Here is a 99,877-nt window from a genome sequence, read left to right on the forward strand (position 1 = left end):
CAGCGGAGCGCTCAACCCCGCGACGGCGTGTTGTAATTGGTGAAATCGATCTTGAACATGTTGGGGTCGAGCTTCTTGCTCGAGTCCAGATTGTACACCGCAATCGTCGTGTCGTAGCCCTGCGGATCGGTGACGGTCCACTGCTTGAGCTGGCCGTCCTTGGCGCCGAACATCAGCAGCAAGCGGCTGGTGCCGACCAGGGCCTGCTTCTCCTCGATGGTGACGCTGACGAAGACGTCGTCGGCCGAGACGCCAACGACATTGGTGTCCCTCATCAGGTCGATGCGGTCGGACAATAGAAAGCGCAGCGGCGTCTGCGACAGCGGGTAGACGTCCTGGGTCGCGAGCTTGCGGTCGCGCACCACGAGCGAGGATCCGTCGGCGACGATGTCGATCGGGCTCGGCGCATCATATTCGAAGCGTACCTTGCCGGGTTTCTGGATGTAGAAGTCGCCCTGCGTCTTGCTGCCGTCGGGACCGACCTGGACGAAATTCCCGACCAACGTCTGCAGCGACGACAGATAGGCGCTGACCTTGGCCGCCTGCGCTTTCTGGTTGGCGTCGAAGGTCTGGAAGATGCTGCTCGGAACGTTGCGCCGCGGATCCGGGATCACCGGATTGGGCGGCGCCTGCGTCGCGCCGGTGACGGCCGGCCCACCGGCGGTCGCGCCGCCGTCACGCCCCTTCGGCGCGGGCTTCGGCACCGGCACGGTCTGCGCGAAAGACGCAGCGGTCACCATCGCGGCGGTGACGAGAAGCACGCCGGCCAAGCGCGCGCTTCGCGCGGCGATCGTGGCAGCGAATCGAATGTCCGGATGTCTGATCAACGCGTCGTCCTGTGTGGCTGGGCGCCCTTTTACCGTGATTTCGGGCAAAAGCAGATATCGAATTTGCGTGAAATGTTGCTCAGAGGCTCCTCGCCTCACATATGGCTGTCTTCTTCCTCGACCAGAATCTCGCGCTTGCCGGCATGGTTGGCGGGACCGACGATGCCCTCCAGTTCCATGCGCTCCATCAGCGATGCGGCGCGGTTGTAGCCGATTTGCAGGCGGCGCTGGATGTAGCTGGTCGAGGCCTTGCGATCGCGTTTGACGATCGCGACCGCCTGCTGGAAGAGATCGCCGCCGCCATCGCCGCCCATGCCGGTGGCGTCGAACACGGCACCGTCCTCGTCCTCGGTCGGCTCTTCGGCGGTGACGGCTTCGAGATATTCCGGCTGTCCCTGCGTCTTGAGGTGACGCACCACCTTCTCGACTTCCTCGTCGGAGGCGAACGGTCCGTGCACGCGGCTGATGCGGCCGCCGCCCGCCATGTAGAGCATGTCGCCCTGGCCGAGCAGCTGCTCGGCGCCCATCTCGCCGAGAATGGTGCGGCTGTCGATCTTGGAGGTGACCTGGAAGGCGATACGGGTCGGGAAGTTCGCCTTGATGGTGCCGGTGATGACGTCGACCGACGGACGCTGCGTCGCCAGGATCACGTGCAGGCCTGCGGCCCGCGCCATCTGCGCCAGACGCTGCACCGCGCCTTCGATGTCCTTGCCGGCGACCATCATCAGGTCGGCCATTTCGTCGACGATGATGACGATGTAGGGCAGCGGATCGAGCGAGAGCTTCTCTTCCTCGTAGATCGCCTTGCCGGTTTCCTTGTCGAAGCCGGTATGCACCGTGCGCGTCGGCTCCTCGCCCTTGGCCTTCAATTCGAGCAGGCGCGTGTTGTAACCGTCGATGTTGCGCACACCGAGCTTGGCCATGTTCTTGTAGCGCTCTTCCATCTCGCGCACGGCCCATTTCAGCGCGACCACCGCCTTCTTCGGGTCGGTCACAACAGGCGTGAGCAGATGGGGAATGCCGTCATAGACGGAGAGCTCGAGCATCTTCGGATCGACCATGATCAGGCGGCACTGGTCCGGCCGCAGCCGGTAGACCAGGCTGAGGATCATGGTGTTGATCGCGACCGACTTGCCCGAGCCGGTGGTACCGGCGATCAGCATGTGCGGGGTGCGCGCGAGGTCGATGATGACGGGGTCGCCGCCGATGGTCTTGCCGAGGCAGAGCGGCAGCTTCGCCACCGTGTCGGTCGCCTCCTTCGCCACCAGCAATTCGCGCAAATAGACTTTCTCGCGATGCGCGTTCGGCAGCTCGATGCCGATCGCGTTGCGGCCGGGCACGACGGCGACGCGTGCCGACAGCGCGCTCATCGAGCGGGCGATGTCGTCGGCAAGGCCGATCACGCGCGAGGACTTGATGCCGGGCGCCGGCTCCAGCTCGTACAGCGTAACGACCGGACCGGGATTGGCCTTCACGATCTCGCCGCGCACGCCGAAATCCTGCAGCACGCCTTCGAGCGAACGGGAATTGTTCTCCAGCTCGGCCTTGCTGAGCGGCTGGCGATCGCCGGCCTTTGGTGCGGCCAGCATGGAGACGGACGGGAGGTCGAACTTGTCGGAGGATTTCTTGGAAGCGGGCTTCGGCGCGGCTTTCTTCTTCGGGGCGCGCGCGGCGGGCTCCTCCTCTTCCTCCTCCTCGTCCTCCAATTCGTCTTCGTGCTCGTCCTCGTAGTCCTCGTCCTGAGACTGCGGCGAGATCGACGGCGCCGAGCGGCCGCCGCCGAGATTCGGCTCCTGCCGGCTGAACTGGGCGGACTTGGTCTTCGGTCCGCTCGAGACCAGCGAGCGGTAGGCGGCACCACACAGCCAGATCAGCCGCGCCTTGGTGCTCATCAATGCATGGAACAGCCAGCCCAGCGAGACCGAACCCCGATCGCTCTCCTCGTCTTCGTCGAGCGGCTTGTCGTCATCGGCGACCTCAGCGATCTCGTCGTCTTGCTCGCGCGCGCCGAGGCCGCAGGCGATCAGGAAGGTCGCGGTCATCGCGGCGAACAGGATCGTGCCCAGCACGATGCGATAGATCGTGCCGGCCGGCCCGAAGATCACTGCGGGCGCGCGCACCAGCGCATCGCCGACCACGCCGCCGAGGCCGGTCGGCAGCGGCCAGGCCCCGCCATGCTGAAAGCAACTGACGAAGCCTGCCGCGATCACCGTGCAGAGAATCCAGGAGCCGAGCCGCAGCGCCTCGCGGTCGAACGGCCGATGCGTCATCATACGCCAGCCCCAGACCGCAACGGTCAGGACCAGCATGATCGCGCCGAGCCCCAGGATCTGCATGGCGAGATCGGCGCCGATCGCGCCGGCATAGCCGAGGATGTTGCGGATCGGCCGCGAGGTCGCGTGGCTGAGACTGGGATCCTGCACCGACCACGTCATCAGCGCCGCCGCGGCGATGCCCGCCAGCGCGATCAGGCCGAGGCCGGCGAGCTCGCGCATGCGCCGCGCCAGCCCCTCGCGGATCGAGGGCGGCAGATGGCCGACCAGAGGAATGACGCGTTCGATTGCCGACATGCTCACGGGCCCCGCCTAACCCAGAGTCTCGACCAGCCGGTGCAGCGCCTGCGCCGTGGTCTCGCCGTCCTGCACCAGTGCGAGGCGGATATAGCCTGCGCCGGGATTGAATCCGTCAGGCTGCTGTCGCGCCAGGAAGCTGCCGGGCACCACGCGCACGCCGGCTTCCTTGAACAGCTTGAGCGTCACCGACACGTCGTCGCCGATCTCGGAGGTGTTGAGCCAGACGCAGAAGCCGGCATCGGGGCGGCGATAGCCGTAACGATTGCCGATGATCTGGTCGGCGAGGTCGAACTTGATCCGGTACAGCCGCCGATTCTCCTCGACATGCGCCTCGTCGCCATAGGCGACCGTCGCGACATGCTGCAGCGGCACCGGCACCTGGGGCGCGGCGATGTTGCGCAGCTCGAGGAACATGCCGATGAACCTCTTGTCGCCGGCGGCAAAGCCGACGCGCAGGCCCGGCAGGTTGGAGCGCTTCGACAATGACTGGAACGCGACCACGCGCGTGAAGTCGGGGCCGGCGCATTCCAGCGCGCTGCCGGGTGCCTCGCGGGTGTAGATCTCGGAATAACATTCGTCGCTGAGGATCACGAAGCCGTAGCGGTCGGCGAGCTGCTTCAAGCGTTTGAAATAGCCGGGCCTCGCCACCGAGCCCTGCGGATTGGCGGGCGAAGCCAAGTAGAACGCCACCGTGCGCGCCAGGGTCGCTTCGTCGATGGCGTCGAGGTCGGGCAGGAAGCCGTTCTCGACCGTGGTCGGCAGATGGACCGGCTCGCAAGCGGCCGCAAGCGCGCCCGCGCCGTAGACCGGATAGAACGGGTTTGGCATCAGGATCGCGGGCTTGCCCGGACGCGGGCCGACATAGCGCGCGGCCGCGATCGCGGCGAGGAACAGCCCCTCGCGGCTGCCATTGAGGACGAGAATCTCGCTCTCGGGGTCGAGCGGCCGCGGCAGCTTGAAGCGCGTCGACAGCCAGGCCCCGGCGGCGTTGCGGAACGGATCGGTACCCTTGTTCGCGGGATAACGGCCGAAATCGGCGATGTGCTTGGCCAGCACCGGGCCGACGAAGTCGGGCACGGGATGCTGGGGCTCGCCGACCGCAAGCGAAATCAAGGGCTTGCCCGGCTGATGCGGGGCCAGCAGCTCGTTCAGCCGGACGAAGGGCGAGCGTTCGGAATCGGAGCCATTACCGCCCTGCGGCGCACGGGATGAAGCGGTCAGAGCCATTCGTTGGGCGCCAGTACTCTTGGAACGGCCGGTCGCTACCATAGGCGCCGGCGGGAAGCGGTTCAGTTCACCATAGATAGGGCGAGGTTAAGACGCGATTAACCATCGGCCGCCGCCCGCGTCCAGAGCGGGAATAATGGGGCCGGAGACAGCGGCGTACATGGACGGTCCACCCTCCCCTGGAGGTGCCTGCAGGCGGAGCCATCAAAAGAAAGGGGCTCCAGCTTGCGCTGGAGCCCCTCAACGGTCAGGGCATTGCCGGGTATGTGCCCGAACCGTAGTTGTGGACGCGGTCCCCGAAGAGACCGCGCCCGGGAGGAGAGGGTCACATGTTGTAGGCGCGCTCGGTGTGCTCGGTGATGTCGAGGCCTTCACGCTCGCTCTCGACATTGGCGCGGAGGCCGACGATCACATCGACAACCTTGAAGAGGATCGCCGAGCCGACGCCCGACCACACCAGCGTGGTGCAGACGGCCTTGATCTGGGCGAGCATCTGCGTGGCGAAGTCGTAATCGGCGACCTTCGGCGGGATCGCCGAATAGTCGATGATGCCGGCGCCGCCGAGCGCGGGGTTGACCAGAATGCCGGTGCCGATGGCGCCGACGATGCCGCCGATGCAGTGCACGCCGAACACGTCGAGGGAGTCATCGTAGCCGAGCGCGTTCTTCACCACGGTGCAGAAGAACAGGCAGACCACGCCGACGACGAGGCCGAGGACGATCGCTCCCATGACGCCGGAGAAGCCGGCGGCGGGCGTGACGGCCACGAGGCCCGCGACGGCGCCTGAGATCACGCCGAGCACGGAGGGATGACCCTTGATGATCCACTCCGCGAACATCCACGACAGCGCGGCGGCTGCGGTGGCGACGAAGGAGTTGGTCATGGCGAGCGCAGCGCCGCCGCTGGCCTCGAGATTGGAGCCGGCATTGAAGCCGAACCAGCCGACCCAGAGCAGCGAGGCGCCGATCATCGACATGGTCAGCGAGTGCGGGGCCATCAGCTCCTTGCCGTAGCCGACGCGCTTGCCGATCAGGAGAGCGCCGACGAGGCCCGCGATACCGGCGTTGATGTGCACCACGGTGCCGCCCGCGAAGTCGATCGCGCCCATCTTGAAGATCCAGCCGGCATCGGCGTTGAGCTCGTCGAGCTTGGCCTGGGCCGCGGTCTTCGCCGCCGCGTCAGTAGCGGCAGCCAACGCTTTGGCCGCATCCTGGATCAGGTCCGGACCCTGCCAGTACCAGACCATGTGCGCGATCGGGAAATAGACCAGCGTCACCCAGAGCGGAACGAACAGCGCGATCGCCGCGAACTTCATGCGCTCGGCGAAGGCGCCGACGATGAGAGCGGGCGTGATCGCCGCGAAGGTCATCTGGAAGCAGACGTAAATCAGCTCCGAGATGTTGGCGTCGACCGAGAAGGTCGCGGCCTTCGTGTCGGTGGTGACGCCCATCATGAAGGCCTTGGAGAAGCCGCCAATGAAGTCGGAGCCGCCGGTGAAGGTGAGGCTGTAGCCGTATACGGCCCAGATCACGCAGACGACGCAGACGGTGTAGAACACCTGCATCAGGACCGAGAGCATGTTCTTGGAACGAACCAGACCGCCGTAGAACAGCGCGAGGCCGGGGATCGTCATCAACAGCACCAGCACTGTCGATGTCAGCATCCAGGCGTTGTCTCCCTTGTTGACCGTTGGCTCGGCGTAGGCTGCGGTCGCAGCGAACAGGCCGACTGCGAGAGCCGCCAGTCCCGCGCCATAGGGACGCTTGAACGTCATATTGTTTACTCCTGCTTGGATAAGGTTGAGCGCGAAATCAGAGGGCCGCGGCATCGGCCTCGCCGGTGCGGATACGCACCGCGTGGTCGAGGTTGATGACGAAGATCTTGCCGTCGCCGATCTGTCCGGTTTTCGCCGCGGACGTGATGGCATCGATGGTCTTGTCGACCTGGTCGGAGGCGACAGCGACCTCGATCTTGATCTTGGGCAGGAAGCTCACGGCATATTCGGCGCCGCGATAGATTTCCGTATGGCCCTTCTGGCGGCCATACCCCTTGACTTCCGTCACCGTGAGACCGTGAACGCCGATGGCGGTCAGGGCGTCACGGACTTCTTCAAGCTTGAATGGCTTGATGATCGCCATAACAATTTTCATGGGTCCTATCCCCGCTTGGGCCCGGTCCGGACGTGGCCGGGCGTTCTCGACTGGTTCGCCACGAGGGAGAAGTTTCACTACGCGGGCACAGCCGGACCCCTAGAATCAAATGCCGTGCCAGATCAGGCGGATTGCCTAACGGACTATGAAGACGGGGGTTTTCGCCTTTGGCGGGTGCTGCGATGCAGTGCGCTATTACGTCGCGCTCAAAACGTGGTCACGCCTGCTGAAAATAAGGGCAAGACAGGCTCCCGACACAATGTTGCTCACGTGTCGGGCAGCGAGGCGGTATTTACGTAGCGTCGGCGCCTACTGCAGGGCTTCACCGTGCTGCGAAATATCCAGACCCTCCAGCTCGTGCTCACGGGATACGCGCAAGGGCACGAACAGGCCGACCAGCTTGAGCAGGATGAAGCTGACGCCCGCCGACCAGACGAAGGTTACGGCGACCCCATAGAACTGGATCAGGAGCTGCTGCGGATGGCCCTCCAGCAGGCCGGCGGTGCCGCCGATGGCGCTGGTGGCGAACACGCCGCCGAGCAGGGTGCCGGTCAGGCCGCCGATGCCGTGGACGCCGAAGACGTCGAGCGAATCGTCGTAGTCGAAGCGGTGCTTCAGCCAGGTACAGGCCCAGTAGCAGAGCGCACCGGCAATGATGCCGATGACGATGCCGTGCCATGGCGCGACGAAGCCCGAGGCCGGCGTGATGGTGCCGAGACCTGCGACCGCGCCGGAGATCATGCCGAGCACCGAGGGCTTGCGCCGCGTCGCCCATTCGATCGCGCCCCAGGTCAGCGCGCCCGCGCAGGCGGCCAGATGGGTCGCGATGATCGCCATCACCGCGCGTGAGTTCGCTCCGAGCGCCGAGCCGCCGTTGAAGCCGAACCAGCCGACCCACAACAGGCCGGTGCCCATCACTGCGAGCGACAGATCGAACGGCGAGAGATTCTCGGTGCCGTAGCCGTGACGGCGTCCCATCACCTTGGCTGCAACGAGGCCGCCGGTGCCGGCCGACAGATGCACGACGAGACCGCCGGCGAAATCGAGCACGCCCATGCTGGCGAGGAAGCCGCCACCCCACACCCAATGCGCCAGCGGAATGTAGACGAAGATGAACCAGGCGACCGAGAACAGGAGATAGGCGGAGAACCGCATGCGGTCGGCGACCGAGCCCGCGACCAGCGCCACCGTGATGATGGCAAACGTCATCTGGTACAGCATGAACAGCGATTCCGGGATCGTCTTCGCCGCCGGGTTGACGCTGTCCATGGTCATGCCGGCGAGAAACCAGCGATCGAGCGTGCCGATCCAGGGGCCGTCGCCGACGAAGCACAGCGAGTAGCCGAACGCCACCCAGAGAATGGAGATCAGCGTTACCGCGGCCAGGCTCTGCGCCATGGTGGCGAGCACGTTCTTCTTGCGCACCATGCCGGAGTAGAACAGCGCAAGCCCCGGGATCGTCATCATCAGCACCAGCGCTGTCGCGACGATCATCCAGGCGGTGTCGGCGGTGCTGGTCTCGTTGGCCGCCGCGCGCGCCGGCGCAGCAACGAGCGACGCAAATCCGATCGGCGCAGCCATGGCGGCTGCGCGGCGCAAATATCCCGCCATGTCGTTTCCCCCAGCACAGTCGTTACGTCGCACGCTGTGGCGTCGTTGCCCGGTGCGATCGAAGAATAATTTGTGTTAAAGCGCGTCGCTGTCGGTCTCGCCGGTGCGGATGCGCAGCGCGTGGTCGATCGGCGTGACGAAGATCTTGCCGTCGCCGATCTGGCCGGTGCGCGCCGTCGCGGTGATCACGGCGACCGCCTTGTCGGCGACGTCGGAAGCGACCGCGATCTCGATGCGCAGCTTCGGCAGGAAGTTCACGACATATTCGGCGCCGCGATAGATCTCGGTGTGGCCCTTCTGCCGGCCATAGCCTTTCACCTCGGTCACGGTCATGCCGTGCACGCCGATCGCCGTTAGGGCCTGGCGGACCTCATCGAGCTTGAAGGGTTTGATGATCGCGACGACGAGTTTCATGGTCAGGCCTATTCCCCGGGATGCGCCGCGCCGTATGTCCCCGGCGCTGCGTCAATCTGGCATCTTTCCGGGCAAATGGCACAAAAAAGTTGCAGATTGAAGCGGAAAAACGTTTGGCCAAGGGCGGTCATGTGAACGGCCGCCTCTGTACAGGGCAGCTGTTCATCATTCACAATGCATTTTTGGCATGGATGCGGTGAACCCAGGCGTGAACCGAAGCGTCCCGGCCGGTACATACGTAAGTTCGAGGGGGACGTTCCATGGCGAGTTGGTTTTACGCATCCGAGGGCAAGCAGCAGGGGCCCTTTCCGGAAGGGCAATTCCGCGACCTCGTTGCGCAGGGCGTCGTGCGTCCGGACACCCTGGTCTGGACCGAGGGCATGGCCGGCTGGCAGAAGGCCGCCGAAATTCCCGGCCTGATCGGCGGCGGTGCGCCGCCGATGGTCCCGACGGGCGGAGGTGGCTATGGCGGCGCTGCCGGCTATGCAAGCGGTGGATCGCTCTCGGTCGATTTCAGCATCCTCGAATTCACCTGGCGTAGCATCGTCCTGCTGATCGGAATGATCTTCGTCATCCCGGCGCCTTGGGCCTTCGTCTGGTACACCAGATGGATCGTCTCCTGCGTGAACGTCCCCGGGCGGCCGAACCTCAGCTTCACCGGCAATGCGATGACGTTGGTGCCGTGGTATTTCGGCTTCATCGTTCTCGCCATCGCGCTTGGCTTCGTCGGCAGCGAGATATTGAGCAACCTGCTGTTCATCGTGCAGATCGTGCTCTACTGGCTGCTGATCAAATGGATGGTCGCGAACCTCGCCTCCAACGGGCAGCCGCTGGGCCTCAGCTTCACCGGTTCGGTCTGGGCCTATATCGGCTGGAATCTGCTGTTCGCGATTTCCATCATCACCATCATCGGCTGGGCCTGGGTGGCCGCGGCTCAGATGCGCTGGTTCTGCCGCAACGTCGAGGGCACCCGGCGCGAGATCGTCTTCAAGGGCAGCGGCCTCGATATCCTCTGGCGCGGCATCGTGGCCGCCATCCTGATGTGCTTCATCATCCCGATCCCGTGGGTGTACCGCTGGATCATGAACTGGTTCGCCTCGCAGACCGAGCTCGCGCCGCGCGGCTCGCTCGGGGCATGATCCGAACGCTTCAGGCGCTGCTTGAAGCGATCAGGCCTTCCGTTCGCGCACCGAGCCTTCCTGCGCGACGGAGGCGACCAGCGTGCCGTCCGGCTTGAAGATCGAGCCGCGGGTCAGCCCCCGTCCCGATTGCGCGCTCGGCGAATCCTGCGCGTAGAGCAGCCATTCGTCGGCGCGGAACGGGCGATGGAACCACATCGCGTGGTCGAGACTCGCCGGCATCATGCGCTTGTCGAACAGCGTGCGGCCATAGCGCGCCATGATCGCATCGAGCAGCGAGAAGTCCGAGGCGTAAGCGAGCGCGCACATGTGCAGCGCCGGATCGTCGGGCAGCTTGGCGGCGGTCTTGATCCAGACGTGGATGCGGCCGTCGTCGATCTTCTGGCCGAAATAACGGCCGAGCTCGACCGGGCGCAGCTCGATCGGCCGATCGGATTCGTAATACCGGCGGATGAAGTCCGGCATCTCCTTGAACATCGGCTGCTTCGCCACCTCCTCCGCCGTGAGCTTTTCCGGCGGCGGCACGTCCGGCATCTTGTCCTGGTGGTCGAACGCAGTCTCCTCCTCGGCGTGGAACGACACCATGATCGAGAAGATCGCGTTGCCGTGCTGGATCGCGGTGACGCGGCGGGTCGAGTAGCTTTTGCCGTCGCGCAGGCGCTCGACCTGATAGATGATCGGGATCTGCGGATCGCCCGGCAGGATGAAATAGCAATGCAGCGAATGCGGCAGCCGGCCCTCCACGGTGCGGCAGGCCGCGACCATCGCCTGCCCGATCACCTGGCCGCCGAACACCCGCTGCCAGCTCGTCTTCGGGCTGTTGCCGCGGAACAGGTTCACCTCGAGCTGCTCGAGGTCGAGGATCCCGATGAGGTCGATCAGTCCTTTGGACATGATGGTGCTTTCCAGTGATGCCTCATTCCGGGGCGCACGCGGTGCGAACCCGAAAATCTCGAGCTGATAAACCTCCGGATTCCGGGTACGCGCGTTGCGCGCCCCGGAATGACGGAACGAAGGGCTAGCGGACCTCGTTTCACCGCACTGTTTCGCCCAGCTCAAGTCTGCTAGCAAGACCGAGAATTGTCCGGGAAGCTTTGGTATGTCGGTACAGGGTAGCATTGTCATCGGTGGCGGCGCGTTTGCCGGCCTTGCGCTGGCCTTGGCGCTACGCCAGGGGCTCGGGCCCGAGATCCCAATCGTCGTTGCCGATCCCGCGCTCGGCACGCGGCCGAGCCGCGACCCCCGCGCCACCGCGATCGTCGCCGCCTGCCGCCGCCTGTTCGAGACGATCGGCGCCTGGGACGACGTCCGGGGCGAGGCCCAGCCGATCCTCGACATGGTCGTCACCGATTCCAAGCTCGAGGACGCCACCCGCCCGGTGTTCCTGAACTTCGCCGGCGACGTCGCGCCGGGCGAGCCCTTCGCGCATATGATCGAGAACCGCCGCCTGATCGACGCGCTGGTGGTGCGCGCCGAGGCCGACGGCATCGATCTTCGCGCCACCCCGGTCGCCTCCTACGATGCGCGCACCGACGGCATCGAGGTGACGCTCGGCGACGGCAGCGTGATCGCGGCGGGCCTCTTGGTCGCCGCCGATGGCGCGCGGTCGAAGCTGCGCGAGCGCGCCGGCATCGTCACTCATGGCTGGGAGTACGATCAGTCCGGCATCGTCGTCACCGTCGGCCACGAGCGCGATCACGAGGGCCGCGCCGAGGAACACTTCCTGCCGGCCGGCCCGTTCGCGATCCTGCCGCTCACCGGCAAACGCTCCTCGCTGGTGTGGACCGAGCGCCGCACTGAGGCCGCGCGCATCATCGCCCTCAGCGACGAGGAATTCCACGCCGAGCTCGAGCAGCGCTTCGGCCTGCATCTCGGCGAGGTCAGTGTGCTCGACAAGCCGCGGGCGTTTCCGCTGTCTTATTTCGTCGCGCGGTCCTTCATCGCCGAGCGCCTCGCGCTGGTCGGCGACGCTGCCCATGTCATCCACCCCATCGCGGGCCAGGGCCTCAACATGGGCCTGAAGGACGTCGCTGCGCTGGCGGAAGTGGTGGTCGATGCCGCGCGGCTCGGCCTGGATATCGGCGGGGCGGACGTGCTCGAACGCTACCAGCGCTGGCGCCGGTTCGACACCATGGCGATGGGCGTCGCCACCAACTCGCTGAACTTCCTGTTCTCCAACCAGTCGACGCTGTTGCGCACGGTGCGCGACATCGGCCTCGGCCTCGTCGACCGCGCCCCGCCGCTGAAGAACCTCTTCATCCGCCAGGCCGCAGGCCTCACCGGTGAGGTGCCGCGGCTGTTGAAGGGCGAGGCGTTGTAAGGGCGAATGGTGAGTATCGAGTGGCGAGTGGACCCATTCGCCATTCGCCACTCCCCACTCGCTGTTATCAATCGATCTTGCGCGCCTCTTCCGGCAGCATGATCGGGATGCCGTCGCGAATGGGATAAGCGAGCTTGGCGCTGCGCGAGATCAGCTCCTGCCGCTCAGCATCGAATTCCAGCGGGCCCTTTGTCAGCGGGCAGACCAGGATCTCCAGCAATTTTGGATCGACGCTGGCTTCGGGACGTTCGGTGGGCGCGTTCATGGAAGTCTCCGGCACTTGCTTGCCTTTAGCATAGAAATTCGCGCCCGCCATCGCGCTTTAGGCGGAGACCATCGCCAGGAGCTCGTCGAGCATGGTCCGCAGCCGCGCGGCCGGGATTGACGGGCCTGACAGGGCGAAACCGAGAAATGTCCAGTACAGGATCTGCGCGCGGGCCTGCGCCGTTGCCGGGGCGAGTCCCCGCTTCTGCAGCAGCTCCTCGATATAATCGAGCCTGCGGCGATCGATGGCACGCACCGCCCCTTGCGCGCTAGCATCGAACGCCGCCCAATTGCGCACCGCGCGTTCGAGGTCGAGCCGCGCGCCGAAGGATCTCCGCAGCAGCATCTTGACCGGCTCGTCGCCGGCGGCTTCGACGTCGGCGATGATCCGCTCGGCCGCGATCTCGCGCCAGCGCTTCAGCACCGCGGCGTGAAACGCGGCGAGATCGGCGAAATGCCAATAGAAGCTGCCGCGCGATACGCCCATGGCCTTGGCGAGCGGCTCGGCCTTCAAGGCCGTGAAGCCGCTCTTGGCCAGGGCCTTGAGGCCCTGGCCAGTCCAATCGTCAGCGGAGAGCTGTTGGTTCATGTCGTTTCCCGGAAGCGCACCATACACTAGTGTATTGACAAGCGCTTGGCCAGACGCTATCGAAACATACATGAGTGTATGGAGGCGTCGATGCGGGATCTGCTGCTCCAGTGTGCGGGCGTCGTGACCATCGCCGTTGCGCTCGTTCACGGCTACCTCGGCGAAGCCAAGGTCTTCGCCCGCGCGCGCATCGAGCCGGAGCGCCTCCGCACCTTGATCCGGCTGGTGTGGCAGGCCTCGACCGTGGCCTGGATCGGCGGTGGCGTGCTGCTGATCGCGGCGCCGTGGATGCAATCGGAGCCGGCTCGTCACTGGATCGTCGCGACCATGGCCTGCGTGTTCGGCTGCTCCGCCCTCGCCAACGCATGGGCGACGCGGGGCCGGCATTTCGGCTGGATGGCGCTCAGCGCGGTCGTCGTGATGTCGGTTGCCGGGTACTAGAACTCATCTAAAGCGGACCAGATCCGTTACCGATCGACCAGGCATTCTTCGGATGCCGTCATCGTCCTGGTCGTGCTCCACGTTGCTGGTGTGGCGCTGATAGGACTCCTGCAGCGCGATGATCACCGGACGCAAGCGCATCCGCGTCCATCTCCAGTCATCCGCAAACGCGCGCAGCGGGCTTCCGGCGCGACCGGCGCGCGGAACGTGTTAGCCCCACAGATCAAATTTTACGGACGGTGTTGGCAAGCCGCTAAGCATGCGATCAGGCGCGGCACAAAATTAACGCGAAGGGCGATTAGCCGGTCCAGCATCGACAAACATCAACAATATCGACGATGGGGCGAAACTGAATGTTCCGCGTTTTCTCCTGCCTTACGGCCGAACACGATTGGCGGCTCGTCGTGCTCGCTGCTCTGGTCTGCTTCGTTGCCAGCATCGTCGCGGTCAGCATCTTCCACCGCGCGATCGCAACGCGCGGGAGAACCCGGTGGATCTGGATCGCCATTGCCGGCGCGGCCATCGGATACGGCATTTGGGCTACGCATTTCGTCGCGATGCTCGCCTACGAGCCCGGGGTCACGACGGGCTACGGCATCGTGTTGACGGCGTCCTCTCTCGCGGCGGCAATGCTGCTGACCTCGGTCGGCTTCGGCGTCGCGGTCGTCACGTCCGGCCGCTGGCGCGCGGCGGCTGGCGGCGTCATCATCGGTGGCGGCATTGCCAGCATGCACTATCTCGGAATGTGGGCGCTCGAAGTGCCGGGCCGAGTCTCCTGGTCCGTGGACCTCGTGCTCCTCTCCATCGTTCTGGGCATGTGTTTTGGCTACGCTGCGCTGGCGGCAGCGCTCACCCGTCAGGGTTATAGCGGCACGCTGGCAGCCGCCACCCTGCTGACGCTCGCCATCGTGTCGCATCACTTCACGGCCATGGGCGCCGTGCAGATCACACCGGATCCGGCGCTCGCGACCGATACGCTTTCGCTGTCTCCGGCCTTCCTCGCGCTCGCCATCGCCGGCGTCGCATTGTCCGTGCTGGGCATGAGCCTGATCGGAGTGCTGGCCGATCGTCGTCTGGCGACCAGAACCGCTAAGTTCGAGGAGATCATCAGCCAGCTCTCCATCGCCCGGCAGCAGCTCGAAGGGTCGCAGAACGAGCTCAAGGAACAGAAGCTGAGGCTGGACACGGCCATCAACCATATGGTCGAGGGCCTTTGCATGTTCGACGCCGGGAAGCGGCTCGTCATCTGCAACGAGCGTTACGCCCGTTTGTACCGGCTGCCGCCGGAATTGCTGCGTGCGGGAACTCCGCACCGCGACATCATCCGTCATCGCGTCACCAGCGGCATACTCGAAGGCGAGGCCAGCGATTTCGCCGCCGAACGGCAGATCGCCAGGCTCGAAGCACTGCCGATCCATGCCGTCTCGAGCCGCATCGATGCGTTCGCCGATGGGCGGCTGATCTGCGTGACGCGGCAGCCGATGGCCGGCGGCGGCTGGGTGGCTACGCATCTGGATGTCACCGAGCAACGCCGGTCCGAAGCGAAGATCACCTACATGGCGGAACACGATGCGCTCACCGAGCTGCCGAACCGCGTGCTGCTCAAGGCGCGTCTGGAGCCTGCACTCGCCGATACGCGTGGCGGAAATCTCCATCTGGCGGTTCTCCTGCTCGACCTCGACCGCTTCAAGGAGGTCAACGACACGCTCGGACATCCGGCGGGCGACCTGCTGCTGCGCTCAGTCGCGGCGCGCTTGCTGGATTGCATCAGGGAGACGACGTTCGTCGCCCGACTGGGCGGCGACGAATTCGCAATCGTCGACTACGTGACCAATCCGGCTGCGGACGCGGCCTCTCTCGCCGAGGCGATCCATGGCGCGCTCAGCGAGCCGTTCGATCTCGGCGATCATCAGGTCATTGTCGGCACCAGCATCGGGATCGCCCTTGCGCCCCGAGACGGCGCCGATTCCGACACGATCCTCAGGAGCGCAGATCTTGCCCTCTACTCGGCCAAGAGCGGCGGACGTGGTGCATTCCGCTTCTTCGAGCCGGAGCTGGACCGGCTCCTGCATGCGCGCCGCAACCTGGAGCGGGATCTGCGGAAGGCGCTTGCGAGGAGCGAATTCGAGCTCCACTACCAGCCGTTCGTCAATTTGAAGAGCGGCGAGACCTGTGGCTTCGAGGCGTTGCTGCGTTGGCATCACCCCGAGCGGGGTCTGGTCTCGCCCGGCGAGTTCATTCCCGTCGCGGAGGAAACTGGCTTGATCCTGCCGCTGGGGGAATGGGTGTTGAGAACCGCCTGTGCCGAAGCGGCAAAATGGCGTTCCGACCTGAAGATCGCGATCAACCTGTCTCCAGCGCAATTCAGGAGCAAGGAGCTCGTGTCGACGATCGTGAGTGCACTGGCGGCGTCGGGGATTGCTTCAGACCGGCTCGAGCTCGAGGTCACCGAAACCGTCATCATGCATGACAGCGGGACCGTATTCGCAGCACTCAGCCAGCTGCGCGAGCTCGGGGTGCGGATTGCCCTCGACGATTTCGGCACCGGCTATTCGTCGCTCAGCTTTCTGCAGAAGTTTCCCTTCGACAAGATCAAGATCGATCGCAGCTTCGTCAGCGAGCTGTCCAGTCCGATGGAGGAGCCCCATCGGATCGCGCGGGCCGTGGTCCAGTTCGCCACGAGTCTCGGTAAGACGTCCACCGCCGAAGGCGTCGAAACCGCCGAGCAGCTGGACATCCTGCGCCAGGAGGGCTGCGTCGAGGCCCAGGGCTTCCACCTCAGCCCGCCGATACGGGCCTCGACGATCGCACGGCTTGCGGATCGAAAGGCCGAGGCCGGCGAGTTTGCCGCATAGAGCATGATCCGGACCCGAAGGGCCGCGTCAGCGCAAAGTGTGTAGCGGTTTCCGAAAAGATCATGCTCAAACCAAAAAAACCAAAGCGCGATGAGGATTCATCCTAATCGCATCGCGCTTTGGGTCGCTTGACGATCACTGCAGCGGCGGGTCGCCGCTAGTGCGCTTCTTGGCGAGGTCCATCTCGGTGACGGCGATCAGGATCTCGGCGCGGGTCTTCAGGTCGGGCGCCTCCAGCATGGCCTGCTTTTCCGCGGGGCCGTAGGGCGACATCATCGCGAGCGCATTGACGAGGGCTTCATTGGGCGCGCTCTCGACGCCCTCCCAGTCGACCTTGAGGTTGTTGGCCTTCAGGAAGTCCGCCAGCACCGCCAGCAGCGCCTCGCGGTCGACCTCCTCCTCGCCGCGGCGCGCGGTGAAATCGTCGACGTAGGCGAAGAAGTCCACCTTGCACTGCCGATAGGGGGTGAGCACCTCGAGCTCCTCGACCACCTTGAAGCGCGAAACGCCGGTGAGCTCGAGGATGTAGCGGCCGTCGCCGGACTCGGCGAGCTGGGTGATGCGGCCGACGCAGCCGACGCGGAACAGCGCCGGCTTGTCGGAATCCTTCCGCGAATGCGCGATGTCGGGCTGGATCATGCCGATCAGGCGATGGCCGTCGCGGAAGGAATCGTCGACCATCGAAAGGTAGCGCGGCTCGAAGATGTTGAGCGGCATCTGGCCGCGCGGCAGCAGCAGCGCGCCCGGCAGCGGGAAGACCGGAATGATCTCCGGGAGGTCGGCGGGCCCGCGATATTCGATGTTGATCGGCATCTGCCCGGTCCCCTGGCGTTGCTAGCGCATGATCCGGATCCGAAGGACCGCGTTAGCGCAAAGTGTGGAGCGGTTTTCCGAACAGATCATGCTCAAAAAAGGCCGTTACGAAAACAGGATCGTCGACAAACGTTTGCGGCCTTCGACGGTTGCATCATCCGTGCCGCCCCAGGCCTCGAAGAACTGCACCAGCTGCTTGCGGGCGCCGTCGTCGTTCCATTTGCGGTCGCGCTTGATGATCTCGAGCAGCTGCTCGGTCGCCGCCGCGCGGTTGCCTTGGGCGTTGAGCGCGGTGGCGAGGTCGAATCGGGCCTGATGATCGAGCGGGTTTGCGGCGACTTTCTGTTCCAGCTCGGCAACCGGTCCGAGCGATTTCGCCTGCTCGGCGAGATCGATCGCGGTCTGCACCGCCTTCACGGCCGGGTCGTTGCGCTTGGATTCCGGCACCATGGCCAGCGTCTGCTTGGCCTGCTCCATCGCGCCGGAAACGGCGTAGCACTTCGCAAGGCCCGCAAGCGCCGCGATGTTGGTGGAATCATGCTGCAGCGCCTCGGCATAGATCTGCGCCGCCGCCGCCGCGTCGCCCTCGGCGAGCACCGCGTCGGCCTCCTGCACGATCTCGGCGACGTTGACCTCGCCCGGCGCGGTGACGCCCTTGGTCAGCCGCTCGATGAAGGCGTTGACCTGGCTCTCCGGCACCGCGCCCATGAAGCCGTCGGCCGGCTGGCCGTTGACGAAGGCGATCACGGCCGGGATCGACTGGATGCCCATCTGGCCCGGGATCGCCGGATGATGGTCGATGTTCATCTTGACCAGCTTGACCTTGCCCTTGGCCGCCTTCACCGCCTTCTCCAGGACGGGGGTGAGCTGCTTGCAGGGGCCGCACCATTCCGCCCAGAAATCGATCAGCACGGGCTGGCGCTTCGATTCCTCGATGACGTCCTTCACGAAGGTCTGGGTGGTGGTGTCCTTGATCAGGTCGGCCGCAGCCGGACCCGCCGCTCCGTTACCCTGGTCGATGATCGTCACGGGATTCCCTCGTCATGTCTGGAATGGCGGCTCTTTAGCACGCCGCCGCGTCATATGCTTGTGGTCGGCTCCTAAATTGGGCCGAATGGGCCGAATTTCAATCCAGGTCCCGCGATTCGCCGGTTCCGGGGCGTTTCCGGTCGATTTGCCCCAGCTTCGGGCTCCATATGGCGCCTCAAATGCGAAATGATGCCGCCCGTAGCTGTTGCATTCCCCTCCCGCTTTTGGCATACGACAGCCGTTGTCGGCGCGTCACGCGACCGACACAGGATGCGGGTGTAGCTCAGTGGTAGAGCACGACCTTGCCAAGGTCGGGGTCGAGGGTTCGAGCCCCTTCGCCCGCTCCAGTTTTTCCTAGGCTGGCCTAGGAAGCGCTCTCCAACCTCGGAGAGCATTGTATGAGCCTCAAAGACTCCAAAGGGCAAGCGCGAGCTGTTGTTGGGCATGAGCCGCCTCGTACGGCGATTTGCTGTCCGCGCTTGCGAGAGCGGCCTCAAACCGAGGCCGGAGCAATTTTGAAGGTCTTTCGGTAGTTTACGGGCAAGTGAAGACGCCGGGAAGGCAGCAACTCAATGGATTCTCAGGCCTTGGTTCACTATATTTGGGGAGAGGAGTTTCCATGTCTGCTCAGCGCTCCGCCACCAAGGCCCAGTATACCGCTGGTGTAATCCAGCGGTTGGCGGCCGCTAACAACGTGGCAGTGATCGCGACATCGAACGATGTCTTTGCCCATCACGTGACGCGGCTCTCCGGCGATGACGTGAATTTCGATCCTATCGAGAATACCATCGTCGCACTCCAGCGCGCCGGGATTTTGGATCGTGTCCAAGCGGTGCGTCTTCAAGCGCGCTATCTTCGCGAAAGCCGTCTGTGACGTTTGATCCGTTTGGAGATTTTGCGACGCGCGGTTATTTGCGCAACGTCGCGAAGGCCAAAGATCCCGGAATCGTTCAGCGCCTCCTGCACAATTCCTTTCTGACCGGCATCGATGCAGCCTTGGATCATCTCAAGGCGCAGCCTTCCCTAAGCTACGCCGATGTCCTCCAAACACACAAAACGCTCTTTGAAGGAGTGTTCCCCTGGGCTGGAGAGGACCGTCATACGAACGCGTCCCACATCTTCGTAAAGAAGGGCTCTGTGATCTTCGCCCATCCCAATGACATCCGCAAAGCTATCGACTACGCGTTGGAGAAGGGACAAGACGAGGCGTTCATGGCGGAAAAGCCCGGCGAAGTGATGGGCTATCTCGCCTATGGCCATCCATTCCTGGACGGCAATGGCCGCACTATCATGCTGATCCATGCGGAACTTGCGCGGCGTGCAGGCATCAGCATCGATTGGGCCGCCACGGACAAAGTTCAGTATCTCGCAGCCCCTGACGCAGGAGCTCGAAGAGCCGGGCAAGGGCAAACTTGATGCTTACCTTAAGCCATTCATCCGCAAGGGCTCGGAGAGCAACATCGCCGACGGGATCAAGGCCGCGCCGGGCCTGGACGGCGGCAACGCAGACACAGTCGCAGGCGAGACGAGCAATCCAATGCTCCAGGCGCAATACGAAGAGCAAAAAGCCAAGCGCAACGGCGGGCGAGACTTGCAATGACAATCCTGGTCACCGGTAGCGCTGGCCATCTCGGGGAGGCGGTCCTGCGGACGCTCCGTGGGCGCGGGTCGCCCGCCCGCGGCGTCGATCTCAAGCCCTCCCCCTTCACCGATGCCGTTGGCTCCATCGTCGATCCCGCCTTCGTGCGGCGCCAGATGGACGGCGTCACCGCCGTGGTCCACACCGCGACGCTGCACAAGCCGCATGTGGCGACCCATTCCAAGCAGGATTTTGTCGACACCAACGTGTCAGGAACGCTGAACCTGCTCGAGGCGGCAGTCGCGGCCGGCGTGAAGAGCTTTGTCTTCACCAGCACCACCAGCGCATTCGGCTCGCAGCTGCGGCCCGAGGCGGGACAGGCGGCGGTGTGGGTCACCGAGGAGCTGCCATCGGTGCCGAAGAACATCTACGGCACGACCAAGCTGATGGCCGAGAACCTCTGCGAGCTGTTCTTTCGCGAGCGCGCGCTACCGATCGTGGTTCTGCGGACCTCGCGCTTCTTTCCGGAGGACGACGACGATCCGGCGATGCGATCGGCCTACACGCTGGACAACGCGCAGGCCAACGAGCTGCTCTACCGCCGGCTGGATATCGCGGACGCAGTGAGCGCGCATCTGCTCGCCGTCGAGCGTGCGCCCGGCATCGGCTTCGCCCGCTACATCGTCTCGGCGACGAGCCCGTTCGAGCAACGTCATCTCGGAGCGCTGGCGCGCGATGCCGCCGGCGTCGTGCGCGAGCTCTATCCGGAGTGCGCGCAGCTCTATGCGGCGCGCGGCTGGCGGCTCTTCCCCGCGATTGACCGGGTCTATGTCAACGAGCGCGCGCGGCGGGAGCTCGGCTGGCGACCCGAATTCGACTTCGCGCATGTGCTGCGCAGCCTGCGCGATGGCCGCGACGTCCGCAGCACGCTGGCGCGTGAGGTCGGTTCGAAAGGCTACCACGACACGCTGTTCGACGACGGACCCTACCCCGTCGCCCCGTGAGCGCCGCGATTATTTTACTCGACGGTTCAAATGATTGTCCGGCGTCACCGCGCGCGGATCAACTTGCGCAGTTCTACTGTGCATGGGGTTGTTTTCGCACTTTTGTATGCCCACCCCGGCGGACCGCCTGACGACGTTGCGCGCGCGCTGTTGATTCCGCGTTGCAGCGCGAGGCGCGGTCGTCGCAGCGTTCATCCGTTCATTGACATTCCGTCTCAATTTTTGCTGCGCGCAGCCGCGCTGCATCCGGCGCGCTTCTCACGATGGGCAGATGTGCTACCCTTTTTGCGTCTGTCGTCCCGACGGGCTCAAGACTTCGCCTCTCGACTAGCAAAACAAAATAACGCGCAGCCCTGATGGCTGCCTTAGGGGAGTGATGCGATGACATCGATGTTCCATCGATCCGTGTTGGCGCTTGCAGCCGTGGCCCTTCTCGCGGGGACCGGCGCCGGCAACGCGCAGCAGCAGGACAAGAACAAGCCGCTGAAGAAATACGATTCCAGCACCAAGGAGTTCTGGACCCATCCGCCGGATGACTGGTTCCTCGGTGACGAGACCGAGGCGCAGAAGGGCCTCGCGCCGCCGTCGGGCCCGCCGACCGGCGCCTCCGACGCCGAGCTCGCCAACATCGTCAAGAAGATCAAGCTGCCGCCGGGCTTCAAGATCGAGGTCTACGCCTCCGGCGTGCTGGCCGCGCGGCAGATGGCCTGGGGTGACAAGGGCACGTTGTTCGTCGGCTCGTTCGGCCTCGGCAACGTCTATGCCATCAAGGACAACAACGGAAAGAAGGAGGTCAAGACCGTCCTCAAGGGCCTCAACATGCCCACCGGTCTCGCCTTCAAGGACGGCGCGCTCTATGTCATCGCCGTCGACAAGCTGATCCGCTACGACAACGCCGAAGCCAATCTCGACAATCTCGGCCAGGGCAAGGTCGTCTATGACGACATGCCGTCCTATGCCGCGCATGGCTGGAAGTACATCGCGGTCGACAAGGAAGGCTGGTTCTTCCTGCCGTTCGGCCCGCCCTTCAACATCGGCATTCCGCCGACCAGCGTGTCGCAGATCCGGCGCGTCGATCCCAAGACCGGCAACGCCGAAATCTGGGCGCTCGGCGTCCGCAACTCCGTCGGCGGCGACGTCGATCCGCGCACCGGCAAGCTCTGGTTCACGGAGAATGCCCGCGACTGGATCAGCGATGATCTGCCCTCGGACAAGCTGAACATGATCAACCGGATCGGCGAGCATTTCGGCTATCCCTATTGCCATCAGGGCAATCTGCCTGACGACAAGTTCGCGATGGGCCACAAATGCTCCGAGTTCACGCCGCCCGTACTGAACCTCGGTGCCCATGTCGCGCCGCTCGGCATGAAGTTCTACACCGGCGATCAATTCCCCGCCGATTACAAGAACAACATCCTGATCGCGGAGCACGGCTCCTGGAATCGCCACAAGTACCAGGGCGCGCGCATCGTGCGCGTGATCGTCGGACCCGACGGCAAGAACCCGAAGCGAGAGGTCTTCGCCTCCGGCTGGCTCGAGGGCGACCAGGGCTATCTCGGCCGTCCCAACGACATCATTATCGCCAAGGACGGATCGATCCTCGTGGCCGACGATTGGGCCGGCGCGATCTATCGCATCAGCTACAGCAAGAAGTAGCGCGATCGGACGCAGAGGCTGCGGCGGCCGGGAGGTGCCGCAGCCTCCTTAATTTTAAAATCTCATGCTGTCGTTCCGGATTGCGCGGTAGCGCAAGTCCGGAACCCATAACCCCGGCTCGTGGTTATGGATTCCGGGCTCGTGCTCCGCACGCCCCGGAATGACGAGCTCGATAGATCGGAATCCTTCCCCATGCGCCGGCAGTTCATTTCGCACGCAATCAGCGTGTTTGCGCTCCTGACGCTCGGCGCCTTCCCAGCCGAAGCCGCCGACAATGCCGCGATCAAGGAGAAGGCCGCCGCCTGCTCCGGCTGCCACGGCGAGAACGGCATTTCGCAGACCGAGAACATCCCCTCGCTCGCCGGCCAGCCCGATCAATTCCTGCAATGGCAGCTCGTGTTCTTCCGCGCCGGCGCGCGCAAGAACGATCAGATGCAGCCGATCGTGGAAGGGATCACCAACGAGGACATCCGCAATTTCGGCGCTTACTTCGCCTCGCTGGCGCCGCCGAAGGGACCCGAAGACGGGGATCCCGACCTGTCCAAGAAGGGGGCGCAGGTGGCCGCCGGCCGCCGCTGCGCCTCATGCCATACCGACAGCTATGCCGGCACCAAGGCGGTGGCGCGGCTCGCGGGGCAACGTGAGGAATATCTCGTCAAGGCGCTGCACGATTACAAGGCCGGCCAGCGTGTCGGCGGCGGCGTCGCCGCGATGGCCGACGTCGCCTATCACATGAGCGATGAGGAAATTACCGCCGTGTCGCACTATCTCGCGCATTTGAAATAGCGCTGAGCTGTTTCGGCAATCGCAGCTCGTCATCCCGGGCTCGCGCGGCGCGCGCCCCGGGACGACACCGAATGTGTGGTTACGCCCTACCCCGCCCGCTGCCTCTCATATGCCTTCAGATGCGTATAGGCGATGCGCAGCTTAGGCACCGGCACCTTGGCCGCGTCGGCGCGCGCGATGAGATCGCCGATGACGTGGTCGGCCTCGACAGGCAGGCCCGCCTTGATGTCGCGGAACATCGATGCCGTCAGCGGCGAGCCCTCGGTGGTGAGATTGCCTTTGACGCGATCGAAGAACGGGCCGCCCGGCGGATAGCCGGACGCCGTGGCAACCGCGCTGGTCTCATCCAGCATGCCGAGCAGGAACTCCCGGCCGCCGGGCGCGGCGAGGATATTGCCGACGGAAGTCCGCATCAGACTGGTGCTTGCTGCGAGCGAGGACAGGAACACCCACTTCTCCCACATGTCCTGCATGATGTTCTGGCTGGCGCTGGCGCCATTGATGCCGCTCTTGAAGGCCTCGTCGATCGCCTTCACCCGGTCCGACATCCCGCCGTCGCGCTCGCCGTAGCTGAGCGACTGCATCGGCTGGAGCTGCACCACCTCGCGCTTCTCGTTCAGCGTGGCCGCAATGGCGCAGAGGCCGCCGAGCACGCGCTCCTTGCCGAACCTCGTGTCCAGCGTGTCGAGATGCTTCATGCCGTTGAGCATCGGGATGATTGCGGTGTTCGGCCCCACCGCGGGGGCGAACGACTTGATGGCATCGTCGAGGTCGAATGCCTTGCAGCTGAGCAGCACGACGTCGAACGTGTCCTTGATTGCGTCGGCCTGAACCGTCGGCGGGTTCTTCAAGGTCACATCGCCGTTCGGGCTCTTGATGACGAGGCCGGCGCTCGCGAGCTCGTCGGCGCGGCGAGGCCTAACCAGGAAGGTCACGTCGCGGCCGGCCTGCAACAGCCTGCCACCGAAATAGCCGCCGATGGCGCCGGCGCCGACCACGAGGATGCGCATGGGAGAACTCCGCTTTTACTATTGGCGAATGGCGAATAGGGAGTAGCGAATAGTGGGCGCGATTTCCACTCGCTATTCGCTACTCGCCATTCGCGCGCTTCACTTTCCCGACACCATCTCCTCGACCTCGCGCAACTGCTCCTTGCCGAAGAACATTTCATTGCCGACGAAGAAGGTCGGCGAGCCGAAGGCGCCGCGGGCGACCGCCTCCTCGGTGTTCTTGATCAGCTTGGCCTTCACCTCGGGTTCCCCGGCGCGGGCGAACAGCTTTTGCGCATCGAGACCAGACGACGCCAGCGCCTTCGCCGCGATCTCGGGATCGTCCATCTTCTTCGGCTCGCGCCAAATGTGGTGGAAGGTGGCCTCGACATATGTCTCGAACACGCCCTCGAGCTGCGCTGCGATCGCTGCGCGCATCAGGTTCAGCGTGTTGACGGGAAAGTGCGGATTCCAGACATAGGGCTGGACATTGAAGCGTTTGATGAAGCGCTCGGTCTCGACCTGCTGGAACTCCCGCTTGTTCTTGATGCCGGCGAGCGTCTCGGCCGGCGACTTGTTGTTGGTCGACTTGAAGATGCCGCCGAGCAGGATCGGTACATATTCGAACTTGACGCCGATCCGCTGTTCGATGGCGGGAATCGCCAGATGGCTGAGATAGGCGTTGGGGCTACCGAAATCGAACAGGAATTGCGGGGCGGTGCGGGTCAAAATCATTCTCCCTGGCCTGGCTTTCTGAGCGGCTTTTTCTCATTGTGGCGCAGGCCGCGCCACAGGTCTATCGTTTAATGACGGTCATAATACTTTGACCGTCAGATCAGGCGCTGCATCGCCCGCTTGCGCCACACCAGATGGTAATAGCCCATCTGCAGAATCAACATGGCGCAGAACACGATGGGATAGGCGGCCCACACGCCGGTCAGGCCGACCGTGTGGCTGAGGATGATTGCAGCCGGCAGCTCGATTGCGGCGATCGCGAAGATCGACAGCAGCATCGGCGTCAACGCGACGCCGGCGCCGCGCATTGCGCCCGAGAACACCGTGGCGAGCCCGAACGGCACCGAGCTCCACAAGGCGATGTTGAGCAATCCCTTCGCCAGATCCAGCACGGCGCCCTCGGTGATGAAGATACCGAGCACCGCGCGTGGCGCGAGGTAGATCAGCGCCACCAACCCGCCGGTCAGGACGATATTGAACGCAAGGCCCATCCGCACGATGCCGTCAAGCTGGGCCCGGTCGCCGCCGCCGACGGCCTGGGCGCCGAGGATCGAGACCGCGATCGAAATCGACATCGCCGTGAACTGGGTGTAGCCCATCACCTGGTTGACGGCGCCATAGGCCGCGGTGGCATTCGAGCCGAAGCCGTTGACGAGGCCGAGCAGCACAAGCTCGGCGATCGCCATCACCACCATGCCGATCGCGCTCGGCAGGCCGATGCCGAGGACTTTGCCGAGCACGGCGCCGTTCAGCCGGAGGTGACGCAGCAGCGTCGCATCCGGCGCGAGCGCGTGCTTTCTCCGCAGCAGATAGGCAGCCAGCACGATCAGCGTCAGCGTGTTCGAGATCGCAGCCGCCCAGGCAGGACTGGTGATGCCGGCCACCGGCAATCCGAACGTGCCGCGGATCAGCATCGGCGTCAGGATCAGGCCGATCGCCGTCGACAAGGCCAGCGCCAGCAGCGGCGTCAGTCCATCGCCGACGCCGCGGATCATCGCCGTCATCAGCAGGAAGATGAAGCCGAGCGGCATCGTCAACAGCATGATGCGCGCATAGGCGCTGGCTTCATCGAGAATGTCCGCGGGCGTGGCGAGCATCACCATCAGGGGCCGGCTGAAGATCCCGCCAACGAGTGCAATCGCTATCGAGAGCAGCAGGCCGACGGCGAGTGTCGTGCCGACGATGATCTTGATCCGGCCATGCTCGCCGGCGCCGAAGGCCTGGCCGATCAGCACGGTGGCGCCGGTGCTGAGGCCCATGACGAAGGCGAACAGGAAGAACATCACCGGGAAGAACGCCGAGACCGCGGCGAGCGCGCCGACGCCGACCATCTGGCCGAGATAGACGTTGCTGACGGTGCCGAACAGCGATTGCAGCGCGTTGCTCAGCATCAGGGGTGCGAGAAAGCGGAGGAATGTGGTCCAGAGCGGCTTTGCGGCAGACATGGCATTGGCCTTTCATCAGGGCGTGCGAAGCCGTTGCCGCGCAATGCGCGGCTCGGCCGTCGATGGGGCGTGAGAAGCGGCGCGCGGTTTAAGCGCGGTCGCTGTAGGCGAGCTTGACGATGTGGTCGCGGATGTCGGTCGGCCAGTCGGCGATCAGGCCGGTGAAGCGTCGCCGGTCATCCGCGAACAGGGCGCGCGAGGCTTCCTCGAACTGCGGCAGATCGCCGGCCATGGTCGACATGAAGTGGTAGGCCGCATCGCGCGCCTGCCGCTCGCGGTCCTTGTCGCCGCTGGCGCGCCTGGCTTCGTCGACGAGCTTGCGCAGCGCGACCGAAGCGCCGCCGGCCTGTGCGTTGAGCCACTCCCAGTGCCGCGGCAGCAAGGTCACCTCGCGCGCGACCACGCCGAGCTTCGGCCGGCCGCGACCGCGCGGCTCTGCGGGTGCTTCGGTCGCCTCAGCCGACGGCGGGACAAGCTTCGCCAAGCGCGCCAACACCTCGCGATCTCCACCACGCAGATCGAAGTCGATCGATCGGCCCGTGGCGTCCTCGAAGATGATGATTGGCTCGTCCGGCTGTGACGCCACCCGCTTGACGACCAGCGCGACCTCTCCAGCCGGCCCGGACACCAGGCGGCGTTGTCCCTGGAAAGCGGTGAAAAATTTCTGCATTGGAATCATTGCCATTTTGACGATGCTGGGTTTCTTAATACCCGGGTAAATTACTCGCGTCAATATACCCGGATAAAAATATCAGCAGCGACGGCTCGACAATGTGTTCCCGGGCTGGCACCAACGGCGCGGCCGATGACCACGACCAAGCCTTGAGGACCCCGCGATGCTGACCGTTCACCACCTCAACAATTCCCGCTCGCAGCGCGTGCTGTGGCTGCTCGAGGAGCTGGGCGTTCCCTACGAGATCGTGCGCTATCAGCGTCAGCCGGACATGCGCGCGCCGAAGGAGCTGCGCGCCATCCATCCGCTCGGCAAATCGCCCGTCATCACCGACAACGGCAACACCATCGCCGAATCAGGCGCGATCATCGAATATCTCATCGCCACCTACGGCAACGGGCGGCTGATCCCGCCGCCGAACACGCCGGAGCGGCTGCGCTACACCTATTGGCTGCACTATGCGGAAGGATCCGCGATGCAGCCGCTGCTGCTCAAGCTGCTGTTCACGCTGATGCCGAAACGTGCGCCGGCCTTGCTGCGCCCGCTGGTGCGCAAGGTCTGCAACCAGGCGCTGACCGCGCTGGTCAATCCGCAGCTGAAGCAGCACATGGACTATTGGGAAGGCGAGCTCGGCAAGAGCGAATGGTTCGCCGGCAGCGAGTTCACCGCGGCTGACATCCAGATGAGCTTTCCGCTCGAAGCCGCCCAAGCGCGCGGCGGCCTCGAGCAGGGCCATCCCAAGGCGATGGCGTTCCTGGAGCGCATCCACGCCCGGCCTGCATATGCGCGCGCGCTGGAGAAGGGCGGGCCGTATCAGGTCGGGCGGTAACTCCCTTACCCCGTCATTCCGGGAGCAGGTTACTGCCCCGCCGCCTCCGCGCCGCGCGTGCGCGGATCGGCTGCGCCCAGCGTTCGGTTCGGCGTCACCAGAATCGAGTTGGCAGATGTCTGGCCCATCGGCTCGACGACGAGGTGCCCTATCGCCTTCAGCTCGAGCAGCACGCCCTCGGGAAAGCCGCGCTCGACGCGCACTTCATCCGGCAGCCATTGGTGGTGCAGCCGCGGCGCTGCGACGGCGGCCGCAACATCCATCTTGTAATCGAGCACGTTCACGATCACCTGCAGCACGGTCGAGATGATGCGGCTGCCGCCGGGCGAGCCCGTCACCAGCACCGGCTTGCCGTCCCTCAGCACGATGGTCGGTGACATCGACGACAGCGGCCGCTTACCGGGACCGGGAAGATTCGCTTCGAAGCCGACCAGGCCATAGGCGTTGGAGGCGCCGATTGCCGCGGTGAAATCGTCGAGTTCGTTGTTGAGCAGCACGCCGGTGCCGTCGGCGACGAGGCCGACGCCGTAGCTGAAGTTCAGCGTGTAGGTGTTGCTGACGGCATTGCCGCGGGTGTCGACGACGGAAAAATGCGTGGTGTTGCTGCCCTCACGTGGCGCGGCAGGAGAGGTCACGAGCTCTTTTGACGGCGTGGCGCGTTCGAGGGAAATGTTTGCGCGCAGCTTCGCGGCATAGTCCTTCGCAATGAGGGTCTCGATCGGCGCGTTGACGAAGGCGGGATCACCGAGATAGCGGGCGCGATCGGCATAAGCGCGCTTCATGGCTTCGATCAAGAGATGCAGCGACGCCGCCGATCCCTGCTTCAGATCGGCCAGAGGGAAGCCCTCGAGGATGTTGAGCGTCTCCATCAGCACGACGCCGCCGGATGAGGGTAGCGGCATCGACACGATGTCATAGCCGCGGTAGCTGCCACGCACCGGCGTGCGGATGACCGGCTGATAGGCCTTGAGGTCGGCCGGCGTCATGATGCCGCCGGCATCGGTCACGGCCTTGGCGAGCTTCTCGGCGACCGGCCCCTCGTAGAATCCCCGCGGCCCCTGTGCAGCGACGGCCGCCAGCGTTTCGGCGAGATCGCCCTGCACCAGCCGATCGCCTTCGCCCAGCGGCGTGCCATCCGGACGCGAGAATATCCTGGCCGAAGAAGGCCAGCGTGCCAGCCGCCGGTGCCAGCTCGGCAACGTATCGGCCATGTCGTCGCTGACGATGAAGCCATCGCGTGCGAGCCCGATCGCGGGCGCCAGCAATTGCGCCAGCGTGAACTGACCCGAGCCATATTTCTCGAGCGCGAGCGCAAGGCCGGCGACGGTGCCGGGCACGCCGATGCCGAGCGCGGAATCCCGTGACTTCGCCACGTCAGGCTTGCCGTCGGTGCCGAGGAAGATCTGCGGCGTGGTGGCGGCCGGCGCGGTTTCGCGATAGTCGATCGTGATGTCTTCATTGCGATCGGCGGAATGGATCACCATGAAGCCGCCGCCGCCGATATTGCCGGCACGCGGATAGGTCACGGCCATCGCGAAGCCGGTCGCGACCGCAGCGTCGATGGCATTGCCGCCGCGCCGCAGGATGTCGGCGCCGATCTGCGCGGAGATCTTCTCCTGCGCCACCACCATGCCGTGCTCGGCGGCGACGGCGCGCACTGGCTCGCGTGCGGGCGGAACATAGCCCTGCCGTGCATCCTGAGCGGTCGCAGGGGCGAGACCGAGCACCAGGACGGTAATGGCGGCTAAAAATCTCCGCCGTGTCGAATATGACGACATCATCGAATTCCCGCCGTGGCGTTGCACCGGTTCACACCCGTCACTGTAATGCTATACCGTTTGCTCTAAGAGAGGCAAAACTGTTCGTGATGGGTGCTGCGTGATGACGACAATCGCTCCGGATGCGCGCATGGCCGGCGTGGCGCGGACCTATCCGCCGCGCGCCGCCGTCGTGAGTTGGATCTTCTTCGATTGGGCCGCGCAGCCATATTTCACGCTGATCACGACCTTCGTGTTCGCGCCCTATTTCGCGACGGCCATTGCGCCAAATCCCGCCGCCGGTCAATCCTTGTGGGGCTTTGCGATGGCGGCCGCGGGCCTTGCGATCGCGCTGTTGTCGCCGGTGCTCGGCGCCATCGCCGACGCTTCGGGCCGCAGGAAACCGTGGATCGCAGGTTTCGGTACGGTGCTTGTGCTGGCGTCCTGCACGCTCTGGATCGGCAAGCCCGGCGATCATGCCGTCATTCCGCTGGTGCTCACCGCAGTTGCGCTCGCCAGCGTCGGTGCGGAATTTGCCACGCTTTTCAACAACGCGATGATGCCGACGCTGGTGCCGCCAGAGCGGATCGGTCGTCTCTCCGGCACCGGCTGGGCCACGGGCTACATTGGCGGCATCGTCAGCCTGATCATCGTGCTCGGCCTGCTCGCCGCCAATCCCGAGACCGGCCGCACGCTGCTCGGCGTCACGCCGCTCTTCGGCCTCGATCCCCTCACACGTCAGGGCGATCGTGCCGCGGGGCCGCTGACTGCGCTGTGGTTCATCATCTTCGTGACGCCGATGTTCCTGTTCACGCCGGATTATCCGGCGAAGCGCCCGCTGGGCGAGGCGTTGCGCGAAGGCCTGTCGGAGCTGAAGCAGTCGATCAAGAGTCTGCCGAGGCAGAAATCGCTCGCGGCATTCCTGCTCGCCAACATGATCTACACCGATGGTCTGGTGTCGCTGTTCGCCTTCGGCGGCATCTATGCCGCGGGCACCTTCGGCTGGCACACCATCCAGATCGGGACGTTCGGCATCATGCTCGCGATCGCCGGCGCGCTCGGCGCCTGGTTCGGCGGCAAGCTGGATGATCGTCTCGGGCCGAAGCGCGTCATCGCCGGCAGCCTGCTGGTCCTGCTGCTGTCGGTGGCCGCGATTCTCCTCGTCGACAAGGACAGCGTCCTGTTCGTCAAGACCGCGCCGCCGCAAGCGGGCGCTGCCCTGTTCTCGAGTACGGCCGAGCGCGCCTATCTCGTGCTGGGCTGCCTGATCGGTGCAGCCGGCGGCCCGCTCCAGGCCGCTTCCCGCACGCTGCTGATCCATCTCGCGCCGAAGGATCGCATCGCGCAATATTTCGGCCTGTTTGCGCTGACGGGAAAGGTGACGTCCTTCATCGGCCCGCTCCTGATCGGCCTGGTCACCGCGCTGACCGCCAGCCAGAAGGCCGGCATGGCCGTGCTGGTGGTGTTCTTCGTTGCGGGATTGGGCCTGTTGCTGCGGGTGCGGGATTAGCCCGCATCATGCAACTCTATCCTCGTCATTGCGAGGAGCACTTGCGACGAAGCAATCTAGACCTTCCTTGCGGAGACAGACTGGATTGCTTCGCTTCGCTCGCAATGACGAGTCGATGGACTCAATGCCTGAAGTGCCGCGTTCCCGTGAACACCATGGCGATGCCGTGCTCGTCGGCGGCCTTGATCACCTCGTCGTCGCGCATGGAGCCGCCGGGCTGCACCACGGCGGTGGCGCCGGCTTCGATGCAGGCAAGCATGCCGTCGGCGAACGGGAAGAACGCATCCGAGGCCACCACCGAACCCTTGGTGTGCGGTTCGGCGAGCTTCAGCTCGGCCGCCGCATCCTGCGCCTTGCGTGCGGCGATCCGCGCTGAATCCACCCGGCTCATCTGACCCGCGCCGATACCGACGGTGGCAAGATCCTTGGCGTAGATGATGGTGTTGGACTTGACGTGTTTTGCCACCCGGAACGCAAACTTCAGATCACGCATCTCCGCATCCGTCGGCGCGCGCTTGGTGACGACCTTGAACGTCATGTCGTCGACCACGGCGTTGTCGCGGCTTTGCACCAGCAGGCCGCCGGCCACCGTCTTGGCGGTCAGGCCCGGCGCACGCGGATCGGGCAGGCTGGCGGCGAGCAGCAGGCGCAGGTTCTTCTTGCCGCCGATGATGGCGATCGCCTCTTCGCTGGCATCGGGCGCGATGATGACCTCAGTGAAGATCTTGGTGATCTCGCGCGCGGTATCGGCATCGAGGGCGCGGTTCATCGCGATGATGCCGCCGAAGGCCGAGGTGGAATCGCAGGCCAGCGCCCTGCGATAGGCCTCGACCAGGTTCGGCCCTTCGGCGACGCCGCAGGGATTGGCATGCTTGACGATGACGCAGGCCGCGGTGCGCTTGGCGTCGAACTCGCCGATGCATTCATAGGCCGCATCGGTGTCGTTGATGTTGTTGTAGGAGAGCTCCTTGCCCTGGAGCTGCCGCGCGGTGGAGACGCCGGGGCGCTTGTCCGGGGTCGCATAGAACGCGGCGGTCTGGTGCGGGTTCTCGCCATAGCGCAGCGACTGGATCAGCCGGCCGCCGAAAGCGCGGAAGTCGGGCGCGTCGATCTCGAGCTGACGGTTGAACCAGTTCGAGATCGCGGCGTCATAGGCCGCAGTGCGGGCATAGGCCTTCGCGGCGAGCCGCCGGCGCAGCTTTAGCGTGGTCGCGCCCTTGTTGGCGGCGAGCTCGTCGAGCACGGCCTGATAGTCCTGCGCCTCGACCACGACGGCAACATCGTCGTGATTCTTGGCGGCGGCGCGGATCATCGCGGGGCCGCCGATGTCGATGTTCTCGATGCAATCCTCGAAGCCCGCGCCTTTGTCGACGGTGGCCTCGAACGGATAGAGATTGACGACGAGCAGGTCGATCGGCGCGATGCCGTGCGCTTTCATCGCCTCGGCATGGTCCTTGTTGTCGCGGATCGCGAGCAAGCCGCCATGCACCTTCGGATGCAGCGTCTTGACGCGGCCGTCCATCATCTCGGGGAAGCCGGTGAGGTCGGAAACGTCCTTGACCTTGAGGCCGGCCGCTGCGATCGCTTTCGCGGTGCCGCCGGTCGAGACCAGCTCGACATCGTGCGCGGCGAGCGCCTTGGCGAACTCGATCAGGCCGGTCTTGTCGGAGACGGAGAGAAGGGCGCGGGTGACGCGGCGGGGATGGTCAGTCATGAGCAAGATCCTCTGTTCAGGGAGTGTCTATGCCCAGGCGCGCGGCTTATATGTCCCGCGCTTCCCGATGGTGCTCCATCCAAGGTCGCCAGTCGCGCGAGCGAGCGCTCGATAGCAGCTTTTGGCGTCGCTCTCAACGGGTAGATAGGGCCCGATCGCGCCTGTTTACAACGGAAGTTCCGGCTCGCGCCGGGCGTTGCGGCGGGCATTGGTCACTGCGGGCGAGGCGGTGGAGCGGACAAAGCTCCAGCGGATCGAGGGGGCCTGGCGGGCGTTCTGACGTATCACGATCTGGGCGGTGCGGCGCGGGCCGTCATTGCCGGCCAGGAATACGCTGTCCTCGAGATCGACCTTGTCGTCCAATGCCTCGAAGGTCCAGACGTCGCGGTTCGGCAGCACCAGCATGACGCCGCGCGCATCCGACAGCCGGCTCGCCTTCACCGCCGGATGCAGATGGAAGCGCAGCGCGAAATCGGCATCGGCACCTTTGAAGCGTCCGCCCTGCGGCGGCGACAGCGAGTCCTCGCCATCGATGCGCGCGCCGTCATTGGCGATCATCAGCACGCGGCGGTGGATTGCGCCGAACTTGGCGAGATAGCCGTCATGTGAGGTCGTGAGCAGCGTGCCGTTCTGCACGACCTCGCGATAGCTCTCGACCTCGACCGGGCCGCTGGTGACGGGCGCGCCGTGCAGGAGCCGCTTCATCGCCGACATCTCGACGAACTGGCATGACGACGACTCGTGATAGGTCAGGGTCGAATGCGCCGCCGTGCTGCGTGCGAACGGCCGCCAATTGTCGCGGCCGGTGGTCGGCATGCCGCAATTGGTGACGATGCGGCTGATGCCGGACGACAATTCGAACGAGAGGCAGCCGGCATGGGCGTCGTGACTGACGCCGGCCGGCGGCGGCGGGCCGGTGTCGATGATCACAGTGGTCTGGCCGGCATCGAGGCGCTGAAAGCCGGTATGCGGCATGTTCGCCATCGGCGCGCCGTGGGTGTCGTCATAGGCGAGCAGCGTGGCGAGCAGGTCGGACGATGTCGCGCTCATGCCGTTGAACAGGGCGAAATTGCCGTCGCCGTGCCGGAAGAAGCGCAGCATCGGCATCATGCGGTCGATCGCATTGAGCAGCGCCGGCGGCGGCGCGATATTGCGCGCGGCAAAAGTCTGCCGCAGTGGCAAGAGGTCGATCAGGAGCTCGATCAGCGCGCCGGGATTGCGCGAGATGTGGCCGCCATCGGGCAGGATCTGCCGCTGCAATTCGTCGGACAGCTTCTTGGAGGCGCTGCGGATGTGACGCGTCTGGTTGGCGAGGCACAGGGACGCATAGCACAGCGCGATCAGCACCTGCAGCTTCGGCACCCCGTCCGGAATGTCGACCATGGTGTAGCGCAGGAAGCGGATCTCGCGCGCTAGCGCCCGCAAGTAACGGCGGTAGAACTTGTTGTCGGTCTCGCTCAGCACCAGCGGCGCCTGCGACAGCAGCGAGATCACGCGCCGCGCCAGCACGTCGGCACGGCGCGCGACGGGGCGGCGCTTGTTGGCGGGGTTGGCGATCCAGTCCTCGATGAGCGCGCGCGCATTCGCCCGCGTCAGCGCCGTATCGGCGGCGCGCAAGTGCCGCAGCCAGCCGAAGCCGAGCAGCGCAACCTCCCAATCTTCCGACGGCGGCTCGAGGTCGAAGATCGAGCGGCCGTGGCAATTGACGATCTTGCCGGCAAAGACGAAGCGACCGGCATAGATCTCGGCAGCGCGAGTCGCATCCGCGGTCCGCAGGTCATGCGGCGCGATGATCAGCCGGTCGGTGCGGCCGGGCCAGACTCGCGACAGCACAACGGAACCGCCGCTCGCGCGCGCGAGCATGTTCCGCGCGAAGCGGTTCATGACCAGCGTCGAGATACGTCTGCGTTGAGCGACCGACACGCCTTGCCTTGATGGGGGAGAGGATCAGTGACGAATCCTTATTAATCCCAAAATCGGACGCCTGACACCACCTTGAACGGCGCGAATCAGGGTCGTGGTCGCAAAATCCAGTGCAAAATCAGGATTTAACGAGCCGGGCCGCGAAAAATCCGTCGAGCCCGCCGAGCCTGGGATCGGCGTTCGGCAGATGGCAGGGCAGGGTGCGCAGGTCGCCGTCCCCGTTGAGGATTTCGTCGAGGCCCGCAACCTCCGATGCCACGATCGGAGCGCGGCGAAGCGCGGGCTCGGCGGCGAGCAGTGCGGCCACCGCCTGCTCGCCCTCCTCGGGTTCCAGCGAACAGGTGCAATAGACCAGCGTCCCGCCCGGCTTGAGCAGCGACACCGACTTGCGCAGCAGCCGCTGCTGGAGCGCGGCCAGGGTCGCGATGTCGGAGTCCTGCCGCAGCCATGCGACGTCGGGATGCCGGCGGATCGTGCCGGTGGAGGTGCAGGGAGCATCGATCAGAATACCGTCGAAGGCCTCGGCCGGGCCGGCCCATTCCACGGCGTCAGCGACGACGGTCTCGGCTTGCAGCGACAGCCGGGCCAGGTTTTCGCGCAAACGCGCCACCCGCGCCGGCGAGCGGTCGATCGCCGTGACCTGCGCGCCCGAGAGCACCAGCTGCGCGGTCTTGCCGCCGGGGGCGGCGCAGAGATCGGCAATGGACTTGCCTTTGACATCGCCGAACAGCCGGGCGGGCAACGCGGCGGCGGCGTCCTGTACCCACCATTGTCCTTCGGCGAAGCCGGGCAGCATGGTTACCGCACCATGCAGCAGCATCCGCACCGTTCCCGTCGGCAGCATCTCACCATGCAGGCGGCTTGCCCATTGGGCGGGATCCGATTTCACCGTGAGATCGAGCGAGGGCTCGTGGCCGAGCGCCGATGCCATGTCCCGTGCGGTCGCCTCGCCATAATGAGCGCTCCAGCGCGCGAGCAGCCATGGCGGCAGATCCAGCGATTGCGTCGCGACCTCCTCGACCAGCGCCTTGCCCTCGCGCGCACAGCGGCGCAGCACGGCGTTGACGAGCCCGGCATAGCGCGCGGCGCGGCGGTCGGATTGCACGAGGCGGACGGAAAGATCGACCGCGGCGTGATCCGGCACGTCCATCCAGAGGATCTGGGCGGCGCCGATCAAAAGTGCGCTCTGCGCGCGTGGCGCGTCGGAGGGAACGCCCTTGTCGAGCAGGCGGGACAGCACATGGCCGAGCGTGCCGAGCCGGCGCAGCACCGTGGCGACCAGGCGCCGCATCAGCGCGCGGTCGCGGTCGGCCAGCGTCTTCAGTCCGGGATGGGCACCGCCGCCGTCGAGCTGGTCGTCGAGCGTGCGGTGCTTGTGCAGCACGCCGTCGACGATGTCGGCGGCAATCCGTCGCGCCGCAAGGCCGGGCACTTCGGACGGAGGGACGAAACGTTGAGATGGCATGCGGAAGCAAGGTTCTGAACGAGCGGCAGTTCCGCCGCGATGGGCGCATGCCTTGAGAAGGCGATCTCTGACACGCGAATATGCCAAATGTAAGAATCGCTTGCGGGTTTTTCAGCGCTCCGAGCCGATTTCAGGAATGCGTTATTGGGCATCGCGTTGTGCGCGGTCCTGCGCTAGAAAGCGCGGCGATGAGTGACCCCGTTCCCGATCGCAAGCCGCTGTCGCCGGCCGCCCAGCGCGCGCTGGCCGAGGCCGAGGCGCGCCGGCAGGCTGCGGCCGCCAAGGCCAAGGATGAGGCCAAGAACAAGACCAAGGCGAAGGAGCTGCAGGGGCCGAAGGGGCCCGAGCCCACCCGCTACGGCGATTGGGAGCGCAAGGGCATCGCTTCCGACTTCTGAGCTTGCAGTCGGAGCGGCTGGATAACGCCGGCAGATCTCGTCCCGGTCGTCACAGGTAGTTGTGCGCTCGCAAGTAGCGGATGATGCGTTCGCAGGCCGCCTCGCTCGACAGCTCCGAGGTGTCGATGGTGATGTCGGGCGCCAGCGGCGCTTCGTAGGGGGCATCGATGCCGGTGAATGCCGGCAGCTGGCCCGACCTAGCCTTGCGATAGAGCCCCTTGGGATCGCGGCGCTCGCATTCGGCAAGCGGCGTCGCGACATGGATCTCGATGAACTCGCCCGCTTCGAGCCGCTGGCGCGCCAGCTGGCGCTCGCTGCGGAACGGCGAGATCAGCGCCACCAGCGCGATCAAGCCGGCCTCGACGAACAGCCCCGCGATCTCCGCGACGCGCCGGACGTTCTCCGTTCTCTCCGCGTTGGAAAAGCCGAGGTCGCGGTTGATGCCGTGACGAAGATTGTCGCCGTCGAGCAACGCGGCATGGCGCCCGAGCTCGGCGAGCCGGCTGTCGACGAGATTGGCGATGGTCGATTTGCCGGCGCCGCTCAGCCCCGTGAACCAGAGCACGCAGGGCCGTTGCTGCTTCAGCCGGGCTCGCACGGATTTGTCGACCGCAAGCCGCTGCCAATGAACGTTGGTGGCGCGGCGGAGCGACATGTCGATCATTCCCGCCGCGGCAGTGCGATGGCTGATCGGGTCGATCAGGATGAAACTGCCCATCTCGCGGTTGTCGCGATAGGCCTCGAACACCAGCGGGCGGTCGAGATCGAGATGGACATAGCCGATCTCATTGACGTCGAGCGTGGCGGCGCTTTCCCGCGCCATGGTGTCGATGGCGATCCGGTGCTTGAGTTCCGTGATCACCGCGCCGGTCGAGGCGGTACCGCACCGGAGCAAATAGCGCCGGCCGGCGACCATGGCCTCGCCATCGAACCAGACGAGATGGGCCGCGAGCTGATCCGACACCGGCGCTGCAGATCCGGCGGTCAGCACGTCGCCGCGGCTGACGTCGATCTCATCGGCGAGCGTTAGGGTGATGGACTCGCCCGACCTTGCGTGATTGCGCTCGCCGGCGGGCGTGAGAATGCGCGCGATGCGGGTCTGGTGTCCCGACGGTTGCGCGCGAACGGCATCGCCCACCGAGATCGTTCCGCTCGTGATCCGTCCGCAGAAGCCGCGAAAATCCGCATGCGGCCGGCTCACCCATTGCACCGGCAGCCGGAACGGCTGCTGCGAGGTGTCCCCGGCCACGTCCACGGATTCCAGATAGGCCGTAACGGTCGGTCCCTCGTACCAGGGCATGCGCGTGCTCGCGGCGACGATATTGTCGCCGTCGGGCGCCACGACCGGGATGCACTGGACCTGGGAGATCCCGAGCTGACCGGCCAGAGTCAGGTATTCGGCGGTGATGGAAGCGAAGCGATCGCCGTCAAATCCGATCAGGTCCATCTTGTTCACGGCGAGCACGACGTGGCGGATGCCGAGCAGCGACAGGATGTGGCTGTGACGCCGCGTCTGCGTGATAACGCCCTTGCGCGCGTCGACCAGCACCACGGCGAGATCAGCATTGGAGGCACCGGTCGCCATGTTGCGCGTATATTGCGCATGTCCCGGCGTGTCGGCGACGATGAAGCGGCGCAGCTTCGTGGCGAAGAAGCGGTAGGCCACGTCGATGGTGATGCCCTGCTCGCGCTCGGCCTGCAACCCGTCGACCAGCAGCGCGAAGTCGAGGTCGCCGCCGGTGGTGCCGGCGGTCCTGCTCTCCGAGGCGAGCGCGTCGAGCTGGTCGTCGAGCAGCGTCTTCGAATCGTAGAGCAGCCGACCGACCAGCGTGCTCTTGCCGTCGTCGACGCTGCCGCAGGTGACGAAACGCAACGTCGGGCGATCGTCTTGCTCGAGCTGCGGCGCATCGGCGGCGGCGATCGCCGGTGCCTCGTGATAGGACATCAGAAATAACCTTCCGCCTTCTTGCGCTCCATCGATGCGGGACTGTCCCGGTCGATCATGCGTCCCTGTCGTTCGGAGGTGCGCGACGCCATCATCTCCTGCACGATCTCGGGCAGGGTTGCCGCCGTCGAGCTCGTTGCACCGGTGAGGGGATAGCAGCCGAGGGTGCGAAACCTGACGGAGCGCGATTGCGGCTCCTCGCCGGGTTGCAGCGGCATCCGGTCGTCGTCCACCATGATCAATGCTCCGTCGCGCTCGACCACGGGGCGCGACGCTGCGAGATAGAGCGGAACGATCGGGATGTCCTCGAGCAGGATGTAGTCCCACACGTCGATCTCGGTCCAGTTCGACAGCGGAAAGACCCGCATGCTCTCGCCGGGCGCGAGCCTCGTGTTGTAGAGGCCCCACAGCTCCGGCCGCTGGTTCTTCGGATCCCAGCGATGCGCAGCGCTGCGGTGCGAGAACACGCGCTCCTTGGCGCGCGACTTCTCCTCGTCGCGCCGCGCGCCTCCGATCGCGGCGTCGAAGCCGTGGAAGTCCAGCGCCTGTCGCAGCGCTTGCGTCTTCATGACGTCGGTGTAGCGGGCCGAGCCGTGGGTGAAAGGGTCGATGCCCTGGCGCAATCCGTCATTGTTGGTATGGACGATCAGGTCGAGACCGAGCTCGCGCGCGCGTCGGTCCCGAAACGCGATCATCTCGCGAAACTTCCAGGTCGTATCGACATGCAGCAGCGGAAACGGCGGCTTGCCGGGATCGAAGGCCTTCATCGCCAGATGCAGCAGCACCGAGGAATCCTTCCCGATGGAATACAGCATGACCGGCTTGCGGAACTCGGCCGCCGTCTCTCGCAGGATGTGGATGCTTTCCGCCTCCAGACGGCGGAGGTGGCTGGCGACGTGACGCTGCTTGCCGCCAGCACCTTCACGGAGTGCGGAATCGGCTCCGGTGGGAACGTCCAGCATGACCATCACGCAGCCGCAGCAAACCAGTCGCCGAACAGACGTTGCGACAGTGCCGCATTCAGGCCGAGATCGCGAACACAGGCGGCGACCGCGACGCGATAGGCATCATTGACCCCGCAGCGCTCCAGAGCTTCGCGTTGCGCTTCGCTCAGAGAGGCCGTCGCACGGCGCTGGTAGCGATAGGCACTGTCGGAGGTGTGCAAATTGGGCACCTTGTAGATCGTCGCTTCGCTCGGGAAGATGACGCGCGCATTGTTCGCGTGCGAGTCTCCCGGCTCACGCCAGGACGTCACGGCATTCTCGTTGAAGCTGCCCGAAAGGCCGATCCGTTCGAACAGGACACGAACCGAGGACACGGCCTCCTTGCTCACCTCGTAGACGTAGTGAGTGACGGCAACGTCCTGTCGCTGGGCGTAGCTTGCGACTTGAGCCGCGCTGAGCGCGGCGACGACATAGTGCCGCAGCAATACATCTTCAGGCGCGCGCGAGATCAGCTTGTCGAGCCACGATGCCAGTGAACTCGCCGGCTCACGATCGAGCATGATGAGATGCAGCCGGTGCCGCGGATAGCCCGCCTCGATCAGCAGCTTGAGCGGATTGAACAGGCTCTCGGCGAGCACGTAGGGCCCGATCGTTTCCTTGCTGAAGATGTGCGGCTCGTCGTCTGCCGACGGCACGGCCCACGGCGCCGGCCTCTTGCCGACGAGCGCATCGCGCAGCATGGCCTTCAAAGGCTGATAGTAGGAAGGCATCCCGGTCATGCCGAACAGATTGCTCAGGGCCGTCGATCCGACGCGCGCCTTGCCGCATGCAAAATAGAGCATGGGAAAGTCTTGCGGCGAGCGATGCCGGAAGCCGTCCGCCAGGCACTCCGTCACCTCGCGCATCAGTGTTTCGAGCGCGACGGTCCTGGTTTGGAACCCCTCCACCGGCGGAAGCAGCGTGGTGTCGAGAGAACTATCTTGCCGACGAACGAGTTCGGCGATTCGCTCGAGCGAATCGGGGGACGACGCATCGATATTCATGGCGGGGGACTCGCTGAACAGGTGCCGCAAGCGAGTTGCTTACGGCTCAATGTTCAACCTAGTGTTGTTTACGACCCCGGTCAAACCCGGGAAATCCCGGGGGCTTCATGAATGTCCGGCGAGCACGGCAATCGTGCTCGCGGCTTCGTTGTGCATTACGCAGCGCGCACGGTGCTGAGGAACTTCTCGACCTCCGTCTTCAGGAGGCTGCTTTCGCTCGACAGTGAACGCGCCGACGCCAACACCTGTCCCGACGCCGCGCCGGTCGCGCTCGCGCCATGGCTGACCTGGGCGATCTTGTCCGCGACTTCGACCGTTCCCTTGGCGGCTTCGCTGACGTTTCGCGCAATCTCGGCCGTCGCTGCGCCCTGCTGTTCGATCGTCGCGGCAATGGTCGTGGAAATATCGGAGATGCGGCCGATGGTCGTTCCGATTTCCTTGATCGCTCCGACGGAGTCCTGCGTTGCCGATTGCATGCCGGCGATCTGCGCGCTGATTTCCTCGGTCGCTCGCGCGGTTTGCGCCGCGAGCGCCTTGACCTCGCTCGCCACGACCGCAAAGCCGCGGCCGGACTCGCCGGCGCGCGCCGCCTCGATCGTTGCGTTTAGCGCCAGGAGGTTGGTCTGTTCGGCGATCGCCGTGATCAATTTGACGACGTCGCCGATGCGGCCCGCCGCCTTGAGCAGCTCGTTGATCCGGGCATCGGTGCGCTCGGCCTGCTTGACCGCATCGCCGGCGATACGGCTGGAATCGTGCACCTGACGGCCGATCTCGACGACCGACGTGCTCATTTCCTCGGCCGCGGACGCCACGGCCCCGACATTGGTGGAGGCTTCCTCCGAGGCGGCGGCGACCATTCCGGAGAGCTGCTGGGTTTGTTCGGCCGTACCCGACAACGTGCCGGCCGCGGATTCGAGCTCCTGGGATGCGGCTGACACCGAGTTGATGATGCCGCCGACCGCAGTTTCGAACGCGTTGGCAAGCCGCGTCATCTCCTGCTTGCGCTGAGCGGCCGCAGCGGCTTGATGGTTCTTCTGCTCGGCTTCCATCTGCTCGATGCGGATCAGATTGTCCTTGAAGGTCTGTGCCGCGCGGGCGTTGTCGCCGACCTCGTCGCCACGGCGGGTGTAGGGAATTTCGATCGCCTTGTTGCCTCCGGCGAGCTGCAGGAGCACATCGCCGATGCGACGGATCGGACGGGCGACGTTCGAGACGGAAAAGACTGCGGAGCCGACCAACGTCAGGACGACGAATAGGCCGACAATCAAAGCGAAATTGGCGACGCGGTCCAACTCGGCCAGCATCTCGCCCTTGCGGCGCGCGGCGAATTCGTTGGCGACGCCGACGAGATCGTCGATGCGCTTGCTGACTTCCTGCGCTGCCGGACGCATATGCTCTGCGAGAATACTTGCCTTGGCCGACTCTGCTGCAAGCTTGGCGCCACCCGCTGGGGCGGCGATGACCGCCTTTTGCGCCGCGGCGAGCTCGACGCCGCTGGCCAGATACGCATCGACGAACTTCTTGGCCTCGCGGTAAGCGTCCTGTGTGACCTTGCGGGTCGCCCGCTCTCTCGCGGCATCGATTTCGGTGCCGGCTTCGCCGGCCCGGGTACGGAGAAGCTCGAGGAGCCTGTCGACCTCTCCGGCTGACGGTGCCGAGCCGAGTTCGAGAGCGGCGAGCTGCGCGCGTGCCATCGCCGTCTGAGCCGCCTGCGCATTGCCCTTGTTGAGATAGTTGATCGTGACGAGGCGATTGGATTCGGCAATGGAGCGGTTGCCGAGCATCTGATTGGTCAGCATGCCGCCGACCAGCACGACGCTCACGCCCGTCACGATGCCGAGCTTTGTTCCAATGCGAAACCTGAATGACCTCACGGCAATCTCCCCTCGGTTTGTCGTATAACAGCTATTCGCAACCAATGATTGAGATTTGGAAAATATTCGCGGATCCCCAGTAGAACTACGGCTAACCTCTTTGACAGACGGAACTTTCGTGCATGGCCTCCGGCGCATTCGGCGTCGTTTATGGACGCGCTCGTGCTTGTGAGTTCCCCCGACTCAGACATAGCGTGAGTTGATGCGTTTCCAGGATCGCCCCAATTCCTACCGGCCGCAGTTCAGCGGCTCGCCGTTCGGCCGCCGCCTCTCCGGCCTATTGCCCTGGATGTTCGTGGTGGGCATCGCGCTGGCCGTCGTGCTCACATTCCGTCATGGAACGCACTGGCTTGTTCGCGATACCGATCGCAATGGAGATGCCGAGATCGTTCTTCAGCAGACCGGCCACGCGGATGTGCGTCCGGTCGAATTCATCCGCGCCATCGATGGCGACACTTTTCTCGCCCGTGTTCGTCTGCACGAGGGACGCGATCCCGTGGTCCGCATTCGGCTGCGCGGCATCGATGCGCCCGAACTGAAAGCATCCTGCCAGGAGGAGCTGGACAAGGCCGAAGCTGCGGCCCGTGCCTTGCGCGATCTGCTCGGCCAGGGCGGCGTGACCATCACCAATCTCGCTCCCGACAAATACGGCCGAGTCCTCGCCGACGTCGCGACCCGGCGGACTGCGAACGTCTCGGCGGCACTGCTCGCCGGCGGCTTCGTGCGCAGCTACAATGGCGGCCATCGCGACGGCTGGTGCGCGCGCGGCTGGCGGTTCTGGCAATAAAAAGGCCGCGTCGAAGACGCGGCCTTTCATTTCATCTCGGCTGATCCAGGCGATCAGCGCGTCACGACCACCGTCGTGCCGACAGAGACGCGGCCGTAGAGATCGGTGATGTCGTCGTTGAGCATGCGGATGCAGCCATAGGAGACGAAGCCGCCGATCGAGCCCGGCACGTTGGTGCCGTGGATCGCATATTCGCCGCCGGCGAGCGTCATCGCCGCAACGCCCATCGGGTTGCGCGGCGAGCCGCCCGGAATGACGTCGGGGATACCAGGCTTGTCGCGCTTCACCTCGGCGGGCGGCGCCCAGGCCGGATTGAGATATTTGCCGTCGATCTTCGTGGTGCCGGCCCACTGCTTGCCGGCTTTGCCGACGCCGACCGGATAGCGCACGGCCTGGCCGTTCCCGAGGATGAGATAAAGCCGCCGCTCGCTGGTTTTGACCACGATGGTGCCCGGCGAATAGTCGGCCAGGTGCGCCCCCACCATTTCCGGCCGCGCCTGCGCCGCCGTCGACGTCAAGGCCCCAGCCGCGATGGTGGCGGCCAGCGCCACCGCAATCCTCATCGACATCGATGCTTCCCCTTGCCCAAAACGGATCGTCCAAAATGACGCAGAACCGGCAATCGTCGCCGCACCAAGCCCTCGTCGATGCTCATTCTTAACCGCGCCCGTTAACCCAATGGTTTCCAGCCGCGGCTGCCGAGGGCCGGCCAGCAGGGGGAACAAAGAAAATGTTCGAAATAAAGTAAATGACCTGAAAACAACACTCGGCGGGAAAGATGCAGGCGCGCTGCCGCGCCCGCTGACAACAGCGTGAGGGTGTGAATGGCCGTTGGTTGAGAGGGCGCGCTGACGCGAAAACTAATCGCGTGTCCCGGATGCGCTGCAGCGTGAAACGCTGCTGCGCAGAGCCGGGATCCAGGAAGCTACACGTTCTGACGTTTAGATGGGCCCCGGCTCAGCAGCGCACCGCTGAAGGAGCGCTGCGCTGCGTCCGGGGCACGAACTCGCCTTACGCCGACTTCTTGTTCTGCCGGTTCTTGACGAGATCATCGACAACGGCGGGATCGGCGAGCGTCGAGGTGTCGCCGAGGCTGCCCGGCTCGTCCTCGGCGATCTTGCGCAGGATGCGGCGCATGATCTTGCCGGAGCGGGTCTTGGGCAGGCCCGGGGCGAACTGGATCTGGTCGGGCGAGGCGATCGGGCCGATCTCCTTGCGCACCCAGGTCACGAGCTCCTTGCGCAACTCGTCGCTCGGCTGCACGCCGGCCATCAGGGTGACATAGGCGTAGATGCCCTGACCCTTGATGTCGTGCGGGAAGCCGACGACGGCGGCTTCCGACACCTTCTCATGCGCGACCAGCGCGCTCTCGACTTCGGCGGTGCCCATGCGGTGGCCGGAGACGTTGATGACGTCGTCGACGCGGCCGGTGATCCAGTAATAGCCGTCGGCGTCGCGGCGGCAGCCGTCGCCGGTGAAGTATTTGCCCTTGTAGGTCGAGAAGTAAGTTTGTTCGAAGCGGGCGTGGTCGCCGTAGACCGTGCGCATCTGGCCGGGCCAGGACCGCGTCAGGCAGAGATTGCCTGATGTTTCGCCTTCCAGCACCTTGCCGTCGGCATCGACGATTTCAGGCACCACGCCGAAGAACGGTTGCGTCGCCGAGCCGGGCTTCAGCTTGGTCGCGCCCGGCAGCGGCGTGATCAGGATGCCGCCGGTCTCGGTCTGCCACCACGTGTCGACGATCGGGCAGCGGTCGTCGCCGACGACGCGGTGATACCACTCCCAGGCTTCGGGATTGATGGGCTCGCCGACCGAGCCGAGCAGGCGGAGCGAGGCGCGCGAGGTCTTCTTCACCGGTTCGTCGCCGGACTGCATCAGCGCGCGGATCGCGGTCGGCGCGGTGTAGAAGATGTTGACTTTGTGCTTGTCGATGACGTTCCAGAACCGCGAATTATCCGGATAATTCGGCACGCCCTCGAACATCAGCGTGGTCGCGCCGTTGGCGAGCGGCCCATAGAGAATGTAGCTGTGGCCGGTGACCCAGCCGACGTCGGCGGTGCACCAGTAGATGTCGCCGTCGTGATAGTCGAAGACGTATTGATGCGTCATCGAGGCGAACACGAGATAGCCGCCGGAGGTGTGCAGCACGCCCTTGGGTTGGCCGGTCGAGCCCGACGTGTAGAGGATGAACAGCGGATCCTCGGCGTGCATGTGCTCGACCGGGCATTCCGTGGTCACCATCGCCGCGGCCTCGTGGTACCAGAGGTCGCGCGTGGGGTTCATGTCGACCTTGGCGCCGGTGCGCTTGACCACGACGACCCAGTCGACGCCGTCGGCCTTGCTAAGCGCCGCATCGACATTGGCCTTCAGCGGCACCTTCTTGCCGCCGCGTAGGCCTTCGTCCGCGGTGATGATCACCTTGGATTGGCAGTCGTTGATGCGTTGGGCGAGGCTGTCAGGTGAGAAGCCCGCGAACACCACGGAGTGGATCGCGCCGATCCGCGCGCAGGCCAGCATTGCATAGGCGGCCTCGGGAATCATCGGCAGGTAGATGGTGACGCGGTCGCCCTTCCCGACGTTGCGGGTGCGCAGGATGTTGGCCATCCGGCAGACCTCGTCATGCAGCTCCTTGTAGGTGATGTGCTTGGACTGCGAGGGATCGTCGCCCTCCCAGATGATCGCGGTCTGGTTGGCGCGTTTGGCGAGATGCCGGTCGATGCAATTGTAGGCGACGTTCAGGATGCCGTCCTCGAACCATTTGATCGAGATGTTGCCCGGCGCGAACGAGACGTTCTCGATTTTCGTCGGCGCCTTCATCCAGTCGATGCGCTTGGCCTGCTCCGCCCAGAAACCGTTCGGGTCCGAGATCGAACGGGCGTACATCTCCTTGTACTTGGCCTGGTCGACCCAGGCGCGCTTCGCCCACTCCGCGGGGATATCGTAGATCTTCTCGGACATGCTTCCCTCCACATGCGGCAAGCTCAGGCAATGCCGACATCATCATTTGATGGATTATGCGTCGGGCTAACCGGACCCGACAAGGAGCACAAGCTGGACCTTCGACGGGCAGCCGGCCATGCGGAGAATCAAGCTCCGGAAGGCCCGCTGTCGCAAATCTGAAACAGGGCCGACGAGCACTTTCCGGCTCTTCACCCAAACCGCCAGAACAGAGACCGCAGAGCCCCCATGCGGCGAGGAGAGGTATTTAGTAACCTCTTCTCACTGATTCGGGACTCGCAATCGTGTTCGGAACACCCTAAATGGCCAACCCGGGTCCAAAGAGACCCCTTGGAACAAAAATCACAACAGCGGCATTGATCGACAACAGGACAGGGCTAAGGCGTAAGACCATGATGGATCAGCAGAATCTCGGGACGATACGGCCCGCTTCAGCCGATCCTGCAGCCATTGCCCTAGCCAAGGCCCTCGGACAATGGCCGAAACCGACCGGTTTCAGGCGCCCGAGCCCCAAGAAGACCTACGACGCGGCGCCTGCGGCGACGGTCGAGGCCCTCGCCAAGGAGCTCGGCTTGCGGCTCGGCGACCAGAACGAGCTGACCATCCGTCGTATCAGGCGCGGCAAGGGCTATTCCTTCGTCCGCCCCAACGGTGCGCATATCCGCGACGCCCGCACCATCCGGCGGCTGCATTCCATGGCGGTGCCGCCGGCCTATCGCGAGGTGCGCTACTCCGCCGACCCGAACTCGCATCTGCAGGCCGTCGGCCGCGATGCCGCGGGCCGGCTGCAATACCGCTATCACGCCGACTGGGAGAAGGTCCGCGAGCAGCGCAAGGCGCATCGCCTGGCAAAGCTCGTCGGCGCGCTGCCGAAAATCCGGCGCAAGGTCTCGGCGTTCCTGTCAGGGGACGAGCCGACGCGCGAGTTCGCGCTCTCGGCCGTGATCGAGCTGATCGCGCGCACCGCGATCCGCCCCGGCAATGAATCCTACGCCCGCCTCAACGGCACCCGCGGCGCGACCACGCTGCTGAAGTCCAACGTCACGCTGGAAGACGATTGTTTCGTGCTGACCTTCAAGGCCAAGGGCGGTAAGGCGGTGCGCAAGGAGTGCGACGCCGCCAAGCTGGTGCGCGCCATCGGCATTTTGCAGAGCGTTCCCGGCAAGCGCATGTTCCAGTATCGCGATGCCTCCGGCATCGTGCGCGCGGTCAGCACCACCCAGGTGAACGCGTTTCTGCGCGAGATCGCCGGCATCAAGATTTCCCTGAAGGATTTCCGCACGCTGATGGCGTCCGCCGTCGTGGTGGAATCGCTGTCGCGGATCACGCCGGCGAGCAGCCAGCGCGGCCGCAAGAAGCAGGTGCTGGATGCGATCCGCGCCGCCGCCGACCAGCTCTCCAACACGCCGGCGATCTGCCGCAAGAGCTACGTCCACGACACCATCGTCACCGCCTTCGAGGAGGGCATCCTCGAGCGCTTCGCCGCGACCATGACGGGTCAGCGCTCGCAGGCCAGGCGCGAGCAGTTGCTGGCGCAGGTGGTGGCGACGGCAGCAGTGTAATGAAGCGCCGCTCTCGTAAGGTGGGCAAAGCGAAGCGTGCCCACCATTTGCCCATGGTGACGGGTGGTGGGCACGGCGCGAAGAGCGCCTTTGCCCAACCTACGAGAGCTACTTATTATCTGACACACCTATGTCAGGACCGGGATCGCCGCCTGCGGCTGCGATCGTGAGCCGCTTAAGGTAGTGCGCCCAACCCGTTGCATGAGCGGCCGCCTGCGCTTCGTTCGGCAGGCCGCTATGGGTCATGCGCAGCAGCGTGCCGCCGTCCTGCTCGATCAGGTCGATCTCGATCAGGCTCGAGCCGGGCGGCACTTCCTGACCACCCTCCCAGCCGAACGTATAGGCCAGACGATGCACCGGCACGACCTCGCGGAACGCGCCGCGGGCGGCGGCGCCGTCCGGGCTGACGCCCTTGAGCAGGTAGAGCCCGCCGGGATAAGGCTCCGTGGTTGCGTCGGAGCCCATCCAGCTCAGGATCTTTTCGGGGTCGGTGAGGTAGGCGAAGACAGTGGCGCGCGGGGCCGCGATCTGGGTCTCGCGTCGCACTATGAAGGGTTCGGGCATCGGCAATCATCCCTGGTCTGACGATGGGACATGGCGGCGGCCCTGCGCTCCGTCAAGGATTGCCCGTGGCAAAGACGGCCCTGTTTCGCCATGATCGCCTCATGCAGCTCTCCCCGACCCTCGCCTGGCTCCTCGACGCGGCCTCGGATTGTCGCGGGGCCGACCACCTGCTCGCGGAGCTCGGCGCGCATCTGGCCGCCGATGGCGTGCCGCTCGCGGCAGGCGCCCTGACGCTGGAGGTGCCGCATCCGCTGATCGCGAAGCGGACCTGGCTGTGGCGTGCCGACAGCGGCCAGGTGATCGAAGCGCTCGGCTTCGCGCCGGGCGGCCTCGCGCCCGATCCACCCGACGACGCCGGCCGCCGTTGGCTGCGCGATATCGCCGGCGGCGATGTGCATGAAGATGTCGCCGGACGGCCCGATGGCCCGCTGCTCGGCTGGATCGGGCCGCGTCCGTTCACGGCGGATGAGATCGAGCAATTGCGTCAGGCCGCGCGTTTCGCCGCAACGCCGCTGGCCGTGCTCGCCGCGCGCGCCACCTTGCGGGCAACGCTCGATGCATACCTTGGCACGCGCAGCGCGGAGCGGGTACTGGCGGCGCCTCTGCGCCGCGATCTCGGCGAGACCATCCAGGCCGCACTGCTCTATGCGGACCTGCGCAATTTCACGACCCTATCGGAGACGACACCGCCGGCCGATGTCATTGCGGCGCTCGATGCCTGGTTCGATCGCATCGCCGGCGCGGTTCACGCCTTCGGCGGCGAGGTGCTGAAATTCATCGGCGACGGCGTGCTCGCGATCTTTCCGGTGCTCGAGGCGTCCCCGCGCCGCGCCTGTGACGCTGCTTTGCGCGCGGCAAGCGCAGCCGAAGCCGGGATGGCGTACCTCAACAAGGAGCGCCGCGCGCAAGGGCTGCCGCCTTTGTCGTTTGGCGCCGCGCTCCATCTCGGCGAGATGCTCTGGGGCAATATCGGCGCCGCGAACCGGCTCGACTTCACCGCGATCGGTCCCGCCGTCAACCTCGCCAGCCGTCTGGAGGGATTGTGCAAGCCGCTGGGCCGAACGGTGCTGGTGTCGGGCGCGCTCGCCGCTGAGACGGAGATGCCGCTGGTCGCGCTCGGGTCGCACTCGCTGCGCGGCATTGCCGCGCCGTGCGAGGTGTTTGCGCTGGCGGAGTCGCAAGCCCGGATATCGTAGCCCGGATGGAGCGAAGCGTAATCCGGGATCGGGCTTCAATCGAGACTTTCCCGGATTGCGCTGCGCTCCATCCGGGCTACGAAACGACGTAACTACATCCGCCCATCTTGCAGACGAGCTTCCACTCCTCTGCCGTCACCGGCTGCACGGAGAGGCGCGAATATTTCACCAGCGCCATATCCGCGAGCTTCTTCTCCGCCTTGATCGCGGCCATCGTCACCGGCGTCTTCAGGGGCTTGTCGGCCTTGATGTCGACGCAGACGAATTTGCCGGTCTTGTCGGTTGGATCGGGATAGGCCTCCTTGATGATCTCGGCGATGCCGACGATCTCCTTGCCCTCGTTGGAATGATAGAAGAACGCCTTGTCGCCCTTCTTCATGTTCACGAGGTTCTGACGGGCGGTGAAATTGCGCACGCCGGTCCAGGCCTCGCCCTTGGCGCCCTTCGCAACCTGCTGGTCCCAGGACCACACCGACGGTTCGGATTTCACGAGCCAGTACGCCATGCTTATTCCTCTGCCTTGAAGGGGCGCGTCATCAGCGCCGAGATCGCGGCATCGATCGTGCTTTTGCCGCTCAGGATCGATGCGACCGCCTCAGATACCGGCAACTCGATGTTTTGCGAAGCGGCGAGCTCGATCAGCACGGGGGCGGTGAACTCGCCCTCGGCGAGCTTGCCGGCGGGAGGCTGCTCGCCGCGGCCGAGCGCGAGGCCGAGCGCGAAGTTGCGCGATTGCGGGCTCGAGCAGGTCAGAATGAGATCACCGAGGCCCGACAGGCCGGTGAGCGTCTCGCTGCGTGCGCCGAGCGCACGGCCGAGGCGCGTCAGCTCGGCAAAGCCGCGGGTCGTGAGCGCCGCCTGCGCGGAGGCGCCGAGCTCGCGCCCGACCGCAATGCCGACCGCGATCGCCAGCACATTCTTGGCGGCGCCACCGATCTCGACGCCGCGAATGTCGGTGGAGTGATAGGGGCGGAATGTCGGCGAGCCCAGCGCCTGTACCAGGCTGCTGGCGAGCGCCTCATCGCCTGCCGCCAGGGTCACTGCCGTCGGCAGGCCGCGTGCGACATCGTCGGCAAAGCTCGGCCCCGACAGGATCGCCGGCTGCGCGTGCGGCGCGGCCTCGGCGATCACGTCGGTCATGAACTTATGGGTGCCGTGCTCGATACCCTTGGCGCAGGCGACGATCGGCACCGCCTTCTTGATGTGCGAGGCCAGCATGTTGACCGCGCCGCGCAAATGTTGCGCCGGCGTTGCGATCAGCAGCATGTCCGCACGCGCGGCGAGCGCCAGATCGCTCGTCACGACGAGCTCAGGCACGATCCGAATCCCGGGCAGCCGCGGATTGTCGCGCGTCGATGCGATCCGCGCGGCGTGCTCGGCATTGCGTGCCCACAGCGTCACGTTTCGCCCTGCTCGCGCCGCCACCGTCGCCAGCGCCGTACCCCAGGCGCCCGCGCCGATCACTGCGACGGATTGGAGAGCGGTCATCCCTAGAATCCCGCCCGAGTCTTGCCGTAGCCCGCGGGCGCGGTCGCGTTGGCATCGAGCAGCCAGCGTGCGCGCGGCTGCGCGTCCATCGTGTCGGTCAGGCCAAGCGCCAGGCGCTCGGCGCCGGCCCAGGCGATCATGGCGCCGTTGTCGGTGCACAGCGCGGGCGGTGGCATGATCAGCTGCGTCCCGGCCTGCTTCGCGACATCGTCAAGCGCGCCGCGGATCGCCTGATTGGCGGCAACGCCGCCGGCGGCGACCAGCGCGCGCGGTGCGCCGAACTGCTCGCGGAAAAGCTTCAGGCCGACGCTCAGCCGGTCGGCCGTTGAATCGAGCACGGCGGCCTGGAAGCTCGCGCAGAGATCGCTGATGTCCTGCGGCATGAGCTCGGCCAGCCGGCTCGCTTCGGTGCGCACCGCCGTCTTCAGTCCCGACAGCGAGAAATTGGCATCGGGGCGCCCCTGCATCGGCCGGGGAAACGCAAAGCGCGTGGCATCGCCACCTGCCGCCGCGCGCTCGACCTGCGGGCCGCCGGGATAGGGCAGGGCCAGCATCTTCGCGACCTTGTCGAAGGCCTCGCCGATGGCGTCGTCGACCGTGGTGCCGAGCCGCACATACTGGCCGACACCGGTGACTGCGACGATCTGGGTATGGCCGCCGGAGGCGAGGAACAGGCAATAGGGAAATTCGATGCCGTCGGTGAGACGCGGCGTCAGCGCATGCGCTTCGAGATGATTCACCGCGACCAGCGGCGTGTCGTGCACCATCGCGATCGCCTTCGCGGTGGTGAGTCCGACGATGACGCCGCCGATCAGCCCGGGCCCCGCGGCCGCCGCGACGCCGTCGAGCTGAGCATAATCGATGCCGGCCTCGTTCATGGCGCGGTCGATGATCCCATCGAGCACGTCGACATGCGCGCGCGCGGCGATCTCCGGCACCACGCCGCCGAAGCGGGCATGCTCCTCGATCTGCGACCGCACGATGTTGGACAGGATCTTGCCCTTGCCGTCGGCCGCGCGTTCGATCACGGCCGCGGCGGTCTCGTCGCAGGTGGTTTCGATGCCCAGCACCAGCATTGGCGAATTGTTATCCAATTTGCGCCCTTGCGCTCATCCATAAAGCAGAGTTCTGGTACGTCCGGTAGCATCCCGGGGTCGGCTTGCGCAATCGTCACGCGCAGCGGTTCTGGTCAATGCGTCACCGCCAAATGGTCCGGGAACAGCAGCGATGTCCATTCTTGTCACACGGCCGCATCCCGACAATGCGGCGACGGCGGACAATCTGCGTACGCGCGGGCATACGGTACTGCTTGCGCCGGCGCTCAAGCTCGAGCCGGTCGCCTTCCAAGGCGAGAGCGAAGTTTCTTATGATGCCGTTCTCGTCACCTCGGCCAATGCGATTCGCGCCATAGCGCCGCAATTGCCGGACCTCGGTCTGCTGGAGCTGCCATTGTTCGCGGTCGGCGAACATACGGCTGCAGCGGCGCGAGAGGCTGGTTTTGCCGAGGTGATCGTCGCCGGGGGCGACGCCGCGTCCTTGCGCGACAAGGTGATGCAGAGCGCGTGCGACAAGGTGTTGAAGAAAAACAGCACGCTGCTGTATCTCGCCGGCGCGGATCTGTCGCGCGATCTTGGCGGCGAGCTCGGCGCGGGAGGTTTCCGCGTGGTGACGCAGACGACCTACCGCATGGCGCCTGTCAAGCATCTGCCGCGCGAGGTGTGCGAGGGCTTTGCCGCCCACGGGATCGAGGCGGTGCTGCACTACTCCCGGCGCAGCGCACGTGCGTTCCTCGATGCGGCGCGGGACGAAGGTGTCGAAATTTCGGCGCTGGCGATCCCGCATTGCTGCCTGTCCGAGACCGTTGCGGGCGTGCTGCGCGATGCCGGCGCGTCACAGGTTCTGGTGGCCGCAACGCCGGACGAAACTGCCTTATTCGACACCTTGGAGCGTGCGTTGCGGACCCGTTTGGCGTAAAGGTCGGGCCGAATCCGACGCAATCTAATCCATCCCTGGTATGGAAGTGTGAGGAACCGTCACGATGGCCGACGACAAGCCTGAAGACGCTGGATTGGCGCCCGATCCGGGTCGTGCCAAGCGCACCCCGCCCACCATCGACCTCGAGGCGACGGAAGTCTCGACCCAGCCGCAGCAGGTCGCGGGCGAGCCCGAGGCATCCGAGCATGTCGCGCAGGAGCAGGCCAGGGTGGAAGAGCCCGGCTCGGAACAGGTCAAGGCCGAGCCTCAGTCCGAATCGGCAGAGCAGCAGGCCTCCGCGGCGGTGCCTGTATCGGCGCCGATTTCGCCCTGGGTCATCGCGCCGTTCTCCGGCGTTGCCGCGGCTGCGGTCGTGATCGCAGTCGGCTGGATGCTGGGCTGGCCCGCGGTGCAGGCCCCGCCGGCCGCGCCGCAGGTCACCAGTGCGACCGTCGATGCGCTGAGCGGACGCGTTGCCGCGGTCGAAGCCAGGGCCGCGAGGCCGGCGGCCGATCCGGCCCAAGTCGCGCGGATCGACGCGTTGGAGAAAGCGGCGAGCGCACTGCGCGGCGACATCGCCAATTTGCGCGCACAGTTCGATAAGACGGCGAGCGCGCTGAACGATGCGAAATCCGCGCCGCCGAGTGCCGCGCCCGATCTTGCCGCGCTCACCGACCGCATCGCCCAGCTCGAGCGCGCGAGCAAGACCGAGCGGGCCGAGCTTGCGCAGCAGGGCGAGAAGATCGCCGAGGCCAAGACGATGGACGACAAGCCGCTCCGCTATGTGGTCGCGGCGTCCCTGCTCGACGTTGCCGTTCGCCACGGCGATCCCTATCAATCGCAATTGGCGGCGGCGCGGTCGCTGGCGACCAAGCCCGATATGCTCAAGCCGCTCGAGGCGTTTGCATCGTCCGGCATCCCGACATCGGCGGCGCTGAGCCGCGAGCTCCTCAATATCGTGCCGAAGCTGTCGCCGCCGGCTGAAGCTCCGTCGAGCGAGGCCGGCATTGTCGAGCGGCTCCAGGCCGGCGCGTCAAAGCTCGTGCGGATCGAGCGCACCGATGGCGTCGGCAACGATCGCGGCGCCATCGTGACGCGCGTCACGGCGGCGGCGCTCCGTAGCGATTTCGCCGAAGCGCGGCGCGAGCTGAAGACGCTGCCCGAGGCTGATCGTGCTCCGGCGCAGGCCTGGCTCGACAAAGCCGATGCCCGCGACGCCGCGCTCGCCGCCTCCCGCAAATTCGCCGACGATGCCATGGCGGATCTCGCCAAATCTACTCAATAAGATTCGCGCAACAATCGGCGCGTATAGGGATCGCCATGCTTCGCATCGTCCTCTTTCTCGTCTTGATCGCACTGGCGGCGGCCGGCGCGGCCTGGGTCGCCGACCAGTCCGGCGACCTCGTCCTGACCGCGGGCAGCTTCCGCATCTCGACGACGCTGCCGAGGTTCGTGTTCTTGCTCGGCCTTTTCGCCGCTTCCGTCGTGCTGGTCTGGAGCATCCTGACGACGATCTGGCGCATGCCGGGGCGCTTGCGCCGACGCCGTCATGACAAGCGCCATGCCCGCGGCCGTCATGCCATCACCCATGGCCTGCTCGCGATCGGCCACGGCGATTCCGCGCTCGCGCGCCGGCACGCCGAGGCGGCGCGGCGGCATGCACCGAACGATCCGCTCGCACTGCTTTTGCACGCGCAGTCGGCGCAGCTCGAAGGCAATCGCGACGAGGCGCAACGCGTCTTCCGCGCCATGGCCGAACGCGAGGACACGCGGCTGCTCGGCCTGCGCGGTCTCTTCATCGAGGCGCAGCGCGCCGATGATGCGGTCGGCGCCGTGATGATTGCGGAGGAAGCGATCAAGCTGTCGCCGTCCGCGACCTGGGCCTCGCACGCGGTGCTCGGCTTCCGCTGCGCGCGTGGAGACTGGAGCGGCGCGCTCGCGATCCTCGATTCGAATCTGTCCGCGGGCCTGATCGACAAGCAGACCTATCGCCGGCAGCGCGGTGTGCTGCTCGCCGCGCGTGCGCTGGAGCTGGAAACGATGGACCGCGACGTCGCGCGCGAGAGCGTGATGGAGGCGGTCAAGCTCGCGCCGACCCTGGTGCCGGCGGCCGTGCTCGCGGCAAAATTCGAGAGCGAGGCGCATCAGGTGCGCCGCGCCATGAAGCTGGTCGAAGCCGCCTGGCTCGCCAATCCGCATCCCGATCTTGCGGATGCCTATGCGCATGTGAAGCTCGGCGATACCGCCTGGCACCGCTTGCAGCGGGTCGAGACGCTCGCGGCGAAGACGCCTGCGGACAAGGCCGGCCATATCGAGGGCCAGCTCGCCATCGCCCGCGCTGCGATCGACGCCTCGGAGTTCGCCCGCGCGCGCGAGGTGCTCGCGCCTTACCTCGCCGATCCGACCCAGCGCGTCGCGCTGCTGATGGCCGAGATGGAGCGCACCGAGCATGGCGACGGCGGCCGCGCCCGCGCCTGGACCTTGCGCGCGGTGCGGGCCCGCCTCGATCCCGCCTGGACCGCGGACGGCTATGTCAGCGACCGCTGGCGTCCGGTCTCCCCGGTCACCGGCCGCCTCGATGCGTTCCAGTGGCAGGCGCCGGTCGCGAGCCTGCCCTCGGACAAGGGCCCCACGCTCGAATCCTCGGCCTTCGAGGAAGCCATGCTGGCCGCTCCGCCGCCGAAGCGGGTGACCGCCGCTCCCAGCGAAGCCGCGGCGGAACCGCCGGAGGTGGCCCCGCTGCCGGCACCGGCCGCGCAGGACAATTCACCCCCTCAGGCCAAGGACGCCGCGAAGGAGGCTACCAAGGAAGTGGCCAAGGAGACTGGGGAGCAAACTGCGAAGGTCGACGAGCCGGTCGTCACGCCCGCCGAGCCGGCGAATCCGGCTCCGGCGCCCGCCGAATCATCGCCGCCGGCGCCGACGCCGGTCTTCCGAACCCGCGCCGACCTCAGCAAGCCCGCCTCGGCGCCGACCCAGACCGTCATCCCGATCGTCCGCGCACCGGACGATCCCGGGATCGACGACGACGGCCCAAGCGACGAATTTACGGAACAAATCGGCACGCCCAAAGCCCAGGCGGGCGGCTGGCGCGGATTCTGGTCCCGCTGGGGCGCGTGAGCGGTATTTCGCCTCCCGCTTGTCCTTGCCAATTCGGGCCATGCCCGATATCAGGGGCGCGCGTATCGGGGCCGGCATTGCTTTGGTCCCGGCAGGTTCGCCGCAATAGCTCAGTCGGTAGAGCACGTCATTCGTAATGACGGGGTCGGGGGTTCGAATCCCTCTTGCGGCACCAGCGCCCCGGTTCATCCGATCCCCAAACGCTCCGATGACCAGGCATCAGCCTGCATCAGGGCTCGCTCGGCTGCGTGATCGCGATCACATAATCGCAGACATGGCTCCCCTAACGTCCTGTCACGCCAACACGGGGAGACTTCACATGCGCAAGATCATTCTGATTGCCGCCATGCTGCTGGCTTCTGCCTCCGCCCAGGCAGGCGGCTCCCGCGGTCTGTCGCTGGCGGCGGCAGGCGAACAGACCTCCACTCCGCAAACCACGACATCGGCGAGCACCGTGACGGCGCAGGTGAGCGAAGCCGCGCCGGCCACCGAGGTTCAGAAATATCATGATCGTCCGCCGGCGGTGTCGCTCTCCGCGCCGACAGTGGCGACCACTCCGACCGTCACCACACCGGCGACGGCCTCCGTGCCGGTCACGACGACCAAGCCCGCGGCCAAGACCACGGCAAAGGCGGACAAGCCGAAGCCCAAGCGCAGCTGGACCGAGCGCCGCATCATCAGCGAGCTGCATCGACACGGCATCTATTGGTGAGGCGCCGACCTGTACCCTGATCTCGCCGTCATGCCCGGGCTTGACCCGGGCATCCACGTCTTCGCGCCTGATCCTAAAACGTGGATGGCCGGGACAAGCCCGGCCATGACGCAAGAGTTTTGGATTTGGCGCTTATTGCGAGATCGTTTGCACGACGCTCGCGATCGGACGGGAGTTCGTGCCTGCGGTCGGCACCTTCATGTCCTTCATCAGCGCCTCGTCATATTCCGGCAGCGTCTGGAGGCTCGTCTTGGCCTTCATCTGCACGACCTTGTAACCGCCGGCCTTCAGCCGCGCGAGCAGCGTCGGCAGGGCGAGGCCCGTGTTCTTCTGGAAGTCGTGCATCAGGATGATGCCCTTGCCGAGCTTGTCCAGCCTCGTCATCACGGTCTCGACGATCTTCTCCGGCGTCGCGCCCTTCCTGAAGTCGAAGGAGTCGATTTCGGTCGAGAACATCGCGACGTTGCGGGTGCCGAAATAGCTCACCATCGCGGGATTGTGCTGAAGCTGCGGAAAGCGGAAGAACGGCGCCGGGTTGGTGCCGAGCGCGAATTTCACTGCGCTGAAGCCCTTCTCAACCTCGTCCTTGACCTGCTGCTCGGTCAACTTCTTGCTGTTCAGATTGACATGCGACCAGGTGTGCGTGCCCACCGTGTGGCCCTGGGCCAGCACCTGCTTCAGGATCTCCGGATGGTAGGTCGCGTGCTTGCCGACCGAGAAGAACAGGCCCTTGGTGCATTCGTCCGCGAGCGCCTTCAGCACCGTGGGCGTGTTGACCGGCCACGGACCGTCGTCGAAGGTCAGCACGACCTCCTTCTCGGTCAGGAAGTCGAACTGCTTGAAATGCTCGAAGCCGAAGCCGGGGCCGCCCGTCGTGTCGATCTCGACGACGCGGGACACACCCAGCGCGTTCGGATTGGCGCAGGCCTGCTTCGGCTGCATCGGCATGAGCGGCGCTGGCGCAGGTGCCGGCGCGGCTGCGGCCGGCTTGGCCGCGACGGCCGCGGTGGTCTCGACGTCGTCCTTGGCGGCGAGCTTCGCCTGTGCCGGCAATGGGTCGGCGGCACGGGCGGCAACTGTCTTGGGAGCGCCCTGGTCGGCGCGCGCGGAATAATAAAACCAACCGCCGGCGGCGATCACGACCGCCGCAACTACACTGGCCAGCATCAGGCCCAACGCATTACGCATCGTTACTCTTTCCAATTACGCAACCAAACCGGCGGAATTTCCCGCGCGACGAGCCATTAATGCGAAGTAAGAGTTAACGTGACACCAACACGACAGCGGTTGCGAAGGAATTTCAGTGGGCTGCGTCTGAGTGACTGAGATCACAGAGGACGGGTCTCCCGTGAGCGTCATCACAGTGGAAACGGTTTTGCCGGAGCATCGTAGCTCCCATCGACAACGGGCCCGCTGTGGCGGCGCCAACGGGAGCTTCAAATGACCAAGTCGTTTACCGGCAAGATCCGCGACGCCAGCCTGGCCCTGGGCTTTGCCGCGATCGTCTCCATCGCTTCGACGGGCGCGAGCTTCGCCTTCTCGGCCGAGGCGCAGCAGATGTGCACGGGCGATGCCTTCCGTCTTTGCTCGGCGGAGATCCCCAATATCCCGAAGATCACCGCGTGCATGATCAAGCATCGCTCGGACCTCAGCGCCGGATGCCGCGCGGTGATGGACAAGACCCTCGCCAAGGGCGCCTCGCGCAAGGTCGCTGACGCTCAGGACACACAGTAACCAAGACGCCGGCGGTTGCGCCGGCAGCTCCCCTCGCCATGTCCCCTGGCATGAAGCCGGGGTGATGGCGGCGGCGCGCTGCAGCTAGTCAACAAAGCCGTTGCAGGTGCGGGATCGTCGCACTAGCTTCGCCCGCACGTCTTTCCGGGTAAGAGGCAATTGCGCGATGACCAGACTGCTTTTCGTTATTTCCTTGCTCCTGTGCGCATCGAGCGCCTCCGCGCAACAGCAGCCCGGCCATGATGCCTGCGCGCGCGACGTCACGCGCTTCTGCCGTCCCGTAATGGACAATGGCGACGGTGCCGTGCTGGCATGCCTGAAGCAGAACCGCACCAAGCTGAGCAAGGCCTGCGACAAGGTGCTGACCCAGCACGGGCAGTGATCGTCATTCCGGGGCGCGCGAAGCGCGAACCCGGAATCCATCGCGCGACCAACTCCTGCGATAAATGGATTCCGGGTTCGCACCTTACGGCGCGCCCCGGAATGACGAGAGGCCTACGTACTGCTTCCCGCCGCGGTCGCGACCACCGGCAGCACCTCGCTGTTGGCGCGGTCCGGCGTGTCGTCCTTCCAGCGCACCGAACCGAAGGGGCGCTCCAGCATGCGGCGGATTCGCACCGGCTCGGGACCGATGTGGAAATCGATCGCCTGCTGATGCAGCGCGCGTTCGGACTGGGTCGCACGGTTGCGCTGACGCAAATAGTCGAGCCAGGTCGGGCAGTGATAGCGCTCGGTCCACAGCTCGGGGTCGGCGATGTCGCGCGCGATCGACCAGCCATAGGCACCGTTGCGCTGGCGCGAGAGCTGCACGTCCTGCATCACGTTGTGGAACGCGCGCGCATTCTCTTGCGCAACCCGATATTCGATCTCGACCACGAGCGGGCCGCTGCGCCCTGTCAGCGACAGCCTCACCTCGGGATCGGCCAGCATGTCCGCATCCTCGTTGCGGGCGCCGACACGCGGCATCGTGAGCCAGATGCCGAGCAGCGGCGAGATCAGCATCAGGCCGGCCGAGGTCAGCAATGCGATCTCGACGCCGGCATAGTCGGTGAGATGGCCCCAGCCCCATGCGCCGATCGCGATGCCCCCGGCGATCGCGGCCTGGAAGGCTGCGAGCGAGCGACCGGCGACCCAGCGCGGGGCCGAGAGCTGCACGCCGATATTGAACAGCGCGATCGCCGCCATCCAGACTGCGCCGCCTAGCACCAGCGCGGCCGCCGTCAGCACCGGCTCCGTGCTCAAAGCGAGGGCGGCCATGGTGAAGGCCATCGTGATGGTGCAGGCGCGGATCGCGGCCTCGCCGCTCATGCGCTTGCGCAATTCGTGGATGTTGAGCGCGCCGATCACCGCGCCCATGCCGAAGGCGCCGAGCATGATGCCATACATCTGCGCGCCGCCATGCAGGAGGTCGCGCGCGACCAGCGGCATCAGCGCCATCACCGCGCCGCCGATCAGGCCCATCACCAGCGTGCGCAACAGCACGATCTTGATCGGCGGCGAATTGGTGATGTAACGCACGCCCGAAACCATGGCGCGGTTGAGCTTCTCCCGCGGCAGGCGCGACGGCTCGGTGCTGCGGCGCCAGAGCAGCAGCACCACCAGCAGCGGCAGATAGAGGATCGCGTTGCAGGCAAACGCGGCCACCGCACCGAGCGCAGCGACGATGACGCCGCCGACCGCCGGACCGAAGCTGCGCGCGATGTTGTAGCTGATGCCGTTCAGCGCCACCGCGGACGCCAATGCCTCGGGCGGCACTTGTTCGCTGACCGAGGACTGCCAGGCCGGACCGAACAGCGCATTGCCGCTGCCGACGATGAAGCAGAAGGCGAGCAGCAATTCCGGGGTGATCAGGTTGAAGCCGGCCAGCACGGTGAGCACGCTCGCGCCGATCAGCGCGATCGACAGCGAAATCACACTGACGATGCGGCGGTCATACATGTCGGCGATGGCGCCGGCCGGCATCGAGATCAGCATGATCGGCAGCATGAGCGCGGTCTGCACCAGGGCCACCTTGTCTGCCGAGGCCGCCATCTGCGTCATCGCCCAGGCCGCACCCACGCCCTGGATTAGGAGGCCGAGATTGGAGAGCAGGCTGGCGAGCCAGATCCGCCGGAACACGGTGTACCGCAGGGGCGCAGTGATGCCGTCGGCGGCCAATTTCGGGCGGTTCGGCTGCTCGGTCATATCCCCTTCCATGTCGGATGGCAGAAGTGGTCGTGGTGATTCCGGCCAATTCAGTGATGCCCGCGAAAGTCCTTCGCTGTCCAGTGCTTAGGCCGGTATAAGCAGTGCAAAGAGCTAGGTTTGCCGGGGAGGAACAGATGAAGCTGTCGCGACGGACGATCTTGCAAGGGGCTGCGAGCGTGCCTTTCGCACTTGCGAGCTTGCGGACGGGCGCGCTGGCGCAGACCGCGCCCGCCACGGAGCTGCCGCCGATTCTGTTCGTCCACGGCAATGGCGATTACGGCGCGCTCTGGATGACGACGCTTTGGCGGATGGAGTCCAACGGTATCGCGCGCGATCGCATGATGGCGATCAATTTCACCGACCCGCTGGCGCGCAACGACGACAAGGTCGAGCAGGCGGGTCGCTCCTCGACCGAGGACCAGCGCCTCGAGCTCGCTGCCGCCATCACCGAGCTGAAGCGCCGCACCGGCGCAGCCCGCGTGGCGCTGGTCGGCAGCTCGCGCGGCGGCTACGCGATCCGTAACGTCATCAAGAACGGCGGCGCCGGTGATGTCAGCCATGCGGTGCTGTGCGGTACGCCCAATCACGGCGTGTTCGCAACAGACGACCAGCCGAACAACGAATTCAATGGCCGCGGCACGTTCCTGCGCGGACTGAACGAGGGCGAGAGTGAAGTGACGCCGGGAGTCGCTTTCCTCACGCTGCGCAGCGACGGTCTGGACAAATTCGCGCAACCCGACGGCCGCTTTATCGGCAAGCCCGGCATGCCGACCAATGTCACCGCCGAAGGGCCGGAGCTGAAGGGCGCCACCAATCTCGTGCTCGGCGCGCTCGACCATCGCGAGGTGGCGTTTCACCCGCGCGCGTTCCGCGAGATTTACAAGTTCATCGCGGGGCGCGAACCTGCGCGCATCGCGATCGTGCCGGAGACCAGCGTGAGATTGAGCGGCCTCGTCACGGGTACGCCCGGCGGCGTGCCGACCAATCGTCCGGTCGCGGGTGCAATCGTCGATGTCTTCCGTGTCGATCCTGATACCGGGGAGCGCAAAGACGGTGCGCTGTACAGCTCGACAACAGGCTCAGATGGCCGTTGGGGGCCGGCGCAGGTCGATCCCGCCTGGTCGCTCGAATTCGTGCTGACCTCGCCGGATGCGCCGACGACGCACATCTACCGCTCGCCCTTCCCGCGCTCGTCCGAGGTTGTGCATCTGCGGCCCGCGCGGCCGCTCGGGCCGGCCGACAAGGCCGCCGACGCCGTCGTGATCATGTCGCGCCCGCGCGGCTATTTCGGCCTGCCGCGCGACGTGGTGCTGCTCGACGGCAAGGAGCCGGCCGACGTCAAGCCGGGCGTGCCCACGGATGCGGCAGCCACCCTGCGGCTTCCCGCCACCGAGGTTGGCCGTAACATCGTGGCCCAATTCGGCGAAGAACGGATTGTGGCACGCGCCTGGGCTGCGTCCGAGAACCGGATTGCCATCGCCGAGCTGACTTACTAGCTATTTACCTGCGTCCCACCTTGCGGGAGAGAGCCATGAATATCGCCAGCGTGCGTCGGCCCATCACCCCTCCGGCTCCTCCGCGAGCGCCCGACGATATGTCGTTCTTCGGCCGGCTCGCGGTCATCAGGCAGAATATGATCGCGACCTGGGGTCAACGCGCCTACGAGGAAGAGGTCATTTCTGGCCGCTTCTTCTTCCGCAATAGCTTCATCCTGAACCAGCCGGACGCGATCCGGCACGTGCTGCTCAGCAATTACGAGAACTACACGCGCACGCCGGCCGGCATCCGCATGCTGCGCCCCGTTCTCGGCGACGGCCTTCTGATCGCGGAAGGTCATTCCTGGACGTTTCAGCGCCGCACGCTGGCGCCGGCCTTCACGCCGCGCGCGACCGCAAACCTCGTTCCGCACATGACGGCCGTGCTCGACGAAACCATCGCCAAGCTGGACGCGCAAACCGGTGAGCCTGTCGACCTGCGCGCGATCATGCAGCGCATGACGCTCGAGATCGCCGGTCGCACGATGTTCTCGTTCGGCATGGACCAGCACGGCGCAACCCTGCGCAACTTCATCATGGAATATGCCGCGCGGTTGGGGCGTCCGTACTTCCTCGACATGGTGCTGCCGGTGTCCTGGCCGAGCCCGATGGATTTTGCCCGCGCCCGTTTCCGCAAGCGCTGGACCGAGTTCGTGGCCATGCTGATCGCCGAGCGGCGTAAGGCGGGCAAGAAGGACGGTGCGCCGCCGCGCGATTTGTTCGATCTCATGGACGAGGCACGCGATCCCGAGACGGGCCAGGGCTTCTCCGACGAGCAGCTGGTCGACGAGGTCGCGACCATGATCCTCGCCGGTCATGAGACCACGGCGACGGCGCTGTTCTGGGCGCTCTACCTGCTCGCGCTCGATCCCGATACGCAGGAGGAGGTGGCGTCCGAGACCCGCGGCGAGCATCTCGACAGCATGGCCGACATCGATCGCCAGAAATTCACCCGCGCGGTGATCGACGAAACCATGCGGCTCTATCCGCCGGCCTTCCTGGTCGCGCGTGCCGCGCGCGATAGGGACAATGCGGCGGGCGTCGAGATCGGCAAGGGCGACATCATCATGATCGCGCCCTGGCTCTTGCACCGGCACGAGAAGCTGTGGGATCAGCCGAACGCATTCATTCCAAAGCGCTTCATGTCGCAGGAGGCGCCGGACCGTTTTGCTTACCTGCCATTCGGTGCAGGTCCGCGCGTCTGCATCGGCGCACCGTTTGCCCAAGCCGAATCCGTGCTGGCGCTGGCGCGGCTGATCGGAGCGTACCGAATCGAGCTTGCCGACCCCGCGACCCCCGTAATTCCGCTCGGCGTCGTCACCACCCAGCCGGACCATTCACCCCTGTTCCGCATCACGCGTCGGTGACAGGCTCGCGTCTGGCCGCTGGCGTGATCCAGCCTACATAGAGTTTCGCCATGAGCGACATCCAGGCCCAACTCTCCGTTCTGAAGCAGACCGCCGATCCCGTTGTGGTGGAGGCCATCGCGCAGCTGATCGCCAACGGTCATGATCGCGATCTCAACCGGATCAATGCGCTGGATTTTGCCGACCGGACCGGGCTCGACCAGGAGAAGGTCATTTCCGGCTTCCTGCACGCCTCGCGGCTCGGCCTGTTCGACATGAGCTGGAACGTGCTGTGTCCCGGCTGCGGAGGCGTGCTGGGCGCGCACGCCACACTGAAGTCGTTGAAGCACGACGACTACAATTGCGCGCTCTGCGCCGCCGGATACGAGGCCTCCGTCGACGAGATGGTCGAAGTGGCCTTCACCGTCAGCCCGCGGGTCCGCCGCATCGGTGCTCATGATCCCGACACGTTGCCGATCTGGGAGTATGTGCGGCAGATGTTCTGGAGCTCAGGCGTCGACATCAACGACGAATCCTTTTCCCGCCTGATCAACCAGGTAACGCTCGAAGCCCTCGAATTGCCCGCCGGCGAGAAGGCGATCCTCTCACTCAATCTGCCGAGCCAGTTCATCATCGTGTTCGAGCCGGTCACCCATTCCGCCCATTTCCTGGACGTTCAGGGTGAGCCGACCAGCGAGCGTCAGCAGCTGTCGATCATGTTCAACAAGCTGGAGGCGCCGACGGGGACCACCGTGATGCGCCCCGGACCGTTGCGTCTCATGCTCGAGAACCAATCGGACAGTCGCGTATTGCCCTCGGTCTGGATTGCCGACCACGCGTTGCACGAGATGATCGGCAAGCGCAAGCCGATCCTGACCGCCAAGCGCATGCTGTCCAACCAGACGTTCCGCGACGTCTTCAAGGCCGACAACCTCAATGTCGACCAGCGACTGAAGATCACGTCCCTGACGTTCCTATTCACCGACCTGAAGGGTTCGACGGCGCTGTATGAGCGGGTCGGCGACCTCAATGCCTTCGATCTCGTGCGGGCGCATTTTCGCGCGCTGCTGGAGATCATCGCCGCCGAGAAGGGTGCGGTCGTGAAGACGATCGGCGATGCCGTGATGGCGACCTTCGTCAGGCCCGAGCACGCCATCACCGCGGGACTGCGCATGCGCGCCGCGATGGACGAATTGAACAAGCAGCGCGGCGCCAACGACCTCATTCTCAAGATCGGGATCCACGAAGGCCCCTGCCTCGCAGTCATGCTCAACGAGCGGCAGGATTATTTCGGCCAGACCGTCAACATCGCCGCCCGCGTGCAGAGCCTGTCGACCGCGCAGGAGATCCACATCACCGGCCCGGTGCTGGACGCTCCCGCAGTCGCCGAGGTGCTCGAGCAGCGTGCGATCAAGCCGATCCAGAAGCAGGCCGCGCTGCGCGGCATCGCCGACAAGATGGTGGTGTACGAGATACCGTGAGCTTGTGGGCTGCGCCGCAGTCTCTAGCTCCGTGGGAAACAAAAGCGCTTTACATCCTTCACCGTCATGCCCGGGCATGAATGTCCTTCCTCGCGGTGACGCTTTGATTGCCGGGTCGAGGCCGGCCATCACGGCAGAAAGCGCGCCCAGATTGCCGAAACGTAATACGCGCGCGGAACTGACGCACGTTGCGCCGGTTGGGTTTCTTGCTCATATAATGCTGGTAACGGCCGCGCTCCTTGCGGCGTCATCAATCTCGGTAGGACCTATGCTCGACGGCTTGCGCCAATTCATCGCCGACATTGTCGGTCCCCAAGCCCAGGACCGCGCATTTGGCGACAGCGATTACCGGCTGGCCGCGACCGCGCTGCTGGTCCATGTGGTCTCGCTGGACGGCCAGCCGAGCGCGGCCGAGCAGCGCAAGCTGCACAGCCTGATCGAAAGCCATTTCGGGCTCGACCGCGGCACCGCTGACCGTCTCATCGCCGACGCCACCCAGGTCGAAGGCGAGGCCGTCGACCTCTATCACTTCACCAGCGTCATCATGCGCTCGCTCGACGAAGCGGGTCGCAAGCGGATCGTGCAGATGATGTGGGAGCTGGTCTATGCCGACGGAGAGGTCAGCGAGTTCGAGGACAATGTGGTCTGGCGCGCGTCCGACCTGCTCGGCATCTCCCAGCGTGACCGGATCGAGCTGAAGCACGCCATTGCGGAGCGTGCCGGTGGCCAGGTCAAGGATCGCGCCGTCGGACCGGTCCCCGGCGGATTGCCTGGCCTGCGAGCCACATGACGAAACTTTAATATAAGCCCGGCGGTCCCCCGCTTCTGCGGATTCGACTGCAAATACCGGTCTTTCCTGCTTCCACTGTCGCTCTCACAAGCAGCCATGCTGCCAGCGCCGCTTGCCTGGCGCGCACGGCTTATGCTCTCGTTCTGGTATTGCCGGGACCACAGACTTCAATTCAAGAGACTTCGATCGTGAATGAGCGGGTAACGTTGATCACCGGTGCCTCGGCGGGCATCGGGATGGAGCTGGCGCGTGTGTTTGCCGCCAATGGACATCGCCTCGCATTGACGGCGAGACGGGTGGATCGGCTCGAAGCGCTCGCGAACGAGATCGCCGCCAAGGGTGGCAAGAAGCCGATCGTGATCGCCTGCGATCTCGAGGACCCGCATGCCGGTGAGAGGATCGCCGCGACACTTGCCGCCGAAGGCGTCGAGCTCGATCATCTCGTCAACAATGCCGGCTTCGGCGTATTCGGCGATGCCATCGAGCGCGATCGCGTCGCGCAGCTCGGTATCGTCGATGTCAACGTCCGCGCCCTGACGGATCTGTCGCTGCGCTTCGCCGATCAGCTCATCCGGAACAAGGGCGGTCTTCTCAATGTCGGCTCGGTTGCAGGCTTCCTGCCCGGCCCCGGCATGGCCGTGTACTACGCATCCAAGGCCTATGTGATTTCCTTCACCGAAGCATTGCGGGCGGAGCTCGCTCCCCGCGGCGTCCGTGTCACCGTGCTTTGCCCGGGCCCGGTCCCCACGGAATTCCAGGCCCGCGCCGGCGTCGGCTCGCAACATGATACGGCCTTTCTCAACGTCTCAGCTGCCGAGGTTGCGCGGGAGGCGTATCGCGCTCTGATGGCCAACAAACGGGCAGTGCTGCCCGGCCTCGGCAACAAGATTGTGCCGTTCGCGCTGCGCTTCTTCCCACGCGGCTTCATCCTGGCGGCCACTAGCCGGTTCCAGCGGCAGCGGCGCTGAACGCCGCCGCCCGCGTCCGTAGTGGCCCGGAGCTTGCTTCCAGACGTGCGCGTGTGTGCGCAAACTCACACGATGTTAACCATCGCTTAGCTATGCTGGCGGTCTGAACCGATAGCACTCGCAGAGGCCATGTCGTTCCGGACGGACAGGTTTGGTGGCGCAGAGGTGGTCGCCTTCCCACAGAGGGCGGCGAGCGTCGCCGCCGCTGAAACCCGGCTGCCGGTTCTGATCGTCCTGCATCAGGAATGCTCGACACCCGGCCGCGTCGGCAATGCGTTGCGCGCGCTCGGCCACCGCCTCGACATCCGCCGTCCTCGCTTCGGCGATCCCCTGCCCGAGACGCTCGATCAGCATGCCGGGGCCGTGATCTTCGGCGGGCCGATGAGCGCCAATGATTCCGACGACTACATTCGCCGTGAGATCGACTGGATCGAAATTCCGCTCCGCGAGCAGCGCCCGTTGCTCGGCATCTGCTTAGGGGCGCAGATGCTGGCGATGCAGCTCGGGGCCCGTGTCGCGCCGCATGCGCAGGCGCTGACGCAGATCGGGTACTACCCGATCAGGCCGACCGCCGCGGGCCGCGCGCTCTGCCCGCACTGGCCGGCGCAGGTCTATCACTGGCATCGCGAGGGCTTTGAGCTGCCTGGAGGCGCCGACTTGCTCGCCGAAGGCGATGATTTCCCGGTGCAGGCGTTCCGCACGGGCAATGCTTTCGGCGTGCAGTTCCACCCCGATGTGACCTATGCGATGATGTGCCGCTGGACCACGCGCGGCTATGACGGATTCAGCGCGCCCGGTGCACGGCAGCGGCATCATCATTTCGCGGATCGCGCCGTCTACGATGTCGCCGAACGCGCCTGGCTCGATCATTTCCTCGACGGCTGGTTGGAGCGCCGGCCGATGCTGGCGCAAGCCGCCGAGTGATCGCGGCTTCGCGCAAGTCCTTGGCGCAAGTCCTTGGCGCAGGTCCTTGGCGCAAGTCCTTCTCCCATCCCGGGGTATGCTAGGCTCGCTTCTAACGAGCGCGTGCGAACGCGTGCCGGCAAACAAGGGAGAGCGTCATGGCCTACGAACACATTCTCTATGAGGTGAGCGACAAGATCGCGACCATTACGCTCAACCGCCCCGATCGCATGAATGCATGGACGCCGGTCATGGAGCGCGACGTGCGCAACGCGATGGAGGCATCGAGCGCCGACGACAATGTCCGCGTCATCGTCCTCACCGGCGCGGGCCGCGCCTTCTGCGCCGGCGCCGACATGGATGCGCTGAAGGGCCTCGATCCCAACGACGTCAGGCGCGCCTCGAACCTGCCGCCGTTCGACATGAATCGCCGGCCAGACTGGCAGACGCGGTACGGCTATTATCCTTCGATCAAGAAGCCTGTGATCGCCATGCTGAACGGCGCGACGGCAGGCATTGGACTGGTGCATGCACTCTATTGCGACCTTCGCTTTGCCGCCGACAACACCGTGTTCACCACCGCCTTCGCGCGGCGCGGCCTGATCGCCGAGCACGGCATCAGCTGGATGCTGCCGCGCATCGTCGGCCACGCCAATGCGCTGGATCTGCTGCTCTCGGCGCGGCGCGTGTCGAGCGAGGAGGCACTGCGGATCGGGCTGGTCAACCGGCTCTGCTCGCCGGAGAAGCTGCGTGAAGAGACGTATACTTACGCGCGCGATCTCGCCGATTTCGTCTCGCCGAGCGCGATGGCCGTGATCAAGCGCCAGCTCTACGAGGTGCCGTTCCAGACGCTGGCCGAGGCGACGATCGAGGCCAACCGGGAGATGATGGTGGCGCTGAACGGGAGTGATTTCAGGGAGGGCGTGGCGAGCTTCATGGAGAAGCGGCCGCCGAGGTTTACGGGGAGGTAGGGGGAGGAGTGTGAGGAGACAGTCCGTCTTCGCCCTGCGGGCTTCGCCGGACACCACGCTTCACTCTTCGGGCTCCGCGCGGCTGCGCCACGCGTAGCCCGAAGGGCGAAGCGTGGTGGAGCCAGGCGGGATCGAACCGCCGACCTCGTCATTGCGAACGACGCGCTCTCCCAGCTGAGCTATGGCCCCTTTGCTGGCCGCTCTGGTGAACGCGGCCGACAACCGGGCGCCATTTAAGTCCCCGCCAAGGTCAAGTCAAGGACGGGCGTAACCCGGTTTTAGCTCTCAGGGTGCCGACTTCCCTTGTTTGGGCCTGACGGAACCGATATCTAGCAAACGGGGCGTCAATCCCGACCGAGCCAGAGTTTCCAAAAGCCAGAGGCCTCATAAGCCATGCGTGCCGTTCTCGACATCGTCATCATCGTGCTCGACCTCTACGTCTGGCTGCTGATCGCCTCCGCGATCCTGTCCTGGCTGATCGCCTTCAACGTGGTGAACACCCGTAACCAGTTCGTGTCGGCGGTGGCGGAGTTCCTCTACCGGATCACCGAGCCTCTGCTGGCGCCGATTCGCAATTTCCTGCCCAGCCTCGGCGGTCTCGACATCTCGCCGATCATCCTGATCCTGATCATCATGTTCATCGAGCGGGTGATCCTGTACTACATCTACCCGAACGTGGTCTAAGCGGGCGGGAGCGCCTTGGTTGCCAACAAGGAGCCTTGTTGTCAGGAGCCTTGCCCTAAGGACCCTTGGCGCTACTCGGCCGCAGGAATCAGCATCGCGCTGCGGGTGACGCCGCGCGGCGGCCGCGACGACATCGACGGGATCGAGCAGCTTTCGGATGGCCGCAGCGTGCTCAAGGTGCGGGTGCGCGCCATTGCCGATGGCGGCGAGGCCAACAAGGCCGTGCTGGCGCTGCTGGCGAAATCGCTCGGCGTGCCCAAGAGCAATGTAAAGCTGCTATCCGGAGCCACGTCGCGGCTGAAGCAGATCGCGGTCGACGGCGATCCGGCGCGTCTCGGCGAAACCCTGCGCCAGCTCACATCGGCCAAACCGACAGATTGAGAGAACGGACATGACCTCTGATATCATCGATGGAAAAGTCATTGCGGCGGAACTCCGTGGCCGCGTCGCCGAGGAGGTCGCCCGCGTCAAGCGCGAGCACAATCTGGTGCCGGGCCTTGCAGTGGTCCTGGTCGGCAACGACCCCGCCAGCGAAGTCTATGTCCGTTCAAAACACACCCAGACCCAGGCCGCGGGCATGGCCTCGTTCGAGCACAAGCTGCCGGCCGACGTCTCGCAGGCAGATCTGCTGGCGCTGGTCGCAAAGCTCAACCGGGATCCCTCCGTGCACGGCATTCTCGTGCAATTACCGTTGCCGAAGGGGCTGAACACCGAAGCGGTCATCAACGCCATCGACCCCGCCAAGGATGTCGACGGGCTGCATCCGAACAATGCCGGCCGGCTCGCTGGCGGCTTCGAGGCGCTGTCGCCCTGCACCCCGCTCGGCTGCATCATCCTGACCAAAAGCGTGCACGCCTCGCTCGAAGGCATGAACGCCATCGTCATCGGCCGCTCCAACCTGGTCGGCCGCCCGCTCGTGCAATTGCTGTTGAACGAGAACGCCACGGTGACGATCGCGCATTCGCGCTCGCGCGACCTGCCTGGCCTCGTGAAGAAAGCGGACCTCGTCTATGCAGCAGTGGGCAAACCAGAGATGGTGCGCGGCGACTGGCTGAAGCCGGGTGCGACCGTGATCGATGTGGGCATCAATCGCATCCCCAAGGAGGACGGCAAGACGCGCCTCGTCGGCGATGTCGCCTATCAGGAAGCGCTTGCCGTTGCCGGCGCGATCACGCCGGTGCCGGGCGGTGTCGGCCAGATGACGGTGGCGTGCCTGTTGGTGAACACGCTCCGCGCGGCCTGCGCGATCGCCGGCCTGCCGAAGCCGGCGGTGTAGTTGAGCGTCATTCCGAGGCGGCTCGCAGAGCCAAACCCGGAATCTCGCGCCCCGACCTCTGGATTCCGGGTTCGCTCTGACGCGCCCCGGAATGACCGTGCGGATCAGCCCTTCTTCTTCTTCTCGCGCTCGATGCCTTCTTGGATCAGCTGGTGCGCTTCCTCCGGGCCGCCCCAGCGCAGGATCTTCACCCACTTGCCCTTTTCGAGATCCTTGTAGTGCTCGAAGAAGTGCTGGATCTGCTGCAGCGTGATGTCAGGCAAATCGGAATACGACTTCACCTTGTCGTAGCGCTGCGTCAGCTTGGACGACGGCACCGCCAGGATCTTCTCGTCGCCGCCGGCTTCGTCCTCCATGAACAGCACCCCGACCGGGCGCACGCTCATGACGGCGCCGGGGATGATGGCGCGGGTGTTGATAATCAGCACGTCGCAGGGGTCACCGTCATCCGACAGCGTATGCGGGATGAAGCCGTAATTGCCGGGGTAACGCATCGGCGTGTAGAGGAAGCGGTCGACCACCAGCGTGCCGGCCTCCTTGTCCATCTCGTACTTGATCGGTTCGCCGCCCACGGGGACCTCGATGATGACATTGACGTCGTGGGGGACGTTCTTTCCGATCGAGACCGCATCGATACGCATTCAAGGCTCCGTTGTTGCCGAGGATAAATCGCGCCCGGCAGCGATTTTGGCGCTGTCATACGCGGGCTTGGCCCGCTGATCCATCGCGTTTTTGTGAAATAATGAATCCGGCGATCACCGGCGCAAGCGGCCTGCGGTATCGACGGATGGGAACGCTGCCCGGCTAGGGTTTCAGCAGCTCAATTGGTCCAAGCGAAGGCAACCTTGTCGAGCGCCTTCGGTCCGAAACGCTCCGACGAGCGCGCCACCATGCGACCACCCAGGGCGCGGTAGAACTCGGTAGCGGGATCGTTGTCCGAGAGCGCCCACACCACCATGCTCTTCAGCCCGCTCTGCATCAGGTCGCGGCGGGCGGCGGCAAACAGGCGGCGGCCGAAGCCGAGGCCCTGAAACTCGGGCCGCAGATAAAGCTCGTAGATCTCGCCGTCGAAATGCAGGCTGCGGGCCCGGTTGCGGCCGTAATTGGCATAGCCGGCGATCTTGTCACCGAACACCAGCACGCTGACACGGCTGCCCTTGCGGATCGCGCTGTCCCACCACTGCGGACCGCGGCGGTTGATCAGCTTCTCCAGCTCGGCGCCGGGAATGATGCCCTGATAGGCCGAACGCCAGGCTTCGTCATGGGTCGACGCCACCGCAGTTGCATCTGCGGCTTTGGCCGGCCGGACCTCGATCAGGGTTGTGCTCATGGACGCGATCAAACCAAGTCGCCGCGCCGGCGGCAAGACCTATCGTTAATTATCGGTTAACCTGTGGACTTTCTGCATCAGTATTTCAACCGAGTTGTGCCGAAAAAAGACAGGACGGCAACTCCGAGGGCACCTGCGTGCGTGCCGTCGGTGCAAAACTCCTGTTGCTTGCGGCAACGAAGGAACGGCAATGGGCACCGCAGAAAGTCCGCTCATTGTGATTCGTTCCTACTAGTGTGCCTGTCGCTGTTCTTGTTCGCCCTCGGCAATTCATGCGGCTCCTCAATACCATCGCGCTCCTGCCTCTGCTGGCCTTGCTCACCGCGCCGCCTCTGTGCGCAGAGGTCAGGTTCGGTCCATCGGGAGAGGAGGGCGAACCGTTTCGTCGGCAGGAATGGCGCGTGCCAACGCCGGATACCGATCTTGCTGCGCATGCCCTGCTGTTTCGCCCCTCGGGCCCAGGTCCGTTCCGGCTCGCGGTGATCGCACACGCCTCGACGCAGAACACGCTACGTCGGGTGCAAATGCCGCAGCCGGAATACCGCCCGCTCGCCGGCTATCTCGTCGCGCGCGGCTTTGCCGTGCTGGTGCCGGAGCGGCCAGGCCATGGTGCCACCGGCGGCCGCTACCTCGAGGATCAGGGCGGCTGCGGCGAGCCCGACTACACGCGCTCGGGCCGCGCAACGGCCGACGCAATCAAACTGGCGCTGGTCCAGCTGCAAAAGCAGGATTTCATCCGCAAGGATGGCGCGATCGTGATCGGCCATTCCGCCGGCGGATGGGGTGCGCTGGCGCTCGCCGGTGCCGATCCGAAGGTGATCTCCGCCATCACCGTGTTTGCACCGGGACGCGGCGGCCATGCCAATGATGAGCCGAACCGAATCTGCGCGCCGCACACCCTGCTCGCCGCCGCAGCGGAATTCGGCAAGACCGCGCGCATTCCCGTCACCTGGCTCGTTGCGCCCAATGACAGCTATTTCGCGCCGGCATTCTCGCAGAAACTCGTCGATGCGTTTCGCGGCACGGGCGGCAAGGCTGAGTTTCGCCCGCTGCCGGCCGTCGGCAGCGAAGGCCATTGGATGATCGAAACCGAAGCCGGCGTCAAAGCCGCCAGCGGCGAGCTCGCGCGGGCGCTGAACCCGCCCAAGCCTGTGGCGACCAAGAAGCCATGACGCTGTATTTCCTGTTCAAATTTGTTCACGTCCTCGGCGCCATCGTCATTCTCGGCACCGGGACCGGCATCGCCTTCTTCATGCTGATGGCGCATCGCACGCAGGACCCGGAGTTCATCGCCCGCACCGCTTCGGTCGTGGTCATCGCGGATGCGATCTTCACGCTGTCGGCCGTGATCCTCCAGCCGGTCAGCGGCGGCGTGCTGATGATGCTGTCGGCGACCTCGATCACGGAGCGCTGGCTGCTGGCCTCACTCGCGCTCTACGCGATTGCCGGCTTGTTCTGGGTGCCGGTCGTATTCATGCAGATCGAGATGCGCGACCTCGCGCGCAAGGCTGCTGCGCAGCGCAGTGCGCTCCCACAGCGCTATCTCGTGCTATTCCGCCGCTGGTTCGCGTTCGGCTTCCCCGGCTTCGGCGCGACGATGGCCATCCTGTGGCTGATGATCGCGAAACCGTTTTGAGAGAAGCGATGAGTGAGCGAACCGTTTTGGTGCTCGGCGCCTCCGGCCTGATCGGCCGCTTCGTCACCGACGATCTGCGCACGCGGGGCTTTCGCGTCGTCGGCGTGGCGCGGAGCCTGTCGCCGGCGCAGAGGATGAGCGCGCTGGACATCGAGCTGCCGATCCTCATCCTCGACACGGCCGCGCTGACGCGTCTCCTCAGCGAGCACGCGGTAGACGTCGTCGTGAACTGTCTCGGCGTGCTCCAGGATGGCCCCGGCAGCAACACGAGCGCGGTGCATCGCGATTTCGTCGCGCGACTGCTTCGGGCGATCGGCGGCAGCGGCCGCGCAATCCGGCTGGTGCACATCTCGATCCCCGGCTCCGCGGAGGCGGACCGCACCGCCTTCGCTACGACCAAACGCGAGGCCGAGCGCCTGATCGGGGCTAGCGGCATTCCTCATGCCATCCTGCGGCCCGGCTTCGTGGTCGCACCGTCAGCCTATGGCGGTAGCGCCATGCTCCGCGCGCTTGCAGCCTTTCCGATCGATTTGCCGGCCAAGGACATGGCAACGCCATTTCAGCCCGTGGCGATCGAGGATATTACGGCGACCATCGCCTGGCTCGCCGCGCGCGACATCGACGATGCCTCGTTGAGGGCGGTGAGCTGGGACCTGATGCAGGCCGAACCGATCACCATGGCCGGCGTCATCAAGCCGTTTCGCCATGCGTTCGGCACGGACGGCTGGCCGCGCATCGCGATGCCCCGCTTCCTGCTCGATCTCGGCGTGAAACTCGGCGATGTCGCCTGCTATCTCGGCTGGACGCCGCCGATGCGCTCGACCGCCATTGCCGAGCTGCGTCGCGGCGTGACTGGCGATCCGTCAGCGTGGAGCGCCGCGACGGGTATCGCGCCGAAGCATCTGGCTGAGGCGATCGGACGCCATCCTGCCAGCATCCAGGACAAATGGTTCGCGCGCCTGTTCCTGGTCAAGGCGCTGATTTTCGCAAGCCTGGTCGCGTTCTGGGTCGTGTCCGGTTTCATCGCCTTGTTCGTGTCCTACGGTGCCGCCGCCGGCATTTTGACCGCGCACAACTTTCCGCCCGCGCTGGTTGATCCCATCACCATCGGCACCAGCCTGATGGACATGAGCATCGGTGTCTTGATCGCCTTCCGCCGAACGGCTGCGATCGGCTTGGTCGCGGGTATTTTCGCTTCGCTCGGCTATATGCTGGGCGCGGCGATCCTGACGCCCGACCTCTGGATCGAGCCGCTTGGCGCGCTGGTGAAGACCGGGCCGGCGATCGTCTTGATGGTCGTCGCGCTCCTGATGCTGGATAACCGATAGCGTTTTCGAGCGAAGTGGATTCCGGTTCGCGTGAAGAAAACGCGTCAAAAAGAGAGTCTGATGCCCAAATGGCCTGAGGACGACGTCATTCTGTTCGACGGCGTCTGCATCTTCTGCTCACGCTGGGTCCGCTTCGTGGCCAAGCGCGACACGGCGAGGCAGTTTCGGTTCACGCCGATCCAGTCGGATTATGGCGCCCGGCTCGCGCGCACGTTCGGCATCGACCCCGATGATCCCGACACCAACGCGGTTGTCCACGGCGGCGAGGTGTTCATGAAGTCGGATGCTGTGCTGACGGTGCTGTCGCAACTCCCAGGCTGGCGCTGGGTGCGCGCATTATTCGTGTTGCCGAAGCCGCTGCGGGATGCGGTCTACAGCCTCGTCGCGCGCAACCGCTATCGCATCTTCGGAAAGTATGACGCCTGCTTCGTGCCAGATGCGGATTTGCGAGCGCGAGTGATCGAGTAGCCCGCAATGACGGAGCTTGCAGCTAAGGCTTGCCCAGAGCCGCCAGCACTTCCTTCGCCGCCCGCTCGCCGCTGTCCCGTGCACCATGCGCGGTCGTGAAGAAGGTCGGCGACGTCGCCTCGCCCGCGAAGAACAGACGTGCATCCACCGGCGCAGCCAGCACGGCACGGTCGCCGGCATGGCCGGGCAGCGCATGCGAATACGACCCCCGCGCAAAGGGATCGCGGGCCCAACGCGATTCATACAGCGGCTTCAGCTTGCGGCGGATATCGTTGCCGAGAAAACCCGCGATCTCGCTGATGGCTTGGGCGGCGATGGCACCGTCGCCGGCATCTTCCAGCGCGCGGGCAAAGCTGCCGCCGAAAAAGCCCTCGATGCAGGGCTGGCCGAACGGGCGGATGTGATAGGTGCCCATCTCCGTGCGCATGGTGGCGCCGCGTAGATTGCCTTCTGTCGGAAAGGTCTCGGCGTCATCGAGGGCCAGCGTCACCTTATCGTCGACGCCGAGCGGCAGGCCCGCCGCTGCGTTCACCTTTGCGGGGAGCGGCGGCGAGAAGCGGATGGCTTCTTCCGCGATGAGATTGGTCGGCACGGTGACGATCGCCTTGTCCGCGGTCAGCGCGCCCCGCGACGTCTCGATGTGGACGCGTTTGTCCGAATGATCGATCAGCGCGACATTGCAATTCAGCGCCACCGGGCAGGGCGCACCATAGGCCGCAATCAGCGCGCCATAGCCGCGGCGGACGCGCCAATTGAAGTTGGTGTCCTCATAGGCGTCCCAGTCCAGCGTCGACATATCCTTCAGCTCGCACCCGTTGATATAGGTCGAGATCGCGTCGATCATCGGATTCCAGCGATTACCGGGCTCCAAATGCGAGCTCGCGGCCTCGTCCTTACCTGTTTGCGCCGCTTCCCACAGACGCTCATAGAACGCGTCCATTGCGCGCATGAAATCGTCGCGCTCGCTTTCCGGAAAGGCATTGCCGTAGGCCCGCTCGCGCCAGGGCGGCAGGTCCTTGTTGAGCTCGAAACCGAGCTGTCGCGCGATCGGCACGAAAGAGTTCTTGTCGGCCGAATGCAGCCAGCCGCAGCCGACGTCGAACGTCACCTCGGGTGAGGCCTGCACCGTCCAGGCCCGGCCGCCGAGCCGGTCACGTGCCTCCAGCACGATGACGGAGAGGCCACGGCCCGCCAGCGCGTGCGCCGCGCCGAGGCCGGCGGCACCAGCGCCGATGATCGCGACGTCGACGGAGGAGGGGAGGGACATGAAAAAGCGAATAGTGAGTGGCGAATGGCGAATAGAGTATCGGAACTAGGGCCTGTGGCCAAACGGCCCTATTCGCTACTCGCCAATCCCCATTCGCCCGCTTACGCCACCGCTTCCTTGGCCTTTTCCGCGCGCTTGCGCTCGTTCGGGTCGAGGTGCTTCTTGCGCAGGCGGATCGACTTCGGGGTGACCTCGACCAGCTCGTCGTCCTCGATATAGGCGAGCGCCTTTTCCAGCGTCATGCGGATCGGCGGGGTCAGGCGCACCGCTTCGTCCTTCGAGGTCGTGCGGATGTTGGTGAGCTGCTTGCCCTTGAGCACGTTGATCTCGAGATCGTTGTCGCGGGTGTGCTCGCCGACGATCATGCCGCGATAGACCTTCCAGCCCGGCTCGATCATCATCGGGCCGCGGTCTTCCAGCTTGAACATGGCGTAAGCCACCGCTTCGCCCTGGTCGTTGGAGATCAAGACGCCGTTGCGGCGGCCCTGGATCTCGCCCTTGTACGGGGCATAGCCGTGAAACAGGCGGTTCATGATCGCGGTGCCGCGGGTGTCCGTGAGCAATTCGCCCTGGTAGCCGATCAGGCCGCGGGTCGGCGCGTAGAACACCAGGCGCTGACGGTTGCCGCCCGAGGGCTTCATCTCGATCAGCTCGGATTTGCGCTCGCTCATCTTCTGCACGACGACGCCGGAATGCTCCTCGTCGACGTCGATCACGACCTCCTCGATCGGCTCCATGGTGGCGCCGGTCGCTTCGTCCTTCTGGTAGACGACGCGCGGACGCGACACCGAGAGCTCGAAGCCTTCGCGGCGCATGGTCTCGATCAGGATCGCGAGCTGGAGTTCGCCGCGGCCCGACACTTCCATGGCGTCCTTGTCGGCGGATTCGACGACGCGCAGCGCGACGTTCCCCTCGGCTTCGCGCAGGAGACGGTCGCGGATCATGCGGCTCGTCACCTTGTCGCCTTCGGTGCCGGCGAGCGGGGAGTTGTTGACGATGAACGACATCGACACGGTCGGCGGATCGATCGGCTGCGCCGGCAGCGGCACCTCGACGGTCGGATCGCAGAAGGTGTCGGCGACCGTGCCCTTGGTGAGGCCCGCGATCGCGACGATGTCGCCGGCTTCGGCTTCATCGAGCGGGGTGCGCTCGAGGCCGCGGAACGCCAGGATCTTGGTGATGCGCCCGGACTCAACCAGCTTGCCGTCGGCGTTCAGCACCTTGACCTGCTGGTTCGGCTTCAGCGTGCCGGAGGAGATGCGGCCCGTGATGATGCGGCCGAGATAGGGGTTGGCTTCGAGGATGGTACCGATCATGCGGAACGGACCTTCCTCGACCTTCGGCGGGGCGACGTGGCGCAGGATCAGGTCGAACAGCGGCTCCATGCCCTTGTCCTGCGGACCTTCGGGACTATCCGCCATCCAGCCCTGCTTGGCCGACCCGTAGAGGATCGGGAAATCGAGCTGCTCCTCGCTGGCATCGAGCGCCGCGAACAGGTCGAACACCTCGTTGATGACTTCGGTCGGGCGCGCGTCGGGGCGGTCGACCTTGTTGATGACGACGATCGGCTTGAGGCCGACCTTGAGCGCCTTGGAGACCACGAATTTGGTCTGCGGCAGCGGGCCTTCGGCGGCGTCGACCAGCACCAGGGCGCCGTCCACCATGTTGAGGATGCGCTCGACCTCACCGCCGAAATCGGCGTGGCCGGGGGTGTCGACAATGTTGACGCGGGTGTCCTTCCACTGCACCGAGGCCGCCTTGGCCAGGATGGTGATGCCGCGCTCGCGCTCCAGATCGTTGGAATCCATGGCGCGATCGGTCACCTTCTGGTTCTCGCGGAACGTGCCGGACTGCTGCAGGAGTTTGTCGACCAGGGTCGTCTTGCCGTGGTCGACGTGGGCGATGATGGCGACGTTACGAAGATTCATGAGTGAGCTTCTTTGCGGTCGAACAATGGGTTAAGCGCGATCTCGCCGGTCGGACCGGGACCTCTTCTCGAAACAACGCTGGAAGACTGGAAACGGGGCGCTTTCCGCCCAAAAAGGAAGCCCGGCCATATCAGACCGGGCGCCCTGCGCGTTGCGGCGCAATATATGCAAAAACGGCCAAAAAACAATGTGTTCTTTGACCGTTGGTTGACTGAATTTTGTCCGGGAATCCCCGGGGCTTAGGGCTGGGTCGGGGGGTGAGCGGGGATCCTGCGCCCCTTGATGGCCGCCCAGATCATGGCGACCCCGCCGATGCCCACGACCAGTCCCAGAAGGACGAACGGCGCGATGTCGCCAGTGATCTTGCCGTCCTCGAACATCGACACTCCGCCGAACAGGAGTGCGCAGAGACCTGGCAGCAGCATGAAGATCCCGGCGATCGCCATCAGCGCGGTGAGGCAACCGCTGCGAGCTGGGCCGGGCGTTGGTGCGGGTGGCGGTAGAACCGGCGGTGGCGTGTCGCTCATCGTGGTGCCTCCTCGGTTTGCCTCGCCTCGTGATAGGTTTGCCCCTCGAGCCCGGCGCGAATCCGGGAGATGGCGCCATTCCGATAGAACAGATTGTAGGTGTCGAACGGGATGATCGCCCCCTGCTCGGTCACGAAATGGATGCAGCTGCGCTTGACGTTGCCGACGCAGAAATTGAAGCGGTCGAGAAACTGCACGATGGTGACGCGGAAGACGTTTTCGTAGGTGAGCCCGTCCGGCACCTGAAAGCTCGGCAGGCAGCACAACAATTCGCAGACGCGCTCGGACGTGTTGAGGGGCCCTGAGGAGAGCGAGAACAGGTCGATGAACTTTTCCCGCAGCATCGGATACTTTTCCGGGCTGATCGTGTTTGGCATCACCGCAACCAGCTGCTCTTGCGGAATCAACGAGGTCAGCGGCAGCACCTTCTCGCCGTTGCGCAGGCCATAGCCGATCGAGATGCTCTCGGGGTTGCAGGGCAGCGGGATCATGTCCTTGTCGCCGAACACGCCGGTTTCGATCACGCGCTTGCGGATCTCCGACAGCATGATGCGGTCGGTATTCTTGTCGAAGCTCTCGTTGCGGCCGGCATCCTGGACCGGCTGCAATGTCACCCCGCGCACGCACGTCCAGGTCAGCGCGTGGCGCACGATGTCGCCGATCTCGGAATCGTTGACGCCGCGCTTGATGGTCGCGACCAGCGTGGTCGAGATGCCGTAATGCTCGAGATTTTCCAGCGCCTGCTGGCGGATTTTTCGCAAGTCCGCGCCGCGCAGATTGATCAGCGCGTCGCGCTGCAGCGAATCGAATTGGAGATAGACTTCCAGCCCGCGCTTGTTCTCGGCGAGCCGCGCCACGAAATCCTTTTCGCGGGCGATGCGCAGTCCGTTGGTGTTGATCATGACGTGGCGGATCGGCCGGGCGCGCACGGCGTCCAGGATCTCGAAGAAGTCAGGATGCAGCGTCGGCTCGCCACCGGAAATCTGCACGAGATCGGGCTCGCCCTCGCTCGCGACCAGCGCGTCGAGCATCTTCTCCACCGTCGCGAGCGGCGTGAATTTGGTTCGTGCCGGCGAGGACTCCGCAAAGCAGACCGGGCAGGTGAGGTTGCAATGCTCGGTGATCTCGATCAGCGCCAGGCAGGAATGCTGCTCGTGGTCGGGACAGAGACCGCAATCATAGGGGCAGCCGAATTGGGTTCGTTCCTGGAATTGCAGCGGCCGGTCGCCCGGCTTGATGAAATCCTTGCACAGCCGCCAATAGGCGGCATCGGTCGACACCAACGTCGATTGCACGCCGTGCTCCCTGCAGCGCTTTTCGTACCAGACCTCGTTGCCGAGAATCTGGATCTTGGTCGGCACCAGCTTCAGGCAGATCTCGCAAAGAGATTGGGTCTGGCCCCAGAAGATGTAGGGACGCGACTTACGCAACGGCGCGTTCATGCAAGTGACTCTTTTTGTAAGCGTCTCGCTTTGGGTGCCGTCGCCAGCATGAATGCGGCGTAGAGCAGGACGGACAGCGACAGCAGGTGAAACAGGGTCAGGGGCCCGATCAGCGTGCCATAGGGCTTGAGGAATTCCCATAGGAAGCGTTGCGCTCCGTAATAGGCGAGCATCAGGTAGAAACCATTGGTGATCGTGAACGCGTTCCGGTTCAAGACCGCCACCACATAGGCGAGCGCGAACAGGGCCATGGCCGCGCTCTCGTAGAGCTGCACGGGATGGCGGCGAACGCCGTCGCCGAAATCATGGCCGAAGGGCAGCGCCGTCGGCGTGCCATAGGTGAAATCGTCGAGGCCCGCGAGGTAACAGCCGATCCGGCCGATCGCGATGCCGAGCGCCAGCGGCAGCGCGAAGCGCGCGCCGGTTCGCACCGTGACGCCTGCGGACCATTTGTAGAGCTCGATCGCCACGATGCCGCCCGCCAGCCCGCCCTCGACCGAGCGCGCAATGCCGCTTTGCCCGGACAGCCACAGATTGGCGGAGCCGAACAGATAGGCGCCGATGCCTGCGCCAAACACCAGCGCGGCAATATAGGGCAGCGCGAAGGATTGCGAGGGAAACTGCAAGCCCCGTCGCGACAGCCAAAAGACGGCGGTAGCCGCCGCCAGCCAGGCCAGGATGTCGAAGAGAGTGTGAAGGAAAGCCCCGCTCATGCGGGGCCAGTATAGCACGACCGCGGTTAGAACGGCGCGCCGCGCATTATAGCGCCACAAGAGAGAAGGAAGAAGCTACCCGGCCTCCCGCTCCTCGGTCGGATAGACCCCGCGCAGCACCTCCTCGAAATGCATCTTCACCGCATCGTTGCACAGGCAGGCGCGCAGCCTCAGGCCGTCGCGGTTGCGGACGAGGATCGAGCCGCGCCGCGTGTCGAGCACGCCTTCGGCCTTGAACGACTGAAGCACGCGGCTGGCATAGGAGCGGCCAACGCCGAGCAAAGTCGCGAGCTGTTCGTGGGTCAGCGGCACACTGGTCTCGTCGCCGGTCCGCTCCATCGCCGCCAGGATCCATTTGGCGGTGCGCTGCTCGATCGAATGGATCGCGTTGCAGGCGGTCGACTGGAAGATCTGGGCCAGCATGCAATCGGCATAGCGGGCAAAGACGTTGCGCAGCGACGCCGAGCGCAGCTTGGCCGCTTCCAGCTTGGCAACGTGAATGCGCGCAAACGGTCCGCCGAATTTGACGCAGATCCGGGTATAGGCCGGCAGAAACCCCTCGCTGACGATGCCGCCCACCGCGCCTTCGCGGCCGACCAGAATGGTTTCGACGTCGCGGCCATCCTCGTTGGGGACGAGGAAAGTCGCGAGCGACGGGCCGCAGGGGAAGTGGACCACCTGCACGTCATCGCCGGGATTGTAGAGCAAGTGCCCGGCTGCAGAGTCCTCGACGGTCACGTGCGGCGCCACGAGGCCGTAGTCGACCTGACTCAAACGCCGCAGCAGATTGTTGGCCGGCCGGCTCTCGACCTCGGTGATCTTGCCGATACGCGCATCCATTCTGAACTCCCACCCTTCCTCCCACCTTAGCGAGTTCCATCCGTTTCCTGTGTGCACAAGTGGACAGACCAGAGAACGATGATGTGGTGAGTTTCGTTCCGGGAACCCTCCGATGCGCTGCGCGCAGGCATCGTGTCGCGGCAGTCCTGATCCAAAAACCCCCAAACCAAGATGCGATCATGGTACCTGCACACTCCAATGGCACAGGCTGGCCGGCCGATGTTCTGATCGTCGAGGACGATCCGATCATCGCGATCGATTTCGAGGATCGCCTGCTCGGATTTGGTGTGGCCGCCGTGCGGACCGTGGGTTCGGTGACGCAGGCGTTGAACGCCATTGCGAAACGGAGACCCGATTTCGCGCTGCTCGATGTCGAGCTGATCCGCGAGACAAGCTTTGCGATCGCCGAGCGGCTCATTGCGCTGAAGGTTCCGTTCGTGTTCGTCACCGGCTACGGCGCCGAGGTGCGCATCCCGCCCGGATTGGCGGGCCGGCCCCGGCTGCAGAAGCCGTGCTCGAGCGAGGCGCTGGAGGCGGCGCTGCAGGCACGGGACACCTGATCGCTACTTGCCGGAGCGAATGCAGAGCTCGGCGAGGTCGGTCTCGACGCCCTTGAAGAAGGTGTGCGGAAGCGGCGGCGGCGATGAGGCTTTCTTGATCGCCGCACTCTGCGCAATCGCCTCTTGATCGGACAATTGCAGGAAACGTTTCAGCGCCTTCGAGCGACTCTTCCTGGCGAATGTCTCCAACCGCTCTTCCGTTGCATCGGTCGGATTGAGACGGAGCAGAGCTTCGTTGCCTGTCTGCAATGGATAGACCCCTCCAAGTTTCACGCGGGCGATCACGTTGTAGCGGTCGAAATGCTCGAAGATCAAATCCAGGATCTTCGCCTGACGTATCGGCTCTTCCATCGCGAGATAGCGCTTCACATCCGGATTGCTCTTCAGGCTTTCCAATTCGGCTGCGCCGGCAAATGGATTGTCGGAGGTCTGCCGGTCGATGAACGCCGATGCGCCATCCAGCATATGCGTGCCCCATCTGATGACGATATCGCGGCCGCGCGGTTCGAGCTGGTCGGCAGCCAACCCCTTGTCCGTCAGACATGCCGGGTCGGCGCTTGCGCGCAGTGACTTGCCGAGCTCGGCGGTCAGCGCCTTGCCGTAAGGCGAAGCGAGGGCCTCGCGCACCAGCGTCGCTCTGTCCTGAGCCTTCTCTTGGGTCTGCGCGCATGTGGGGGATGCTGCGCTCAGCAGCAGCGCGATAACGATCGTTGGGCGGCTGAACGGCACGGTATCAACTCGAACATGGCTCGGACGGCATCACGCCCTCGAAAATGCGCTGGCGCTCGCAATTGTCGTCCGAGCCGGCCGGAGGGTTCATCCGGCTTCGAATTGGCCGTCACGCAAGCTTCGGATCGAGCGTGGTCGACCACAGCGCGACGTCGGCGCGATCGCGCAGGGTCACCGTCATCCGGCCGGACGCGCCGTCGATCTTGACGTGACCAAAGAACTGCATGCCGGCGGACGGCGGCAGGTTCTGGCTATCCTTGCCCGGCGCCTTGACGAAGCGCACCTCGGGGCCAAAGGTATTGTCGAGCGCGTTCGGGCCGAACGTGCCCGCGTGCAGCGGGCCCGAGACGAACTCCCAGAACGGCTCAAACTCCTGGAATTGCGCCTTGTTCGGATCGTAATAATGCGCGGCGGCGTAGTGCACGTCCGCGGTCAGCCACACCGTGTTGCTGATCGGCGCCATCTTGATGAAGCGCAGGATGTCGGCGATCTCGAACTCGCGGCCACGCACCGGGCCGTCGCCCTGCGCAACGGCTTCCGAGCCGCCCTTCGGCGTGTCGGAGACGATCAGGCCGATCGGCATGTCCGATGCGATCACCTTCCATGTCGCGCGTGAATTCAGCAGGCCGCGCTTGAGCCAGGCGATCTGCTCCGGGCCAAGGAAATAGCTGGCGGGGCCATAGGCGGTTTCGAGATTGGCACCGTTCGGCCCGCGATAGCTGCGCTCGTCGAGCACGAATACGTCGAGATGCGGGCCGTAGGAGATCTGGCGATAGACGCGGCCGGGTTCAGTGATGCTCTCCCGCATCGGGTACATCTCGTGGAACGCCCGGCCCGCGCGAGCTGCGAGCAGTGAGATGTCGCGCACCTTGTAGGCGGCCGGCAAGTCTTTCGACAGCGACCAGTTGTTGGTGACCTCGTGGTCGTCCCACTGCACGAAGACCGGCACCTCGGCATTGAAGGCGCGGAGATTGTCGTCGGTGAGATTGTATTTGTACGCGGCGCGGTACTCGTCCAGCGTCTCGGCGACCTTGGCTTTCTCCGGAATGGTCAGATTCTTCCAGATCTTGCCGTCGGCGAGCTTCACCTCGGGTTGGATCGGACCGTCGGCATAGATCGTGTCGCCCGAGTGCAGGAAGAAATCCGGCCGGTGCTTGCGCATGGTCGAGAAGGTGACCATGCCGCCGTCGTCGGAATTGATGCCCCAGCCCTGCCCTGCGACGTCGCCGCCCCAGACGAAGCTGACGTCGCGGCGGTCGGCCGGCGCGGTGCGGAAGTGGCCGGTCACCGCCTCGCCCTCGATCGCGCTGTGGGAGAGATCGCGGAAGCGGACGCGGTAGAAGATGTCCTGGCCGGCGGGTAGATTTTCGACCAGCATCTTGGCGGTGAAGTCGCTCTCGGGCAGCGCCGCAATCGGCGGCAATGCGCGGACGTTCTTGAAGGACTCGCTCGTGGCGACCTCGACCAGCATCTGCGATGGACGGTCGGCGCGCGCCCACACCACGCCGCCATCGACGGTGATGTCGCCCGCTTGCACGCCGTGGGTGACCGCCGGCCGATCAGCCGCGCGCGAAAGATACGGCATCGCCAGCGTGCCGAGCGCACCGGCGCTGCTGGTGAGGAAGCGGCGGCGGGAGAATGTGATGGTCATGAGGCTCCGACCCCGGGCTTGCGGTCGAGTCCGTCATTCCGGGGCGCGCGTAGCGCCGACCCGGAATCCATGTCTCCCCGCGAATGCTGCGCAATGGATTCCCGGTTCGATGCTTCGCATCGCCCCGGAATGACGTTGGGAGCTATATTGAGACAATGTGACGCAGCAATAACGCGCTCGGGCTCACGCGTTGCCGGCGGCCCGGAACTGCGCGCTGGCACGTTGCAGGTTCGGCGGCAGGCTGAACAACACAGCCTTGCGGTCGGCGACGGCGGCGTGGAATTGGTCGAGTGCGATGTTGAAGGCGGTGAGCGCGGCTTCCTCGATCGCGCCGTGATCGAAGCAGCGCAGCGTGTCGCGCAGGATCTCGTCGGCCTCGGTCTGCATCTGGTCGAGCTCTTCGGTCGTCTCGCACTTGCGTGCCGCGGCGATCATGTCGAGCAAGCGTTCGCGCTGGTGATTGTTGTTGTCGCGCTCGTCCTTCTTCAGATAGCCGGCGAACCAGGCGCCGACCGAGCCCATGGCCGAGAGCGCCATCAGGCTCCACCAGATGTAATCGCTGTATTTGTCGAGGAAGGTCTTCTCCTCGCCGTCGACGAAAGCGGCCGCACCCGGATGCACCGGGATCACCGCATCCTTGTCGGTGTCGGGCGTTTCGATCTTCGCCGCCAGCGGGAATTCCGTCACCAGTTGCTGGCGCACGGCGAAGAGCTGGCGCGTGAACGCTGCGATGTCGGCCTCGGACACGCCTTTGCGCGCTACGATGTGGTGCGCGAAGCTGATGGTCTTGACCTCGTCCTCGGGACGGTCGGGCGAGCCGCCGTAGGTGCCGGCGGGGATCTCGCCCGCTTCATAGACTGGATGGTTTTGCGCGATCGCATCGGCGGAATCGATGGCGAGGAAGGTTGGCGTGCCGCCCTCCCTGACCGATGCCGAGATCGCGTCCGCCGTGATCTTGCTGTTGACCGGGCCTGCTGCGAGATAGACGTCGGCCTTCTGCGCCTTGATCGCCTCGGCAACTTCATTGACGGGAAATTGCACGATCTCGACCTTGGCCGGGTCGACGCCGTATTGGTGCAGGATCACCTTGAGCAGATTGACGTTGGCCTGGGTGCGGCCGACGACGCCGATGCGGTGGCCGGCGAGTTGCGCGACCTTGGTGATCTTCGCGCCCTTCTTCTTGCCCTTGGCGGGCACGGACCACAGCACCACGACGTTCTTGCGCAGGGTCGCGACCGCCTGTGCGTTCTTCGGCACGTCGAGATCGCCACGCACGATGGCGAGATCGACCTTGCCTTCGGCGAGCGCATTGGCGCTGGCGGTTGCGCCGTCGGTCTGGATCGGGCGCAGCCGCACATAGCTCTTGTGCTGCGCGAAGCCTTGCGTCAGCGCCTGCACGACCTTGACGTCGTCGCTGTTGGCGGGGCCGACCGCGATTCTGAGCGTCACGGGACGCATCGCGAAGTAATAGCCGCCTGCGACCACGCCAACGATCGCAAGCAGGAACGCCAGAGACACGAGCGCCGTCTTCCGCGCCGCGGATCGCGGCGAAGGCGGAGGGGGCGTTTCGGCCAGGTCCAATCCCCCGGTCATCGGTCTCCCAAACAGGCGCTTCAGGCTCAGTTTCATCTTGGCCGGCGATTTACGCCCGCAATTGTAGCAAATTTCTTGTCCGGCGGGGTTACATCTCCGTCATGGTTAGCGGATGCAGGAAATCCCGTATGAACCGGGGCGCCGGGGCGGTGTTAGAGTAAAGTTCCCCCTAGAGGACGGAGACGACCATGGCAGAACGGCTCTCGGCGGAGGCGCGCAGGCAAGCGCTGGGCGGACTATCCGGCTGGACTGACGTCCAAGGCCGCGACGCCATCGGGAAGACCTTTGTCTTCAAGGATTTCAACGAGGCGTTCGGCTTCATGACCCGCGCCGCGCTGGTCGCCGCGAAGATGGATCACCACCCCGAATGGCGCAACGTCTACAAGACGGTGGAGGTGGTGCTGTCGACCCACGATGCCGGCGGCGTCACCGCGCGCGACATGGCGCTAGCCAAGGCGATGAACGCCATCGCAGGCTGACACCAAGCAGACGTCTTGAAGCAGACGTCTTGCAGGGACCGGCTGCATCCCCATCTTGTGATCAGCCGGGATCGGGCGGTCCTCCGCCTCCCGCAGAACGGGGAGCATTTGAGCATGGCTGCCGAGCACAGCGTTGGCTTCGAGCCGGCCGATCGGCTCGCGGAAGATCGCGAGAGCGTGCGCCGCCGCTTCTGGCGCAAGCTGAAGCGGGTCGCTGCGCATCTGCCGTTCGCGGAGGATCTACTTGCCGCCTATTACTGCGCGTTCGACCGGCAGACGCCGCGTCACGTCCAGGCTTCGCTGCTCGGTGCAATCGCCTATTTCGTCCTGCCGTTCGATTTCGTCGCGGACGTGATGCCCATGCTCGGCTTCGCCGATGACGCCGCCGTGCTCGCCACTGCCATCCGCATGGTTGCCGGCCACATCACGAACGAGCATCGCGAGGCCGCCCGCGCCGCGCTGAAGCGTGGGGTGGAGGAGGCGGACGTCGAGGCAGCGTAACAGTTTCGCCACGCCTTCCGCTGTCATTCCCCGCGAAGGCGGGGAATCCAGTACGCCGCGGCCTCCCGGTTCAATCGCTGACGTCACGGAGTAATGGATCGCCCGCCCCTGTGCGCAATTGCGCACTAGGCGGGCGATGACAGTGAGTGTGTGGTGTGCAGGTCGCGACAAACGCGTTTCCGTCTCGCATCCTCACGGATGCAAGATCACCTTGCCCATCGCCTGCCGTCCCGCCAGCACCTTCAACGCATCCGCCGTCTGAGCCAGCGGGAAGGTGCGATCGACATGCGATGAGATCTTGCCTTCCGCGGTCCACTTCACCAGCTTCTCGAGATTGGCGCGGTTCTTGGCCGGGTTGAGCCGGGTCCAGGCGCCCCAGAACACGCCGCGGATGTCGCAACCCTTCAGCAGCGCGAGGTTCAGCGGCATCTTCGGAATGTCGCCGGCGGCAAAGCCGATGACGAGGAAGCGGCCTTCCCATGCGATCGAGCGCAGCGCCTGTTCGGCGTAAGCACCACCAACGGGATCGAAGATGATGTCGACGCCCTTGCCGCCGGTGAGCTTGCGCAGGCCTTCCTTCAGATCTTCCTTGGCATAGTTCAGCGTCAGCTCGGCGCCGTGCGCCTTGGCGAATTCGAGCTTCTCGTCCGACGAGGCGCAGGCGATGACCTTCAAGCCCATCAGCTTGCCGAGCTCGCAGGCCGCAAGGCCGGTGCCGCCGGCCGCGCCCAGCACAGCGAGCGTCTCGCCCGGCTTGGGGCTGGCGCGATCTTCCAGCGCATGCAGCGCGGTGCCGTAGATGATGATGATGCCGGCCGCGCGGTCGTAGTCGAGATTGTCGGGGATCTTCACGATCGATGCCGCCGGCAGCGCGATCTTCTCGCGTGCGCCGTTGTGGCCGCAGGAGGCGACCACGCGATCGCCGACCTTGAGATCAGTGACACCAGCGCCGATGCTCTCGATCACGCCCGCAACTTCCGCGGCCGGCGAGAACGGGAACGGCGGCTTGATCTGGTACTTGCCCTGGATCATCAGGATGTCGAAGAAATTCAGCGCCGCCGCCTTGATCGCGATCACGGCTTCGCCGGGCCCCGCCACCGGATCGGGCACCTCAGTCAGGACGAGGTCGTCGGGCTGGCAATATTGCGAGCAGAGGATGGCTTTCATGGCAGCACCTTGAGGGCGTTTCGGGTGGAATTATAGTTTGGCCGTTTCTGCCGGATTTAGGCAGTGGCGACAATCCGGATTCTTTGTCTGGGGTCAGCGGCGGCCTATCCTCCGTCGTTGCGAGCGCAGCGAAGCAATCCAGAGTCCGTCCTGCGGAATAGTCTGAATTGCTTCGCGAAGCCCGTCATCGGGCCGCGCTTCGCGCGGGACCCGGTGGCTCGCAATGACGAAATCCGCGGAGAAAGGATTCAAACGATGTTTGAAACAAGCCTGCTGAAGAACAAGCGCATCCTCATTACCGGGGGTGGTTCGGGTCTCGGCGCTGCGATGGGGCGTCGCTTCCTCGCGCTCGGCGCCGAGCTCGTGATCTGCGGCCGCAAGCTCGAGCGGCTCGAGGCGACGGCGCGCGAGATGCGCGACGAGATCGGCGGCACGGTCATCACCATCGCCTGCGATATCCGCGACGGTGCGGCGGTCGACGGCATGATGGATGCGATCTGGCGCGAGGCGCCGCTCGACATCCTCGTCAACAATGCCGCTGCCACCTTCATCGCACAGAGCGAGCATCTCTCCTTCCGCGCCGCGGACGCGATCCTGGCGCCGACACTGCATGGCTCGATGTATTGCACGCTCGCCGCCGGCAGGCGCTGGATCGAGGCTAACCAGCGCGGCGTCGTGCTGTCGATCCTCTCGACCTCCACCATTACCGGCCGCGCCTTCACCGTTCCCTCGGCGATGGCGAAATCCGCACTGCTGGCGATGACCAGGAGTCTTGCGGTGGAATGGGGCCCGAAGGGCATCCGGACCGTGGCGATCGCGCCGGGCCCGTTTCCGACCGCAGGGGCCACCGGGCAGCTCCGTCCCGAAGGCCGCGACGAAGGCTGGACCTCGCGCAATCCGCTCGGCCGCACCGGCGAGCACGGCGAGCTCGCCGATCTCGCCAGCTTCCTGGTCTCGGATCATGCCGCCTACATCAATGGCGAGATGGTGGTGATCGACGGTGGCGCGCATCTGCGCAGTTCCGGCGCCGAGGATTTGCTCGGCTGGACCGAGGCGCAATGGGCCGCGCAACGCGCCGCCCGATCCAGGGCCTAGCCGCCGAAGATACCGCTAACTGCCTTCCCAAATTGAACTTTCCCGGCTATCCCTGCCCGGGGACAAAGCGCGCTCGGGCCATCTTCCAGTCACAATATTGAGGGAACCAACGCGGCATGTGGCGGGTGCTGATTTTAGCTTTGATGACTGGCGTGGCGGCCGGGGGAATCGCCGTGTCTGCGCGGGCGCAGACGGCGCAACCGACGCCCAAGTCCAGTCCAGCTCCAAAAGAGGCGGCACCGAAGCCGGCGGCGCCGCCGGCCAACACCAACGCAAAGGCGGCCCCGAAGCCCGAGAGCAAGCCGGCGGCTGCGGCCGTTGCGGGGGGCGCGGAGCCGACCCTGATCGGGCAGTTCGGCACCTGGGGTGCCTATTCGGCGACGCCGAACGGCAAGAAGGTCTGTTTCGCGCTGGCCAAGCCGTCATCGTCGAAAACCAACCCGCCGAACCGGCCGCGCGACCCCGCCTATGCCTTCGTCTCGACCCGGCCGGCCGAGAAGGTCAACAACGAAGTCTCGGTCATGATCGGCTATGCGCTGAAGCCGGGCTCGGAATCGACCGCCGAGGTCGGCGGCGCCTCCTTCGCCATGTACACGCAGGGGGACGGGCTCTGGATCAAGAACGCGGCCGAGGAGGAGCGGATGGTCGAAGCCATGCGCAAATCCGCCGATCTCGTCGTCAAAGGCGTCTCGGCCAAGGGGACCGAGACGACCGACACCTTCTCGCTGAAGGGCCTCGCCCAGGCGCTCGACAAGATCGCGCAGGATTGCCGGCGTTAAGACCGCGGGCGATAAGGTCGCAATCGGCGGTTCCGGTTGTTATATAGGGGCCGTTCCAGATTTCTTCGTCATTCCGGGGCGCGCACAGCACGAACCCGGAATCTCCGAGGTTCCGGGTCTGGTCCTCAGGGTCGCTTCGCGATCCCTTCGGACCATCCCGGAACGACCAAGCCATTAGGTCCATTCAATGCAACCGACGACCGAGCCGCACAACGGCCTCCTGGTGGAGAAGACCCCGCTCGAAACCTATGTGCCGCCGGCCAAGCCGTCGCTGATCGGCCTGTCGCGCACCGAGCTTGCCGATCGGCTCGGCGAGATCGGTGTCGCGCCGGCCCAGCGCAAGATGCGGGTGCAGCAGCTGTGGCACTGGATCTATTTCCGCGGCGCCCAGAGCTTCGACGAGATGAGCTCGATCTCCAAGGGCATCCGCGCCGAGCTCGCCCAGCATTTCACCGTCGACCGGCCGGAAGTCGTGGCCGAGCAGATCTCCAACGACGGCACCCGCAAATGGCTGTTGCGCCTGCCGAGCGGCGATAATGTTCAGAAGGCGCATGAAGTCGAATGCGTCTACATCCCCGAGACCGACCGCGGCACGCTCTGCGTTTCCTCGCAGGTCGGCTGCACGCTCAATTGCGCCTTCTGCCACACCGGCACCCAGCGCCTGGTGCGCAATCTCACCGCCGGCGAGATCGTCGGGCAGGTGATGGTCGCGCGCGATCGTTTGAATGACTGGGCCGATCGCGAGGACGGCACGCGCCGCGTCACCAACATCGTGATGATGGGCATGGGCGAGCCGCTCTACAATTTCGACGCGGTGCGCGATGCGCTTCTGATCGTCGGCGACAACGAAGGCATCGGCATCTCCCGCCGCCGCATCACGCTGTCGACCTCGGGCGTGGTGCCGAACATCGTGCGGGCCGGCGAGGAGATCGGCGTCATGCTCGCGATCTCGCTGCACGCGGTGCGCGACGAGCTGCGCAACGAGCTGGTGCCGCTCAATCGCAAATATCCGATCAAGGAGCTGCTGCAGGCCTGCCGCGACTATCCCGGCGCATCGAACGCGCGCCGCATCACCTTCGAATATGTGATGCTCAAGGGCGTCAACGATTCGCTCGACGATGCCAAGCTGCTGGTGAAGATGCTCAAGGGCATTCCGGCCAAGATCAACCTGATCCCGTTCAATCCCTGGCCCGGCACCGCCTATGAATGCTCGGACTGGGACCAGATCGAAAAGTTCTCCGAATATATCTTCAACGCCGGCTATTCCTCGCCGGTGCGCACCCCGCGCGGCCGCGACATCCTCGCCGCCTGCGGCCAGCTCAAGTCGGAGACGGAAAAGCTCTCGGCGCGCGAGCGCCAGGCGCTGCGCGCCATGGCGATGACGGATTAGTGTGTCATGCCCGTGCTCTCGCCTCCTCGTCATTGCGAGGAGCGTAGCGACGAAGCAATCCAGACCGTCTCCGCGGACGTATGTCTCGATTGCTTCGCTCCGCTCGCAATGACGACAATCGGGACTTCTTCGTCATGTCCCTGATCGGCCGCCTCGTCGTCATCTTCATCGGCTTCCTCGCCGCCTGCTTTGTCGGCGGCATGATCGTCGTCGTCGCGCTGCTGTTTCCGGAATTCGCCGATCTCGGCGCCGGTCCGGTCGACCAGGGCACGATCGACATCCTGCTCGGCTTCGGCTTCATCTTCGTGTCCGGCTTTGCGCTGGTGCCGGCGGCGGTGATCGTCGCGATCACCGAAGCGCTCTACATCCGCAGTGCGATCGCCTATGCCGTCGGCGGCGGCCTTGTCGGGCTCGCCTGCTATCTCGGCCTCGTCCCGTTCCATTCCGACACGTTGCAGTTCGAGGGCATCGTCCGGCGTCACCTGGAGATCATGACCGGCGCGGGCATCGTTGCCGGCTTCGTCTACTGGCTGATCGCCGGCCGCAACGCCGGCGCCTGGCGCATCCCGCCGTCCCCGCGGAAACCACCGCCGCCATTGCCGGCGAATTCAAGGCCGGGCCCGCGGTGAGTTTCCTACCCTCCCCTGGGGTTTCCATCTCCATCCCACTCCGCTAAACCGCGCGCCATGAACCGTACCGGACTCTTCATTGCCCTGGCGCTGTGGCTCGTGATCGGCGTCGTCTTCGGCCTCTATCCCGAGCTCGACCTCAAGCTCGCATCGCTGTTCTTCGACGCGGAGACCAAGACGTTTCCGCTCAAGCTGAACGGGTGGGCCGGCTTTGCGCGCGATGCGGCGATGTGGATCGCCTGGGCCTTCGCCCTTCCCTCGATCGTCGCGCTCGTGGTCAAGATGATCCGGCCCGACCGGCCGCTGATGGTGCCGGGGCGTACGGTCATCTTCCTGCTGGTGACGATGACCATGTCGGCCGGTATTTTGACCAACCTGACGTTCAAGAATTATTGGGGCCGTCCGCGTCCGGTGGTGGTGACCGAGTTTGCCGGCGATCAGCAATTCGTGCCGTGGTGGGATCCGCGCGGCACTTGCGGGCGCAATTGCTCGTTCTTCTCCGGCGAAGGCGCGACGGCGTTCTGGACGCTGGCGCCGGCCGCGCTGGCGCCGCCGGCGTGGCGGCCGCTCGCCTATGCCGCCGCCGTGGTGTTCGGCGCCTTGACCAGCGCCCTGCGCATGGCCTTCGGCGGGCACTTTTTCACGGACGTGTCGATCGCCGGCCTCGTCACCTTCGTCGTGATCTGGTTCGCCTACGCGCTGATTTACCGCTGGCCGCGGACGCGGTTCTCGGACGAAGCGGTGGATGCCGCCCTGACCCGGTTGAACATGCCCGCTTACCGGCTCCGCCAGCGCCTGTTCGGCCGCAAGACCGACCCCGAGCCCTCGGTTTGAGCCATTAAAGGGGTGCCGAGCCCCGCGAAATTTGATATTCGCGCGGTCGAACGCACCCATCACATCAGCTTAGACCCGATTGGAAGCCCTATGACCACGATCCTGAAAAGCCTGCCCAAGGGTGAGAAAGTCGGCATCGCTTTTTCGGGCGGCCTCGACACCTCTGCGGCGCTGCTCTGGATGAAGCAGAAGGGGGCGCGCTGCTACGCCTACACCGCCAATCTCGGCCAGCCGGATGAAGCCGACTACAATGAGATCCCGCGCAAGGCGATGGAATTCGGCGCCGAGAACGCGCGCCTCGTCGATTGCCGCACGCAGCTGGTCCACGAGGGCATCGCCGCGATCCAGTCGGGCGCCTTCCATATCTCGACCGGCGGCATCACCTATTTCAACACCACGCCGCTCGGGCGCGCCGTCACCGGCACGATGCTGGTCGCAGCGATGAAGGAAGACGGTGTCAACATCTGGGGCGACGGCTCGACCTTCAAGGGCAACGACATCGAGCGCTTCTACCGCTACGGCCTGCTCACCAATCCCGGCTTGAAGATCTACAAGCCTTGGCTCGACCAGCAGTTCATCGACGAGCTCGGCGGCCGCGCCGAGATGTCTGCGTTCATGACCGCGCAAGGCTTCGCCTACAAGATGAGCGCGGAGAAGGCGTATTCGACCGACAGCAATCTGCTCGGCGCCACGCACGAGGCGAAGGATCTCGAAAGCCTCGACAGCGGCATCAAGATCGTCAACCCGATCATGGGCGTGCCGTTCTGGCGCGACGACTGCAATGTCAAGGCCGAGAAGGTCGTGGTGCGCTTCGAGGAAGGACAGCCGACCGCGCTGAATGGCCAGACCTTCTCCGATCCGGTCGCGCTGTTCCTCGAGGCCAACGCGATCGGCGGCCGTCACGGCCTCGGCATGAGCGACCAGATCGAGAACCGCATCATCGAGGCCAAGAGCCGCGGCATCTATGAGGCGCCCGGCATGGCGCTGCTGCACATCGCCTATGAGCGCCTCGTCACCGGCATCCACAACGAGGACACGATCGAGCAGTACCGCATCAGCGGCATGCGCCTGGGGCGCCTGCTCTATCAGGGCCGCTGGTTCGATTCGCAGGCGTTGATGCTGCGCGAGACCGCACAGCGCTGGGTCGCCCGCGCCGTCACCGGCGAAATCACGCTCGAGCTGCGCCGCGGCAACGATTATTCGATCCTCAACACCGAGAGCCCCAACCTTACCTATGCGCCGGAGCGGCTGAGCATGGAGAAGGTGGAGGACGCCGCCTTCACGCCGGCCGACCGCATCGGCCAGCTCACCATGCGCAACCTCGACATCGCCGACACCCGCACCAAGCTCGGTCTCTATTCGAAGACCGGCCTGTTGTCGGGCAGCGAAGGCTCGCAGATGTTCCGGCTCGAGAGCGACAAGGGCTGAGGCTTTCCGGAGCCCGGATTGCGCTTCGCTCCATCCGCGCTCCGAGCTTAATGACGCTGTCATTCTCGGCCGCTACGCTTTCACTGTTGGAAACGGGATTGCGGAGCATCGCACATGGTCAGGGGATCGGCACTCGCCTCTCTCATTGTTCTCTGTTGGGCATCATCATCGTCGGCGCAGACGATCTATCCGATCGATCGCGCCGAGATCCTGGCCGGAGCCAAGTTCGACTTCAAGGTCGAGCTCCCGGGGCTGATCGATCCCGCCAAGTTGAAGGTGACGGTGAACGGCGCGGATTACGCGGCCGCGTTCGGCCGCTCCGGAACCTTCGTCGAGCGCGAGGACGGCAAGGAGCAGTCGGCCCTGGTCCTGCGCGACGTCACGCTGACCAAGCCGGGTAGCGTCGCCGTGGAGGTGAGCGACGGCACGCGCCAGCGCAGCGTCACCTGGACGGTCTACGACACCGGCCCGCGCAAGGCGAAGAACGTCATCCTGTTCATCGGCGATGGCATGTCGCCGGCGCATCGGGTCGCCGCGCGAATCCTGTCCAAGGGCATTTCGGAAGGCAAGAGCCGCGGCAAGCTCGCCATCGACGACATGCCCCATATGGCCCTGGTGGCAACCGCCGGCTCGGACTCGATCATCACGGATTCCGCGAACTCGGCGAGCGCCTATGCGACCGGGCACAAGAGCGCCGTCAATGCCCTCGGCGTCTATGCCGACCGCAGCGCGAGCCCGCTCGACGATCCCAAGGTCGAAACCATCACCAGCCTCGCCAAAAGGCGGCTCGGCATGGCGATCGGTGTCGTCACCAATACCGAGATCGAAGACGCGACGCCGGCGGCGATGGTCGCGCACACCCGCCGGCGTGCCGCCTATGACGACATCGTCGAGCAGTTCTTCGCGGCAAAGCCGGATGTGATGATGGGCGGCGGCAGCGCGAATTTTCTGCCGAAGTCGGCTGCCGGCTCCAAGCGCAAGGACGAGACCGACTACATCGCGAAGTTTCGCGATGCCGGCTATCAGCTGGCGACCACCGCGGGCGAGCTCAGCGCCTCCGCCGCCAAGCAGGAGACGAGCAAGCTGCTCGGCCTGTTCGCCACCGGCAACATGGACGGCGCGCTCGACCGCAAATTCCTCAAGGGCGGCGGCGTCAAGAAATTCCCCGAGCAGCCTGATCTGACCGAACAGGTGCAGGCAGCGTTGAAAATCCTCTCTAAGAACGAAGCCGGCTTCTTCCTGATGGTCGAATCCGGAATGATCGACAAATACGCGCATTTGCTCGACATGGAGCGTGCCGTCTACGACACGATCATGCTCGACAACGCGGTGCGTCAGACGCGCGAATGGGCGCGCGCCCGCGGCGACGATACCCTCATCCTGGTGGCGGCGGACCACAATCACCCCAACAGCCTCGTCGGCACGGTGAATGACGACATGGCCACCGTGCCCAACGTTCCCTTACGCGAGCGCGTCGGGGTTTACGACAAGGCCGGATTTCCGAACTATCCGGCCCCAGACGCGGAAGGCTACCCGTCACGCATCGACGTGAGCCGCCGGCTTGCCATCTTCTCGGCGAGCCTGCCCGATCATTACGAGACGTTCCGTCCGAAGCTCGACAATCCCAACGAGCCGACCGTCAAGGCCGGCGACGACGGCACCTTCAAGGCCAACGACAAATACAAGGAGGTCCCGGGCGCGGTGCTGCGCCCCGGCAATCTGTCGTCGCTGGTCGGCGCCAGCGTGCATTCGGGCGAGGACGTCATTGTCACGGCGGCGGGCCCGGGGAGCGAGCGCGTGCACGGCTCGATGGACAATACCGAAGTGTTCCGCGTCATGGCCGAGGCGCTGGGATTGGCTGCGCGAGAATGATGGGGGCGACTGGCCAACCTGGGCCCAATCACATTCCTGCCGCTGGCGAGCGCGGCAGGACGGGCCGCCCTGGTCCGCTCACGTTCCATCAATTCACGACGAGTGAGGCGGCGTGAAGACCAGCTTCACGCAGCTGCGGAAGAGCATGATCTGCCGCTCCAGCCGCTTCGGGTCGTTGAGCGTCTTGGACATGATGATTGCACCGTCGACCACGCACGAGATCATCTCCGCGAGATCGTCGAGGTCGATCGGCTCGCGGGGCGGATAGACCGCGGCGATGCCGTCGAGAATCTCGCGGAAGTGCGCATTCCAGCTCCGGACCGATTGTGCAGTCAGATCGCGAACATCGCGGTCGAACAAGCGCTCCTGGTAGCAGATGCTGGCGATCAGGCAGCCGGGATGGCCGTTCGGCAGATCGGCCATGACTTCAGCGAGTAGTTTCAGCGAGATCAGGAACGACTGCAGCGGGTCGTCGGAGAGCTCACGTCCGCGCCTGAAGATCTCATCGAACAGGCGGTCATTCGTATCCACGTACCGGCGCAGCATCTCCCGTGCGAGCGCGTTCTTGTCCCTGAAGTGATAGAAGAAGCCGCTCTTGGTCAGTCCGGCCTCGGCAATGACCTCCTCGATCGAGGTGGCGCCGAAGCCCTTTGCAAGCACCGCCGCTTCCGCGATCTCGAGAATGCGCTCGCGCGTCGCTTCGCCCTTTCCCATCGATGTCTCCAGAACTGTACCGACGGTGCGGAAATTGGTTCTTGGGGCCAAGGCCCACTCCGCGTGACTCGTGCAAATCATTGATTTGTCTCCGCTTGCGGGTGGAAGTTCAGCCGCACCACGGGGCTTCTAGAGCGACGCGACATTATGCGGCACCAAATGCCGCGACCGAACACGGGCCTAGCGCGACCGAGTGAAGAGAGCGGGCCCGTCCAAATGATGGAGCGATCAATGGCCAGATACAGACATGGTCTGCCGCAGCGCGGCGGCGGCATTTTCCTGACCGACGGCGGAATGGAAACAACCCTCATCTTTCAGCACGGGCTGGAGCTGCCCCACTTTGCGGCATTCGTGCTGCTCGACAGCGCGGATGGCCGCGCGCATTTGAGGCAGTACTACGAAGCCTACCTGCGTATCGCGCGGCAGCATGGGCTCGGCTTTGTCCTCGACAGTCCGACCTGGCGCGCCAACCCCGATTGGGGCGCCAAGCTCGGCTATGATGCGGCCAGGCTTAAGGCCATCAACATGCGCGCCATCCGCTTCCTCGACGAATTGCGCGGCGCTTGGGAGTTGCCCGGCATGCCTTGCGTCATCAACGGCGCGATCGGTCCGCGAGGCGACGGCTACAAGGCCGGCAACATGGACGCGGCGGAGGCGGAAGCCTACCACTCAGGCCAGATCGCGGCCTTCGCCGAGGCGGGCGCCGACATGGTGACTGCATTCACGCTGAACAGCATCAACGAAGCGGTGGGCGTGGTCCGTGCAGCCAAGAGGCAGGACATTCCGGTCGCCATCTCTTTCACGGTCGAAACCGATGGCTGCCTCGTCCGGGGAGAGTCGCTGCGCGAGGCGATCGAGGCGGTCGACGACGCAACTGAACGTGCCTGTGAATACTTCCTGATCAATTGCGCGCACCCAACTCACTTCGAGAGTGCACTCGCCGCAGGCGAGGCGTGGGTGCAGCGCATCCACGGCATCAGAGCCAATGCATCGGCCAAGAGCCATGCCGAGCTCGACGAATCGGAGGCGCTGGACAGTGGTGATCCCCAAGATCTCGGCCGCCGCTACCATTTGCTGAGGCGCGCATTCCCCGGCATGCGCATTCTCGGCGGCTGTTGCGGCACTGATCACCGGCATGTTGCCGCCGTTTGCGAGGCATGCCTGCCGTCGGAAGCAATGACGGCGTGACAAGAAAAATGGCCGGGATCGCTCCCGGCCATTGTCTTCTTGCGAAGGTCTTACTGGCGCGGCGGAGGCGCCGCGTTGGCCTGGTCGCCGTTGAGCAACGGCGTGATGCGACGGACGGTGACGCGCCGGTTGATCAGGCTCGCGCCTTGCGTCTGCTCCTTCAGATACTGCTCGCCATAGCCCTGCGACGTCAGGTTCTCCGCGGGCACACTGAATTGCTGCGTCAGCAATTCGGCTGCGGCCTGCGCGCGGCGATCCGACAGCGACAGATTGTCGACCTCGTTGCCGACCGCATCGGTGTGGCCCTCGATCAGGAACACCTCCTGCGGGTTGGCCTGGAGCGCCTGGTTGATGCCGTCGGCGATCACTTGCAGCCGCGCCGCCTGATCCGGCGGAATGGTCCACGATCCGGTCTCGAAGTTGATCGTGTTGACGTCGATGCTCGGCATCTGCATGCGAACATTCGGGCTGTAGCGGATCTCGTCGAGCGAGTAGCGCCGGTCGATCCGCTGCACCGGCGGAGCCCGCATCGTTTCGTAGATCACCTGCGGCGGCGCCTCCTGGGCGTCGACGATGTAGCGATCGTAGGGAATGTTGACCACCGGCGGCGGCACGTCGACGTAGAAGCCGCCGACCGCCCGCGGATCGCGGTAGGTGTTGTCGATGATCACGATCTCGCGTCCGCGCGGGTCCCGGCGGATACGACGCAGCAGCGAGCCGTCCGGCCCGACCACGGTGATCACCTCGCTGCCGTCGGGACGGATCACGACGGTGCGGGTTTCGCCGCCGACGGTGTCGGTGCGGATGTCGCGGGCGCCATAGCGGAAGCGATAGAGATCGTTGCCGCGGACGTAAGCCTGCCCGCCCGGATCGCGGATGATGATGCGGTCCGGCTCGGTGTAGACGGTGCGGCCGCCTTCGACGACCTCGCGCCGCTGGTTATGGATATCGGCGATGGTGGCGCCGATCACGGCGCCGGCCACCACGCCCGCGCCGATCGCGAGCGGCGTCAGGTCACGCTGCTGCGGACGC

92 protein-coding genes, 3 tRNA genes and 1 riboswitch are annotated in these 99,877 nt (G+C 65.2%); of the genes, 48 read left to right on the forward strand and 47 right to left on the reverse strand.

The genetic code is table 11. The features are described 5' to 3' along the window. Window positions 1–11: 11 nt before the first annotated feature. The 7 genes from XF30_RS03885 to XF30_RS03915 form a co-directional block, all read right to left on the reverse strand. Entirely contained in the window at window positions 12–770 is a 759-nt protein-coding gene (locus XF30_RS03885) for an outer membrane lipoprotein carrier protein LolA (RefSeq protein WP_036003066.1), read from the reverse strand. A 152-nt stretch (window positions 771–922) separates the two neighbouring features. Next, window positions 923–3,403 carry a DNA translocase FtsK gene (locus XF30_RS03890; protein WP_109141974.1) on the reverse strand — a complete coding sequence of 827 codons (2,481 nt, stop codon included), beginning with the start codon at window positions 3,401–3,403 and terminating at the stop codon, window positions 923–925. 9 nt (window positions 3,404–3,412) lie between these two features. After that, window positions 3,413–4,627: an aminotransferase class I/II-fold pyridoxal phosphate-dependent enzyme gene (locus XF30_RS03895; RefSeq protein ID WP_109141975.1), complete on the reverse strand. Its 1,215-nt coding sequence runs from the start codon at window positions 4,625–4,627 to the stop codon at window positions 3,413–3,415. 325 nt (window positions 4,628–4,952) lie between these two features. Continuing rightward, window positions 4,953–6,401, reverse strand: coding sequence for an ammonium transporter (locus tag XF30_RS03900; protein ID WP_036003055.1), 1,449 nt, complete (start codon window positions 6,399–6,401; stop codon window positions 4,953–4,955). 37 nt (window positions 6,402–6,438) lie between these two features. Then, window positions 6,439–6,777, reverse strand: a complete 339-nt coding sequence (locus tag XF30_RS03905; RefSeq protein ID WP_008142813.1) for a P-II family nitrogen regulator — start codon at window positions 6,775–6,777, stop codon at window positions 6,439–6,441. Between the two features lie 309 nt (window positions 6,778–7,086). Further along, window positions 7,087–8,388 (reverse strand): ammonium transporter, encoded by a 1,302-nt coding sequence (locus tag XF30_RS03910; protein WP_109141976.1) that lies wholly within the window; start codon window positions 8,386–8,388, stop codon window positions 7,087–7,089. A gap of 75 nt (window positions 8,389–8,463) precedes the next feature. Then, window positions 8,464–8,802: a P-II family nitrogen regulator gene (locus XF30_RS03915; protein WP_008142802.1), complete on the reverse strand. Its 339-nt coding sequence runs from the start codon at window positions 8,800–8,802 to the stop codon at window positions 8,464–8,466. Between the two features lie 260 nt (window positions 8,803–9,062). Here XF30_RS03915 and XF30_RS03920 point away from each other — a divergent pair, with 260 nt between their 5' ends. Beyond that, window positions 9,063–9,941: a DUF4339 domain-containing protein gene (locus XF30_RS03920; protein WP_109141977.1), complete on the forward strand. Its 879-nt coding sequence runs from the start codon at window positions 9,063–9,065 to the stop codon at window positions 9,939–9,941. Window positions 9,942–9,971: 30 nt separating this feature from the next. Here XF30_RS03920 and tesB read toward each other — a convergent pair whose 3' ends face one another. Beyond that, complete coding sequence (gene tesB / locus XF30_RS03925; RefSeq protein WP_036003028.1) at window positions 9,972–10,835, reverse strand: acyl-CoA thioesterase II; 864 nt, start codon at window positions 10,833–10,835, stop codon at window positions 9,972–9,974. 205 nt (window positions 10,836–11,040) lie between these two features. Here tesB and XF30_RS03930 point away from each other — a divergent pair, with 205 nt between their 5' ends. Then, window positions 11,041–12,261 (forward strand): ubiquinone biosynthesis hydroxylase, encoded by a 1,221-nt coding sequence (locus XF30_RS03930; protein WP_109141978.1) that lies wholly within the window; start codon window positions 11,041–11,043, stop codon window positions 12,259–12,261. A gap of 67 nt (window positions 12,262–12,328) precedes the next feature. Here the strand turns inward: XF30_RS03930 and XF30_RS03935 are convergent, their stop codons facing one another. Further along, entirely contained in the window at window positions 12,329–12,526 is a 198-nt protein-coding gene (locus XF30_RS03935; protein WP_036003042.1) for a Trm112 family protein, read from the reverse strand. Window positions 12,527–12,583: 57 nt separating this feature from the next. After that, on the reverse strand, window positions 12,584–13,114 hold the full coding sequence (locus tag XF30_RS03940; RefSeq protein ID WP_036024363.1) for a TetR/AcrR family transcriptional regulator: 531 nt from the start codon (window positions 13,112–13,114) through the stop codon (window positions 12,584–12,586). A 90-nt stretch (window positions 13,115–13,204) separates the two neighbouring features. On the opposite strand from XF30_RS03940, the gene XF30_RS03945 reads away from it, so the two are divergent. Beyond that, window positions 13,205–13,555 carry a hypothetical protein gene (locus XF30_RS03945; protein WP_036003036.1) on the forward strand — a complete coding sequence of 117 codons (351 nt, stop codon included), beginning with the start codon at window positions 13,205–13,207 and terminating at the stop codon, window positions 13,553–13,555. Between the two features lie 353 nt (window positions 13,556–13,908). Beyond that, window positions 13,909–16,410 (forward strand): EAL domain-containing protein, encoded by a 2,502-nt coding sequence (locus XF30_RS03950; RefSeq protein ID WP_109141979.1) that lies wholly within the window; start codon window positions 13,909–13,911, stop codon window positions 16,408–16,410. Window positions 16,411–16,545: 135 nt separating this feature from the next. Here XF30_RS03950 and XF30_RS03955 read toward each other — a convergent pair whose 3' ends face one another. Both XF30_RS03955 and trxA read right to left on the reverse strand, forming a co-directional pair. Beyond that, window positions 16,546–17,223, reverse strand: coding sequence for an LON peptidase substrate-binding domain-containing protein (locus XF30_RS03955; RefSeq protein WP_036003016.1), 678 nt, complete (start codon window positions 17,221–17,223; stop codon window positions 16,546–16,548). Window positions 17,224–17,328: 105 nt separating this feature from the next. Beyond that, complete coding sequence (trxA, locus tag XF30_RS03960; RefSeq protein ID WP_025033093.1) at window positions 17,329–18,252, reverse strand: thioredoxin; 924 nt, start codon at window positions 18,250–18,252, stop codon at window positions 17,329–17,331. Between the two features lie 272 nt (window positions 18,253–18,524). Here trxA and XF30_RS03965 point away from each other — a divergent pair. From XF30_RS03965 to XF30_RS03995, 6 genes are all read left to right on the forward strand, one after another. Next, window positions 18,525–18,599, forward strand: a tRNA-Gly gene (locus tag XF30_RS03965). Window positions 18,600–18,871: 272 nt separating this feature from the next. After that, the gene (locus XF30_RS03970) at window positions 18,872–19,126 is read left to right on the forward strand and encodes a hypothetical protein (protein ID WP_036003012.1); all 255 of its coding nucleotides are present in this window, start codon (window positions 18,872–18,874) and stop codon (window positions 19,124–19,126) included. Beyond that, window positions 19,123–19,668, forward strand: a complete 546-nt coding sequence (locus XF30_RS03975) for a Fic/DOC family protein (protein ID WP_244608871.1) — start codon at window positions 19,123–19,125, stop codon at window positions 19,666–19,668. The genes XF30_RS03970 and XF30_RS03975 overlap by 4 nt, the downstream gene beginning before the upstream one ends. Before the next feature lie 180 nt (window positions 19,669–19,848). Continuing rightward, window positions 19,849–20,835 carry an NAD-dependent epimerase/dehydratase family protein gene (locus XF30_RS03980; protein WP_109141980.1) on the forward strand — a complete coding sequence of 329 codons (987 nt, stop codon included), beginning with the start codon at window positions 19,849–19,851 and terminating at the stop codon, window positions 20,833–20,835. A 381-nt stretch (window positions 20,836–21,216) separates the two neighbouring features. Further along, the gene (locus tag XF30_RS03990) at window positions 21,217–22,491 is read left to right on the forward strand and encodes a PQQ-dependent sugar dehydrogenase (protein WP_036003007.1); all 1,275 of its coding nucleotides are present in this window, start codon (window positions 21,217–21,219) and stop codon (window positions 22,489–22,491) included. A gap of 192 nt (window positions 22,492–22,683) precedes the next feature. Then, window positions 22,684–23,277 carry a c-type cytochrome gene (locus tag XF30_RS03995; RefSeq protein ID WP_036024264.1) on the forward strand — a complete coding sequence of 198 codons (594 nt, stop codon included), beginning with the start codon at window positions 22,684–22,686 and terminating at the stop codon, window positions 23,275–23,277. An 86-nt stretch (window positions 23,278–23,363) separates the two neighbouring features. Here XF30_RS03995 and panE read toward each other — a convergent pair whose 3' ends face one another. The 4 genes from panE to XF30_RS04015 all read right to left on the reverse strand — a co-directional run bounded on the left by panE (window position 23,364) and on the right by XF30_RS04015 (window position 27,131). After that, complete coding sequence (gene panE, locus XF30_RS04000) at window positions 23,364–24,287, reverse strand: 2-dehydropantoate 2-reductase (protein ID WP_109141981.1); 924 nt, start codon at window positions 24,285–24,287, stop codon at window positions 23,364–23,366. Window positions 24,288–24,386: 99 nt separating this feature from the next. Next, complete coding sequence (locus tag XF30_RS04005) at window positions 24,387–24,995, reverse strand: 2-hydroxychromene-2-carboxylate isomerase (protein ID WP_192893025.1); 609 nt, start codon at window positions 24,993–24,995, stop codon at window positions 24,387–24,389. Window positions 24,996–25,096: 101 nt separating this feature from the next. Beyond that, window positions 25,097–26,446 (reverse strand): MATE family efflux transporter, encoded by a 1,350-nt coding sequence (locus XF30_RS04010; RefSeq protein WP_109141983.1) that lies wholly within the window; start codon window positions 26,444–26,446, stop codon window positions 25,097–25,099. 88 nt (window positions 26,447–26,534) lie between these two features. Next, on the reverse strand, window positions 26,535–27,131 hold the full coding sequence (locus XF30_RS04015) for a DUF2239 family protein (protein WP_109141984.1): 597 nt from the start codon (window positions 27,129–27,131) through the stop codon (window positions 26,535–26,537). A gap of 151 nt (window positions 27,132–27,282) precedes the next feature. On the opposite strand from XF30_RS04015, the gene XF30_RS04020 reads away from it, so the two are divergent. Then, a complete protein-coding gene (locus XF30_RS04020; RefSeq protein WP_036038860.1) occupies window positions 27,283–27,948 on the forward strand; it encodes a glutathione S-transferase family protein in 666 nt (221 codons plus the stop codon). Between the two features lie 29 nt (window positions 27,949–27,977). Here the strand turns inward: XF30_RS04020 and ggt are convergent, their stop codons facing one another. Further along, complete coding sequence (ggt, locus tag XF30_RS04025) at window positions 27,978–29,729, reverse strand: gamma-glutamyltransferase (RefSeq protein WP_109141985.1); 1,752 nt, start codon at window positions 29,727–29,729, stop codon at window positions 27,978–27,980. Between the two features lie 100 nt (window positions 29,730–29,829). Here ggt and XF30_RS04030 point away from each other — a divergent pair, with 100 nt between their 5' ends. After that, window positions 29,830–31,215, forward strand: a complete 1,386-nt coding sequence (locus tag XF30_RS04030; RefSeq protein WP_109141986.1) for an MFS transporter — start codon at window positions 29,830–29,832, stop codon at window positions 31,213–31,215. A 121-nt stretch (window positions 31,216–31,336) separates the two neighbouring features. Here XF30_RS04030 and purH read toward each other — a convergent pair whose 3' ends face one another. From purH to XF30_RS04045, 3 genes are all read right to left on the reverse strand, one after another. Further along, window positions 31,337–32,929 (reverse strand): bifunctional phosphoribosylaminoimidazolecarboxamide formyltransferase/IMP cyclohydrolase, encoded by a 1,593-nt coding sequence (gene purH, locus XF30_RS04035; protein WP_109141987.1) that lies wholly within the window; start codon window positions 32,927–32,929, stop codon window positions 31,337–31,339. 24 nt (window positions 32,930–32,953) lie between these two features. Beyond that, window positions 32,954–33,035, reverse strand: a riboswitch (ZMP/ZTP riboswitch). A gap of 59 nt (window positions 33,036–33,094) precedes the next feature. Beyond that, window positions 33,095–34,813, reverse strand: coding sequence for a heparinase II/III family protein (locus XF30_RS04040; protein ID WP_192893026.1), 1,719 nt, complete (start codon window positions 34,811–34,813; stop codon window positions 33,095–33,097). Between the two features lie 157 nt (window positions 34,814–34,970). Further along, entirely contained in the window at window positions 34,971–36,317 is a 1,347-nt protein-coding gene (locus tag XF30_RS04045) for an RsmB/NOP family class I SAM-dependent RNA methyltransferase (protein WP_109141989.1), read from the reverse strand. A 188-nt stretch (window positions 36,318–36,505) separates the two neighbouring features. On the opposite strand from XF30_RS04045, the gene XF30_RS04050 reads away from it, so the two are divergent. Next, a complete protein-coding gene (locus XF30_RS04050; RefSeq protein WP_036024240.1) occupies window positions 36,506–36,715 on the forward strand; it encodes a DUF1674 domain-containing protein in 210 nt (69 codons plus the stop codon). A 49-nt stretch (window positions 36,716–36,764) separates the two neighbouring features. Here the strand turns inward: XF30_RS04050 and cysN are convergent, their stop codons facing one another. The 4 genes from cysN to XF30_RS04070 form a co-directional block, all read right to left on the reverse strand. Beyond that, on the reverse strand, window positions 36,765–38,660 hold the full coding sequence (gene cysN / locus XF30_RS04055; RefSeq protein ID WP_109141990.1) for a sulfate adenylyltransferase subunit CysN: 1,896 nt from the start codon (window positions 38,658–38,660) through the stop codon (window positions 36,765–36,767). Further along, entirely contained in the window at window positions 38,660–39,622 is a 963-nt protein-coding gene (gene cysD, locus XF30_RS04060; RefSeq protein ID WP_109145560.1) for a sulfate adenylyltransferase subunit CysD, read from the reverse strand. Before cysD ends, cysN begins: the two co-directional genes overlap by 1 nt. Window positions 39,623–39,627: 5 nt before the next feature. Then, window positions 39,628–40,647 (reverse strand): sulfotransferase family protein, encoded by a 1,020-nt coding sequence (locus XF30_RS04065; protein WP_109141991.1) that lies wholly within the window; start codon window positions 40,645–40,647, stop codon window positions 39,628–39,630. Between the two features lie 155 nt (window positions 40,648–40,802). Next, entirely contained in the window at window positions 40,803–42,521 is a 1,719-nt protein-coding gene (locus tag XF30_RS04070; protein ID WP_109141992.1) for a methyl-accepting chemotaxis protein, read from the reverse strand. 202 nt (window positions 42,522–42,723) lie between these two features. Here XF30_RS04070 and XF30_RS04075 point away from each other — a divergent pair, with 202 nt between their 5' ends. Further along, on the forward strand, window positions 42,724–43,308 hold the full coding sequence (locus XF30_RS04075) for a thermonuclease family protein (protein WP_036024234.1): 585 nt from the start codon (window positions 42,724–42,726) through the stop codon (window positions 43,306–43,308). Between the two features lie 53 nt (window positions 43,309–43,361). Here the strand turns inward: XF30_RS04075 and XF30_RS04080 are convergent, their stop codons facing one another. Further along, the gene (locus XF30_RS04080; protein ID WP_036024233.1) at window positions 43,362–43,877 is read right to left on the reverse strand and encodes a L,D-transpeptidase; all 516 of its coding nucleotides are present in this window, start codon (window positions 43,875–43,877) and stop codon (window positions 43,362–43,364) included. A 442-nt stretch (window positions 43,878–44,319) separates the two neighbouring features. After that, a complete protein-coding gene (gene acs, locus XF30_RS04085; protein ID WP_036024231.1) occupies window positions 44,320–46,266 on the reverse strand; it encodes an acetate--CoA ligase in 1,947 nt (648 codons plus the stop codon). Window positions 46,267–46,658: 392 nt separating this feature from the next. On the opposite strand from acs, the gene XF30_RS04090 reads away from it, so the two are divergent. Beyond that, window positions 46,659–47,828 carry a DNA topoisomerase IB gene (locus XF30_RS04090; protein WP_036024230.1) on the forward strand — a complete coding sequence of 390 codons (1,170 nt, stop codon included), beginning with the start codon at window positions 46,659–46,661 and terminating at the stop codon, window positions 47,826–47,828. 108 nt (window positions 47,829–47,936) lie between these two features. On the opposite strand, the gene XF30_RS04095 is transcribed toward XF30_RS04090, so the two are convergent. Further along, window positions 47,937–48,392 carry an SRPBCC family protein gene (locus XF30_RS04095; RefSeq protein WP_036024228.1) on the reverse strand — a complete coding sequence of 152 codons (456 nt, stop codon included), beginning with the start codon at window positions 48,390–48,392 and terminating at the stop codon, window positions 47,937–47,939. Between the two features lie 101 nt (window positions 48,393–48,493). On the opposite strand from XF30_RS04095, the gene XF30_RS04100 reads away from it, so the two are divergent. Continuing rightward, on the forward strand, window positions 48,494–49,588 hold the full coding sequence (locus tag XF30_RS04100; protein ID WP_192893382.1) for an adenylate/guanylate cyclase domain-containing protein: 1,095 nt from the start codon (window positions 48,494–48,496) through the stop codon (window positions 49,586–49,588). A 76-nt stretch (window positions 49,589–49,664) separates the two neighbouring features. Here XF30_RS04100 and XF30_RS04105 read toward each other — a convergent pair whose 3' ends face one another. From XF30_RS04105 to tsaD, 3 genes are read right to left on the reverse strand one after another with little or no spacing between them, the layout of a single operon-like run. Continuing rightward, window positions 49,665–50,093 carry an EVE domain-containing protein gene (locus tag XF30_RS04105; protein WP_109141994.1) on the reverse strand — a complete coding sequence of 143 codons (429 nt, stop codon included), beginning with the start codon at window positions 50,091–50,093 and terminating at the stop codon, window positions 49,665–49,667. Between the two features lie 2 nt (window positions 50,094–50,095). After that, a complete protein-coding gene (locus tag XF30_RS04110; protein WP_109141995.1) occupies window positions 50,096–51,076 on the reverse strand; it encodes an NAD(P)H-dependent glycerol-3-phosphate dehydrogenase in 981 nt (326 codons plus the stop codon). A gap of 2 nt (window positions 51,077–51,078) precedes the next feature. Continuing rightward, window positions 51,079–52,146, reverse strand: a complete 1,068-nt coding sequence (gene tsaD, locus XF30_RS04115) for a tRNA (adenosine(37)-N6)-threonylcarbamoyltransferase complex transferase subunit TsaD (RefSeq protein WP_192893383.1) — start codon at window positions 52,144–52,146, stop codon at window positions 51,079–51,081. Window positions 52,147–52,303: 157 nt separating this feature from the next. On the opposite strand from tsaD, the gene XF30_RS04120 reads away from it, so the two are divergent. From XF30_RS04120 to XF30_RS04140, 5 genes are all read left to right on the forward strand, one after another. Next, entirely contained in the window at window positions 52,304–53,050 is a 747-nt protein-coding gene (locus XF30_RS04120; RefSeq protein ID WP_109141997.1) for a uroporphyrinogen-III synthase, read from the forward strand. 64 nt (window positions 53,051–53,114) lie between these two features. Further along, the gene (locus XF30_RS04125; RefSeq protein ID WP_036002917.1) at window positions 53,115–54,335 is read left to right on the forward strand and encodes a COG4223 family protein; all 1,221 of its coding nucleotides are present in this window, start codon (window positions 53,115–53,117) and stop codon (window positions 54,333–54,335) included. 35 nt (window positions 54,336–54,370) lie between these two features. Next, window positions 54,371–56,170: a heme biosynthesis protein HemY gene (locus tag XF30_RS04130; protein ID WP_109141998.1), complete on the forward strand. Its 1,800-nt coding sequence runs from the start codon at window positions 54,371–54,373 to the stop codon at window positions 56,168–56,170. 99 nt (window positions 56,171–56,269) lie between these two features. Continuing rightward, window positions 56,270–56,345: transfer RNA gene (locus XF30_RS04135), tRNA-Thr, on the forward strand. A gap of 144 nt (window positions 56,346–56,489) precedes the next feature. Continuing rightward, window positions 56,490–56,882: a hypothetical protein gene (locus XF30_RS04140; RefSeq protein WP_036002911.1), complete on the forward strand. Its 393-nt coding sequence runs from the start codon at window positions 56,490–56,492 to the stop codon at window positions 56,880–56,882. Between the two features lie 132 nt (window positions 56,883–57,014). Here the strand turns inward: XF30_RS04140 and XF30_RS04145 are convergent, their stop codons facing one another. Next, window positions 57,015–58,070 (reverse strand): polysaccharide deacetylase family protein, encoded by a 1,056-nt coding sequence (locus tag XF30_RS04145; RefSeq protein ID WP_109141999.1) that lies wholly within the window; start codon window positions 58,068–58,070, stop codon window positions 57,015–57,017. A 252-nt stretch (window positions 58,071–58,322) separates the two neighbouring features. Here XF30_RS04145 and XF30_RS04150 point away from each other — a divergent pair, with 252 nt between their 5' ends. Further along, window positions 58,323–58,616, forward strand: a complete 294-nt coding sequence (locus tag XF30_RS04150; RefSeq protein WP_036002906.1) for a hypothetical protein — start codon at window positions 58,323–58,325, stop codon at window positions 58,614–58,616. Window positions 58,617–58,782: 166 nt separating this feature from the next. Next, window positions 58,783–58,998, forward strand: coding sequence for a hypothetical protein (locus tag XF30_RS04155; protein WP_036002903.1), 216 nt, complete (start codon window positions 58,783–58,785; stop codon window positions 58,996–58,998). A 113-nt stretch (window positions 58,999–59,111) separates the two neighbouring features. On the opposite strand, the gene XF30_RS04160 is transcribed toward XF30_RS04155, so the two are convergent. Then, window positions 59,112–60,800 carry an MFS transporter gene (locus tag XF30_RS04160; RefSeq protein ID WP_036024258.1) on the reverse strand — a complete coding sequence of 563 codons (1,689 nt, stop codon included), beginning with the start codon at window positions 60,798–60,800 and terminating at the stop codon, window positions 59,112–59,114. Between the two features lie 137 nt (window positions 60,801–60,937). Here XF30_RS04160 and XF30_RS04165 point away from each other — a divergent pair, with 137 nt between their 5' ends. From XF30_RS04165 to XF30_RS04195, 7 genes are all read left to right on the forward strand, one after another. Then, a complete protein-coding gene (locus XF30_RS04165) occupies window positions 60,938–62,299 on the forward strand; it encodes a hydrolase (RefSeq protein ID WP_192893027.1) in 1,362 nt (453 codons plus the stop codon). A 35-nt stretch (window positions 62,300–62,334) separates the two neighbouring features. Next, window positions 62,335–63,705, forward strand: coding sequence for a cytochrome P450 (locus XF30_RS04170; RefSeq protein ID WP_036002897.1), 1,371 nt, complete (start codon window positions 62,335–62,337; stop codon window positions 63,703–63,705). Window positions 63,706–63,755: 50 nt separating this feature from the next. After that, window positions 63,756–65,165 carry an adenylate/guanylate cyclase domain-containing protein gene (locus tag XF30_RS04175; RefSeq protein ID WP_109142001.1) on the forward strand — a complete coding sequence of 470 codons (1,410 nt, stop codon included), beginning with the start codon at window positions 63,756–63,758 and terminating at the stop codon, window positions 65,163–65,165. A gap of 268 nt (window positions 65,166–65,433) precedes the next feature. Next, window positions 65,434–65,955, forward strand: a complete 522-nt coding sequence (locus XF30_RS04180) for a tellurite resistance TerB family protein (protein WP_036002890.1) — start codon at window positions 65,434–65,436, stop codon at window positions 65,953–65,955. A 188-nt stretch (window positions 65,956–66,143) separates the two neighbouring features. Further along, entirely contained in the window at window positions 66,144–66,923 is a 780-nt protein-coding gene (locus tag XF30_RS04185; protein WP_109142002.1) for an SDR family NAD(P)-dependent oxidoreductase, read from the forward strand. A gap of 129 nt (window positions 66,924–67,052) precedes the next feature. Next, window positions 67,053–67,847 carry a glutamine amidotransferase gene (locus tag XF30_RS04190; RefSeq protein ID WP_109142003.1) on the forward strand — a complete coding sequence of 265 codons (795 nt, stop codon included), beginning with the start codon at window positions 67,053–67,055 and terminating at the stop codon, window positions 67,845–67,847. Window positions 67,848–67,984: 137 nt separating this feature from the next. Further along, window positions 67,985–68,797, forward strand: a complete 813-nt coding sequence (locus tag XF30_RS04195) for an enoyl-CoA hydratase (protein WP_109142004.1) — start codon at window positions 67,985–67,987, stop codon at window positions 68,795–68,797. 113 nt (window positions 68,798–68,910) lie between these two features. Here the strand turns inward: XF30_RS04195 and XF30_RS04200 are convergent. Beyond that, a tRNA-Ala gene (locus XF30_RS04200) sits at window positions 68,911–68,986 on the reverse strand. A 204-nt stretch (window positions 68,987–69,190) separates the two neighbouring features. Here XF30_RS04200 and XF30_RS04205 point away from each other — a divergent pair. Genes XF30_RS04205 through folD form a run of 3 tightly spaced genes read left to right on the forward strand, consistent with a single transcriptional unit; the run spans window position 69,191 to window position 70,757 of the window. Beyond that, a complete protein-coding gene (locus tag XF30_RS04205; protein WP_036002872.1) occupies window positions 69,191–69,481 on the forward strand; it encodes a YggT family protein in 291 nt (96 codons plus the stop codon). Window positions 69,482–69,496: 15 nt separating this feature from the next. Continuing rightward, complete coding sequence (locus tag XF30_RS04210) at window positions 69,497–69,862, forward strand: DUF167 domain-containing protein (protein ID WP_051056859.1); 366 nt, start codon at window positions 69,497–69,499, stop codon at window positions 69,860–69,862. Window positions 69,863–69,872: 10 nt separating this feature from the next. Continuing rightward, window positions 69,873–70,757 carry a bifunctional methylenetetrahydrofolate dehydrogenase/methenyltetrahydrofolate cyclohydrolase FolD gene (folD, locus tag XF30_RS04215; RefSeq protein WP_109142005.1) on the forward strand — a complete coding sequence of 295 codons (885 nt, stop codon included), beginning with the start codon at window positions 69,873–69,875 and terminating at the stop codon, window positions 70,755–70,757. A gap of 104 nt (window positions 70,758–70,861) precedes the next feature. Here folD and ppa read toward each other — a convergent pair whose 3' ends face one another. Both ppa and XF30_RS04225 read right to left on the reverse strand, forming a co-directional pair. Beyond that, on the reverse strand, window positions 70,862–71,398 hold the full coding sequence (gene ppa, locus XF30_RS04220; protein ID WP_036002867.1) for an inorganic diphosphatase: 537 nt from the start codon (window positions 71,396–71,398) through the stop codon (window positions 70,862–70,864). A gap of 179 nt (window positions 71,399–71,577) precedes the next feature. Further along, on the reverse strand, window positions 71,578–72,087 hold the full coding sequence (locus XF30_RS04225; RefSeq protein ID WP_024338772.1) for a GNAT family N-acetyltransferase: 510 nt from the start codon (window positions 72,085–72,087) through the stop codon (window positions 71,578–71,580). A 272-nt stretch (window positions 72,088–72,359) separates the two neighbouring features. Between XF30_RS04225 and XF30_RS04230 the strand changes: the two genes are divergently transcribed. From XF30_RS04230 to XF30_RS04245, 4 genes are read left to right on the forward strand one after another with little or no spacing between them, the layout of a single operon-like run. Then, the gene (locus XF30_RS04230; protein ID WP_057025833.1) at window positions 72,360–73,259 is read left to right on the forward strand and encodes an alpha/beta hydrolase family protein; all 900 of its coding nucleotides are present in this window, start codon (window positions 72,360–72,362) and stop codon (window positions 73,257–73,259) included. Then, on the forward strand, window positions 73,256–73,723 hold the full coding sequence (locus XF30_RS04235) for a DUF2269 family protein (protein ID WP_109142006.1): 468 nt from the start codon (window positions 73,256–73,258) through the stop codon (window positions 73,721–73,723). The genes XF30_RS04230 and XF30_RS04235 overlap by 4 nt, the downstream gene beginning before the upstream one ends. Window positions 73,724–73,731: 8 nt before the next feature. Then, entirely contained in the window at window positions 73,732–75,051 is a 1,320-nt protein-coding gene (locus tag XF30_RS04240) for an SDR family oxidoreductase (protein ID WP_036002855.1), read from the forward strand. Window positions 75,052–75,111: 60 nt separating this feature from the next. Beyond that, window positions 75,112–75,519, forward strand: a complete 408-nt coding sequence (locus XF30_RS04245; protein WP_036024199.1) for a thiol-disulfide oxidoreductase DCC family protein — start codon at window positions 75,112–75,114, stop codon at window positions 75,517–75,519. Between the two features lie 22 nt (window positions 75,520–75,541). Here the strand turns inward: XF30_RS04245 and XF30_RS04250 are convergent, their stop codons facing one another. The 6 genes from XF30_RS04250 to XF30_RS04275 form a co-directional block, all read right to left on the reverse strand. Beyond that, window positions 75,542–76,786, reverse strand: coding sequence for a flavin monoamine oxidase family protein (locus tag XF30_RS04250; RefSeq protein ID WP_109142007.1), 1,245 nt, complete (start codon window positions 76,784–76,786; stop codon window positions 75,542–75,544). 101 nt (window positions 76,787–76,887) lie between these two features. Beyond that, on the reverse strand, window positions 76,888–78,714 hold the full coding sequence (typA, locus tag XF30_RS04255; RefSeq protein ID WP_036002847.1) for a translational GTPase TypA: 1,827 nt from the start codon (window positions 78,712–78,714) through the stop codon (window positions 76,888–76,890). A gap of 239 nt (window positions 78,715–78,953) precedes the next feature. Further along, complete coding sequence (locus XF30_RS04260) at window positions 78,954–79,241, reverse strand: hypothetical protein (RefSeq protein WP_109142008.1); 288 nt, start codon at window positions 79,239–79,241, stop codon at window positions 78,954–78,956. Next, window positions 79,238–80,683 carry a radical SAM protein gene (locus XF30_RS04265; protein WP_109142009.1) on the reverse strand — a complete coding sequence of 482 codons (1,446 nt, stop codon included), beginning with the start codon at window positions 80,681–80,683 and terminating at the stop codon, window positions 79,238–79,240. Before XF30_RS04265 ends, XF30_RS04260 begins: the two co-directional genes overlap by 4 nt. Beyond that, a complete protein-coding gene (locus XF30_RS04270) occupies window positions 80,680–81,396 on the reverse strand; it encodes a prolipoprotein diacylglyceryl transferase family protein (protein ID WP_109142010.1) in 717 nt (238 codons plus the stop codon). The genes XF30_RS04265 and XF30_RS04270 overlap by 4 nt, the downstream gene beginning before the upstream one ends. A 75-nt stretch (window positions 81,397–81,471) precedes the next feature. After that, the gene (locus XF30_RS04275; RefSeq protein ID WP_036002835.1) at window positions 81,472–82,236 is read right to left on the reverse strand and encodes a Crp/Fnr family transcriptional regulator; all 765 of its coding nucleotides are present in this window, start codon (window positions 82,234–82,236) and stop codon (window positions 81,472–81,474) included. 179 nt (window positions 82,237–82,415) lie between these two features. Between XF30_RS04275 and XF30_RS04280 the strand changes: the two genes are divergently transcribed. Beyond that, entirely contained in the window at window positions 82,416–82,796 is a 381-nt protein-coding gene (locus XF30_RS04280) for a response regulator (protein WP_057025841.1), read from the forward strand. Window positions 82,797–82,799: 3 nt separating this feature from the next. Here the strand turns inward: XF30_RS04280 and XF30_RS04285 are convergent, their stop codons facing one another. The 3 genes from XF30_RS04285 to XF30_RS04295 all read right to left on the reverse strand — a co-directional run bounded on the left by XF30_RS04285 (window position 82,800) and on the right by XF30_RS04295 (window position 86,805). Further along, window positions 82,800–83,525, reverse strand: a complete 726-nt coding sequence (locus XF30_RS04285) for a hypothetical protein (RefSeq protein WP_057025842.1) — start codon at window positions 83,523–83,525, stop codon at window positions 82,800–82,802. A 109-nt stretch (window positions 83,526–83,634) separates the two neighbouring features. After that, window positions 83,635–85,176 (reverse strand): alkaline phosphatase D family protein, encoded by a 1,542-nt coding sequence (locus tag XF30_RS04290; RefSeq protein ID WP_109142011.1) that lies wholly within the window; start codon window positions 85,174–85,176, stop codon window positions 83,635–83,637. Between the two features lie 183 nt (window positions 85,177–85,359). After that, complete coding sequence (locus tag XF30_RS04295; protein ID WP_050991799.1) at window positions 85,360–86,805, reverse strand: TAXI family TRAP transporter solute-binding subunit; 1,446 nt, start codon at window positions 86,803–86,805, stop codon at window positions 85,360–85,362. 152 nt (window positions 86,806–86,957) lie between these two features. Between XF30_RS04295 and XF30_RS04300 the strand changes: the two genes are divergently transcribed. Both XF30_RS04300 and XF30_RS04305 read left to right on the forward strand, forming a co-directional pair. Continuing rightward, window positions 86,958–87,248 (forward strand): 4a-hydroxytetrahydrobiopterin dehydratase, encoded by a 291-nt coding sequence (locus XF30_RS04300; RefSeq protein ID WP_109142012.1) that lies wholly within the window; start codon window positions 86,958–86,960, stop codon window positions 87,246–87,248. A 114-nt stretch (window positions 87,249–87,362) separates the two neighbouring features. After that, on the forward strand, window positions 87,363–87,749 hold the full coding sequence (locus XF30_RS04305) for a YkvA family protein (protein WP_036038785.1): 387 nt from the start codon (window positions 87,363–87,365) through the stop codon (window positions 87,747–87,749). 192 nt (window positions 87,750–87,941) lie between these two features. Here XF30_RS04305 and XF30_RS04310 read toward each other — a convergent pair whose 3' ends face one another. Beyond that, window positions 87,942–88,916: an NADPH:quinone oxidoreductase family protein gene (locus XF30_RS04310; RefSeq protein WP_036002812.1), complete on the reverse strand. Its 975-nt coding sequence runs from the start codon at window positions 88,914–88,916 to the stop codon at window positions 87,942–87,944. 255 nt (window positions 88,917–89,171) lie between these two features. Here XF30_RS04310 and XF30_RS04315 point away from each other — a divergent pair, with 255 nt between their 5' ends. The 7 genes from XF30_RS04315 to XF30_RS04345 all read left to right on the forward strand — a co-directional run bounded on the left by XF30_RS04315 (window position 89,172) and on the right by XF30_RS04345 (window position 96,943). Next, window positions 89,172–90,011 carry an SDR family oxidoreductase gene (locus XF30_RS04315; protein WP_109142013.1) on the forward strand — a complete coding sequence of 280 codons (840 nt, stop codon included), beginning with the start codon at window positions 89,172–89,174 and terminating at the stop codon, window positions 90,009–90,011. 116 nt (window positions 90,012–90,127) lie between these two features. Next, on the forward strand, window positions 90,128–90,790 hold the full coding sequence (locus XF30_RS04320) for an invasion associated locus B family protein (RefSeq protein ID WP_109142014.1): 663 nt from the start codon (window positions 90,128–90,130) through the stop codon (window positions 90,788–90,790). Window positions 90,791–90,977: 187 nt separating this feature from the next. Then, window positions 90,978–92,180 (forward strand): dual-specificity RNA methyltransferase RlmN, encoded by a 1,203-nt coding sequence (gene rlmN / locus XF30_RS04325; RefSeq protein WP_036024187.1) that lies wholly within the window; start codon window positions 90,978–90,980, stop codon window positions 92,178–92,180. 134 nt (window positions 92,181–92,314) lie between these two features. Continuing rightward, window positions 92,315–92,809, forward strand: coding sequence for a hypothetical protein (locus tag XF30_RS04330; protein ID WP_109145561.1), 495 nt, complete (start codon window positions 92,315–92,317; stop codon window positions 92,807–92,809). A 57-nt stretch (window positions 92,810–92,866) separates the two neighbouring features. Continuing rightward, window positions 92,867–93,643, forward strand: a complete 777-nt coding sequence (locus tag XF30_RS04335; RefSeq protein WP_109142015.1) for a phosphatase PAP2 family protein — start codon at window positions 92,867–92,869, stop codon at window positions 93,641–93,643. 90 nt (window positions 93,644–93,733) lie between these two features. Continuing rightward, window positions 93,734–95,071: an argininosuccinate synthase gene (gene argG, locus XF30_RS04340; RefSeq protein WP_109142016.1), complete on the forward strand. Its 1,338-nt coding sequence runs from the start codon at window positions 93,734–93,736 to the stop codon at window positions 95,069–95,071. Between the two features lie 114 nt (window positions 95,072–95,185). Further along, complete coding sequence (locus XF30_RS04345) at window positions 95,186–96,943, forward strand: alkaline phosphatase (RefSeq protein WP_109142017.1); 1,758 nt, start codon at window positions 95,186–95,188, stop codon at window positions 96,941–96,943. 93 nt (window positions 96,944–97,036) lie between these two features. On the opposite strand, the gene XF30_RS04350 is transcribed toward XF30_RS04345, so the two are convergent. Then, entirely contained in the window at window positions 97,037–97,657 is a 621-nt protein-coding gene (locus XF30_RS04350) for a TetR/AcrR family transcriptional regulator (protein ID WP_109142018.1), read from the reverse strand. A gap of 231 nt (window positions 97,658–97,888) precedes the next feature. On the opposite strand from XF30_RS04350, the gene XF30_RS04355 reads away from it, so the two are divergent. Further along, a complete protein-coding gene (locus XF30_RS04355; protein ID WP_109142019.1) occupies window positions 97,889–98,845 on the forward strand; it encodes a homocysteine S-methyltransferase family protein in 957 nt (318 codons plus the stop codon). A 50-nt stretch (window positions 98,846–98,895) separates the two neighbouring features. Here XF30_RS04355 and XF30_RS04360 read toward each other — a convergent pair. Continuing rightward, window positions 98,896–99,877: OmpA family protein (locus XF30_RS04360; protein WP_244608872.1), on the reverse strand; the 982-nt coding region annotated here is incomplete at its 5' end.

The organism is Bradyrhizobium sp. SUTN9-2, from assembly GCF_003122645.1.
In the GTDB taxonomy this organism is placed as follows: domain Bacteria; phylum Pseudomonadota; class Alphaproteobacteria; order Rhizobiales; family Xanthobacteraceae; genus Bradyrhizobium; species Bradyrhizobium yuanmingense.

Coding starts and splice junctions, on each gene's coding strand:
- XF30_RS03895 (WP_109141975.1), bottom strand. CDS start 4,627: ATGGCTCTGACCGCTTCATCCCGTGCGCCGCAGGGCGGTAATGGCTCC.
- XF30_RS03900 (WP_036003055.1), bottom strand. CDS start 6,401: ATGACGTTCAAGCGTCCCTATGGCGCGGGACTGGCGGCTCTCGCAGTC.
- XF30_RS03905 (WP_008142813.1), bottom strand. CDS start 6,777: ATGAAAATTGTTATGGCGATCATCAAGCCATTCAAGCTTGAAGAAGTC.
- XF30_RS03910 (WP_109141976.1), bottom strand. CDS start 8,388: ATGGCGGGATATTTGCGCCGCGCAGCCGCCATGGCTGCGCCGATCGGA.
- XF30_RS03915 (WP_008142802.1), bottom strand. CDS start 8,802: ATGAAACTCGTCGTCGCGATCATCAAACCCTTCAAGCTCGATGAGGTC.
- XF30_RS03920 (WP_109141977.1), top strand. CDS start 9,063: ATGGCGAGTTGGTTTTACGCATCCGAGGGCAAGCAGCAGGGGCCCTTT.
- tesB (WP_036003028.1), bottom strand. CDS start 10,835: ATGTCCAAAGGACTGATCGACCTCATCGGGATCCTCGACCTCGAGCAG.
- XF30_RS03930 (WP_109141978.1), top strand. CDS start 11,041: ATGTCGGTACAGGGTAGCATTGTCATCGGTGGCGGCGCGTTTGCCGGC.
- XF30_RS03935 (WP_036003042.1), bottom strand. CDS start 12,526: ATGAACGCGCCCACCGAACGTCCCGAAGCCAGCGTCGATCCAAAATTG.
- XF30_RS03940 (WP_036024363.1), bottom strand. CDS start 13,114: ATGAACCAACAGCTCTCCGCTGACGATTGGACTGGCCAGGGCCTCAAG.
- XF30_RS03945 (WP_036003036.1), top strand. CDS start 13,205: ATGCGGGATCTGCTGCTCCAGTGTGCGGGCGTCGTGACCATCGCCGTT.
- XF30_RS03950 (WP_109141979.1), top strand. CDS start 13,909: ATGTTCCGCGTTTTCTCCTGCCTTACGGCCGAACACGATTGGCGGCTC.
- XF30_RS03955 (WP_036003016.1), bottom strand. CDS start 17,223: ATGCCGATCAACATCGAATATCGCGGGCCCGCCGACCTCCCGGAGATC.
- XF30_RS03970 (WP_036003012.1), top strand. CDS start 18,872: ATGTCTGCTCAGCGCTCCGCCACCAAGGCCCAGTATACCGCTGGTGTA.
- XF30_RS03980 (WP_109141980.1), top strand. CDS start 19,849: ATGACAATCCTGGTCACCGGTAGCGCTGGCCATCTCGGGGAGGCGGTC.
- XF30_RS03990 (WP_036003007.1), top strand. CDS start 21,217: ATGACATCGATGTTCCATCGATCCGTGTTGGCGCTTGCAGCCGTGGCC.
- XF30_RS03995 (WP_036024264.1), top strand. CDS start 22,684: ATGCGCCGGCAGTTCATTTCGCACGCAATCAGCGTGTTTGCGCTCCTG.
- panE (WP_109141981.1), bottom strand. CDS start 24,287: ATGCGCATCCTCGTGGTCGGCGCCGGCGCCATCGGCGGCTATTTCGGT.
- XF30_RS04010 (WP_109141983.1), bottom strand. CDS start 26,446: ATGTCTGCCGCAAAGCCGCTCTGGACCACATTCCTCCGCTTTCTCGCA.
- XF30_RS04015 (WP_109141984.1), bottom strand. CDS start 27,131: ATGGCAATGATTCCAATGCAGAAATTTTTCACCGCTTTCCAGGGACAA.
- XF30_RS04020 (WP_036038860.1), top strand. CDS start 27,283: ATGCTGACCGTTCACCACCTCAACAATTCCCGCTCGCAGCGCGTGCTG.
- ggt (WP_109141985.1), bottom strand. CDS start 29,729: ATGATGTCGTCATATTCGACACGGCGGAGATTTTTAGCCGCCATTACC.
- XF30_RS04030 (WP_109141986.1), top strand. CDS start 29,830: ATGACGACAATCGCTCCGGATGCGCGCATGGCCGGCGTGGCGCGGACC.
- purH (WP_109141987.1), bottom strand. CDS start 32,929: ATGACTGACCATCCCCGCCGCGTCACCCGCGCCCTTCTCTCCGTCTCC.
- XF30_RS04040 (WP_192893026.1), bottom strand. CDS start 34,813: ATGAACCGCTTCGCGCGGAACATGCTCGCGCGCGCGAGCGGCGGTTCC.
- XF30_RS04045 (WP_109141989.1), bottom strand. CDS start 36,317: ATGCCATCTCAACGTTTCGTCCCTCCGTCCGAAGTGCCCGGCCTTGCG.
- XF30_RS04050 (WP_036024240.1), top strand. CDS start 36,506: ATGAGTGACCCCGTTCCCGATCGCAAGCCGCTGTCGCCGGCCGCCCAG.
- cysN (WP_109141990.1), bottom strand. CDS start 38,660: ATGTCCTATCACGAGGCACCGGCGATCGCCGCCGCCGATGCGCCGCAG.
- cysD (WP_109145560.1), bottom strand. CDS start 39,622: ATGCTGGACGTTCCCACCGGAGCCGATTCCGCACTCCGTGAAGGTGCT.
- XF30_RS04065 (WP_109141991.1), bottom strand. CDS start 40,647: ATGAATATCGATGCGTCGTCCCCCGATTCGCTCGAGCGAATCGCCGAA.
- XF30_RS04075 (WP_036024234.1), top strand. CDS start 42,724: ATGCGTTTCCAGGATCGCCCCAATTCCTACCGGCCGCAGTTCAGCGGC.
- XF30_RS04080 (WP_036024233.1), bottom strand. CDS start 43,877: ATGTCGATGAGGATTGCGGTGGCGCTGGCCGCCACCATCGCGGCTGGG.
- acs (WP_036024231.1), bottom strand. CDS start 46,266: ATGTCCGAGAAGATCTACGATATCCCCGCGGAGTGGGCGAAGCGCGCC.
- XF30_RS04090 (WP_036024230.1), top strand. CDS start 46,659: ATGATGGATCAGCAGAATCTCGGGACGATACGGCCCGCTTCAGCCGAT.
- XF30_RS04095 (WP_036024228.1), bottom strand. CDS start 48,392: ATGCCCGAACCCTTCATAGTGCGACGCGAGACCCAGATCGCGGCCCCG.
- XF30_RS04100 (WP_192893382.1), top strand. CDS start 48,494: ATGCAGCTCTCCCCGACCCTCGCCTGGCTCCTCGACGCGGCCTCGGAT.
- XF30_RS04105 (WP_109141994.1), bottom strand. CDS start 50,093: ATGGCGTACTGGCTCGTGAAATCCGAACCGTCGGTGTGGTCCTGGGAC.
- XF30_RS04110 (WP_109141995.1), bottom strand. CDS start 51,076: ATGACCGCTCTCCAATCCGTCGCAGTGATCGGCGCGGGCGCCTGGGGT.
- XF30_RS04120 (WP_109141997.1), top strand. CDS start 52,304: ATGTCCATTCTTGTCACACGGCCGCATCCCGACAATGCGGCGACGGCG.
- XF30_RS04125 (WP_036002917.1), top strand. CDS start 53,115: ATGGCCGACGACAAGCCTGAAGACGCTGGATTGGCGCCCGATCCGGGT.
- XF30_RS04130 (WP_109141998.1), top strand. CDS start 54,371: ATGCTTCGCATCGTCCTCTTTCTCGTCTTGATCGCACTGGCGGCGGCC.
- XF30_RS04140 (WP_036002911.1), top strand. CDS start 56,490: ATGCGCAAGATCATTCTGATTGCCGCCATGCTGCTGGCTTCTGCCTCC.
- XF30_RS04145 (WP_109141999.1), bottom strand. CDS start 58,070: ATGCGTAATGCGTTGGGCCTGATGCTGGCCAGTGTAGTTGCGGCGGTC.
- XF30_RS04150 (WP_036002906.1), top strand. CDS start 58,323: ATGACCAAGTCGTTTACCGGCAAGATCCGCGACGCCAGCCTGGCCCTG.
- XF30_RS04155 (WP_036002903.1), top strand. CDS start 58,783: ATGACCAGACTGCTTTTCGTTATTTCCTTGCTCCTGTGCGCATCGAGC.
- XF30_RS04160 (WP_036024258.1), bottom strand. CDS start 60,800: ATGACCGAGCAGCCGAACCGCCCGAAATTGGCCGCCGACGGCATCACT.
- XF30_RS04165 (WP_192893027.1), top strand. CDS start 60,938: ATGAAGCTGTCGCGACGGACGATCTTGCAAGGGGCTGCGAGCGTGCCT.
- XF30_RS04170 (WP_036002897.1), top strand. CDS start 62,335: ATGAATATCGCCAGCGTGCGTCGGCCCATCACCCCTCCGGCTCCTCCG.
- XF30_RS04175 (WP_109142001.1), top strand. CDS start 63,756: ATGAGCGACATCCAGGCCCAACTCTCCGTTCTGAAGCAGACCGCCGAT.
- XF30_RS04180 (WP_036002890.1), top strand. CDS start 65,434: ATGCTCGACGGCTTGCGCCAATTCATCGCCGACATTGTCGGTCCCCAA.
- XF30_RS04190 (WP_109142003.1), top strand. CDS start 67,053: ATGTCGTTCCGGACGGACAGGTTTGGTGGCGCAGAGGTGGTCGCCTTC.
- XF30_RS04195 (WP_109142004.1), top strand. CDS start 67,985: ATGGCCTACGAACACATTCTCTATGAGGTGAGCGACAAGATCGCGACC.
- XF30_RS04205 (WP_036002872.1), top strand. CDS start 69,191: ATGCGTGCCGTTCTCGACATCGTCATCATCGTGCTCGACCTCTACGTC.
- folD (WP_109142005.1), top strand. CDS start 69,873: ATGACCTCTGATATCATCGATGGAAAAGTCATTGCGGCGGAACTCCGT.
- ppa (WP_036002867.1), bottom strand. CDS start 71,398: ATGCGTATCGATGCGGTCTCGATCGGAAAGAACGTCCCCCACGACGTC.
- XF30_RS04225 (WP_024338772.1), bottom strand. CDS start 72,087: ATGAGCACAACCCTGATCGAGGTCCGGCCGGCCAAAGCCGCAGATGCA.
- XF30_RS04230 (WP_057025833.1), top strand. CDS start 72,360: ATGCGGCTCCTCAATACCATCGCGCTCCTGCCTCTGCTGGCCTTGCTC.
- XF30_RS04235 (WP_109142006.1), top strand. CDS start 73,256: ATGACGCTGTATTTCCTGTTCAAATTTGTTCACGTCCTCGGCGCCATC.
- XF30_RS04240 (WP_036002855.1), top strand. CDS start 73,732: ATGAGTGAGCGAACCGTTTTGGTGCTCGGCGCCTCCGGCCTGATCGGC.
- XF30_RS04245 (WP_036024199.1), top strand. CDS start 75,112: ATGCCCAAATGGCCTGAGGACGACGTCATTCTGTTCGACGGCGTCTGC.
- XF30_RS04250 (WP_109142007.1), bottom strand. CDS start 76,786: ATGTCCCTCCCCTCCTCCGTCGACGTCGCGATCATCGGCGCTGGTGCC.
- typA (WP_036002847.1), bottom strand. CDS start 78,714: ATGAATCTTCGTAACGTCGCCATCATCGCCCACGTCGACCACGGCAAG.
- XF30_RS04260 (WP_109142008.1), bottom strand. CDS start 79,241: ATGAGCGACACGCCACCGCCGGTTCTACCGCCACCCGCACCAACGCCC.
- XF30_RS04265 (WP_109142009.1), bottom strand. CDS start 80,683: ATGAACGCGCCGTTGCGTAAGTCGCGTCCCTACATCTTCTGGGGCCAG.
- XF30_RS04270 (WP_109142010.1), bottom strand. CDS start 81,396: ATGAGCGGGGCTTTCCTTCACACTCTCTTCGACATCCTGGCCTGGCTG.
- XF30_RS04275 (WP_036002835.1), bottom strand. CDS start 82,236: ATGGATGCGCGTATCGGCAAGATCACCGAGGTCGAGAGCCGGCCGGCC.
- XF30_RS04280 (WP_057025841.1), top strand. CDS start 82,416: ATGGTACCTGCACACTCCAATGGCACAGGCTGGCCGGCCGATGTTCTG.
- XF30_RS04290 (WP_109142011.1), bottom strand. CDS start 85,176: ATGACCATCACATTCTCCCGCCGCCGCTTCCTCACCAGCAGCGCCGGT.
- XF30_RS04295 (WP_050991799.1), bottom strand. CDS start 86,805: ATGAAACTGAGCCTGAAGCGCCTGTTTGGGAGACCGATGACCGGGGGA.
- XF30_RS04300 (WP_109142012.1), top strand. CDS start 86,958: ATGGCAGAACGGCTCTCGGCGGAGGCGCGCAGGCAAGCGCTGGGCGGA.
- XF30_RS04305 (WP_036038785.1), top strand. CDS start 87,363: ATGGCTGCCGAGCACAGCGTTGGCTTCGAGCCGGCCGATCGGCTCGCG.
- XF30_RS04310 (WP_036002812.1), bottom strand. CDS start 88,916: ATGAAAGCCATCCTCTGCTCGCAATATTGCCAGCCCGACGACCTCGTC.
- XF30_RS04315 (WP_109142013.1), top strand. CDS start 89,172: ATGTTTGAAACAAGCCTGCTGAAGAACAAGCGCATCCTCATTACCGGG.
- XF30_RS04320 (WP_109142014.1), top strand. CDS start 90,128: ATGTGGCGGGTGCTGATTTTAGCTTTGATGACTGGCGTGGCGGCCGGG.
- rlmN (WP_036024187.1), top strand. CDS start 90,978: ATGCAACCGACGACCGAGCCGCACAACGGCCTCCTGGTGGAGAAGACC.
- XF30_RS04330 (WP_109145561.1), top strand. CDS start 92,315: ATGTCCCTGATCGGCCGCCTCGTCGTCATCTTCATCGGCTTCCTCGCC.
- XF30_RS04335 (WP_109142015.1), top strand. CDS start 92,867: ATGAACCGTACCGGACTCTTCATTGCCCTGGCGCTGTGGCTCGTGATC.
- argG (WP_109142016.1), top strand. CDS start 93,734: ATGACCACGATCCTGAAAAGCCTGCCCAAGGGTGAGAAAGTCGGCATC.
- XF30_RS04345 (WP_109142017.1), top strand. CDS start 95,186: ATGGTCAGGGGATCGGCACTCGCCTCTCTCATTGTTCTCTGTTGGGCA.
- XF30_RS04350 (WP_109142018.1), bottom strand. CDS start 97,657: ATGGGAAAGGGCGAAGCGACGCGCGAGCGCATTCTCGAGATCGCGGAA.
- XF30_RS04355 (WP_109142019.1), top strand. CDS start 97,889: ATGGCCAGATACAGACATGGTCTGCCGCAGCGCGGCGGCGGCATTTTC.